At 62.5% G+C, this 109,559-nt stretch carries 116 protein-coding genes, 2 tRNA genes and 3 pseudogenes (1 of these 121 running past the window's edge); 66 read left to right on the plus strand and 55 right to left on the minus strand.

Annotation, left to right across the window (positions count from 1 at the left end):
* The 6 genes and pseudogenes from NKJ88_RS16000 to NKJ88_RS16025 form a co-directional block, all read left to right on the plus strand.
* Positions 1-206: pseudogene (locus NKJ88_RS16000) on the plus strand (hypothetical protein); the annotation flags it as partial.
* A 965-nt stretch (positions 207-1,171) separates the two neighbouring features.
* A complete protein-coding gene (locus NKJ88_RS16005) occupies positions 1,172-1,432 on the plus strand; it encodes a metal-sensing transcriptional repressor (RefSeq protein ID WP_023684828.1) in 261 nt (86 codons plus the stop codon).
* Positions 1,429-2,460: a cation diffusion facilitator family transporter gene (locus NKJ88_RS16010; protein WP_023694080.1), complete on the plus strand. Its 1,032-nt coding sequence runs from the start codon at positions 1,429-1,431 to the stop codon at positions 2,458-2,460. The genes NKJ88_RS16005 and NKJ88_RS16010 overlap by 4 nt, the downstream gene beginning before the upstream one ends.
* 39 nt (positions 2,461-2,499) lie before the next feature.
* Complete coding sequence (locus tag NKJ88_RS16015; RefSeq protein WP_023684830.1) at positions 2,500-3,213, plus strand: HoxN/HupN/NixA family nickel/cobalt transporter; 714 nt, start codon at positions 2,500-2,502, stop codon at positions 3,211-3,213.
* A gap of 134 nt (positions 3,214-3,347) precedes the next feature.
* A complete protein-coding gene (locus NKJ88_RS16020; protein ID WP_023699951.1) occupies positions 3,348-3,536 on the plus strand; it encodes a hypothetical protein in 189 nt (62 codons plus the stop codon).
* A gap of 97 nt (positions 3,537-3,633) precedes the next feature.
* Positions 3,634-3,879, plus strand: a complete 246-nt coding sequence (locus tag NKJ88_RS16025; protein WP_023723634.1) for a hypothetical protein — start codon at positions 3,634-3,636, stop codon at positions 3,877-3,879.
* Positions 3,880-5,110: 1,231 nt separating this feature from the next.
* Here NKJ88_RS16025 and NKJ88_RS16030 read toward each other — a convergent pair.
* The 3 genes from NKJ88_RS16030 to NKJ88_RS16040 form a co-directional block, all read right to left on the minus strand.
* Entirely contained in the window at positions 5,111-5,404 is a 294-nt protein-coding gene (locus NKJ88_RS16030) for a helix-turn-helix domain-containing protein (protein WP_081725558.1), read from the minus strand.
* A gap of 323 nt (positions 5,405-5,727) precedes the next feature.
* On the minus strand, positions 5,728-6,027 hold the full coding sequence (locus tag NKJ88_RS16035) for a DUF1236 domain-containing protein (RefSeq protein WP_023669226.1): 300 nt from the start codon (positions 6,025-6,027) through the stop codon (positions 5,728-5,730).
* Positions 6,028-7,282: 1,255 nt separating this feature from the next.
* Positions 7,283-7,567, minus strand: coding sequence for a hypothetical protein (locus NKJ88_RS16040; RefSeq protein WP_023694089.1), 285 nt, complete (start codon positions 7,565-7,567; stop codon positions 7,283-7,285).
* Positions 7,568-8,034: 467 nt separating this feature from the next.
* Here NKJ88_RS16040 and NKJ88_RS16045 point away from each other — a divergent pair.
* From NKJ88_RS16045 to NKJ88_RS16055, 3 genes and pseudogenes are all read left to right on the plus strand, one after another.
* Positions 8,035-8,228: pseudogene (locus NKJ88_RS16045) on the plus strand (adenylate/guanylate cyclase domain-containing protein); the annotation flags it as partial.
* A gap of 262 nt (positions 8,229-8,490) precedes the next feature.
* Positions 8,491-8,781: a hypothetical protein gene (locus NKJ88_RS16050; protein ID WP_023690232.1), complete on the plus strand. Its 291-nt coding sequence runs from the start codon at positions 8,491-8,493 to the stop codon at positions 8,779-8,781.
* Complete coding sequence (locus NKJ88_RS16055; protein WP_050587145.1) at positions 8,774-9,961, plus strand: site-specific integrase; 1,188 nt, start codon at positions 8,774-8,776, stop codon at positions 9,959-9,961. The genes NKJ88_RS16050 and NKJ88_RS16055 overlap by 8 nt, the downstream gene beginning before the upstream one ends.
* Positions 9,962-10,006: 45 nt before the next feature.
* On the opposite strand, the gene NKJ88_RS16060 is transcribed toward NKJ88_RS16055, so the two are convergent.
* Positions 10,007-10,083: transfer RNA gene (locus NKJ88_RS16060), tRNA-Asp, on the minus strand.
* A gap of 218 nt (positions 10,084-10,301) precedes the next feature.
* On the opposite strand from NKJ88_RS16060, the gene NKJ88_RS16065 reads away from it, so the two are divergent.
* A tRNA-Val gene (locus NKJ88_RS16065) sits at positions 10,302-10,377 on the plus strand.
* Positions 10,378-10,419: 42 nt separating this feature from the next.
* On the opposite strand, the gene NKJ88_RS16070 is transcribed toward NKJ88_RS16065, so the two are convergent.
* Entirely contained in the window at positions 10,420-11,280 is an 861-nt protein-coding gene (locus NKJ88_RS16070) for a toll/interleukin-1 receptor domain-containing protein (RefSeq protein ID WP_352444681.1), read from the minus strand.
* A 530-nt stretch (positions 11,281-11,810) separates the two neighbouring features.
* Complete coding sequence (locus NKJ88_RS16075) at positions 11,811-12,374, minus strand: hypothetical protein (RefSeq protein WP_031203220.1); 564 nt, start codon at positions 12,372-12,374, stop codon at positions 11,811-11,813.
* An 87-nt stretch (positions 12,375-12,461) separates the two neighbouring features.
* Between NKJ88_RS16075 and NKJ88_RS16080 the strand changes: the two genes are divergently transcribed.
* Positions 12,462-13,283, plus strand: coding sequence for a M15 family metallopeptidase (locus NKJ88_RS16080; RefSeq protein ID WP_023825134.1), 822 nt, complete (start codon positions 12,462-12,464; stop codon positions 13,281-13,283).
* Here the strand turns inward: NKJ88_RS16080 and NKJ88_RS16085 are convergent, their stop codons facing one another.
* From NKJ88_RS16085 to NKJ88_RS16105, 5 genes are all read right to left on the minus strand, one after another.
* Positions 13,284-14,054, minus strand: coding sequence for an SDR family oxidoreductase (locus tag NKJ88_RS16085; RefSeq protein WP_352444683.1), 771 nt, complete (start codon positions 14,052-14,054; stop codon positions 13,284-13,286).
* Positions 14,055-14,067: 13 nt separating this feature from the next.
* A complete protein-coding gene (locus NKJ88_RS16090; protein WP_352444685.1) occupies positions 14,068-15,063 on the minus strand; it encodes an ABC transporter permease in 996 nt (331 codons plus the stop codon).
* Positions 15,064-15,223: 160 nt separating this feature from the next.
* Complete coding sequence (locus NKJ88_RS16095) at positions 15,224-16,264, minus strand: sugar ABC transporter substrate-binding protein (RefSeq protein ID WP_023684845.1); 1,041 nt, start codon at positions 16,262-16,264, stop codon at positions 15,224-15,226.
* Positions 16,265-16,305: 41 nt separating this feature from the next.
* Entirely contained in the window at positions 16,306-17,070 is a 765-nt protein-coding gene (locus NKJ88_RS16100; protein ID WP_023669142.1) for an ATP-binding cassette domain-containing protein, read from the minus strand.
* Entirely contained in the window at positions 17,067-18,233 is a 1,167-nt protein-coding gene (locus NKJ88_RS16105) for an ROK family transcriptional regulator (RefSeq protein ID WP_352444687.1), read from the minus strand. Before NKJ88_RS16105 ends, NKJ88_RS16100 begins: the two co-directional genes overlap by 4 nt.
* 211 nt (positions 18,234-18,444) lie before the next feature.
* On the opposite strand from NKJ88_RS16105, the gene NKJ88_RS16110 reads away from it, so the two are divergent.
* Positions 18,445-19,626 carry a M24 family metallopeptidase gene (locus tag NKJ88_RS16110; RefSeq protein WP_352444689.1) on the plus strand — a complete coding sequence of 394 codons (1,182 nt, stop codon included), beginning with the start codon at positions 18,445-18,447 and terminating at the stop codon, positions 19,624-19,626.
* Between the two features lie 423 nt (positions 19,627-20,049).
* Here NKJ88_RS16110 and NKJ88_RS16115 read toward each other — a convergent pair whose 3' ends face one another.
* A complete protein-coding gene (locus NKJ88_RS16115; RefSeq protein ID WP_352444690.1) occupies positions 20,050-21,327 on the minus strand; it encodes a M23 family metallopeptidase in 1,278 nt (425 codons plus the stop codon).
* Positions 21,328-21,493: 166 nt separating this feature from the next.
* Entirely contained in the window at positions 21,494-21,961 is a 468-nt protein-coding gene (locus tag NKJ88_RS16120) for a peroxiredoxin (protein ID WP_023726938.1), read from the minus strand.
* A gap of 184 nt (positions 21,962-22,145) precedes the next feature.
* Here NKJ88_RS16120 and NKJ88_RS16125 point away from each other — a divergent pair, with 184 nt between their 5' ends.
* Positions 22,146-25,532 (plus strand): YhdP family protein, encoded by a 3,387-nt coding sequence (locus NKJ88_RS16125; RefSeq protein WP_352444691.1) that lies wholly within the window; start codon positions 22,146-22,148, stop codon positions 25,530-25,532.
* A gap of 17 nt (positions 25,533-25,549) precedes the next feature.
* On the opposite strand, the gene tyrS is transcribed toward NKJ88_RS16125, so the two are convergent.
* Positions 25,550-26,803 carry a tyrosine--tRNA ligase gene (gene tyrS / locus NKJ88_RS16130; protein ID WP_023819422.1) on the minus strand — a complete coding sequence of 418 codons (1,254 nt, stop codon included), beginning with the start codon at positions 26,801-26,803 and terminating at the stop codon, positions 25,550-25,552.
* Positions 26,804-27,057: 254 nt separating this feature from the next.
* Between tyrS and NKJ88_RS16135 the strand changes: the two genes are divergently transcribed.
* From NKJ88_RS16135 to NKJ88_RS16150, 4 genes are read left to right on the plus strand one after another with little or no spacing between them, the layout of a single operon-like run.
* Complete coding sequence (locus tag NKJ88_RS16135) at positions 27,058-27,792, plus strand: glycosyltransferase family 2 protein (RefSeq protein WP_352444693.1); 735 nt, start codon at positions 27,058-27,060, stop codon at positions 27,790-27,792.
* Positions 27,785-28,117 carry a lipid-A-disaccharide synthase N-terminal domain-containing protein gene (locus NKJ88_RS16140; RefSeq protein ID WP_023669132.1) on the plus strand — a complete coding sequence of 111 codons (333 nt, stop codon included), beginning with the start codon at positions 27,785-27,787 and terminating at the stop codon, positions 28,115-28,117. The genes NKJ88_RS16135 and NKJ88_RS16140 overlap by 8 nt, the downstream gene beginning before the upstream one ends.
* Before the next feature lie 58 nt (positions 28,118-28,175).
* Positions 28,176-29,819, plus strand: coding sequence for an ArnT family glycosyltransferase (locus NKJ88_RS16145; RefSeq protein WP_023819423.1), 1,644 nt, complete (start codon positions 28,176-28,178; stop codon positions 29,817-29,819).
* 30 nt (positions 29,820-29,849) lie between these two features.
* Entirely contained in the window at positions 29,850-30,755 is a 906-nt protein-coding gene (locus tag NKJ88_RS16150; protein ID WP_023826176.1) for a phosphatase PAP2 family protein, read from the plus strand.
* 30 nt (positions 30,756-30,785) lie between these two features.
* Here NKJ88_RS16150 and NKJ88_RS16155 read toward each other — a convergent pair whose 3' ends face one another.
* Together NKJ88_RS16155 and NKJ88_RS16160 are read right to left on the minus strand one after the other, a co-directional pair.
* Positions 30,786-31,433: an FMN-binding negative transcriptional regulator gene (locus NKJ88_RS16155; RefSeq protein ID WP_023700865.1), complete on the minus strand. Its 648-nt coding sequence runs from the start codon at positions 31,431-31,433 to the stop codon at positions 30,786-30,788.
* 212 nt (positions 31,434-31,645) lie between these two features.
* Entirely contained in the window at positions 31,646-32,320 is a 675-nt protein-coding gene (locus NKJ88_RS16160) for an alpha/beta hydrolase (protein ID WP_023669128.1), read from the minus strand.
* A gap of 255 nt (positions 32,321-32,575) precedes the next feature.
* Between NKJ88_RS16160 and NKJ88_RS16165 the strand changes: the two genes are divergently transcribed.
* From NKJ88_RS16165 to sufA, 7 genes are all read left to right on the plus strand, one after another.
* Positions 32,576-33,739, plus strand: a complete 1,164-nt coding sequence (locus NKJ88_RS16165; protein WP_023825124.1) for a cysteine desulfurase family protein — start codon at positions 32,576-32,578, stop codon at positions 33,737-33,739.
* A gap of 185 nt (positions 33,740-33,924) precedes the next feature.
* Positions 33,925-35,442, plus strand: a complete 1,518-nt coding sequence (sufB, locus tag NKJ88_RS16170) for a Fe-S cluster assembly protein SufB (RefSeq protein WP_023684859.1) — start codon at positions 33,925-33,927, stop codon at positions 35,440-35,442.
* 27 nt (positions 35,443-35,469) lie between these two features.
* On the plus strand, positions 35,470-36,225 hold the full coding sequence (gene sufC, locus NKJ88_RS16175; protein ID WP_023711504.1) for a Fe-S cluster assembly ATPase SufC: 756 nt from the start codon (positions 35,470-35,472) through the stop codon (positions 36,223-36,225).
* A gap of 43 nt (positions 36,226-36,268) precedes the next feature.
* Entirely contained in the window at positions 36,269-37,537 is a 1,269-nt protein-coding gene (gene sufD, locus NKJ88_RS16180) for a Fe-S cluster assembly protein SufD (RefSeq protein WP_023825123.1), read from the plus strand.
* Positions 37,538-37,668: 131 nt separating this feature from the next.
* Positions 37,669-38,910 (plus strand): cysteine desulfurase, encoded by a 1,242-nt coding sequence (locus NKJ88_RS16185; RefSeq protein ID WP_023731535.1) that lies wholly within the window; start codon positions 37,669-37,671, stop codon positions 38,908-38,910.
* 21 nt (positions 38,911-38,931) lie between these two features.
* Entirely contained in the window at positions 38,932-39,318 is a 387-nt protein-coding gene (locus NKJ88_RS16190; RefSeq protein ID WP_023709315.1) for an SUF system Fe-S cluster assembly protein, read from the plus strand.
* 105 nt (positions 39,319-39,423) lie between these two features.
* The gene (gene sufA / locus NKJ88_RS16195; protein ID WP_013532156.1) at positions 39,424-39,804 is read left to right on the plus strand and encodes a Fe-S cluster assembly scaffold SufA; all 381 of its coding nucleotides are present in this window, start codon (positions 39,424-39,426) and stop codon (positions 39,802-39,804) included.
* Positions 39,805-39,953: 149 nt separating this feature from the next.
* Here the strand turns inward: sufA and NKJ88_RS16200 are convergent, their stop codons facing one another.
* A complete protein-coding gene (locus NKJ88_RS16200; RefSeq protein ID WP_023697559.1) occupies positions 39,954-40,451 on the minus strand; it encodes a GFA family protein in 498 nt (165 codons plus the stop codon).
* Between the two features lie 83 nt (positions 40,452-40,534).
* On the opposite strand from NKJ88_RS16200, the pseudogene NKJ88_RS16205 reads away from it, so the two are divergent.
* Positions 40,535-40,859, plus strand: a pseudogene (locus NKJ88_RS16205) (TfoX/Sxy family protein).
* Positions 40,860-41,063: 204 nt separating this feature from the next.
* On the opposite strand, the gene NKJ88_RS16210 reads toward NKJ88_RS16205, so the two are convergent.
* Positions 41,064-41,981, minus strand: a complete 918-nt coding sequence (locus NKJ88_RS16210) for a pseudouridine-5'-phosphate glycosidase (RefSeq protein WP_023684866.1) — start codon at positions 41,979-41,981, stop codon at positions 41,064-41,066.
* A gap of 70 nt (positions 41,982-42,051) precedes the next feature.
* Positions 42,052-42,996 carry a carbohydrate kinase family protein gene (locus tag NKJ88_RS16215; protein WP_023684867.1) on the minus strand — a complete coding sequence of 315 codons (945 nt, stop codon included), beginning with the start codon at positions 42,994-42,996 and terminating at the stop codon, positions 42,052-42,054.
* Between the two features lie 283 nt (positions 42,997-43,279).
* Between NKJ88_RS16215 and recA the strand changes: the two genes are divergently transcribed.
* Complete coding sequence (gene recA, locus NKJ88_RS16220) at positions 43,280-44,383, plus strand: recombinase RecA (protein ID WP_023684868.1); 1,104 nt, start codon at positions 43,280-43,282, stop codon at positions 44,381-44,383.
* Between the two features lie 271 nt (positions 44,384-44,654).
* Complete coding sequence (gene alaS, locus NKJ88_RS16225; RefSeq protein ID WP_286461055.1) at positions 44,655-47,321, plus strand: alanine--tRNA ligase; 2,667 nt, start codon at positions 44,655-44,657, stop codon at positions 47,319-47,321.
* 99 nt (positions 47,322-47,420) lie between these two features.
* Here alaS and NKJ88_RS16230 read toward each other — a convergent pair whose 3' ends face one another.
* From NKJ88_RS16230 to NKJ88_RS16240, 3 genes are read right to left on the minus strand one after another with little or no spacing between them, the layout of a single operon-like run.
* Positions 47,421-48,023 (minus strand): demethoxyubiquinone hydroxylase family protein, encoded by a 603-nt coding sequence (locus NKJ88_RS16230; protein WP_023684870.1) that lies wholly within the window; start codon positions 48,021-48,023, stop codon positions 47,421-47,423.
* Between the two features lie 14 nt (positions 48,024-48,037).
* Positions 48,038-48,652, minus strand: a complete 615-nt coding sequence (locus NKJ88_RS16235; protein WP_023684871.1) for a glutathione S-transferase family protein — start codon at positions 48,650-48,652, stop codon at positions 48,038-48,040.
* Between the two features lie 10 nt (positions 48,653-48,662).
* On the minus strand, positions 48,663-49,874 hold the full coding sequence (locus tag NKJ88_RS16240) for an NADP-dependent isocitrate dehydrogenase (RefSeq protein ID WP_023669114.1): 1,212 nt from the start codon (positions 49,872-49,874) through the stop codon (positions 48,663-48,665).
* Between the two features lie 217 nt (positions 49,875-50,091).
* Between NKJ88_RS16240 and NKJ88_RS16245 the strand changes: the two genes are divergently transcribed.
* The 3 genes from NKJ88_RS16245 (at position 50,092) to murI (ending at position 52,564) form a co-directional block, all read left to right on the plus strand.
* Positions 50,092-50,940, plus strand: coding sequence for an RNA methyltransferase (locus tag NKJ88_RS16245; protein ID WP_023684872.1), 849 nt, complete (start codon positions 50,092-50,094; stop codon positions 50,938-50,940).
* A gap of 81 nt (positions 50,941-51,021) precedes the next feature.
* A complete protein-coding gene (locus NKJ88_RS16250; protein WP_023822398.1) occupies positions 51,022-51,630 on the plus strand; it encodes a DUF805 domain-containing protein in 609 nt (202 codons plus the stop codon).
* Positions 51,631-51,775: 145 nt separating this feature from the next.
* Positions 51,776-52,564 carry a glutamate racemase gene (gene murI / locus NKJ88_RS16255; RefSeq protein ID WP_023684874.1) on the plus strand — a complete coding sequence of 263 codons (789 nt, stop codon included), beginning with the start codon at positions 51,776-51,778 and terminating at the stop codon, positions 52,562-52,564.
* A gap of 84 nt (positions 52,565-52,648) precedes the next feature.
* Here murI and NKJ88_RS16260 read toward each other — a convergent pair whose 3' ends face one another.
* Positions 52,649-54,031 carry an RNB domain-containing ribonuclease gene (locus tag NKJ88_RS16260; RefSeq protein ID WP_023754372.1) on the minus strand — a complete coding sequence of 461 codons (1,383 nt, stop codon included), beginning with the start codon at positions 54,029-54,031 and terminating at the stop codon, positions 52,649-52,651.
* A 160-nt stretch (positions 54,032-54,191) separates the two neighbouring features.
* Between NKJ88_RS16260 and NKJ88_RS16265 the strand changes: the two genes are divergently transcribed.
* Positions 54,192-54,380 carry a DUF3008 family protein gene (locus NKJ88_RS16265; protein ID WP_023684876.1) on the plus strand — a complete coding sequence of 63 codons (189 nt, stop codon included), beginning with the start codon at positions 54,192-54,194 and terminating at the stop codon, positions 54,378-54,380.
* 83 nt (positions 54,381-54,463) lie between these two features.
* On the opposite strand, the gene NKJ88_RS16270 is transcribed toward NKJ88_RS16265, so the two are convergent.
* On the minus strand, positions 54,464-54,664 hold the full coding sequence (locus tag NKJ88_RS16270; protein WP_023690200.1) for a hypothetical protein: 201 nt from the start codon (positions 54,662-54,664) through the stop codon (positions 54,464-54,466).
* Between the two features lie 386 nt (positions 54,665-55,050).
* On the opposite strand from NKJ88_RS16270, the gene rpsD reads away from it, so the two are divergent.
* The 4 genes from rpsD (at position 55,051) to NKJ88_RS16290 (ending at position 57,973) form a co-directional block, all read left to right on the plus strand.
* Entirely contained in the window at positions 55,051-55,668 is a 618-nt protein-coding gene (gene rpsD / locus NKJ88_RS16275) for a 30S ribosomal protein S4 (RefSeq protein WP_023669107.1), read from the plus strand.
* Between the two features lie 107 nt (positions 55,669-55,775).
* The gene (gene ttcA / locus NKJ88_RS16280; protein ID WP_023739392.1) at positions 55,776-56,663 is read left to right on the plus strand and encodes a tRNA 2-thiocytidine(32) synthetase TtcA; all 888 of its coding nucleotides are present in this window, start codon (positions 55,776-55,778) and stop codon (positions 56,661-56,663) included.
* Positions 56,653-57,480, plus strand: coding sequence for an inositol monophosphatase family protein (locus NKJ88_RS16285; protein WP_352444702.1), 828 nt, complete (start codon positions 56,653-56,655; stop codon positions 57,478-57,480). The genes ttcA and NKJ88_RS16285 overlap by 11 nt, the downstream gene beginning before the upstream one ends.
* An 85-nt stretch (positions 57,481-57,565) precedes the next feature.
* Positions 57,566-57,973 carry a UCP034077 family protein gene (locus NKJ88_RS16290; protein WP_023706454.1) on the plus strand — a complete coding sequence of 136 codons (408 nt, stop codon included), beginning with the start codon at positions 57,566-57,568 and terminating at the stop codon, positions 57,971-57,973.
* Positions 57,974-58,030: 57 nt separating this feature from the next.
* On the opposite strand, the gene NKJ88_RS16295 is transcribed toward NKJ88_RS16290, so the two are convergent.
* Positions 58,031-59,299, minus strand: a complete 1,269-nt coding sequence (locus NKJ88_RS16295; RefSeq protein ID WP_352444704.1) for a multidrug effflux MFS transporter — start codon at positions 59,297-59,299, stop codon at positions 58,031-58,033.
* 118 nt (positions 59,300-59,417) lie between these two features.
* Positions 59,418-59,753, minus strand: coding sequence for a Grx4 family monothiol glutaredoxin (gene grxD / locus NKJ88_RS16300; protein WP_023669102.1), 336 nt, complete (start codon positions 59,751-59,753; stop codon positions 59,418-59,420).
* A 160-nt stretch (positions 59,754-59,913) separates the two neighbouring features.
* Here grxD and NKJ88_RS16305 point away from each other — a divergent pair, with 160 nt between their 5' ends.
* On the plus strand, positions 59,914-60,747 hold the full coding sequence (locus NKJ88_RS16305) for a phosphodiester glycosidase family protein (RefSeq protein WP_023816530.1): 834 nt from the start codon (positions 59,914-59,916) through the stop codon (positions 60,745-60,747).
* A 12-nt stretch (positions 60,748-60,759) separates the two neighbouring features.
* Here NKJ88_RS16305 and NKJ88_RS16310 read toward each other — a convergent pair whose 3' ends face one another.
* The 3 genes from NKJ88_RS16310 to purL all read right to left on the minus strand — a co-directional run bounded on the left by NKJ88_RS16310 (position 60,760) and on the right by purL (position 63,845).
* On the minus strand, positions 60,760-60,993 hold the full coding sequence (locus NKJ88_RS16310; protein WP_010909092.1) for a BolA/IbaG family iron-sulfur metabolism protein: 234 nt from the start codon (positions 60,991-60,993) through the stop codon (positions 60,760-60,762).
* Positions 60,994-61,092: 99 nt separating this feature from the next.
* Complete coding sequence (locus tag NKJ88_RS16315) at positions 61,093-61,617, minus strand: hypothetical protein (protein ID WP_023669100.1); 525 nt, start codon at positions 61,615-61,617, stop codon at positions 61,093-61,095.
* Positions 61,614-63,845 (minus strand): phosphoribosylformylglycinamidine synthase subunit PurL, encoded by a 2,232-nt coding sequence (gene purL, locus NKJ88_RS16320; protein WP_023825114.1) that lies wholly within the window; start codon positions 63,843-63,845, stop codon positions 61,614-61,616. Before purL ends, NKJ88_RS16315 begins: the two co-directional genes overlap by 4 nt.
* A 189-nt stretch (positions 63,846-64,034) precedes the next feature.
* Between purL and NKJ88_RS16325 the strand changes: the two genes are divergently transcribed.
* Positions 64,035-64,199 carry a hypothetical protein gene (locus NKJ88_RS16325; RefSeq protein ID WP_023669098.1) on the plus strand — a complete coding sequence of 55 codons (165 nt, stop codon included), beginning with the start codon at positions 64,035-64,037 and terminating at the stop codon, positions 64,197-64,199.
* 29 nt (positions 64,200-64,228) lie between these two features.
* Here NKJ88_RS16325 and NKJ88_RS16330 read toward each other — a convergent pair whose 3' ends face one another.
* Positions 64,229-65,638, minus strand: coding sequence for an aminotransferase-like domain-containing protein (locus tag NKJ88_RS16330; RefSeq protein WP_352444707.1), 1,410 nt, complete (start codon positions 65,636-65,638; stop codon positions 64,229-64,231).
* A gap of 93 nt (positions 65,639-65,731) precedes the next feature.
* Here NKJ88_RS16330 and NKJ88_RS16335 point away from each other — a divergent pair, with 93 nt between their 5' ends.
* Positions 65,732-65,977 carry a DUF1127 domain-containing protein gene (locus NKJ88_RS16335; RefSeq protein WP_023743133.1) on the plus strand — a complete coding sequence of 82 codons (246 nt, stop codon included), beginning with the start codon at positions 65,732-65,734 and terminating at the stop codon, positions 65,975-65,977.
* A gap of 15 nt (positions 65,978-65,992) precedes the next feature.
* Here NKJ88_RS16335 and NKJ88_RS16340 read toward each other — a convergent pair whose 3' ends face one another.
* The 5 genes from NKJ88_RS16340 to purC all read right to left on the minus strand — a co-directional run bounded on the left by NKJ88_RS16340 (position 65,993) and on the right by purC (position 68,890).
* Positions 65,993-66,637, minus strand: coding sequence for a Pr6Pr family membrane protein (locus tag NKJ88_RS16340; RefSeq protein ID WP_023825112.1), 645 nt, complete (start codon positions 66,635-66,637; stop codon positions 65,993-65,995).
* 5 nt (positions 66,638-66,642) lie between these two features.
* Positions 66,643-67,053, minus strand: coding sequence for a hypothetical protein (locus NKJ88_RS16345; RefSeq protein ID WP_023825111.1), 411 nt, complete (start codon positions 67,051-67,053; stop codon positions 66,643-66,645).
* 41 nt (positions 67,054-67,094) lie between these two features.
* Positions 67,095-67,763: a phosphoribosylformylglycinamidine synthase subunit PurQ gene (purQ, locus tag NKJ88_RS16350; RefSeq protein ID WP_023825110.1), complete on the minus strand. Its 669-nt coding sequence runs from the start codon at positions 67,761-67,763 to the stop codon at positions 67,095-67,097.
* 1 nt (position 67,764) lies between these two features.
* Positions 67,765-68,007: a phosphoribosylformylglycinamidine synthase subunit PurS gene (gene purS, locus NKJ88_RS16355; RefSeq protein ID WP_023669092.1), complete on the minus strand. Its 243-nt coding sequence runs from the start codon at positions 68,005-68,007 to the stop codon at positions 67,765-67,767.
* Between the two features lie 88 nt (positions 68,008-68,095).
* Positions 68,096-68,890 (minus strand): phosphoribosylaminoimidazolesuccinocarboxamide synthase, encoded by a 795-nt coding sequence (gene purC / locus NKJ88_RS16360; RefSeq protein WP_013532127.1) that lies wholly within the window; start codon positions 68,888-68,890, stop codon positions 68,096-68,098.
* Between the two features lie 275 nt (positions 68,891-69,165).
* Here purC and NKJ88_RS16365 point away from each other — a divergent pair, with 275 nt between their 5' ends.
* Complete coding sequence (locus NKJ88_RS16365; RefSeq protein ID WP_023669091.1) at positions 69,166-69,486, plus strand: DUF1476 domain-containing protein; 321 nt, start codon at positions 69,166-69,168, stop codon at positions 69,484-69,486.
* A 127-nt stretch (positions 69,487-69,613) separates the two neighbouring features.
* Positions 69,614-70,387: an HpcH/HpaI aldolase family protein gene (locus tag NKJ88_RS16370; protein ID WP_023669090.1), complete on the plus strand. Its 774-nt coding sequence runs from the start codon at positions 69,614-69,616 to the stop codon at positions 70,385-70,387.
* Positions 70,388-70,406: 19 nt separating this feature from the next.
* On the opposite strand, the gene NKJ88_RS16375 is transcribed toward NKJ88_RS16370, so the two are convergent.
* Complete coding sequence (locus NKJ88_RS16375) at positions 70,407-70,961, minus strand: RBBP9/YdeN family alpha/beta hydrolase (protein WP_023690188.1); 555 nt, start codon at positions 70,959-70,961, stop codon at positions 70,407-70,409.
* Between the two features lie 194 nt (positions 70,962-71,155).
* On the opposite strand from NKJ88_RS16375, the gene NKJ88_RS16380 reads away from it, so the two are divergent.
* Positions 71,156-71,971, plus strand: coding sequence for a VOC family protein (locus tag NKJ88_RS16380; protein ID WP_352444709.1), 816 nt, complete (start codon positions 71,156-71,158; stop codon positions 71,969-71,971).
* 15 nt (positions 71,972-71,986) lie between these two features.
* Here NKJ88_RS16380 and NKJ88_RS16385 read toward each other — a convergent pair whose 3' ends face one another.
* Genes NKJ88_RS16385 through NKJ88_RS16400 form a run of 4 tightly spaced genes read right to left on the minus strand, consistent with a single transcriptional unit; the run spans position 71,987 to position 75,331 of the window.
* Entirely contained in the window at positions 71,987-72,715 is a 729-nt protein-coding gene (locus NKJ88_RS16385; protein WP_352444711.1) for a metallophosphoesterase family protein, read from the minus strand.
* A gap of 8 nt (positions 72,716-72,723) precedes the next feature.
* Positions 72,724-74,025 carry an adenylosuccinate lyase gene (gene purB / locus NKJ88_RS16390; protein ID WP_023825107.1) on the minus strand — a complete coding sequence of 434 codons (1,302 nt, stop codon included), beginning with the start codon at positions 74,023-74,025 and terminating at the stop codon, positions 72,724-72,726.
* A gap of 59 nt (positions 74,026-74,084) precedes the next feature.
* A complete protein-coding gene (locus NKJ88_RS16395) occupies positions 74,085-74,549 on the minus strand; it encodes a hypothetical protein (protein WP_352444777.1) in 465 nt (154 codons plus the stop codon).
* A 56-nt stretch (positions 74,550-74,605) separates the two neighbouring features.
* Complete coding sequence (locus NKJ88_RS16400; RefSeq protein ID WP_023825106.1) at positions 74,606-75,331, minus strand: DUF2259 domain-containing protein; 726 nt, start codon at positions 75,329-75,331, stop codon at positions 74,606-74,608.
* A 137-nt stretch (positions 75,332-75,468) separates the two neighbouring features.
* Here NKJ88_RS16400 and NKJ88_RS16405 point away from each other — a divergent pair, with 137 nt between their 5' ends.
* Positions 75,469-75,723, plus strand: a complete 255-nt coding sequence (locus NKJ88_RS16405; RefSeq protein WP_023825105.1) for a DUF2171 domain-containing protein — start codon at positions 75,469-75,471, stop codon at positions 75,721-75,723.
* 7 nt (positions 75,724-75,730) lie between these two features.
* Here NKJ88_RS16405 and NKJ88_RS16410 read toward each other — a convergent pair whose 3' ends face one another.
* Positions 75,731-76,750: a P1 family peptidase gene (locus tag NKJ88_RS16410; protein WP_023739382.1), complete on the minus strand. Its 1,020-nt coding sequence runs from the start codon at positions 76,748-76,750 to the stop codon at positions 75,731-75,733.
* Entirely contained in the window at positions 76,750-77,820 is a 1,071-nt protein-coding gene (locus NKJ88_RS16415; RefSeq protein ID WP_023743126.1) for a branched-chain amino acid ABC transporter substrate-binding protein, read from the minus strand. The genes NKJ88_RS16410 and NKJ88_RS16415 overlap by 1 nt, the downstream gene beginning before the upstream one ends.
* Positions 77,821-78,000: 180 nt before the next feature.
* Between NKJ88_RS16415 and NKJ88_RS16420 the strand changes: the two genes are divergently transcribed.
* The 8 genes from NKJ88_RS16420 (at position 78,001) to NKJ88_RS16455 (ending at position 85,682) form a co-directional block, all read left to right on the plus strand.
* Positions 78,001-78,528 carry a flavin reductase gene (locus tag NKJ88_RS16420; protein ID WP_023711481.1) on the plus strand — a complete coding sequence of 176 codons (528 nt, stop codon included), beginning with the start codon at positions 78,001-78,003 and terminating at the stop codon, positions 78,526-78,528.
* Complete coding sequence (locus tag NKJ88_RS16425; protein WP_023711480.1) at positions 78,525-79,454, plus strand: AAA family ATPase; 930 nt, start codon at positions 78,525-78,527, stop codon at positions 79,452-79,454. The genes NKJ88_RS16420 and NKJ88_RS16425 overlap by 4 nt, the downstream gene beginning before the upstream one ends.
* Before the next feature lie 5 nt (positions 79,455-79,459).
* Entirely contained in the window at positions 79,460-80,704 is a 1,245-nt protein-coding gene (locus NKJ88_RS16430) for a vWA domain-containing protein (protein ID WP_023711479.1), read from the plus strand.
* Positions 80,705-80,763: 59 nt separating this feature from the next.
* Positions 80,764-81,102 (plus strand): XdhC family protein, encoded by a 339-nt coding sequence (locus NKJ88_RS16435; RefSeq protein WP_023711478.1) that lies wholly within the window; start codon positions 80,764-80,766, stop codon positions 81,100-81,102.
* 2 nt (positions 81,103-81,104) lie between these two features.
* Positions 81,105-81,809: an XdhC family protein gene (locus NKJ88_RS16440; RefSeq protein ID WP_023711477.1), complete on the plus strand. Its 705-nt coding sequence runs from the start codon at positions 81,105-81,107 to the stop codon at positions 81,807-81,809.
* Positions 81,806-83,416 carry an NTP transferase domain-containing protein gene (locus NKJ88_RS16445; protein ID WP_023694139.1) on the plus strand — a complete coding sequence of 537 codons (1,611 nt, stop codon included), beginning with the start codon at positions 81,806-81,808 and terminating at the stop codon, positions 83,414-83,416. Before NKJ88_RS16440 ends, NKJ88_RS16445 begins: the two co-directional genes overlap by 4 nt.
* A gap of 146 nt (positions 83,417-83,562) precedes the next feature.
* Positions 83,563-84,402 (plus strand): alpha/beta hydrolase, encoded by an 840-nt coding sequence (locus NKJ88_RS16450; RefSeq protein WP_023711475.1) that lies wholly within the window; start codon positions 83,563-83,565, stop codon positions 84,400-84,402.
* A gap of 74 nt (positions 84,403-84,476) precedes the next feature.
* Complete coding sequence (locus tag NKJ88_RS16455) at positions 84,477-85,682, plus strand: epoxide hydrolase family protein (RefSeq protein ID WP_352444716.1); 1,206 nt, start codon at positions 84,477-84,479, stop codon at positions 85,680-85,682.
* 36 nt (positions 85,683-85,718) lie between these two features.
* On the opposite strand, the gene NKJ88_RS16460 is transcribed toward NKJ88_RS16455, so the two are convergent.
* Positions 85,719-86,777, minus strand: a complete 1,059-nt coding sequence (locus NKJ88_RS16460) for a DUF1176 domain-containing protein (protein ID WP_352444718.1) — start codon at positions 86,775-86,777, stop codon at positions 85,719-85,721.
* A 124-nt stretch (positions 86,778-86,901) separates the two neighbouring features.
* Here NKJ88_RS16460 and NKJ88_RS16465 point away from each other — a divergent pair, with 124 nt between their 5' ends.
* Positions 86,902-87,408 carry a DUF1993 domain-containing protein gene (locus NKJ88_RS16465; protein ID WP_023739373.1) on the plus strand — a complete coding sequence of 169 codons (507 nt, stop codon included), beginning with the start codon at positions 86,902-86,904 and terminating at the stop codon, positions 87,406-87,408.
* Between the two features lie 75 nt (positions 87,409-87,483).
* Here NKJ88_RS16465 and NKJ88_RS16470 read toward each other — a convergent pair whose 3' ends face one another.
* Positions 87,484-87,648, minus strand: a complete 165-nt coding sequence (locus NKJ88_RS16470) for a hypothetical protein (protein ID WP_023731181.1) — start codon at positions 87,646-87,648, stop codon at positions 87,484-87,486.
* A 330-nt stretch (positions 87,649-87,978) separates the two neighbouring features.
* Between NKJ88_RS16470 and NKJ88_RS16475 the strand changes: the two genes are divergently transcribed.
* The 3 genes from NKJ88_RS16475 (at position 87,979) to NKJ88_RS16485 (ending at position 91,055) form a co-directional block, all read left to right on the plus strand.
* A complete protein-coding gene (locus tag NKJ88_RS16475; protein WP_023731182.1) occupies positions 87,979-88,521 on the plus strand; it encodes a hypothetical protein in 543 nt (180 codons plus the stop codon).
* Positions 88,522-88,639: 118 nt separating this feature from the next.
* The gene (locus NKJ88_RS16480) at positions 88,640-89,707 is read left to right on the plus strand and encodes an aldo/keto reductase (protein WP_023731183.1); all 1,068 of its coding nucleotides are present in this window, start codon (positions 88,640-88,642) and stop codon (positions 89,705-89,707) included.
* A 52-nt stretch (positions 89,708-89,759) separates the two neighbouring features.
* Positions 89,760-91,055, plus strand: coding sequence for a cysteine desulfurase-like protein (locus NKJ88_RS16485; protein WP_023731184.1), 1,296 nt, complete (start codon positions 89,760-89,762; stop codon positions 91,053-91,055).
* Here the strand turns inward: NKJ88_RS16485 and NKJ88_RS16490 are convergent.
* The 5 genes from NKJ88_RS16490 to NKJ88_RS16510 all read right to left on the minus strand — a co-directional run bounded on the left by NKJ88_RS16490 (position 91,027) and on the right by NKJ88_RS16510 (position 96,717).
* Entirely contained in the window at positions 91,027-92,055 is a 1,029-nt protein-coding gene (locus NKJ88_RS16490) for a histone deacetylase family protein (protein WP_352444720.1), read from the minus strand. The two genes, NKJ88_RS16485 and NKJ88_RS16490, sit on opposite strands and share 29 nt — an antisense overlap.
* Positions 92,052-92,555 carry a GNAT family N-acetyltransferase gene (locus NKJ88_RS16495; RefSeq protein ID WP_031199926.1) on the minus strand — a complete coding sequence of 168 codons (504 nt, stop codon included), beginning with the start codon at positions 92,553-92,555 and terminating at the stop codon, positions 92,052-92,054. Before NKJ88_RS16495 ends, NKJ88_RS16490 begins: the two co-directional genes overlap by 4 nt.
* 209 nt (positions 92,556-92,764) lie before the next feature.
* Entirely contained in the window at positions 92,765-93,694 is a 930-nt protein-coding gene (gene kce, locus NKJ88_RS16500; RefSeq protein ID WP_023816557.1) for a 3,5-dioxohexanoate:acetyl-CoA acetone transferase, read from the minus strand.
* 10 nt (positions 93,695-93,704) lie between these two features.
* Entirely contained in the window at positions 93,705-95,078 is a 1,374-nt protein-coding gene (locus tag NKJ88_RS16505) for an aminotransferase family protein (RefSeq protein WP_023825097.1), read from the minus strand.
* A gap of 1 nt (position 95,079) precedes the next feature.
* Entirely contained in the window at positions 95,080-96,717 is a 1,638-nt protein-coding gene (locus tag NKJ88_RS16510) for a N,N-dimethylformamidase beta subunit family domain-containing protein (protein WP_023825096.1), read from the minus strand.
* Positions 96,718-96,886: 169 nt separating this feature from the next.
* Here NKJ88_RS16510 and NKJ88_RS16515 point away from each other — a divergent pair, with 169 nt between their 5' ends.
* The 6 genes from NKJ88_RS16515 to NKJ88_RS16540 all read left to right on the plus strand — a co-directional run bounded on the left by NKJ88_RS16515 (position 96,887) and on the right by NKJ88_RS16540 (position 101,110).
* Positions 96,887-97,135, plus strand: coding sequence for a ParB N-terminal domain-containing protein (locus tag NKJ88_RS16515; protein ID WP_023694150.1), 249 nt, complete (start codon positions 96,887-96,889; stop codon positions 97,133-97,135).
* Between the two features lie 118 nt (positions 97,136-97,253).
* Complete coding sequence (locus tag NKJ88_RS16520; protein ID WP_352444721.1) at positions 97,254-98,210, plus strand: alpha/beta fold hydrolase; 957 nt, start codon at positions 97,254-97,256, stop codon at positions 98,208-98,210.
* Positions 98,211-98,396: 186 nt separating this feature from the next.
* Positions 98,397-98,795: a GFA family protein gene (locus NKJ88_RS16525; RefSeq protein WP_023684918.1), complete on the plus strand. Its 399-nt coding sequence runs from the start codon at positions 98,397-98,399 to the stop codon at positions 98,793-98,795.
* A 116-nt stretch (positions 98,796-98,911) separates the two neighbouring features.
* Entirely contained in the window at positions 98,912-99,103 is a 192-nt protein-coding gene (locus NKJ88_RS16530) for a hypothetical protein (protein ID WP_023669058.1), read from the plus strand.
* Between the two features lie 281 nt (positions 99,104-99,384).
* Positions 99,385-100,449: a glycoside hydrolase family 25 protein gene (locus tag NKJ88_RS16535; RefSeq protein WP_023825095.1), complete on the plus strand. Its 1,065-nt coding sequence runs from the start codon at positions 99,385-99,387 to the stop codon at positions 100,447-100,449.
* Positions 100,450-100,603: 154 nt separating this feature from the next.
* Positions 100,604-101,110 (plus strand): DUF2314 domain-containing protein, encoded by a 507-nt coding sequence (locus tag NKJ88_RS16540; protein ID WP_023700830.1) that lies wholly within the window; start codon positions 100,604-100,606, stop codon positions 101,108-101,110.
* Here the strand turns inward: NKJ88_RS16540 and NKJ88_RS16545 are convergent.
* The gene (locus NKJ88_RS16545) at positions 101,107-102,051 is read right to left on the minus strand and encodes a LysR substrate-binding domain-containing protein (protein ID WP_023697598.1); all 945 of its coding nucleotides are present in this window, start codon (positions 102,049-102,051) and stop codon (positions 101,107-101,109) included. The two genes, NKJ88_RS16540 and NKJ88_RS16545, sit on opposite strands and share 4 nt — an antisense overlap.
* A gap of 65 nt (positions 102,052-102,116) precedes the next feature.
* Between NKJ88_RS16545 and NKJ88_RS16550 the strand changes: the two genes are divergently transcribed.
* From NKJ88_RS16550 to NKJ88_RS16560, 3 genes are read left to right on the plus strand one after another with little or no spacing between them, the layout of a single operon-like run.
* Positions 102,117-102,329, plus strand: coding sequence for a hypothetical protein (locus tag NKJ88_RS16550; RefSeq protein WP_023697599.1), 213 nt, complete (start codon positions 102,117-102,119; stop codon positions 102,327-102,329).
* 27 nt (positions 102,330-102,356) lie between these two features.
* Positions 102,357-102,965, plus strand: coding sequence for a class I SAM-dependent DNA methyltransferase (locus NKJ88_RS16555; protein WP_023669053.1), 609 nt, complete (start codon positions 102,357-102,359; stop codon positions 102,963-102,965).
* On the plus strand, positions 102,962-103,846 hold the full coding sequence (locus NKJ88_RS16560; protein WP_023697600.1) for a DMT family transporter: 885 nt from the start codon (positions 102,962-102,964) through the stop codon (positions 103,844-103,846). Before NKJ88_RS16555 ends, NKJ88_RS16560 begins: the two co-directional genes overlap by 4 nt.
* 20 nt (positions 103,847-103,866) lie before the next feature.
* Here NKJ88_RS16560 and NKJ88_RS16565 read toward each other — a convergent pair whose 3' ends face one another.
* Complete coding sequence (locus NKJ88_RS16565) at positions 103,867-104,808, minus strand: phosphoribosylaminoimidazolesuccinocarboxamide synthase (protein WP_023739359.1); 942 nt, start codon at positions 104,806-104,808, stop codon at positions 103,867-103,869.
* Positions 104,809-104,971: 163 nt separating this feature from the next.
* Here NKJ88_RS16565 and NKJ88_RS16570 point away from each other — a divergent pair, with 163 nt between their 5' ends.
* From NKJ88_RS16570 to NKJ88_RS16580, 3 genes are read left to right on the plus strand one after another with little or no spacing between them, the layout of a single operon-like run.
* A complete protein-coding gene (locus NKJ88_RS16570; protein ID WP_352444725.1) occupies positions 104,972-105,943 on the plus strand; it encodes a DUF3592 domain-containing protein in 972 nt (323 codons plus the stop codon).
* Between the two features lie 27 nt (positions 105,944-105,970).
* Positions 105,971-106,492 carry a hypothetical protein gene (locus tag NKJ88_RS16575; RefSeq protein WP_352444727.1) on the plus strand — a complete coding sequence of 174 codons (522 nt, stop codon included), beginning with the start codon at positions 105,971-105,973 and terminating at the stop codon, positions 106,490-106,492.
* Positions 106,493-106,520: 28 nt separating this feature from the next.
* Complete coding sequence (locus NKJ88_RS16580) at positions 106,521-107,102, plus strand: hypothetical protein (RefSeq protein ID WP_352444729.1); 582 nt, start codon at positions 106,521-106,523, stop codon at positions 107,100-107,102.
* A 29-nt stretch (positions 107,103-107,131) separates the two neighbouring features.
* Here the strand turns inward: NKJ88_RS16580 and NKJ88_RS16585 are convergent, their stop codons facing one another.
* The 4 genes from NKJ88_RS16585 to NKJ88_RS16600 form a co-directional block, all read right to left on the minus strand.
* Positions 107,132-107,338, minus strand: a complete 207-nt coding sequence (locus NKJ88_RS16585) for a type II toxin-antitoxin system HicB family antitoxin (RefSeq protein ID WP_023816570.1) — start codon at positions 107,336-107,338, stop codon at positions 107,132-107,134.
* Between the two features lie 475 nt (positions 107,339-107,813).
* Complete coding sequence (locus NKJ88_RS16590) at positions 107,814-108,527, minus strand: ImmA/IrrE family metallo-endopeptidase (RefSeq protein ID WP_352444732.1); 714 nt, start codon at positions 108,525-108,527, stop codon at positions 107,814-107,816.
* On the minus strand, positions 108,524-108,829 hold the full coding sequence (locus NKJ88_RS16595; protein WP_352444734.1) for a helix-turn-helix domain-containing protein: 306 nt from the start codon (positions 108,827-108,829) through the stop codon (positions 108,524-108,526). The genes NKJ88_RS16590 and NKJ88_RS16595 overlap by 4 nt, the downstream gene beginning before the upstream one ends.
* A 14-nt stretch (positions 108,830-108,843) precedes the next feature.
* Positions 108,844-109,559, minus strand: partial view of a vitamin B12-dependent ribonucleotide reductase gene (locus tag NKJ88_RS16600; protein ID WP_352444736.1) — the final stretch only. 3,049 nt of this gene lie beyond the right edge of the window; only the last 716 of its 3,765 coding nucleotides appear in the window; its start codon lies off the right edge, out of view; its stop codon occupies positions 108,844-108,846.

Here is a 109,559-nt window from a genome sequence, read left to right on the forward strand (position 1 = left end):
TCACAAACGAGATCATCGCACGTGAGTACGCGGCGTTTCAGCTGGGAGTAAGGCCAGTGGAACCGTCCGCGCTCTATCACTACGTAGCGATTTGGCAGAGGGGCAGGACCTTTTCCAACGCCTTGAATGTATCGCTCGAGGCGATAATCACAGCGTTTTCGAAGACGCCGACGAGAGAGCAACAGTTTCTCAAGACGTCGTCCTAGCCGGCCATGGTCTATTTCGGTTGGGACGTGCCGCATAAGGCCCAACCGGGAGGCTTTCTGCGAAGTGACGCGAATGGCTAGCCTGAACGGCCAAACCGATAGCGAGCGCTCCGCGAACGGCTGGATCGACGGCCCCTATCCGGCGCAGATGGTGCCGTTGGCCGTTCCCGAAGCGGTGCAGGAATTGGTGGCTTCCAGTCTAGAAGTCCAGTCTCGCCCAATGGGCGGCCCTACGCCGCCTTCAGCGCAGGCAATTGCGGGATTACGCTCACCAGGCAGGGTGCTGGTCTGGACTGGCACTGGCAATCCGAAAAGCGGACAGACCTCCCAGAGCGCCGGCAGCTTGTTGCAGAGCTTGCGCGCTCCACGCCGTCCTTTCATGGCGCGGCGAAGTTTCTGTGTCGCGCTCGCAGGGCAACAACTCGCCGCTCCCTGGATCCTTGGGGAGCGACGAGCGCGGGTTGCTACCGAACCTTCCGCCGTCGTTGAACTATGCTGGATGAGTCCAGCTACTCCAGATCGATTGCCCGCCGGCTCATGCTGGCGGGCTTTTTGCGTCAGCCGGGAACATTCCCGCTCCAAGGCAGTTCGGTCACACCCGGCTCGTTCTTCAGCGGTCCGGCCGGTGACCAAGATGCGTCCATGGTCGGCCCGCGCAGCCTCGGAAGCAGGCGCGGGCCATCCTCATCACAAAGCCCGCTGATCGGACCGACGGGCTTCTTCAGTTTCACCACGCAAAGAAAGGCCCGGTCGTGAACTGACCCCATAAAGTTGGACGGTTCATTGAGTTGGTAGGATTAATGGCTGGTTCCTGTATTGCACAGGGGCCAGCCCTTTCAAGCCCAGATTCCAATTTCCGGAACCATTCAGCGCCATGGATACACGCTCTGCGGGGTGGCTGATCAAGAGCCGATCTGCGCTCACATCATACTTGACGCATCCTCCCTGGGGGGATACCGGTGGGCATGTCCGAAGGCATCCATAGTTCTCATCCGGCTATCGTGAAGCGCTTAAAGCGCGCACAGGGGCATCTTGCATCCGTGCTTGGCATGTTCGAGGCGCAGCGATCCTGCCTAGACCTGGCGCAGCAACTCCATGCAGTGGAGAGCGCCATCAGCAGCGCAAAGCGAGAACTGATCCACGATCATATCGAACATTGTCTGATCGACACGGAAGCGGGAGGCAACTCGCTGGCAGAGCTCAAGCAACTGGCGAAATACCTATGACCAGTATCGGCGCACGCGTCTTGGATTGGTTCGGCTTCGGGTCACATGATCATGACGCGCATGCTCATGACGATGGCTCGCACGGCCATACGCACGGGGTCATCGACGCAACGATTGCAACCACTGACCGCGGCATCTGGGCCATCAAATGGTCGTTCGTCATCTTGGCCATGACGGCGGCATTGCAGATGGCCGTGGTGTTGGTGTCACGCAGCGTGGCGCTGTTGGCCGATACGATCCACAACATAGGCGACGCCACAACCGCCATTCCGCTCTGGATCGCATTCATGCTGGCACGACGCAAGCCGTCACGGACCTTCAGCTACGGCCTTGGCAGGGTAGAGGATCTGGCCGGTATCATTATCGTGCTGATCATTCTGTTCAGCGCCATCGTCGCCGGGTACCAGGCTATCGAGCGCCTGGTCAGTCCGCAGGCAGTGACTCATCTCGGTTGGCTGACCGCGGCGGGCATTGTCGGCTTCCTCGGGAATGAGGCCGTCGCGGTGTTTCGCATCCGTATCGGCAGGGAAATCAACAGTGCGGCGCTCGTCGCCGACGGCTACCATGCCCGCACCGACGGGCTTACCAGCCTTGCAGTGGTCATCGGCGCCATGGGCGTCTGGCTCGGATTTCCACTGGCCGACCCGATCATCGGGCTTCTCATCACGGTCGCTATATTCGGTATCGTCTGGCAATCGGCGCGCTCAGTGCTCACCCGCATGCTCGACGGCGTCGAGCCGGGCGTGATGGCCGAAATTCAGCATGCCGCTGCGCATGTGCAGGGTGCTCGCGTTGTCGACGCCAAGGCCCGCTGGATTGGCCACAAGTTGCATGCCGACATCGCTATTGCAGCCGACGGAACCTTGCCTCTCTCAGAGGCAAACAAGATCACGGCGGCGCTGGAGAACGAACTGTTCGAACACATGCCGGCGCTCGCAGCTGCCAACATCCGGTTTTCGACCGACCAAGGTGAGCACGAGCATCCGCACTCTCATGATCAGGGCGAACATCACGGCCACCAGCACTGACAACTGCCGGAAACCACTCGCTTTTGCCGGTCTCGGCTGATGTTCCAGGCGCTTGTCGAATTTCAGCGCTCCATATACCTGGCGCTCGCAGATCAGATAAAGCTGCTGTCAGTTGGCGGTGATTGGCTTGCGTTCCTTGCCTTTCTGCCGATGGGCCTCCTGTTCGGTGCGGCACATGCTCTGACGCCCGGCCACAGTAAGGCTGTCTTGGCGACTTACCTTGCAGGTTCGGATGCGAAGGTTTCGCGCGGCCTCCTGGTGTCGATTACGCTGTCCTTCACTCACGTGGCGACAGCGGTGCTGATCGCCGTATTCTCCCTGCCGCTCGTCTCGATTGCATTGGGCAGCGTTGGACGCGCACCACTGCTTGAGGGTGTGAGTCGCGGTCTGCTCGGGCTGATCGGCGTCTGGATGCTTTGGCGTTCGGTGAGCCACGGCCACCATCACAAGCATGAGGGCGAGGCCGTTGGAGTCATGGCCGGTTTGATTCCGTGCCCGCTGACCCTTTTTGTCATGACCTTCGCGATTTCCAGAGGGGTGCCGGGAGCTGGAATTCTGTTCGCAATCACCATGATGGTGGGCGTGGCCCTAACGCTGTCCAGCGTGGCGGTACTGTCGATCTTGTTTCGGGAGCGCCTGGTGCATTTTTTCGACAGCAGGCCACGGCTGTTCGATACCATATCGCGAGCAATCGAAGGCGCAGCGGGCCTTGCCCTCGCCAGCGTAGCGGTCTGGCAACTTACAGCCGGATAGAGCCACAGCTGTCCACAGACCCTCTCCTTTCTTAGGAAAAGGCGATGAGAAGCTGCGGCACGCAAGGCTGCTGGATTTCTGGGAGGATGATGGAAATGGCCGTGCCTAAGAAATAGCGCGCCACCTACGCCTGGATGTACGGCGCCCAAGCGCGCAAGGATGGCAAGGAGCGTGAGGCGCCAGCTTACTGGCAGGAACATGCCGATGCGTGGCTGCAGGGCTTTGACGGTGTGGCGATGGCTGGTTTTGGTAAGACCAAGACCGTCAAAGACGAGATGGAAGCCGAGGTCGACGAAGCCGCCGTCGAGCGGCCCGCCGAATAGCCATTTGGCGTATGCCGTATGGTCGTTTTTGATTGAAGAAAGGGCTTCGTTGGGCCTATAGAGATTGCGTTTACCATTGCCTTTTTGGGAGGATGCGATGGTTGCAACGCCCATAGAAATCGCTCAAGCGGCTACTGCGACTACGGCTACCTTGCTGAAGTGGCAGAAGTCCATGGAGGAACGCGCCACGTTTCGCCAGAACATGGATCAATCGCGCAGGGCGATCCAAGCCTCACGCGATCTGCTGAAGCGCCTTCGCCAACGTCATCGCGACGACATGGCGGAAAGTTCGGAAAATGCCAACCCGTCTACTGCGCCGATATCGCAACGCGCCGGCAGCTAGCGGGAGGTGATGGGTAAAGTTTCACTGGCCGTTCCTTGGGTGGGCAGGCAAGTTAAACTTTGTCAACGAGCGGCCTTTTTCGCGCTCGCGGAAGCGCCACGTGGCTTTCGACCAGGCGCACGTGCTCGGCCTCGACAGTCACCAATGGCCGGAGGCTGACGGTTACCTTGTCCCCGTCGATGCGTGTGACAGGGCCGATCAATTCCATATGCTGGCCAATCACAGTCTTCGAAGTCGAATCGACAACAGAATGCGGGAAGTCGTAGGAGGGGATCGTCACGCTTATGCGATCGGGCGTCACGCGGCCGCGCACAATCGCCGTGACTGCGACCTCGTCGCCAACTTTGATACTTCCCCGAGCCATGCCCAAGACTTTGGAGCAGCCGGCGCCAGCGTCAAGATGAGGGGGAGCTAATAAAACCCCTCCGCGCCGCGATGCAACATCCAGCGCTAATGCGGATTCCACCTGAAAGATCGATTCCCCAGGTCTTATAATCCGTAATTAGCCTGTTGGAGGTGGAGGGAACTGCGATGGGCGGCACAGTTCAGAACACAAACTCAGACAGTGTGGAGTGGCCGAAGCCTGCTGAGAACGGCTGGTCCGCGTTATAGAGAAGGGCAAGGAAGACAGCCGATCGAGCTCGAATCTTATGCCATGGCCTCTGAGGAAGGCCAACGGATCCGTCTAATCTCGAGAAGTTCGGTCGCGAGGCTTTGCCGGTCCTGTCCCATTCCACTGGATGAACTGCGCGTTCTGGCCGGTGATACGAGCCTTTGAGCTACGGCCGAGTATGGTGAGGCCACGGAGACGATCCGGATCGAAGGGCAAGGAACAGCTTGCCTGCCCCCTTCAGCATTTGGACTTAGGTCTGATTGCTCCGCGTAAATGGCCGAAGCGGAAACATTTCTCCTTCTACTTTGTTGCAGTGGCCGTGCCGCTGAGGAGAACATGCACAGCGCCTCTATCAAATGAACTGCGCGACGTACCTTTAGAATTCCAATGCCCCTCCTGTTCACGCCGTATGGTGAGAAGGGGATCCTGGCTGAAAACGATTGCCGGTTTCAAATGCGATAGTTGCAGGTCCAGAGTGCGGATCGGCTACGAAGAGAAGCTGGCCATATTCGAGCGGCACCTTAGAAAGGTGAGCGCCAGCACAAAGTCAGTGAACAACCGCCCTTGTTAGCGGCCGCTTTAGAGATCGGGTGCAGTGGGTACACGGGCTTTTCCCCGCTATCCTTTTTTCTCCCGGCCCCGCCACCGTCTATTATCGGCGGCTAGGCCGCTATCACCTTCTGAGCGGGCTAGCGATGGAGTGCCTTGGACGGTGAAAACGATTCCGGCATCCTCAAACGCTTTGCGGATGGCGGCGATGTTGTGGGGCCGCGGTTTCCTGTATCCGTTCTCAAGATCGCTGATCACCATCTCGCTAAGATTGGCCTTGGCGGCAAGTCGCACACGCGGCCAGTTCAGTAGGGCTCGTGCTGCTCTGACTTGATCTGCTGAGAGTACGGTTCGGCTGTCCATAGCCAGTCGAACATTTAGTATCGCTAAACTGTTCCCCTTGACCTTCTGCGATTTCTAACGGTGTGAGGCCGGCCTGTCGCAAGCCGTCATCGATTGTGGCTGCAACCTTTCGGACGGTTGTTACCTCGGCACCAACAAGACGTGCTGCCTGCATTCTTGCTTGGAGATCAGCCAAGCGGGCAACCAGGGCTTGCGTCCTCTCGAGTTCAGGGTTCGTCATGTTCATTGTCCAGCTGAGTGGCAATTTGAGTTGTCCGGCTGAGTAGCGTTTGAATGCACACACTCGCCACCCAAGGGTGGCGAGCGTGGGTTCGTTCGAAATCTCAGTCGTAAACTTTCACGATCTTGCGGGTGCCCGGATCTACCAGGACCGTGCGGTTGTCGACCACCACGTAACGGTATTTGACGTTCGGGACCTCGTGGATCTCCACAGTTTCCGGCAGAGCTGTCCCGACGTTCAATTCCACGCCGGGAAGGTTCACCGAAGCCAAGGGCTGCTTCTTGACATACTCACGGATGACCGTGTCCTGTTCCGGCTGGATGATAATGTCGTCAGCGGCGGCGGAGCCGATCCCCGCCAAGAGCAACATGGCTGCGGCGGTGTTCACAAAGTGCATCTTCATATCTTCTCTCCTGCAAGGACCGGCACACGACGACCATCGTCCCGCACTGCCCGGCAACCAACTTTGAACCGGGGTAAACGTTCCCGCCTACGCACCTTTGTCTAATCCGATTGGTCTAAAGTCCGACCGTACAACGCAATGGTCTTACCTTTGGACTAGGCGGAACGGATTAGGGCTTCAGCCAGTTGGTTCTCCACAACGGGAGAGAACAAATGGATCAAAGTGTTGGCCAGGCGCGATGGTTGCTCGCACCGATTTTTGCAACAGCCGTTACCTTTCTGGTAATGGCGGTCGTCCTTAGCTGACATGTCTTGGATCGGCGCAGCCAGGTCCCTTCCTGCGCTGATAGGATTCGCGAGTTGCTTGAGCGGCTGGCGAATCCTCTATTTTACCGTGCGCTGGGCCTGCTCCTTCAGCAGGCGGGGCGCTTCGTTCAGCTCATGTAACTTGGGAGGTTTACTATGGATCGGCGATCCTTTTTGACAGCGATATTTGGCGTTGCAGGGGCAGCAGCCTTTGCAAGCGCGGTCCGGCCTATCAACGCATTGGCCGGTGTTCCAGCGGCAAAAAGCGGCATTCTCGAAGAACTCGACGCGCCAGACGCCTTCGAGAACGAAGGTACTCACGCGGAAGTGGAGCCGGTCAACCATCGGCGCTACTACGACCAAGATTACGACCAAGATTACGACCCAGACTACGACCCAGATTACTACCACCGGCGCCGCCGCCGCCGGCGCGGCTGGAGAAGAGTCTGCCGTAGTTACTGGCGACACGGGCGCCGTCGGGTCCGGTGCTATCGCCGACGTGGTCCTTCGGTCGTCTTGCGATTTTAGCCAGTTGGCTGCTTCTGCCCATGGCCCGTTCCGGCTGATGTGCTGAGAACGGGCCGGTACGATTCCTTTTTCGTGGCAAACGCAATCCATCTGTCCAAGGGCACTCATCAGCAGGGCCGATGGACCTGACTTACAGCTTGGTGGTGTCGCTGTGGTGCGCCAGGAGCGGTCTGACGATCCCTCTTCTGCAGCCCTTCGGCTGCCGCCAGCCTGGGAAAGCTTTTCGGAACGTTTGGTTCTGGCCGTTAGGCCACGGGGCCAAGCTCAGTCATCAGGACACCCCGCAAGCGATGAGCAGCGGGGCCTGGCAAGGCCCGGCGACCTCCTTTTGACATACGGGGAGAAACCAAGAAGGGCGCCGAGCCTAACCGGCGCTGCTTTCAGGGAGACGACGTCGGACGAGATGAGAGTAGGCGATAATGCTAATCTCTGCGAACCATGCGAATGAAGGAAAGCCGTGTGCGATTCTTCGCTATCCAGCCACGAACCTCTGCCTTTCGGACATGGCGGTCCGTCGCTCGATCGAAGATGAAGAACGCCTGATGTAGCTGCTCGACTTCGTAGAGCCCGACCCGGATCTCGAACCCTGTCTGGCCGGTGGCATCGAAGTCAACGGGACCGATGACAGGGAAGGCGACGACGATGGCGAAGCGGACGACGAGCGCGAAGCCATCGATGCCGAGTATGGCTTCATAGAGGGAGGGCAAGGCCTATAATTGTCCGGTCGAGAATGAATAGCCCGCTGCCTCACGGTGGCTGGCTTCAGTTTTTGTGTGGCACGATGTAGCGACTGCTCACCGCACCCGCCCCTGTGCCCCGCGTGACGACAATCGTGCTATACCCGGCTGGAACGGAACCTGTAGCGGAGGGATCAATCGAACTGCATCGCCCCACGATCTCCCCGTTGGGAGCGCCCTCGAGCCTCACGGCTAACGCCAACTCGCATGTCTCAAGGGATCCGAACATGGACGGTGATGTATCGAGTGGCTTGCAGACTCCCTGGGCGGGACTGCAAGAAAGCAAAATCATCACAGCTGCAGTTGCCGGATCCATTCGTGAAGCTCCGTTGTTCGACGAGCCTCAACGCGGAATAGCGAGCTTTGTTTCGCAGGTGCTAAAATATGAGTTTTCTGGTCTGGCTCACGGTGGCGGACTTTTCATTGTCACAGCTTTCGAGTTCAGCAGCGTTATGGAAGCAGTCCGCTGCGCGCGTCAAAACGCTATTGCTAAGCACAGTGCCGGGGTGCCCGATATCGTCGCATTGAGTTCCGGATTGGCATTCACCTGGGTGACGTCGTGCAGGAGCACGATGGCGACCTGATGGGTAGTGGCGTCAACATCGCCGAGGGTATCCGGGTTGCCCGGGCGTAGCGGCTTTGAAGCCGCCGATTATAAGTATTCTCGCCCTGTGGCCGCCGATTCTGCGAATTAAGGATTGGACGAATAGGCATGGGGGAAAAAGGCCGTTATTCTAAGTTCTCATTCACCCTCGATGCAGGAATAACGAGATCACGGAGTAGGAAAATCGCATGCTGTGCGGCGGAGGTGCTGACACGGGCGAAATTCACACCCGCTCAACGACAAGCGCCCATCCGCTGTCCCGATGGACGGTGGATAGAGTTTTGGTGCCATGAGCCAAACCCACACATTACAACCGTCATCTATCCGCTTCCCGGTACAGCCGCGGCTCGTGCCGGCGGTCAAGGCGGCGCGTTATCTCCACCTGACGCTGCGGGAATTCATGGAATTGCTGCCCGCGTTGCAGGATCAAGGCTTTCCCAAGGCCTGCCCAATCACCGGCAACTACGACATGGTTGCGATCGACTCCTGGCTCGATCGACGCTCGGGTCTTGCAGGATCGGGATCCGGCGGGCAGTCTAGCATTGACATTGCAAGAGCGAGGCTGGCGACGCTTGGGTAAGATCAAGTTGAAGCACTACGTCATCCGTAAGGGCAGGTACGGCTACTGGCTGCCGACGCCGAAGATGGTCGAAGCTGGCTTCAGATGCATTTCCTGTGGAATCGACGGGCCTGAGGCTTGGACGATAGCCAGGGAGTGGGAAGACCGCTGGCAGGAACTCCGCAAGGGCAAGGAGCCGTCGCGCCTGCATGTATGGCCAAAGGATTCCATCGGAGACGCCTTTGCACGCTATCGCCGCATGGATGCATGGAAGCGCAAGCCACCGCGCACCCGCGAGGATTGGGAACGCGGCTGGACCTTCATCGAGCCGTACTTCGCCGACCTGCCGCCAGCCGACATCACCCTCGAGCTGCTCGACGACTGGTATGGCCGTCTGCTCCGGGTCAAAGGTGTCGACATCGCCTACCGTGCCGTAAAGACGTGGCGTTCGCTCTATAATGTCATGGCCGGCATGAAGCTATGCCCGCCCGGCTCCGACCCATCGCAGGCGATCCGCCGCCAGACGCCACCACCGCGCCACCAGACCTGGACGGCAGGCGAGGCGGTGCGCATGGTCAAGGGCGCCTGGCGCGCCGGCTACCGCGGACTGGCCTGCGTCATCGCCGTTGCGTGGGACACGAGCTTCTCACCCGTCGACGTGCGCACGCTCACACCGGCGCAGGCAATGCAGACAGCACAGGAATGGGGTTTTCTGATTGCACGCAGCAAGAGTGGCGAGGCGGCTTTCGGCACGCTGTCGTCACGCACGCAGCGCCTGGTGCTGGCCTATGTCGAATCACTAGGCGTCACCCTGCTTGACGATGCGCCGATCTTTCGCTCGCGCGGTTTCGCGCCGGGCCCGAAGGGCGGCCGGCCGCGCGCCGGCGTGCCTTACACCAAGGATTCTCTGGTCGACGACTTTGCCGATCTGCGCACGCTGGTGTTCGGGACATCGGAGAAGCGGCGGCTGATGGACATGCGGCGTTCCGGCGCGGTCGAGGCAAATGCCGGAGGCGCGTCGGTCGAGGCAATCTCGGCCAAGATGGGCAATTCGATCGACGGGAACAAGGCGCTGCAGAAGACCTATATGCCGGTCAATCTGGCCGCCGTCCGCTCAGCTGACGCCAGCCGCCGCAAGGGCAGAAAGCTGCTTGGCCTGGAACGGAACGAATACAGAAAGTTGAAACTCTCCGCAGAATGAGAGTTGAAACTTTTCAAGGGGCGGTAGCTAACCCCTTGAAATTAATGGCGCGAGTGACGGGGCTCGAACCCGCGACCTCCGGCGTGACAGGCCGGCACTCTAACCAACTGAGCTACACCCGCGCATTGGACGAGCACGTGTCAGCTGTGTTCGTCGTTGGGGCGGTGGATAAGGGGTTCGCCACCGGGTGTCAAGCGCAGCTGGACAGCATAAACGCAAACAGGAGAAGGTTTTTTGACGGGCGGCACTTTGCCCGCGAAAACCACTGTGCGGCTAAGCTCGCAGCTGTTCATTTGGCCTTGCGAAGCCGGTTGCGACCGCTTAAAGGTCCGGCCGGAGCGGGCGATTAGCTCAGTTGGTAGAGCGCTTCGTTTACACCGAAGATGTCGGCGGTTCGAGCCCGTCATCGCCCACCACTCAATTTCTTGATAAATCGGTGCTTGCCCGGAGTTACGGTCTCATATCCGGTTGTATGCGTTGTCGGCATTCTGCTTCCTGGCCTTGTCGCGTTCGAAAGGGGTGACGCAGACCAAGTCGCTCTCGAACGCTTCACGCCAGACGTAGCCGTCGCGGCAGGTGCTGTCGCCGTAAGGTCCGCCGGTCGGCGAACGATTGTTGCGGGCATTGGCATTCTGCGCCTGCACCTCGCTGTAGTCGGCAGGACTCACGCACACGCTGTCGCCGAAGATCGCCGGTCGCCAGACGAATCCTTCCTTGCACCCTTTGGCCTCGATCGCTGCGGGCTCGATAGGCGACGGCAAAGGGGAGGGCCTCGGCCACAACGCCACCGTTGTCCCGCCGATGCCGAGCGCGATCATCGCGACCAGCCCGTGCAGCAGCCAGAGCCTCGGCCGCCGCGCCGCTGGCTTCGCAATCGCCGACGCAATCGCCGCCATATCGTCGTTGAAGCGCTCGTGGCGGACCTCCATGGCTTGACGCTTGGCCAGGTCCTGCAGATCGGGTGGCAAGGCGCTTTTCTTTGGCATGCTGGCGCCGTTGACGAGCACGGGAATGACGCGCACCCCAGCCTGGAGTGCCGTACGGATCTCCTTGCGCACGAAGTCGTCGGGGGACTCCAGCCGAACCTGGCCCTGCTCATCGGTAAGCGCGGCCCACTGCGGCCCCACGATCGCCAGCATGATTTTGCAGCTGGCCAAACTGCGGGCAAGCGCCACCTCAAAGTCATCGCCGGGGTTGAGCTTGTCGACGTCCATGAAGATGGATGCATCAGGAAGCGCGCGGTTCAGATTATCGTAGGCGCGGCCCGCCACGCCGGAATCGGTCTGCCGTCGGTAGTTGATGAATACGTCGCCAAGCAAGGCCTGCCTCTTCCCACATCAACGAGAAGGCCCCAAAATAGCATGAGCGGTGACCTCGCAGCTAGTCTGGCGATAGACTGGCCATTACTGCGGGTGCAGTCCGTTTCATGTCTCGCCAGAGGACACATGCACCGGCCCTTCGCGTCGCACGGTGGACTAAGTACAAGAGGCCATTACGGCGCGTCGCCAAAGCGGAATATACACAAATGTCTTCCGTCTGGATGGCAGCTGCAGAGCAAGTTCGACCCACGCCCGCGACGATCGGCTCCGCCACTTCTTCCTGTTTCGGCTCGCAGATGCGGGCAAGCCTGTACTTGTCGACGTTGTTCGCATACGGCTTCGATATCGGCGTAGGTGCCGTGTCACCGTGCCGCGATAAGGGTTCACAGCGGTCGAGTTGACGATAGCGTTCTCACCGAAGATGTCGGCGGTTCGAGCCCGTCATCGCCCACCATATCCGGCCCGCATATCCCGAATGCCGGGCGCGGCCGCAATGAGCTGCACCCGCCGTTCTTTCCTGGCGCGCTAGTCTATCGCTTGACGTAGCAGTTCTTCTTCACGCGGCGGATGGGATCCTCGCCAAAGGCGTCGACGCTGCATGTGACGCCGTTCCTGAATACGCCCTGGACGTACTGGCCACGCGCCCCGTATCTCACCACTTTGCGGCCACGGAACTCGCAGAACCGCCCCTCCGAGGCGCAGGCCACCCATCTGCCGCGGCCCTGGCCGTAATCATTATCGCCGTAATTGTCATCATTGCCGTAATTGTCGTCGTCGTTGTCACCATAATCATTACCGCTATCGCGCCTCGCAATATAGCAGGCCTTGTCGCGGCCGGGCGCCGGGTCGCCGAAGACGCGATTCGAGCAAGGCACGGAACGACGATCGAAGAAGCGGGAGGTGGTCTGGCCGCGCGCGCCGTAGACCACTTCCGAGGGGTAGGGCAGGCGGCACGTGCCGCCTTCATCGGCGCATTTCTGCATGCGCTGGGCCGACGCGGTGGCGGGGAAAAGGATAGAAACTGACGAGGCCAGGCCGACCAGGCAAATGAATGTAAACGTCATCCGGATCAAAGCAGTGAAGGTTTTTGACATGATTTTGTCTCCCGTTCGATTCGACCAGCATGGTACAGCTGCCTTGTTAAATGCACGATGAATGAAAGCCCTCGCGGAGGCAGCACAATGATCGACCATCCACGGCGGCTGATGTTACAGCTGCTATTGGCATTGGCAATCTCTGGTATTGGGCGCTTCGCCTATGCGGGGAATGTGGGCGACGGCGTCGACCAGCCCGCCGCCAAGGCAGCCTTGCTCAAGGCCTATCCCGGCCTTTTCACCATTTCGGGCAATGTCCTGACCTGGACCGACGGCACCACCATGGTGTGGAACGACGGCAAGGCGCGCGACGCCGACGCGCTGCTTGAGAGCCCCGACATCGAAGACATGTTTCGCTACGTCTATCCCAGAGCAGCCGAGGGCGCGCTGGTCCCGGCGGAGGATTTCGATCCCGGCCGTATCCGCAATGAACCTTTCTTCGAGAAGCTCTACGGGGCAAGTGCCGCCGAGGTGGGCAAGCACATCGCCAACGTCAAATGGTTGCCGAAGCTCGGCAAGAAGACCGTGCAGGTCACCAGGATTTTCGGCATCAACGACCGGCTGGGCAAGGTCTCCGCTGCGCTTGAGGCGATGCCCGCGGAGCTGAGCCGTTACGGGCTCAAGCCCGGCGGCGGCTTTGTCTGGCGGCCGATCGCCGGCACCGACCGGTTGAGCGTTCACTCGTTCGGAGCGGCCTTCGATATCAATGTCGGCTTCTCCGACTATTGGTACAACAACAGGAACAAAACCAACCCGAAGGCCCACATTCCCTTCAAGAACCGGATTCCGCTGGAAATCGTGGAATTGTTCGAGAAAAACGGCTTCATCTGGGGCGGGCGCTGGTATCACTACGACACCATGCACTTCGAGTACCGGCCTGAGTTGCTGCTGTACAAGAAATCCGGCTGATCACGGCGGCAGCAGCCGGAAATCCTTGCCTTCGGGCAGCAACTGGCCGCCGTCGACGACGATGGTGGTGCCGGTGATGTAGCTGGCATCGTCGGAGGCGAGGAACAGGAAGGCGTTGGCGACGTCGCGCGGACTGCCGAGGCGTCCGAGCGGGATCGAATCCTCCATGTTCTTGATGTAGGCGGCGCCGCGATGCAGCTCGATCGCTTCGGTCAGGATGTTGCCGGGCTCGACGCCGTTGACGGTGATGCCGTAGCCCGAAAATTCCAGCGCCGCCGAGCGGATGAAGCCGTTGATGCCGGCCTTGCTGGCGGCATAGTGGCCGTGGCCGGGGCTGGTGACGTGCGGACCGGTGATCGACGAGGTGTAGAGCATGCGCCCGTAACCTTGCACCTTCATCGGCGCCAGCGCCGCCAGCGTGGCGTTGAACGTGCCGCGCAGATTGACCGCCATCACCCGGTCCCAGTCGTCCGGGCTGGTGTTTTCGATCAGCTGCCAGGGATAGATGCCGGCATTCTGCACGACGATGTCGAGGCGGCCATGGCGGCTCAGCGCCACCGCCACCGCAGCTTCTGCATCGGCCATTTGCGAGATGTCGGTGCGAATGAAATCCGCGCCGAGCTCGTCCGCGGTCGCCTGGCCGGCTTCGGCCTCGCTGTCGGCCAGGACCAGCCTTGCGCCTTCCTCGGCAAAGCGCAGCGCAATGCCCTTGCCGATGCCGCGTGCGCTGCCGACGATAAGCGCGACCTTGTTCTCAAGCCGTCCGGTCATGCGAGCCGTCCTCTCATGCCAGTCTTTGGCGAATGGTTTGCTTGAAGGCGTCGAGCAGCACGGCGGCGAGCACCAAAAGGCCGTGGATCACCTGGGTGAAATTGGCCGGCAGGCCCATCAGGTTGATCGCCGTGTTGATGGAGGAGAGCAAAAGCACGCCGGCATAGACGCCGGGCAAGGTGCCGACACCGCCTTTCAGGCTGACGCCGCCGATGACGACGGCGGCAAAGGCGTTGAACAACAGCCCGGTCCCGAGATTGGCGGTGGCGCCCGAGGTGCGGATGGCGAGCAGCCAGCCGGCGAGGCCGGCAATGGCGCCGGCCAGCACGAAGGCGATGATCAGGTTGCGGTTGACGCGGATGCCGGCGCGGAAGGTCGCTGTCTCATTGCCGCCGATCATTACGAGGTGGCGGCCGAACGGCGTCTTGGCCATGATCAGCGAGAACAGGACGAAACAGGCGACGGCGATCCAGGCGGTCAGCGGTAGGCCGGCCAGCCGCTGGATGCCGAACCAGCGGATGGCCGGCGCCAGATCCTGTGCCGAGCGGCCGCCGGAAATCACCAGAACCAGGCCGCGCACCCAGATGTAGGACGCCAGCGTGATGATGAAGGCGCTCATCTTCACCTTGACCACGAGATAGCCGTTGAAGGCGCCGATGAGGCCGCCGAAGGCGAGCGCAACGAGCAGCGAAACCGGAACCATCAGCCACTGCGGATTGAACTGTATGCCCATGCCGATACCCGACGAGCAGAACAGGATGCCGACCGTCATGGCGCTGAGTGCGGCCACCGATTCCACCGACAGGTCCATATGGCCGGCAATGATGACCAGCGACAGGCCGATCGACATCACGCCGAGAACGCTCGAGGCTTCGATGATGTTGGCAAAGATGCCGAGCTGGAAGTAGTTGGGGACGAAGACGGAAAAGACAACCAGCACAAAGATCAGCATGAACCAGACGAGGTTGTCGAGGACGAACTCCAGGGCTTTGCGGCTGCGCGGGTTCATGGGCTGATCCGGTTGGCGCCCCCGAGAAAATCAGGCTGAGAAATCAACTCGATTTCGTCGTGTTCAGGCGCGGGTTTAGGTTCGCCACGGTGTCCTGGGACGCGGCGTCGTGAATGGGCAGGCTCCGGGCCGCAATGGCCCGGAGCGCTTCGCTAGGCGACTATTCGACAGACTTGATCGTGTCCGTCGGCGGCTTCTGGTTGCCCCAGAAGGCCGGATTGTCGACGTTTTCCTTGGTGATGGCGGCGCCCGGGATCTTGATGTTGGGGCCCCAGCTCTCCTTGGTCACGGTCGACTTCAAGCCGAGCACGTCATACTCGCCAGGCTTGATTTCCTGCTTGCCGGCGATCTTGTCCATGAACATCGCCACGGCCGCGGCCTGCGCGTAGAGCGGCTGCTCGACTTCGACATTGAGCCAGCCCTTGCGGATCAGGTCGAGACCGACCGGAGCGCCGTTCGAGCTCATCAGCATGACGTCGCCCGGCTTCTTGCCGGCGGCCTCGAGCGAGGCGACGGCTGCGACCGACAGGTGCGCGGCATGGCTGAAGATCAGGTCGATGTCGGGGTTGGCGAGCATCTGGTCGGCAACGATCGTGCCGGCGTTGCTGGCTTCCCATTGCATGGCCGGCAGCGAGATGATCTTGACGTCAGGAAACGCCTTCAACTTCTCCTCGAAACCCTTCTGGATGTCGAGCGTGTAGGGATCGCCGGGATCGCCGAGCACCTGCAGGATCTTGCCCTTCACAGAACCGTTCTTGGCGGTCAGAAGCTTTTGCGCCTGCTCGGCGGCGACGTAGCCGATCTCGACCGTGCCCGCCACCGAGGTGAAATCGGACGGGGTCGAGGTGATCTGGCGGTCGAACTCGACCACCGGGATGCCGGCCGCACGCGCCGCTTCGATGGACGGCTTCAGCGCGTTGAAATCGACGGCGGCCAGGATGATCGCCGCCGGCTTCAGCGCAATGACGTCGTTCATCTGCGATTGCTGCGCGTCGGTCTTGTTGTCGGCGTTGAGTGTTTTCACCTCATAGCCGACCTGCTTGAGGAACAGCTCCAGCGCGCTCACCGAGCCGGTCTGGAATTCATCGAGCAGGGTCGGGACCATATAATAGACGGTGCCCTTGGTCTGGGACATTGCCGGCGTGAGCGAGGCAAGAGCCAGTGCCAGGATACCGAAGACAAGAACCAGTATTCGCTTCATGTCGTTCGCTCCTCTTTTATACCGGACCCCTCTTTTGTCCCTCAACCTGCCGGTCCGGCACCGGCAAGCGTCTCACCGGTGATCATGTTGATCACCGCATCGGGACTTGTTTTGTTGCGTGCGACATCGCCGGCCACGACGCCTTGCCGGATCACCACGATCCGGTCGGCGACCTGGAAGGCCTGTTGCATGATATGGGTGATGATGACGACGCCGATGCCCTGGTTGGCCACCTGGCGGATCATCTCGAGACCGCGCCTGGTTTGTTCGACGCCGAGGGCGGCGAACGGCTCGTCGAGCAGCACGAGCTTGCCGCCCCAATGCACGAAGCGGTTGAGCTCGATGGCCTGGCGCTGGCCGCCCGAGAGATGCTCGACATTGGTGCGCAGCGACGGGATGCGGGTGCCCGCACTTGCCAGCGCCTTGCCGACCACGGCCTCCATGGCGCGCTCGTCGAGGATGGGGACACCGAGAACCTTGCGGGTGATTTCGCGGCCCATGAAGAAATTGGCGACGACGTCGACATTGGTGCAGAGCGACAGGTCCTGGTAGACGGTCTCGATGCCGGCAGCCTTGGCCTCGGCCGGCGTTTTCGCCAGGAATTCCTTGCCCTCGAACAGCATGCGGCCGGAGCTCGGCTCGAGGCCGCCGGCGATGATCTTGACCAGTGTCGACTTGCCGGCGCCGTTGTCGCCGAGCAGCGCCACGACTTCGCCCTTGCCGATCGAGAAGCTGATGCCCCTCAGCGCATGAATGGCGCCGTAATTCTTGGTGACGTTTTCGAGTACCAGCAGCGGTTCGGTCATGCCGCCACTCCCTTGCTGTGCATGAGGTCGGACCGGCGCTCGCGCTCGGCAATGAACATCTGGCCGAAGCGCGGCGACAGCACGCCCGAAACGGCTAATGCGGCAGCGCCGCGCAGCACCGAATGCTTACCGCCGGTCGCCACCGTCACGCGCGGTGTCTTGCGGTCGCGCCGCGCCGAGACCGAATTGGGAAGCTGTCCCGCCGCGCCGACCAGCTTTTCGAGCAGGTCGGTGGGCGCAAGCCCGCCGAGGATGACGGTTTCCGGGTCGAACACATTCTCGATGGTGACGATGGCGTTGCGGAAGATCGGCGCGATCTCGGCCACCCAGGCGGCGTCGCTGATGTTGCGGCGGCGACGTGCTTCGAGCGAGAGATACCGTTCGAGGCAGCCGCTGTTACCGCATGGGCAAGGCTCGCCACCGGGAACGGCAGGGATGTGTCCGATTTCGCCGGCATTGCCCCAGGCGCCGCGCATCACCGCGCCGTCATGCACGATGACGCCGCCGAGGCCGACGCCGAAATAGAGGTAGTAGTATTCGGAATAACCGGAGCCAAGACCGTAAAGCCGTTCGCCCATGGCCGCCGCCGCCATGTCGGTTTCGAAGAAGGCCGGCAGCCCGGTCGGCGCCGCCAGCCGTTCCGGCAGCGCGACATCCTTCCAGCCGGCCATGGTCGTCGGGCCGACGAAGCTCATCGACTCCACGCCGAACGGTCCAGGCAGCGCCATGCCGATGCCGAGCACGCGCCCGCCGGGCCGCAGCGCAGTCAACTCGGGCACCATCGCGCCGATCAGCTCGAAGGCATGGTCGGGCGTCGCATGCGGCGCCTCGCGATGCATGCTCTCGATGACATCGCCGCTGAGATTGATGAGCGCCGCGTCGATCCCCAGCGGGGTGAGGTGGACGCCGACGGCGTAGCCGCCCTCGGGGTTGATCCTGAGCGTCGCCGGCGGCAACCCGCGTCCGCGCGGCTCTTCGCGCAGCGACAGCACATAGCCATGCTCTTCGAGTTCGCGAACGATGGTCGATACGGTCTGGACGGTGAGGCCGACCCGGCTGGCAATGTCGCCGCGAGCTATGGGACCGTGAAGGCGGATGGACTCCAGGACGATGCGCCGGTTGTAAGGCCGCCCGAACTCCTGATTGGTCCCCCGCAGTGCCATGTCCCGCGCCCCTTAGGAAGGCCAAGACTTGCACAGGCAATTTATTCAGTCAAATGGAATTCAAAAATAATTCGCGACGGTTCCCGGGCGCGGTGCAGGACCTGTCCCATTCGTCGCGCTGGCTGATTGCAGCCGGGCTGAAACCACCGCAATGGTGAATGACGTCAGGCGGGCGTGGGGCTCGCCGGCCAACAATCCAGCAGGAAAACCGATGATCGAATTGCCTTTTGCGCGCGATGAGTACCAGCGGCGGCTCCAGAAGATCCGCGCCGAGATGGCGGCGCGTGGGCTCGAACTGCTGGTCGTCAACGATGTCGCCAACCAGCATTACATCACCGGCTATGACGGCTGGTCGTTCTACACGCCGCAGGTCGTGCTGGTCCCGATCGAACACGAGGCCGAGCCGGTCTGGATCGGCCGCGCCATGGATGCGGCAGGCGGCTTGCTGACGGCCTGGATGAAGCCGGAGAATGTTGTTGGTTTTCCCGAGGACCATGTCCAGCGCGCCGATCGCCATCCGATGGACTGGATAGCGGCCTGGATCGTCGCCAAGGGCTGGGGCGCGAGACATATCGGCGTCGAGCTCGAAGCCTATTATTTCTCGCCGAAGGCGCATGCCCGGCTGGTCGCCGGCCTGCCCAATGCGAAATGGCACGACGCCGATCTCCTGGTGAACTGGATCCGCGCCGTGAAATCCGCGCCGGAAATCGCCTACCTGCGCAAGGCGTCGACCTTGGCTGAAGCAGCTGTTGCGCGGGCCTTCGAAGTCATTGCGCCAGGTGTGCGCGAGTGCGATGCGATTGCCGCGATCCAGGCGACGCAGATCGCCGGCAGCGCGGACTTCGCCGGCGACATCACGGCACTGCCGCCGACCATCCTCGGCGGCGAGAATGCATCGGCTCCGCACATCATGTGGAGCGACCGGAGGTTCGGCAAGGACGAGACGATCGCGCTCGAACTCGCCGGCGTTTGCCGCCGATATGCCGCAGGCCTCGCCCGAACGATGCAGCTCGGCAAGACGCCGGCCCGTGTCGCCGACACCGCAAAGGCGGTGATCGAAGGCATGGATGCGGTGCTCGACGCGGTCAGGCCGGGGACCACAGCCGAAGCGGTCGAGGCCGCATGGCGCAAGGTTATCCAGCGCTACGGGCTGAAGAAGGAATCGCGCATCGGCTACTCCATTGGCGTCGCCTATCCCCCGGATTGGGGCGAGCACACGATCAGCCTGCGGCCCGGCGACAAGACCGCGCTGCAACCCGGCAATGTCGTGCACTCCATTCTTGGCATGTGGATGGATGGCTGGGGCATCGAGATCAGCGAGACCATTCTGGTGACCGAGACCGGCCATGAGACGCTAACCAAATTCCCGCGATACATCCATGTCAAATCCTGACCGGCCCGCAGCACCAGGCGGTGCCGCGACCCCGCCATCGATGCCGGAATTCTCGATCGGATGGTCGAGATCCGCCGTCATCTGCACCGCCATCCGAATTATCGAACCGCGAGATTGGCACGCGAGCTTATCTCAGGCCGATGCTGGCCGGGCAGGGGATATCAGATCCGCGACGTCGCCCGCTACGGCCTGGCCGTCGATATTGTCGGCTCCGGGAGGCCGTCAATCGCAATGAGGCGATAAGGGTCATGCATGCCCGTGGCCATGACGCCCATGCCTCGATGGGCTTCGCAGTGGCCGTGCATCTGTCTCAGCCCAGGGACAGTTTTGTCGGCACGGGTCCGCGCTTGGTGCGACCTTGGATCCGGAACCAGCGGGCAGGGCGCGGAGAAGTTGGGCAGCAACCAGCCGCCTGGCTTGACCCTACAGATACTGCTCGACCTTCTTGCCGACGGTCAGGAAGCGCAGCGGGTCGATGGCCTCGCCATTGTGGCGGACCTCGTAGTGCAGGTGCGGGCCGGTCGAGCGGCCGCTGCTGCCGGTCTTGCCGATGATGTCGCCGGCCGCGAGTTTTTGGCCGACGGCAACGTCGATCTCGCTCAGATGGCCGTAGCGCGTGGCAAAGCCGTTGCCGTGATCGACCTCGACCATGCGGCCATAGCCGCCGTTCCAGCCGGCCTTGGTGACGATTCCGGCCGCGGTGACCTTGGCCGCCATGCCGACCGGCGTGCGGAAATCCATGCCCGAGTGCAGGGCAGCGGTGCCGAGGATGGGGTCGGTGCGCACGCCGAACGGGCTGGTGACGGAGTGGCCCGGCGCCGGGTTGGCGAGCGGCAGCCGCCGCGCCTCTTTCTTCAACTGGTCGAGCGTATCCAGCGCCTCGTCCAGTTCCTTGACCTTGCTGTCGAACATCATCGAGCTGTCAAGCGGGATCAGCGGTCCGCCGACATCGCTTTCGTTCTTGCCGAAATCACTGTCGACCGGCAGACCGGCGGCTTCCAGCGCCTGGGTGATGGCATCGGCGTTCTTGTAGGCGTTGTCGGCCAAGGTTTCGATGCGGGTGAGCTGCTGGCTCTCGATGTTCTTCAGCGATTCGTTGATTGTGACGAACAGTTTGTCGGCACGGTCGGCAGCCGTTTCGCTGGGCAGCGGATCGGAACGTGTCGACCACAGCGAGAATGGCCTGGTGTCGCCCGAACCAAGGCTGGCGACCGAATAGGCGAGTGGCTCGCCGCCGGTCAATTCGGCATGCTCGTCGGGTTTTGCCGCCACATCCGCGGCGGCCGGCGTGCCGACCTCGTTTTCGGCCCGCTCGAGAATCGGGCCGAGGCGGCCATGGCGCTGGCTGAGCTGGCTCTGCCGCTCGATCAATTCGCTGACCTTGGTTTCCATCAGTTTTTGGTCGAGAAGCTGGCGGCTGGTGATGCGGTCGACCTGCGCGCGCAATGCGGAAATGCGATCTTCATAGGCCTGCTGCATGCGCGCCTGCCGGGCCGTGGTGGCGCCGATCAGATCGTCGCGCAGTACGAGATAGGAGGTCGCCAAGAGATAGCCGATGGCGATCGCCGCCAGTGCCGAGCCCAGAAAGGCGACGAGCCACGGCCGGATGGTGAAATGGCGTATTTCATTGCCCCGCGCAATGATGATCGTATGCGGCTCCTTGCGCCTGCCGAAGACCGCTGACTGACCGGTTAGGTTCACGGGACCAAGCTTTCGTTACGACACCAACGAAGCCCGATTACACATTATTAGGGTTAACAAAGTTTTGCCGTCGAGCGGGCGCGCCAGTGACCAGCGGTGTCAGCCAACCGCATATGTGTCTTATTCCCCTAATGCAGGGCGCGGCGTTGGCCAGATCGGTGGGGCCTCAGAGCGCGCGGACCGCCTCCAGCACTGCTTCGGCATGGCCTTTCACCCGGACCTTGCGCCAGATCCCGGCGATCCGCCCGTCCTTGCCGATCAGGAACGTCGCCCGCTCGACGCCCATATAGTTGCGGCCATACATCGTCTTCTCGACCCACAGATTGTAGGCCTCGATCACTTTTCGCTCCTCGTCGGCAACCAGGTCGACGGTGAGATCGTATTTCGTTTTGAACTTGTCGTGCTTCTTCACGCTGTCCGGCGACAGGCCGATCACCACGGCGCCGGCCTTTTCGAACTCCGGCTTCAGCTGCGAAAAGCTGATCGCCTCATTGGTACAACTTGTGGTGTCGTCCCGCGGATAGAAATAAAGTACAACAGGCTTCCCCCGCATCGAGGCAAGGCTGAGTGAGCCGCCGCCGTCGCGCGGAAGATCGAATTGCGGCGCAACGTCGCCAACGTCGAGATCAGCCATATCGATGCCCTTGTTTGAGGTTACGCGGCCCTGAATCAAAGAGATAGAGCATGATGCCTGGACAAACGGAAACCGTTTGTCCGAGAAAACCGCCTCACACTTTTCGGCATCATGCTCTAGCCTGCATCGTTATAGTGTCGGGCGGGGATCCGTCCACGATCGAATTCGCACAACGGAAAATTGCGTGGATCAGGAAGAACCGCAACACGAGAAAATCCGGTTCAGGCGTGACGAGATCACCGACCTGGGGGCTTTCCCGTCCGCTTGCCGCGTGCCGCCACTCGGCAAGGCGCGGATCGGCCGCGGCTTTCGTATTCTTGTTCGCGCATTTGCCGGCATTGGAGCCCTTGTGCTGCTGGCAGCGGCGGCTGTCTACGTCATCGGCGCCACCGGCATCGGCAGCGAACGGCTGCGGTTGGAAGCCGAAACGGCGATCGAGAAACTGGCCGGTTTCGACGTCAAAGTCGCCGTCGGTCCTGCCAGCCTGACACTTGACGGATCGAGCTTCATTGCGCTGCAGGTCAAGGATGTCAGCGTCGAGACCGCCGACGGCAAGCCGATGGCCGATGCCGGGCGCGTCCGCTTCGGCATCCGGTTTATCCCGCTGCTTTCGGGCGAGGTTCGGCTGACCAGCGCCAAGATTTCCGACGCCCATATCGTCACCGCGGCAATGCCGTCGGGTGGTGACTGGACAGCGCGCCTGCGCAATCAAGAAGGTCTCATCGATCCGGAAAAACTGGCCGCCGCCGTCTTCAGTGACATCAATCGTGCACTCGATGCCGTGCGCGAGGATTCGATGCGCCGCATCGATCTCAAAAATGTCGCATTCGAGCTGCCCGAGGCCGGATCGGTCAAGCTGGTCATGATCGCCAACGCGACGGTGCTGCAGTCGGGCCCCGGCAGCGTGGAGTTCTCGTCCGAGGCGGATGTCGATGGCCGCGCGCTCACCGTCACGGCCACCGCCACCCGCGATGCGAGCTCGATGCGCGTCACCGCCTTGAACGCCGCCATCGACATGGCGGATGTCGCGGAGACAACGCCGGCGGCCGGCGGGCGAACCGGCGCGATTGCTTTGAAGCTCACCGGATCCGAAGGCTCGGGCGAGACCGATTCGCGGCTGACGGGCTCGCTGTCGCTAACCGGCTCGGTGCTCGACCTCGGCACACGCGGGCTGTTGCCGGCCGATGTCGATGTCGACGCCGCCCTCGTCTCCGGCTCCAACAAGATCGATGTCGGCAGGCTGGTTCTAAAGACCGGGCGCTCGGCGTTCAATTTCGCCGGCTCGATCGGGCCAAAGCCGTCGACCGGCGCGGCCGGCGAGGAGCCTTCCTATCGTTACGACCTGACCAGCGACGGCTCGACGCTGGCGCCTTCGGAATCGCCCGAGCCGGCGCTGAATTTCTTCGCCCGCATCGCCGGCGTCTATCAGGTCAAGAGCCGCAAGCTTGTCGCCGACCAGATCGGCATCAGGTCGGGGTCGGGGAGCGAAGTGCTGGGAACCGCTGCGGTTTCCTTCATCGACAACGGACCGCCGGGTATCTCGGTGTCGCTCAACGTCCACGACATGGCGGTCTCGCACGTCAAGCAATTGTGGCCCTGGTTCTCCGCCAAGAATGCGCGGCTGTGGGTGCTGCAGAACCTGTTTGGCGGTCGCGTCGTCGATGCCAGCCTGCAGTTCCAGGTCGTGCCGGGGCGTCTCGGCAACGGCGTGCCGCTTTCGGCCGACGAGGTGTTCGGCCGCTTCCAGGTCGAGGGCTCGCGCTTCGACACCGCCGGCCGCATCCCGCCGATACGCGATGCCGTCGGCGTCGTTTCCTTCCACGGCAACGATGTCGACGTCGCGCTGTCCTCCGGCAGCGTCTATATGCCGAGCGGCCGCACCGTGGCGGCAAGCAATGGCACACTGTCGGTAAAGGCGGCAAACCACCCGCCGGTGATTGGCGCGCTCGACATCGACGTCGCCGGCGAGGCGCCGGCCATCGCCGAACTTGCCTCCTACGAACCGATCAACGCCATGCGCCATGTCGGCATCTTGCCGGACGACCTGTCGGGCACGGTGACCGGCCACGTCAAGGCCGACATTCCGTTGCAATCCGGCGTCGACACGTCGAAGCTCGATTGGCTGGTATCGCTCGACTACAAGGACCTGTCGCTCGCCAAGCCGTTCGAAGGCCAGATGGTGACCGATGCCGACGGCTCGATCGAAGTCGGGCCCGACAAGGCGGTGATCTCTGCCAAGGCGCGGCTGAACGGCATTCCAGCCGAGCTCGATCTGGTCGAGCCGCTCAGGGATGACGGGCCGCCGCGCAGCCGCAAGGTGGCGCTTGTGCTCGACGAAAAGACGCGCGCCATGGCCATGCCTGGCCTGTCGCCGCTGATTTCCGGCACCATCAAGGTGGCAATCGACAAGAGCGGCGAAGGCGGCAGCCAGAACGTCGACGTCGACCTGACGAGCGCCAGGCTGGACATTCCCTGGGCAGGCTGGAGCAAGGGGCCGGGCATTGCCGCCAATGCCACTTTTACCATGACCAAGTCCGGCGATACCACGACGCTGTCCGACTTCGACCTCGACGGAAAGAGCTTTTCGGTCGAAGGCAATGTCGTCCTGGTCAAGGGCGCGCTGTCGTCGGCCCGCTTCAGCAAAGTCGCCTTGAACCGGGGCGACGATGTCGCCGTGACGGTGAAGCGGTCGGGCAAGGGCTTCGCAGTCGATGTCAGCGGCAACGCGCTCGATGCCCGCTCGCTGATCAAGCAGTTCACCTCCGATGTCGATACCGCCACCAAAACCACCGGCACGGACGCGGTTTCGGTCAGCGCCGACGTCAATTCGCTAACCGGGTTCCATGACGAGGTCCTGTCCAATTTGAAGCTCGACTACAGTGCCGCCGGCTCCAGGGTGAACAGGCTCAAGGTCAGCGCCGCGGCAAGTTCCGGCGCCGCCATCACCATCAGCAATACGGCAGGCAATGGTGCTCGCGCGCTCACCATGAAGTCGGCCGACGCAGGCGCCATATTGCGCTTCCTCAACATCTACGAGCATATGGAAGGCGGATCGATCACGCTGGCGCTCAGCGGCGCAGCCGACGGCCCGATGCGTGGACAGGTCGATTCGAGCAACTTCTTCATCGTCAATGAACCGAAGCTCGCCTCGATCGTCTCGACCACGCCAACCGGCGACAGCCGCAGCCTGAACGAAGCGGTCAAGGGCAAGATCGACACTTCGCGGGTAAAGTTCGAGCGCGGCTTTACCGAGATCGACAAGGGGTCGGGCTATTTGAAATTGGCGAATGGCGTGCTGCGCGGCCCGCGCATCGGCACCACCTTCCAAGGCACGCTCTACGACCAGAACAACAATATGGACATGACCGGAACCTTCATGCCGGCCTATGGCCTCAACCGCATCTTTGGCGAACTGCCGCTGGTCGGCGCGCTGCTCGGCAATGGCCGCGACCGCGGGCTGATCGGCGTCACCTACCGGCTTAAGGGCAACGCCAACAAGCCGGTGCTGGACATCAACCCGCTATCGGTAATCGCGCCGGGCATTTTCCGCTCGATCTTCGAATATCGCTGAGGATCCCAGAAGACGGGTCAGACCGGCCGCACCAGAACGTGTTTTTTCTTGCCCACTGAAAGCTTTGCGACGTTTTCCGGACTCAAATCAAGAGGCGTCACCATCCGCCGGTCGTCCGCCACCGGCTGGTCGTTGAGGCGCACGGCGCCACCCTGTATGTGACGCCTTGCCTCGCCGTTTGACCCGGCAAGGCCCGCGCTGACCAGCAGCGACAGGATGCCGATGCCGGCTTCCAGCGCGGCGTCGTCCACTTCCACGGTCGGCAGCGTTTCGGCCGTCACGCCTTCCTCGAATGTCTTGCGCGCAGTTTCCTCGGCCGCGAGCGCCGCCTCGCGGCCGTGCACGATGGCCGTGGTTTCGGTGGCCAGCACCTTCTTGGCCTCGTTGATCTCCGAGCCGCCAAGGGCGGCCAGCCGCGCGATCTCCGACAGCGGCAGCCGGGTGAAGATCTTCAGGAAGCGCTCGACGTCGGCATCCTCGGTGTTTCGCCAGTACTGCCAGAAATCATAGGGCGAGAAGAGGTCGCCGTTCAGCCACACCGCGCCCTTGGCCGATTTGCCCATCTTGGCGCCCGACGATGTCGTCAGCAGCGGCGTGGTCAGCGCATAAAGCTGCGGCGTGCCCATGCGGTGGCCGAGATCGACGCCGTTGATGATGTTGCCCCACTGGTCCGAACCGCCCATCTGCAGCCGGCAGTCGTGGCGGCGGCTGAGCTCGACGAAATCATAGCCTTGCAGGATCATGTAGTTGAATTCGAGGAAGGACAGCGACTGTTCGCGCTCGAGCCGCAGCCTGACGCTGTCGAAGGTCAGCATCCGGTTGACCGAAAAGTGGCGGCCGACATCGCGCAGGAACTCGACATAGTTGAGCTTCATCAGCCAGTCGGCATTGTTGACCATGATGGCGTCATTGCCAGTGTCGCCGAAGCGCAGGATGCGGCCAAAAATTCGCTTGATGCCTTCGATGTTGGTGGCGATCGCCTCGGGCGTCAAAAGGCTGCGCTGGTCGTCGCGGAAGGACGGGTCGCCGATCATCGAGGTGCCGCCGCCCATCAGCGCGATCGGCCGGTGTCCGGTCTCCTGCATCCAGTAGAGCATGGTCGCCGATATCAGATTGCCGATGTGCAGGCTGGTCGCCGTGGCGTCGTAGCCGACATAGGCGGTCACGGTTTCCTTCGCGAAAAGTTGATCCAGCCCGGTCTCATCCGAAATCTGGTGGATGAAGCCGCGCTCGCTCATGACGCGCAGGAAATCGGACTTGAAGGCGGACATTGTTTCTTCCTGAAAGCGCCGGGTCCGAACGGCCCGGCATGGCCTGAACGCGGGCGTTTAGCATCCAAGCGCGTCAAGCAAAAGTGGTTTCCGATTTTGCGCCGGCATGGACAGCCTATTCTGCACTGCCGCGCATGCTTGCTTCATCCTGTCGGCTGGCGTAATGAGGCGCCGCGCCAACGGGTTCGATCCGCTGGAACGGCACCGCACGGCATCCACCGAATGCCATATCTTGTGACAGAGCCCGACGCGATATGCCGGACGCATTGATATCCATCGTCATTCCCTGCCGCAACGAGGCGGCGAACCTGCCGCTGCTGATCGACGAGATCGAGGCGGCGATGACCGGGCGCGAATTCGAAATCATCGTCGTCAATGACGGTTCGACTGACGACACCGCTTCGGTGCTTGCCGCTGAAGCCGCCAAACGTCCGTTTCCGCTTCGGCAGCTGCGGCACGAAAAATCCGCCGGCCAGTCGCTTTCGGTGCGCTCGGGCGCTTGGGCGGCGCGCGGCTCGATCGTCGCCACCATCGACGGCGACGGCCAGAACGACCCGCAATATATCCCCGTTCTGGTCGATGCGCTGCGTCGGGCAGGGCCCGATTTCGGCGCCGCGCAGGGGCAGCGATTGAAGCGCCGCGACAGCAAGATCAAGCAATTGGCATCGCGTTTCGCCAACTGGCTGCGCGGCGCGATCCTGCATGACGACACCCGCGACACTGGCTGCGGCCTGAAGGCGATCCACACCGATATCCTACGCAAACTGCCCTTCTTCGACGGCACGCATCGTTTCGTTCCGGCCCTGGTCATCCAGGAAGGCTACCGCGTCGTCCATTGCGACGTCGTCGACCGCTCGCGCCGCCACGGCAAGTCGAATTACGGCATCTTCGATCGCGGCCTGCAGGGCGCGCTCGATCTCGCCGGCGTCTGGTGGCTTCGGCGCCGGCGCCGCAGAATGCCAAAGGTAGAGGAAATCACGCATGGCTAACGTGTTTCAGGAATTGGCGACCTGGCTGCACCAGGTTTTCGTCAAGCAGTTCGACGCCTGGGTTCTGCTCGGCTTCGTTGCCCAGTTCTTCTTCACCATGCGCTTCCTGGTGCAGTGGATCGCTTCGGAAAAGGCCAAGCGCAGCGTCGTGCCGATCGCTTTCTGGTTCTTCTCGCTGTTCGGCGGCGGGCTGCTGCTCGTCTACGCCATCCAGCGTGAGGATCCGGTGTTCATCGCCGGCCAGGCCATGGGCATGGTGATCTATGTCAGAAATTTATGGCTCATCGCCAATGAGCGCAAGGCGGCGATGACCAAGGTCGACTGAGCCACCAGTCCCGCCAAATCCAGTCTGTCCGGTGTTGACCAGTCTGTCCGGTGTCGAAATGAGCAGGAACTACATCTTTCTCTTCCTGTTCAGCCTGATGATGACGGCGTCGGGACTGGCCTCTTTGCCGCCGCTCGACCGCGACGAGCCGCGCTTCGTCCAGGCGACCAAGCAGATGACGGAGACCGGCGACTATGTCGACATCCGCTTCCAGGACGCGTCGCGCTACCAAAAGCCGATCGGCATCTACTGGCTGCAATCGGCGGCGGTGACGCTGAGCGGCGAGGGGGCACAGGCGCCGATCTGGATTTACCGGCTGATCTCGGCGCTGGGCATCGCCATCGCCGTCGTCGCAATCGCCTGGACCGGGGCCAATCTGTTCGGCGCCAATGCCGGTCTTGCCGCCGGCCTGGTCATGGCGGCGATTTTCGCCACCGCCTTCGAAGGCCGTGACGCCAAGACCGACGCGATGCTGCTTGCCTGCTGCGTTCTGGCGCAAGGCGCGCTGGCGCAGATTTATCTGGCATCGCGCCGCAACGAGCCTGTCGCCGGCCATCTGCCGTGGATTTTCTGGGCTGCGCAGGGCGCGGCTATCCTCATCAAGGGGCCGATTGCACCGCTGCTGTCGGCGCTGACGGTGCTCACGCTGGTTGCTTTCGAGCGCGACTGGCGCTGGCTGGCGAGGCTGAAAGCCGGGCGTGGGCTGATTCTGGTGCTGTTGATCGTGCTGCCTTGGCTCGCCCTCATCACCTGGAAGAGCAACGGCGCCTTCCTGCAGCAGGCCGTCGGCAAGGATATGCTCGGCAAGGTCGCGCAAGGCGAGGAGTCGCACGGCGTTCCGCCGGGCTTCTACGTGCTGACCTATTGCCTGTTCATGTGGCCGTTCGGCCTTGTGGCGCTCGGCGCCGGACTGCAGGCGCTCAACCGATTGCGCGACGATCCGCGCCTGCGTTTCTGCCTCGCCTGGTACGTTCCGTTCTGGCTCGTCTTCGAATTGATCCCGACGAAACTGCCGCATTATGTGCTGCCGGCCTATCCCGGCATGGCCCTGCTCATCGGCTGGCTTTTGACGCTGACGCCGCAAGAGGCAAATGCGCCGCTCAGGCGCTGGCAGACATGGCTGTGGTGGGCGACCGCATTCGGCACCGTTCTGGTGACAGTCGGTCTCGCCGTGCTTTGCGTCGGTGCGCCGATCTATCTCATGAAGACATTTTTATGGTGGAGCGTTCCGGCCGCCGCGGCAGCATTGGGCGCCGGCTACCTCGCTGTTTCGCGCCAGACGCTGGTGCCGCTGGTCCGCATCGGCGGGGCTGCGGTTTGCGCCGGTATAACCTACGCCCTGCTGTTCGGTGTCATCGTGCCGTCACTGAAACCGATTTGGATGAGCCGGGAAATCGAGGCTGCGGTTCGCGCCGATCGTCCCTGTGAGATGAGCGTGCTCGCCTCCGCGCAATATCACGAACCGAGCCTGGTATTTCTGGTGGGCACAAAGACGGTACTGACCGATGTCGACGGGGTTGCGCAACATCTGCTTGGCGATCCGGCCTGCGCGCTGGGCCTGGCGCCGGTCGGCGATGAAAAACGGCTGGATGACCTGCTGGCAGGGCAAGGCAAGAAGGCCAGCCGCGTCGCCGAGATCGACGGCATCAACTATTCGTCAGGTGATAAATTGTCGCTCGGCCTGTACCGTGTGGCGAACTGATAGCTCTTCAATGATCGCGCCGAGCTCCGCATGTTGATGAAGTCGCCATCGCCGGCGCGTGCCGCTTTGCCTGCCATGCTCCGGCAGTCTGTCGCTAATTTCCGCGATACTTTCGGGATTGTACGGCATCGCCTGGCGACGCGCCCGGCGCGCTACCCGAAAATCCTGTGGTCGGTCTGGGTTGTGGCCTGGCTTTTGCTGACGATCGCGGTGTCGCTCCGTTTCGACCATCTTGCAGGGACCATGGCGAGGGAGTGGGCTTCAGGCTCGACCAATGTCTTCCGCATCGCCGAGTTTTTTACCTTCTTCGGCCTAGGCGGCTGGTATCTTGTCCCGTCGGTATTGGTGCTGATTGCCGCGAATCTGACGGATTGGCGCAGCCTTTCCCGGCGCGCGCGGATGACCTTCTACAACTGGACCTGCTTTGCTTTCATGGTGCTGGGTTCGATCGCACTCTCGGCCATGGTCGTCAACGTGCTGAAATATGGCGTGGGCAGAGCCAGGCCGATGAATTTCGACAAGCTCGGCGATCTGTCGCTGCATCCTTTTTCCTTGGAGGCGCGCTTTGCCAGCTTCCCGTCCGGCCATGCCACGACCATGGGCGTCATTTTCGGCATTGCACTGCTGTTGTTGCCCCAGCGCAGATGGGTGCTGCTGGCAGCAACCTTGTCGGTCGCATCGACCCGGATCTTTATCGGCGCGCACTACCCGAGCGACACTGTCGCCGGATTCGGCCTTGGCTGTGCTGTTGCCATCGTCTGCGCGATGGTGCTTGGCCGGCTGGGATGTATCTTCCGCTACACGGCGTCGGGGTTGCCGGTGGCAAAAACTACGTTCCGCCTATTCCGTCGGGCTCGCAAACCAAACCAAAACGATGCGCCGAGACAAGACGAATTTCCGCATTGGAGCAGCGCCGGCAAGCAACTGAATTGCTGACGCCTTTGGAACCATCTAAGACCACCCCAGCTAGCTGTCGATGCCACCCCAGCTCCGCACCAGCCGAGCCATGTCAGGCGCGCCGGCGGCGTCCTTCTCCAGCCCTTCGGCGACACCGACGCGGTCGGCGACAGGCCGGTTCTGGCTGACTTTCCACTTGCCGCTGATTTCGGCGATCTCGATCTCAAGCCCGACAATGCCCTTGATTTGCGACTGGATGAAGGTCGGCGGCGCATCGGTCACCGCCCAGGGTGCCTCGCGGGCGCCTTCCTGCGACAGCGTCAGCTCGGTGATCTGCTGTGCGATCCAGGCGGAATCCTCGATCACTCTGACGGTTCCTCGCACCTGGACAATGGCGTAGTTCCAGGTCGGCACGACCTTGCCGGTCTCGCGCTTGGTCTCGTACCAGGACGGCGTCACATAGGCGTCGGCGCCCTGGAAGACGACCAGCACCGGCGATGTCGGATTGTCGGCCAGCTGACGCCATTGCGGGTTGGCCCTGGCCAGATGGGCGCGCAGCCGGCCATTCGGCCCAACCTCTGCATCAAGCAGGAAAGGAATGGCATTGGCGACCGGGCCATCGGTGCCGTTGGAGATCAGCAACCCCAGCGGATGCGTCCGGATCAGCCCGTGCAGGACGTCCGGCCGCGTTTCCTGGAAATGGGGAGGCTGGTACATGATCGGTCATGCCTTCTTGCGCTGGCTGAACCGGCATTGTGCACCGTTCAGCCGAGCCGCGCCACATGTCAGGCTGGCTTCACCGTTTGGATCAGCCGAAATGGCATTGTCGCGCCCATGATGGGCACGACTGTGACGGCATCGGACCGGGAGTTTTTGTTTTGACGCAATTCCGGACGGAAAACCCGTTTGCACTTTTCCTGGAATTGCTCTTAGCGCAGCCGCTTCGGCCGCGGATCGGACAATTCGCCGGCCAGCCGTCGGTCGAGATAGTCGGCGCATTCCTCGAGCAGCAGATCGGCGTCGTTGGCGAAGAAGTGGTTGGCGCCGGGCAAGGTCTTCTGCGTGATGGTGATGCCCTTTTGCGTGTGCAGCTTGTCGACCAGGCCCTGCACATCCTTGGGCGGCGCCACCTTGTCGGCATCGCCATGGATGATCAGACCCGATGACGGGCAGGGCGCCAGGAACGAGAAATCATAGGTGTTGGGCTGCGGCGCGATCGAGATGAAGCCCTCGATCTCGGGCCGGCGCATCAGAAGCTGCATGCCGATCCAGGAGCCGAAGGAATAACCGGCCACCCAGCAGCTCTTGGAATCCGGATGCAGCGACTGCACCCAGTCGAGCGCTGCGGCGGCATCCGACAATTCGCCGGTGCCGTGGTCGAATTCGCCCTGGCTGCGGCCGATGCCGCGGAAGTTGAAGCGAAGCGTGGTGAAATCGCGCTTCTGGAACATGTAGAAGAGGTCATAGACGATCTTGTTGTTCATCGTGCCGCCGAATTGCGGATGCGGATGCAACACGATGGCAATCGGCGCGCTCTTCTCCTTGGAAGGCTGGTAGCGGCCCTCCAGGCGGCCGGCCGGACCGGTGAAAATGACCTCAGGCATGAAATACTCCAAATGGCATACGAATGCGCGGCGCCCGGAACAATTCTTACTCCAGCCCCAGCCCTTCCGGGCCTTGACGCAGGGCAAGCGTCTTCTTAGAAGCTAGTTTAGAATTGTTCAAAACTGGATAGCCAGCCGTGACGGCCCGGCCATCCTCGCCGCAAGCCGCGTAAATAGGACGTCTTGCCTTGCAATTTCAAGGAAATAACGCGCTATCCTTGCGGAAAGGGTCTTGACGGGATCGATTGGGTGAAAATGGCCGCAGCACGCGCCTATCTCGACTACAATGCCAGCGCGCCGCTCATTGCCGAGGCGCGCGAGGCGATGATTGCCGCGCTCGATCTCGTCGCCAATCCGTCGTCGGTGCATGCCGAGGGGCGCGCGGCGCGGCGCTTGATCGACACTGCCCGGCGCGATGTGGCAGCGCTTGTCGGCGCCAAGGCCGAGCATGTCGTCTTCACCTCCGGCGCGACGGAAGCCGCATCGACGCTGCTGACACCGGATTGGCGGATGGGCCGTGGCACGGCGCGCATGAGCCGGCTCTATGTCTGCGAGGCCGACCACCCTTGCCTGTTGAACGGCGGCCGCTTCCCGGCAACACAGGCTTCGCAGATCGGCGTCGACGCCGATGGCATCGCTGACCTCGCTCAGCTGACAGCCGCTCTGGCCGCGCATGACAAGGCCGAAGGCCTGCCGTTGGTCGCGATCCATGCGGCCAACAACGAGACCGGCGTCATCCAGCCGATCGAGGCAATCGCTGCAATCGTCAAGGCGGCGGGCGGCATTCTGGTGGTCGACGCGGTGCAGGCTGCGGGCCGCGTTCCCATCGATATGTCAGCGGCTTACGCCGACTATTTGATTCTGTCTTCGCACAAGATCGGCGGCCCCAAGGGTGTCGGCGCCGTCGTTGCGGCAGCCGATCTGATGATGCCGAAGCCGCTGATCAATGGCGGCGGCCAGGAAAAGGGCCATCGCGGCGGCACCGAAAACCTGGCGGCCATCGCCGGCTTTGGCGCCGCGGCGCGGCAGGCTTTGGCTGGACTGAAAGACGTCGAAGCGATCGCGCAACGCCGCGGCGAGGTCGAGAAAACACTCAAAACGCTGGTGCCGGACGCAGAAATCTTCGGAACCGGCGCGCCAAGGCTTGCCAATACGACATTCTTCGCTATTCCCGGCATCAAGGCCGAGACGGCGCAGATCGCTTTCGATCTGGCTGGCGTTGCGCTGTCGGCGGGATCGGCCTGTTCGTCGGGCAAGGTCGGGCCGAGCCATGTGCTGATGGCCATGGGTCATGGTGACAGCCTCGGGGCTTTGCGCGTGTCCATCGGTCGCGCAACGAGCGCCGGGGACATCGAACTGTTTCGTACGGCGCTGGCCGAAATCGCCCAGCGCCGGGCGGGCAGGGAACAAGCCGCCTGAAGGCTACAAAGAATTCAGGCCTCGCGGCCTGGTAGAGCCGTGCGTTTGCAACTGGCCGGGTGAATTCCCGGCCGAGACGCACTATATGAAACTTACGCCGCCTTCGGCGCCTCATGGGCAGCCCTCGGCGATGCCATAGTTTGAAAACTGTCGGGCCTTGACCCCGGCGTGGATGGAGAACGCTTATGCCTGCTGTGCAGGACACGATCGATCGGGTCCGAAAGATCGACGTCGACCAGTACAAATACGGATTCCAGACAGAGATCGCGATGGACAAGGCCCCCAAGGGCCTGAGCGAAGACATTATTCGCTTTATCTCGGCCAAGAAGGATGAACCGTCCTGGATGCTGGAATGGCGTCTGGAAGCCTATCGGCGCTGGCTGACGCTGGAAGAGCCGACCTGGGCGCGCGTCCATTATCCGAAGATCGACTTTCAGGACCTCTATTACTACGCGGCGCCCAAGAGCACGCCCGGCCCGACCTCGCTGAGCGACGTCGATCCCGAGTTGTTGAAGGTCTACGAGAAGCTCGGCATTCCGCTGCGGGAACAAGAAATCCTCGCTGGCGTGCAGAAGACCGACGTCTCCGATCTCGAGGAGCCCAGCGACAATGTCTACAAATCGGGCCGTGTCGCGGTCGACGCGGTGTTCGATTCCGTTTCCGTCGTCACCACGTTCAAGAAGGAGCTGGCGCAGGCCGGCGTCATCTTCTGCTCGATCTCGGAAGCCATCCGCGAGCATCCGGAGCTGGTGCAGAAATATCTCGGCTCGGTCGTGCCGACCTCCGACAATTTCTACGCCACGCTGAATTCGGCTGTCTTCACCGACGGCTCGTTCGTCTTCGTGCCCAAGGGCGTGCGCTGCCCGATGGAGCTGTCGACCTATTTCCGCATGAACGAGAAGAACACCGGCCAGTTCGAGCGCACGCTGATCATCGCCGAGGAGGGGGCTTACGTCTCCTATCTCGAAGGCTGCACGGCGCCGCAGCGCGACGAGAACCAGCTGCATGCCGCCGTCGTCGAACTGGTGGCGCTCGACGATGCCGAGATCAAATATTCGACGGTGCAGAACTGGTACCCCGGCGATGCCGAGGGCAAGGGCGGCATCTACAATTTCGTCACCAAGCGCGGCGACTGCCGCGGCGACCGTTCGAAGATCTCGTGGACGCAGGTCGAGACCGGTTCAGCGATCACCTGGAAATATCCCAGCTGCATCCTGCGCGGCGACGATTCCTCCGGCGAGTTCTATTCGATCGCCGTGTCGAACGGCTACCAGCAGGTCGACAGCGGCACCAAGATGATCCATCTCGGCAAGAACACGTCGAGCCGCATCATCTCCAAGGGCATCGCCGCCGGCTTCTCGCAGAACACCTATCGCGGCCAGGTTTCGGCGCACCGCAAGGCGACCAACGCCCGCAACTTCACCAATTGCGATAGTCTCCTGATCGGCGACCAGTGCGGCGCCCACACCGTGCCCTACATGGAAGCCAAGAATTCGACGGCGCAGTTCGAGCACGAAGCGACGACGTCGAAGATTTCCGAGGACCAGAAATTCTACGTCATGCAGCGCGGCATTCCCGAGGAAGAGGCGATCGCGCTGATCGTCAACGGCTTCGTCAAGGATGTTATCCAGCAGCTGCCGATGGAGTTCGCGGTCGAAGCGCAGAAGCTTATCGGCATCAGCCTTGAGGGCTCGGTCGGCTGACCGGACAATATATCCAGGAAAGAAAAAATGCTTGAGATCAAGAACCTGCATGCCCGCATCGTCGATGACGGCACCGAGATCATCCGCGGCCTGAACCTGACGGTGAAAAACGGCGAGGTCGCTGCCATCATGGGTCCGAACGGCTCGGGCAAATCGACGCTGTCCTACATCCTCGCCGGCCGTGAGGACTATGAGGTCACCGAAGGCGACATCCTCTATAACGGCCAGTCGATCCTCGAAATGGATCCGGCCGAGCGCGCCACCGCGGGCATCTTCCTCGCCTTCCAGTATCCGATGGAGATACCTGGCGTCGCGACCATGGAATTCCTGAAAGTGGCGATGAACGAGCAGCGCAAGGCGCGCGGCGAGGAGCCGCTGAAGATCCCGGAATTTTTGAAGCGGGTGAAAGAGGCGGCAGCCTCGCTCTCGATGGAGATGGCGATGCTCAAGCGGCCGCTCAATGTCGGCTTTTCCGGCGGCGAGAAGAAGCGGGCCGAGATCCTGCAGATGAAGCTGCTGGAGCCAAAGCTCTGCGTGCTCGACGAGACCGATTCCGGCCTCGACATCGATGCGCTGAAGATCGTCTCGGACGGCGTCAACGCGCTGCGTTCGGCCGACCGTGCCATCATCGTCATCACCCACTACCAGCGCCTGCTCGAGCACATCGTGCCCGATAGCGTGCACGTCCTATACAAGGGCCAGGTGATCAAGTCCGGCGACAAGTCGCTGGCGCTCGATCTCGAAGCCAATGGCTATGCCGGCGTGATCGGCGAAGCCGCGTGAGACGCCAGAAGGCCATTTTATGCTGAAAGGCGGGGCAAAACTGATGAATATGCATACACAACCCCAGCGCACGCAGGCCGAAACGGCGCTGATCGACGCCTTTGGCGAGCGTCTGTCGTTGCTGCCGGGTGACGGCGCGGTGATGCTGAAGCGCGACGACGCCATTGAGGCAATCAAGCACGGGCTGCCGACGCGGCGCATCGAATCCTGGCATTACACTGACCTGCGCCGGCTGTTGACTGCGGTGCCGGCGTTCGATCCGACGGCCGCCGCCAAGGGGCTGGCGCCCATCGTCGAAGGCTCCGCCGTGCTGGCGGTTCTGAACGGCGTCTCCGGCGCGAAATTCCCCGCGATCGAAGGCGTGACCATCCAGCGCCTGTCGGAAAAGCTGACTGACGGCTCGATCGCACCGGGCCTCGATCCCTATGGCAGCGATGACGCCATCGGTGCGCTGAACACCGCCTTTGTCGCTGACGGCTATTTCGTCGACATTGCGGATGGCACAGCACTGGAAAAGCCGATCGAATTGCAGAATTTGCAGGCCGGTGGCCAGGTGCATGTGCGCTTTCCCGTGCGTGTCGGCGCCGGCGCCAAAGCTGCTCTCGTCGAGCGTCAGGCCGGCGAGGGCGCGGCACTGGGCAGCTCGGTCAGCCAGCTCGTTCTGGGCGAGGGTGCGGACGTTACCTGGCTGATCGTGCAGGAGCAGCCGGAAACGGCCACGCATCTTGCCCAGTTCAAGGCGCATCTCGGCAAGAATTCGAAGCTGACGCTGTTTTTCATGAATGCCGGCGGCAAGCTTGTGCGCCAGGAGATCGTGGTGAAGACCACGGGCGAAGGCTCCGACTTCAAACTGCGCGGCATCAACCTGCTCGCCGGCGACACCCACACCGACGTGACCATGGTGCTCGACCATGCCGTGCCGCATACGACGTCGACGGAAGTGATCCGCAATGTCGTGACCGGCAAGGCGCGCGGCGTCTTCCAGGGCCGCATCAACGTCCACCAATACGCGCAGAAGACCAACGCCAAGATGGCCTGCAACACGCTGCTTTTGTCGGATGATGGCGAGTTCTCGACCAAGCCGGAGCTGGAAATCTTCGCCGACGACGTCATCTGCGGCCACGGCGCGACCGTTACCGAGATCGACCACAACCATCTGTTCTACCTGATGGCTCGCGGCATCGACGAGAAGAGCGCCCGTGGCCTGCTGGTCAAGGCGTTCGTCGCCGAAGTGATCGAGGAACTGGACGACGAAACCATCGTCGAGGCCCTGGAAACAAGGCTGGACGACTGGTTCGTGGCGCATGGGTAGCGCCTCCCCTTCTCCCCTTGTGGGTCCGAAGGACGGGCGAGGCAAGTGACTCGCCCCGGGCGGTGGCCGAGCGAAGCTCGTCGGGTGAGGGGTGCGTGACGAAGTGAGGCGGTGCCTCAAGAGAGCTTGTAATGGACCAGAAGATCGAAACAACCCCATACGACGTCGAGGCGATCCGCCGCGACTTCCCGATCCTGTCGCGCGAAGTCTACGGCAAACCGCTGGTCTATCTCGACAATGGCGCCTCGGCGCAGAAGCCGCAGGTGGTGCTGGATACGATCCAGCACGCCTATTCCCAGGAATACGCCAACGTGCATCGCGGCCTGCATTTCCTGTCGAATGCCGCAACCGACGCTTATGAGAAGGCACGCGAGACGGTGCGCCGTTTCCTCAATGCGCCAAGCACCGACAACATCGTCTTCACCTCGAACACGACCGCGGCGATCAACACCGTGGCTTACGGCTATGGCATGCCCAATATCGGCGCGGGCGACGAGATCGTGCTGTCGATCATGGAGCACCACTCCAACATCGTGCCGTGGCATTTCATCCGGGAGCGGCAGGGCGCCAAGCTGGTCTGGGTGCCGGTCGACGATCTCGGCATCTTCCACATCGAGGAATTCGAAAAGCGGCTGACCGACAAGACAAAGCTCGTCGCCATCACGCATATGTCGAACGCGCTGGGCACGGTGACGCCGATCAAGGAAATCGTGCGCATCGCGCATTCGCGTGGCATTCCCGTACTTGTCGATGGCAGCCAGAGCGCCGTGCACATGCCGATCGACGTCCAGGACCTCGACTGCGATTTCTTCGTCTTCACCGGTCACAAGGTTTACGGGCCGTCCGGCATCGGCGTGCTTTACGGCAAGAAGGATATTCTCTCGGCCATGCGCCCTTTCATGGGCGGCGGCGAGATGATCGAGGAAGTGACGGAAGACGTCGTCACCTACAACGAGCCGCCGCACCGCTTCGAGGCCGGCACGCCGCCGATCGTGCAGGCGATTGGCCTGGGTGCAGCATTGGAATACATGGAAAAGGTTGGCCGCGAGCGCATTGCCGCCCATGAGGCCGATCTCAAGACCTATGCGCATGAACGGCTGCGCGCCATCAACTCGCTGCGCATCTTCGGCGACGCGCCGGACAAGGGCGCCATCATTTCTTTCGAATTGCAGGGCATTCATGCCCATGACGTGTCGATGGTGATAGACAGGCAGGGTGTTGCCGTCCGCGCGGGCACCCATTGCGCCCAGCCGCTGTTGAAACGCTTTGGCGTAACCTCCACATGCAGGGCATCGTTCGGCATGTATAATAACAGGGCCGAAGTCGACGCTTTGGCCGATGCGCTGGAAAAAGCGCGCAAGTTCTTCGGGTGACAGGTTCTTTGGATGACGACCATGGATGATGCGAGCCACACCACCGCGCCGGAAGCAGCCATCAATCCGCTGGTTTCCGCCTCGGCCATTCCCGCCGACGAGCTGGCGCGGCTGACCGACGACATCGTCTCGGCGCTGAAGACGGTCTATGACCCGGAAATACCGGCCGACATCTATGAGCTCGGCCTCATCTACAAGATCGACATCGAGGACAACCGCGCGGTCAAGATCGACATGACGCTGACCGCGCCCGGCTGTCCGGTGGCCGGCGAAATGCCCGGCTGGGTGGAAAACGCCGTCGGCGCCGTCGAAGGCGTCTCCGGCGTCGAGGTCAACATGACCTTCGACCCGCCCTGGTCGCCCGACCGCATGTCGGAAGAGGCGCAGGTGGCGGTGGGCTGGTACTAGGTTGACTGAGGTTGGTGCACTTGCACCAGTGGTAAAACTTCACCATTTTAGGTGAGGAATCATTCGGCAGGCCTTGAACCTGCATGGAATGGAAGAGGAAAAAGAATGGGACGCTTTGCCGTCATCACGATGACCGAAAAGGCCGCCGACCGGGTGCGCGAGATCGTCGCCACGCGCGACAATGCGCATGGCATTCGCCTCGGCATCAAGAAGGGCGGCTGCGCCGGCATGGAATACACGGTCGACCTGGTGACCGAGCCCAACACCAAGGACGACCATATCGAGCGCGACGGCGCGCATGTCTATGTCGCGCCCGAGGCTGCGCTTTTCCTGTTCGGCACCGAGATGGATTTCGAGCAGACGACGCTGCGCACCGGCTTCACCTTCCACAACCCGAACCAGAGTTCGGCCTGCGGCTGCGGCGAATCCGTCGAACTGAAGCCCGCCGACCTGAAGGCGCTGGCTGAGGCGCGCGCTTCGGCCTGATCTTCCTTCTCCCCGTTCACGGGGAGGTGAGGAATGGTCCACGCAGCGGGCGAAAAGCCAATTGCTTGGCTTTTCGAATGACGAACGGCCCGAAGGGCCGGATGAGGGGCAGCGCTGACCATCGGAAGTCGCGCTCCGCGCCTCCCTGCTTACTTCACCCACATCTTCGTCCGCTTGTGCCAGTCGGCGATCGATTCCTCGGGATAGACGTCGAAGACCTTGTCCTTCTTGCCGATCACCGGCTCGACCCAACTCGCCTTGTATTTCAACATCAGATGCACCTTCTCCGGCGGCTTCGGCAACTCGCTGTCGATTGCCGAGGCGAAGGGGTGGACCAGGTCCGGCCATGTCGGATCGTAGAGCCAGAGCGCCGAACCGCACTTCTTGCAGAAATTGCGCTCGCCCGTCGAAATCTCACACTTTGGATGTTCGTCGTCCGCGATCTCGGCCTGGTAGACGCCGAGATTGCGCTTGCCCTTGATTTTCAGCGTCTTGTAATCGGCGCCGAGATTGATGGCGAAGCCGCCGCCGCCCTGCTGCTTGCGGCAGATCGAGCAGTAGCACAGCATGAACGGCACCGGCGTGTTGCTCTCCACCTCGAAATGGACGGCATCGCAGCGGCAGGATCCCTTGAGCAGCAGCGGCATGACAAAACTCCGACGGATGGCTCTCAACTTGCCAGCATGGTTTTTGGTTGCAGCCATGGCAAGCCCGGTGACATGATTGCGGCATGGACAATGAACGCATCGAAGAGCTGTTCGAAGGCCTCGGCCCGGTCAGTATCCGAAAACTGTTCGGCGGCAAGGGTATCTATTTCGACGGCTTCATCGTCGCCATCGTGCTGCGCGGCGAATTGCTGCTCAAGGCTGACGAGCAAAGCGCGCCCCGATTTCGAAGCCGCCGGCTGCAAGCAATGGACCTATACCGGCACCCGCCACGGCAAGCTGGTCGCGATGCCGTACTGGAGCATTCCCGACGACGCGTTTGATGATCCTGACGAGATGAGGGTGTGGGCGCGCCGGGCGTATGAGGCGGGGCGGCGGGCGGGGAAGTGAACCGGGACCGTCGCGTTTCTTCCCACCCCCCTCTGTCCTGCCGGACATCTCCCCCGCAAGGGGGGAGATCAGTTGTCACATTGGCCTTCGCCAATCACCATCGTTGAAAATGGGAGCCTGCGGCTAAGCTGTTAATCTCCCTCCTTGCGGGGGAGATGGCCGGCAGGCCAGAGGGGGGGTGCTGTCCCGCCGACGTAGGCGATCCTACAGCGCCTTGGCAATCCTCGCCGCCAGCCGCGCATTGTTCTCGACCAGCGCGATGTTGGTCTTCAAGCTCCGGCCGCCGGTCAGTTCGAGGATTTTGCCCAACAGGAACGGCGTCACCGCCTTTCCGGTCACATTCTGCACTTCCGCCGCCTTCTGCGCGGCCTCGATATAGCCGGCCATCTCGTCGGCCGGGATTTCATCGTCCTGCGGCACCGGGTTGGCGATCAGCGTGCCGCCGACCAGGCCAAGTGCCGCCCTGGTCTTGTAGAAATGCGCGATCTCTTCCGGTCTGTGCAGGGTCAGCGGCGCGCGGAACGGCGAATGCCGCGACCAGAAGGCCGGCATCGTCTCGCAGCCATGGCCAATCACCGGCACGCCGCGCGTCTCCAGCACTTCCAGGGTCTTTTCGATGTCGAGGATCGCCTTGGCGCCGGCCGAGACGACGATGACCGGGGTGCGCGCCAACTCGTCGAGATCGGCCGAGATGTCGAAGCTTTTTTCCGCGCCCTTGTGGACGCCGCCAATGCCGCCGGTGGCGAACACCTTTATCCCGACCATGTCGGCCGCGATCATGGTGGCGGCGACCGTGGTGCCGCCGGTGCGGCCTTGCGCCACCGCAAAGCCGAGATCGGCGCGCGACAGCTTCATGGCGTCGCCGGTCATCGCCAGCGACTCGCGCTCGCCGTCGGAAAGCCCGATCTTGATGCGGCCGGCGACCACGGCGATCGTCGCCGGCACCGCGCCATTGTCCAGGATTATCTTTTCGACATTGGCGGCCATGGCGCCATTGTCGGGGTAAGGCATGCCATGGGTGATGATGGTGCTTTCCAGCGCCACGACGGGGCGGCCAGCGGCGAGCGCCTCGGCCACGGGCGCGTGGAGGTCGATGAAGGGGCGGGCGCTTTGCGGTGTCATGATGGTCTCCGATCCGGAGATCCGCGCGTCCGCTTGGACGTCGCGCTCCGGCAATGGCAATTGGCCGCCCTCATGCCATTTCCTGCGCGTCGGGCACAAGAGCCAGTGCCTCGGTGAAGGTCGCAATCGTGAAGGCCGGAACCGCGTCGGCGCTTTCAATGGCCAGCGTGGCGGCGGCAACGCCCTCGCGCAATGCCTGGCGCAGGGGCAGGCCGCGCAGCAGGGCAGCGATGGTGGCGCCGGCCAGCGCGTCGCCGGCGCCGGTGACGTCGGCGACTTTTCTCGGCGCCGGCGGCAGGATAGAGAAGGCGCCGGCTTCGTCGAATCCCAGCACCGGGCCGTCGCCCGCCGTCACCACGCCACTGGTGAGGCCGCTGCAGCGCAGTCCGTCGACGGTCTCGCGCTCGGTGGCATTGGCATCGACGCCGGCCAGCACCATGGCCTCGCGCCGGTTCATGAAGACCTGCGCGAGTTCCTTCAGCACCGGTATCAGCCGCACCACCTTGGCCGGCGAAATGGCGATGGCGAACACCGGCTTGCCGGCGGCGAGCCCCACCAGCCGCTCCAGCGCCGTTGATGGCAGATTGGCGTCGCAGAGCACCGCATCGGCCTCGGCGACCACCTCGCGCACCTTGGAGCGGCGGATCTGCTTGGGGAACGCCAAATCGTAGAGCGCCATATCGGCAAAGCCGGTGATCAGCTCGCCGTCGCGATCGATCAGCGCCGTGTAGCTCGGCGTGGTGCGGTCGAGGAACACCGCCGACAGATCGGCAATGCCGGCCTCAGTGATGGCGCGCGCAACCGTCTCGGCCGAGGCATCGCCGCCGCGCACCGACAAAAGCGAGGCCGAGACGCCGCGCCGCACGAGGCTGCGCAGCGCGTTGAAGACGCCGCCGCCGACATCCTCGCGCATCGTGCCGGGGTTGGACGCCGCCGGCACGTAAGCACCGGACACCTGACCGCGCCGGTCGATATGGGCGCCGCCCACCGCCAGTATTTTTGCTGATTTCACCATGTAGGCGATATGACCTTTGTTATTCGAACCAGACAAGCGCTAGGCTGTGCGACGGAGCTTCGCAAGCAAGCCAGCGATTCGGGCGGAGCCAAACCGCCGGAGCGCCTGGCCCAATGGTGGATACATCCGGAAACGAAACCATGAGACAAAAAAAGAACAAATCCGGATAAAGATTGCTTTTCAGATATTTGACCCCTCTTGCCAAACGAGAACAAAAAAGGTACAAATAGGGCAGGGATTACGGATTGTCCGGCCTTCATTGACGACCAAGGGGTGATGTATCATGGCTCAGAATACTTTGCGGCTTGTAGAGGACAAAGCGGTGGACAAATCAAAGGCTCTGGACGCGGCGCTGTCGCAAATCGAGCGCGCCTTCGGCAAGGGCTCGATCATGCGGCTGGGCGCCAACGAGCAGGTCGTCGAGATTGAAACCGTGCCGACCGGATCGCTTGGCCTCGACATCGCGCTTGGCGTCGGTGGCCTGCCGCGCGGCCGCATTGTCGAGATCTACGGGCCGGAAAGCTCGGGCAAGACGACACTGGCGCTGCACACAGTTGCCGAAGCCCAGAAGAAGGGCGGTATCTGCGCCTTCGTCGATGCCGAGCATGCGCTCGACCCGGTCTATGCCCGCAAGCTCGGCGTCGATCTGGAAAACCTCTTGATCTCGCAGCCGGACACCGGCGAGCAGGCACTGGAAATCTGCGACACGCTGGTGCGTTCCGGCGCCATCGACGTTCTGGTGGTCGATTCGGTGGCCGCCCTGACGCCGCGCGCTGAAATCGAGGGCGAGATGGGCGATTCGCTGCCCGGTCTCCAGGCTCGTCTGATGAGCCAGGCGCTGCGCAAGCTGACCGCCTCGATCTCGCGCTCCAACACCATGGTCATCTTCATCAACCAGATCCGCATGAAGATCGGCGTCATGTTCGGTTCGCCGGAAACCACGACCGGCGGCAACGCGCTGAAATTCTACGCTTCGGTGCGCCTCGACATCCGCCGCATCGGCTCGGTCAAGGACCGCGACGAGGTCGTCGGCAACCAGACCCGGGTCAAGGTGGTCAAGAACAAGCTGGCGCCGCCCTTCAAGGTGGTCGAGTTCGACATCATGTATGGCGAGGGCGTCTCCAAGACCGGCGAACTGGTCGATCTCGGCGTCAAGGCCGGCGTGGTCGAGAAGTCCGGCGCCTGGTTCTCCTACAATTCGCAGCGTCTCGGCCAAGGTCGCGAAAACGCCAAACTGTTCCTGCGCGACAATCCCGACACGGCGCGTGAGATCGAACTTGCGCTGCGGCAGAATGCCGGGCTGATCGCCGAGAAATTTCTTGAAAATGGTGGCCCCGAGCGCGGCGAAAGCGACGACGGCTTCGAGGAAGAATCCGGCGCCATGTAGGGCACGGCCAGAGTTCGGCCATAAATCCAGTCTATTATCCGATGCTTAAGTAACCGAGTTCTTTAGTATTGCGTTTCAAACCGCCGGCCTTCGCGCCGGCGGTTTTCGTTTTTGGGCAGCGTGAAGCCGGCTTGGCAGTTGCCGGATTGGCCCAATTCCGTGTTTCTGGACAGGGTGGGGCGTGCCCGCTAAAAGGCCAAGTCAATCTTCTAAAAAGCAGAGACCAGTGTCCGCCGGCCGTGCCGGCGGTTTTCGCGAAAAGGCAGCACTCATGAGTGGCGTGAACGAGATCCGGTCGACATTCCTCGACTATTTCCGCAAGGAGGGCCACGAGGTCGTGGCCTCGAGCCCGCTGGTGCCGCGCAACGACCCGACGCTGATGTTCACCAATGCCGGCATGGTGCAGTTCAAGAACGTCTTCACCGGCCTGGAGAAGCGGTCCTATTCGCGCGCCACCACTGCGCAGAAAAGCGTGCGCGCCGGCGGCAAGCACAACGACCTCGACAATGTCGGCTACACCGCGCGCCATCTGACCTTCTTCGAAATGCTCGGCAATTTCTCCTTCGGCGACTATTTCAAGGAGCGCGCCATCGAACTGGCCTGGAACCTGATCACCAAGGAGTTCGGGCTGAACAAGGACAAGCTGCTGGTCACCGTCTATCACACCGATGACGAGGCGGCCGGCTTCTGGAAGAAGATCGCCGGTTTCTCCGATGACCGCATCATCCGCATCCCGACCTCCGACAATTTCTGGGCTATGGGCGACACCGGACCGTGCGGGCCGTGCTCGGAAATCTTCATCGACCGTGGCGAGCACATCTGGGGCGGCCCTCCCGGCAGCCCGGAGGAGGATGGCGACCGCTTCCTTGAATTCTGGAACCTGGTGTTCATGCAATATGAGCAGGTCACCAAGGATGAGCGCATCGACCTGCCGCGGCCGTCGATCGACACCGGCATGGGCCTGGAGCGCATGGCCTCCATCCTGCAAGGGGTGGAGAGCGTCTTCGAGACCGACCTGTTCCGTCATCTGATCGATGCGGCCTCGTCAGCGCTCGGGCAGGGCCCGGACAAGGAGACGGTCGCCTCCTTCCGCGTCATTGCCGATCATCTGCGCTCGTCCTCCTTCCTGGTTGCCGACGGCGTGCTGCCGTCGAACGAAGGCCGCGGCTATGTGCTGCGCCGCATCATGCGCCGCGCCATGCGCCATGCGCAGTTGCTCGGCGCCAAGGAGCCGTTGATGTGGAAGCTGGTGCCGGCGCTAGTGCGTGAGATGGGCCAGGCCTATCCCGAACTGCTGCGCGGCGAACAGCTGATTACCGAGACGCTGAAGCTCGAGGAGACCAGGTTCCGCAAGACGCTGGTGCGCGGCCTCGGCCTGCTCTCGGAGGCGACAGATACGCTGCACGCCGGCGATATGCTGGATGGCGAGACGGCGTTCAAGCTCTATGACACGTACGGCTTCCCGCTCGATCTGACGCAGGACGCACTGCGCCAGCGCAACATCTCGGTCGACCTTGCCGGCTTCACCCATGCGATGGAGCAGCAGAAGGCCGAAGCGCGCAAGCATTGGGCTGGCTCCGGCGACGCGGCCACCGAGACCATCTGGTTTTCTGTACGCGAGAAGGCCGGCGCCACCGAATTCCTCGGCTACGAGACCGAACAGGCGGAAGGCCTCATCCAGGCCCTGGTCAAGGACGGCAAGACAGTCGATAGCGCCGGCAAGGGCGACGCGGTCGCGGTGGTCGTCAACCAGACGCCGTTCTATGGCGAGTCGGGCGGCCAGATGGGCGACACCGGCATCATCTCCGGCGAAGGTTTCTCGATCGAGGTTTCCGACACGCAGAAAAAGGCCGACGGCCTGTTCGTGCATCTGGGCAAGGTGACGAACGGCACGGTCAAGCCAGGTGCAGCCGTCGAGCTGAAGGTTGACCATGCGCGCCGCACCCGGCTGCGTGCCAACCATTCGGCAACGCATCTGATCCATGAGGCGCTGCGCGAGGTGCTGGGCACCCATGTCGCGCAGAAAGGTTCGCTGGTCGCGCCCGAGCGCCTGCGCTTCGACATCTCGCACAACAAGCCGATCTCGGCCGAAGATCTCGAAGAGGTCGAGCGCATGGCCAACGAAATCGTCGTCCAGAACAGCCCGGTGACGACGCGCCTGATGTCGGTCGATGACGCCATTGCCGAGGGCGCCATGGCGCTGTTCGGCGAGAAATATGGTGACGAGGTGCGTGTCGTCTCGATGGGCACCGGCGTGCATGGCGCCAAGGCCAATAGACCCTATTCCGTCGAACTTTGTGGCGGCACCCATGTCCGGGCGACCGGCGATATCGGCCTGGTCCGTGTCGTCTCCGACAGCGCGGTCGCCGCCGGCGTGCGCCGCATCGAGGCGCTGACCGGCGAAGCCGCGCGCAAACATCTCGATGAGCAGGACAGGCGCCTGAAGGCAACTGCGGCCGTGCTGAAGATCTCGCCGGCCGACGTGCCGGCGCGTGTCGAGACGCTGCTCGAGGAGCGCAAGAAGCTCGAGAAGGAGCTGAGCGAAGCGCGCAAGAAACTCGCGCTGGGCGGTGGTGCCGCGGCCGATGCTCCGGCCACCACCGAAACCGTCGCCGGTATCGGCTTCCTCGGCAAAGCGGTTTCCGGCGTGTCGCCGAAGGATTTGAAGCCGCTGGCCGATGCCGGCAAGACATCGCTCGGCTCCGGCGTCGTCGTCTTCGTCGGTGCGGGCGAAGACAACAAGGCAAGCGTCGTGGTCGCCGTGACGGACGATCTCGTCGGCCGCTTCAGCGCTGTCGATCTGGTGCGCGTTGCCTCGGCCGCATTGGGCGGGCAGGGCGGCGGCGGACGGCCCGACATGGCGCAAGCCGGCGGTCCGGACGCCTCGAAGGCCAATGATGCGATCGCCGCGGTGAGGGCGGCGCTGGAGGCAGCCTGAAAGCCACCCTATGTCGTATCTGGTTCGTGTGCGGCTTTCCGGCCTTCGCCGCCGTGCTTGCCATTCTGTGGCTGATAGTGGCAAGCCGGCAATCAGCTCTTAGACGGTCCGTCTAGCTAGTCTAGTTCTTTTCGCCGCCTTCAGGGCGCGCGTCATTCTGCTGGAATCGCCCCAGGTGGACAGCCAGATCAGCACGTCCGTGGCGATCGAAATCAGCGACCGTAAAAAGTTCAGCGCCGGGCCGGGCGATTTCAGCTGCTCTTCGGCGTGATGGAGATGGGCGAGCTCTTCCTCGCGGATCGCCAGGATGATGCCTTGCAAGTCGTGGTCGCGATTGGCGAGGAAAAACAGCTGATCGTCCAGATGGCGATGCACCGCCGCTTCAACCGCCGCCGTGCAGGCCCAGATGCCTTGCGGACCGAGCAGGGCGGTGACAGAACCCAGCAGCCAGCCACCCCAGCTCCAGAATTGCATCACCCGGCACGGTCGCGCCTTCCGCGCCGGCATGGCGGCACGGAAGGCGGCGCAATGCGTGCGCTCGTGCCCGAGCATCTCCGACAAGGATGGCACGCAATCCGGCCAGAAGCGCCTGGCGACAAGAATCTGCGCCGAATAGATCCTGATCGCACCGAACTCACCGGCGTGGTTGACCCTGACAATTCTGGCGATGGTGAGCGCGTCCTGGCGAGATGGGTCAGCCATGGCCCGAACCCATATCAGCCCGCCGCCAGGCTCGGACGTTTTGCGATGCCGTCCCACCAGGCCTGGATGTCGGCGAACGCCGCAAGCAGCTTTTGCCCGTCGGCGACCTTGACGAAATAGGCGATGATGGATGCCGCATGCAGGTCGGCCAGCGTCAGCTGGTCGCCGAGCAGCCACGGCCCGGGAGGCTTGAGTGCGGTGAGCACCCGCAGCACCGTTTCCGCCTGGCGCAGCCCGTTGGCGACCAGTGCCTCGTCTGGCGCTTCCTTCTCAAGCCGCTCGACGGCGACGTCCCAGACCATCGATCTGTAGGCATAGGCGTCGAGCATGCCGATGATCTGGTTCATCGTTGCGCGGGTGCGGGCGTCTTTTGGCTGCAGTGCCGGGCCGTCGAACGCCTCGTCGACATAGCGGGCGATTGCGCTGGTTTCGAACAGGCGAAACCCGTCATGCTCGACGGCCGGAATGCGGCCGAAAGGGTGATGCTCGAAGTACCAGGCGGGAGTGCCCTCGGCGGCAAAGACATCGACCGGCACAAGGTCGTAGTCGATGCCTTTTTCCGCCAGCACGAGGCGGACGATGCGCACATAGACGCTGTAGTCCGCCCCGTAGACGACCGGCTTGGCCATGGCTGCCGGCTTACGCCATCGCCTTCTGCAAATTCTCGTCGATCTTGTCGAGGAAGCCGGTGGTCGACAGCCATGGTTGGTCGGGACCGATCAAGAGCGACAGGTCCTTGGTCATGAAGCCGCTCTCAACCGTCTGGATGCAGACCTTCTCCAGCGTGTCGGCAAATCGCTTCAACTCGGCATTATCGTCGAGCTTGGCGCGGTGGGCGAGGCCGCGCGTCCAGGCGAAGATCGAGGCGATCGAATTGGTCGAGGTTTCCTCGCCCTTCTGGTGCTGGCGATAGTGGCGCGTCACGGTGCCGTGCGCGGCCTCCGCTTCCACCGTCTTGCCGTCCGGCGTCATCAGCACGGAGGTCATCAGGCCAAGCGAGCCAAAACCTTGCGCCACCGTGTCGGACTGGACGTCGCCGTCATAATTCTTGCAGGCCCAGACGTAGCCGCCAGACCATTTCAGGGCGGAGGCCACCATGTCGTCGATCAGCCGGTGCTCGTACCACAGCTTCTTCGCCTTGAACTCGGCCTCGAATTCAGCCTCGTAGACCTCCTGGAAAATGTCCTTGAAGCGGCCATCATAGGCTTTGAGGATGGTGTTCTTGGTCGAGAGATAAACCGGATAATTGCGCAGCAGGCCGTAATTCAGCGAGGCGCGGGCGAATTCGCGGATGGAGTCGTCGAGATTGTACATCGCCATGGCAACACCGGCGCCGGGTGCGTCGTACACGTCGTGCTCGATCACCTTGCCGTCCTCGCCGACGAACTTGATGGTCAGCTTGCCCTTGCCGGGGAAGCGGAAGTCGGTGGCGCGATACTGGTCGCCGAAGGCATGACGGCCGACGATGATCGGCTTGGTCCATCCCGGCACGAGACGCGGCACGTTCTTCATGATGATCGGTTCGCGGAAAATGGTACCGCCGAGAATGTTACGGATGGTGCCGTTGGGCGACTTCCACATCTTCTTCAGCTTGAATTCCTCGACGCGCTGCTCGTCGGGCGTGATCGTCGCGCATTTCACACCGACGCCCCATTTCTTGATGGCATTGGCCGAATCGATGGTCACCTGGTCGTTGGTGGCGTCGCGGTGCTCGACGCCGAGGTCGTAATATTCGAGCTTCAGGTCGAGATAAGGGTGAATCAGCTTGTCCTTGATGAACTGCCAGATGATGCGGGTCATCTCGTCGCCGTCGAGCTCGACGACCGGGTTCGCCACCTTGATCTTCGCCATGAAAAGAATGCCTCGCTTTTGGGGAACTAAACGGCCTTGCCCGCATGGCTTCGGCCGGGGATGCGGAGCGTATATCAAAGCCTATTTGGCCGCGCAAACGCCGATCCGTGCAGAATGGGTCGTCTGTGCCGCGACCGGTGTTTTGCAAAAGCTTCATTTTGCCGAGCGGATGTGGCAGGGAACGCTGAAATGCCGCAAACAGCAGTTCATTGAGATCATGTCCGCCGTCGATCATCCTGAAATCGCATCCGCCGCCGGGCCGGCGATCATCCTGGTCGAGCCGCAGCTCGGCGAGAATATCGGCATGGTTGCGCGCGCCATGGCCAATTTCGGCCTTGCCGAACTGAGACTGGTCAACCCGCGTGACGGCTGGCCGAGCGAGAAGGCGCGCGCCGCCGCCAGCCGCGCCGACCATGTCATCGATGCCGTAACAGTGTTCGGCGACCTGGCGTCCGCCGTCGCCGACCTCAACTTCGTCTTCGCCACCACGGCGCGGGAGCGCGACGGCTTCAAACCCGTGCGTGGTCCGGTCGAAGCGGGCAGGGCGCTGAGGGCGCGTCAGATGGCCGGCCTGCGCACCGGCATCTTGTTCGGCCGCGAGCGTTTTGGGCTCTACAATGACGAGGTCGGGCTGGCCGACGAGATCGTCACCTTCCCGGTGGATCCCGGCTTTTCGTCGCTCAACATCGCCCAGGCCGTGCTGTTGATGTCCTATGAATGGATGAAGTCGGGCCTGGAAGACGAGACGGCGACCAATTTCTCCAGCCCTGAAATGAAGCCGGCAAGCAAGGAAGAGTTGCACGGGCTGTTTGCCTATCTCGAAGGCGCGCTCGAAGCGCGCGGCTATTTCCGCCCGGCGCCCAAGAAACCCAAGATGGTCGACAATCTGCGCGCCGTCTTGACGCGCGCCGGTTTCGCCGAGCCGGAACTGAAAGTGCTGCGTGGCATCATCTCGTCGCTCGACCGGTTTTCGCCGGCCATGCCGCGCGGTGACGGCTCGCCGGGAGACGATCCAAGGCGTTTGCCGGCCGCTGCGCGAAAACGCCAGGCAGACAAAGAAGATTAGAAATCGCTAAGCTTCGAACGGCTGAACTAACCGAATTTTATTTGCCTCTCGTCCATTGTTGTCAAAACGGTGGGGTGGCAAATGTTCACGTCCAAAATCGGCCGTATGCGCTTCTTCTTCTATTCGCTCGGCGTAGCCCTGCTCGAGGCCGTTCTTGCTGTGCTGTGCATCGTTGGCACGATCGGCTTTGAGGGGCTGGTCAACTCGGCGCCCGGTCCATCGCGGCAAGGCATGGCAGGCGCGGTTCTGGTCGTTTCCCTCCTGGCCGTGGTCATGCGTGCCAACATCGCCTGGCGACGCAGCCGCGACGCCAACGGCAAAGCCTGGATCCTGTGGTCCTACATCGTGTTCTGCGCCATCTACGCCTTTCTGCAGGCAGGCACGCTGCTGGTCATCGATTTCAAGAACCCGGAAAGCACGTCCAGCGGTTTGAACCTGCTGGCGCTGTCGATCTTTGGCCTTTGGTGCACGATCCTGGTGGCTAAGCCGGTGGCGGGCATCAATATCGACGAACTGACATCGGTTTTCGATTTCGATGGCGATACGCCCATGCCTGCGGGATCCGGTCGGATGGCCAGCAGCATGGCACAGTCTTCCATGCGCAACGCCACACCGGCCACGCGCTCGGTGCCGTCCGCCCAGCCTAAGGGCCGCCCGAGGCCCGCCGGCTTCGGCAAGCGCGGGCTCTAGCCCGAGGCAAGGTCGTCTTCGCCGGCTTTGCATAGAACTTGCTGACATTCGCCACTTCAAGACCATGATGGTTGCAGATAGAAGAACGGCATTGGCCAATGACCGCCAAGCCTTCTGATCCAGCCTCTTTCATGGTCCGATATCAATGAGCCACCGTCCGATCCTGATGTTCGATTCCGGCGTTGGCGGATTGACCGTGCTGCGCGAAGCGCGCGTGCTGATGCCCGACCGGCGCTTCGTCTACGTCGCCGATGACAAGGCCTTTCCCTACGGCGCGTGGGAAGAGCCGGCGCTGCAGGCCCATATAGTCGAGCTCTTCGCCAAGCTGCTCGACCGTTTTGATCCGGAAATTTCGGTCGTCGCCTGCAATACCGCTTCGACGCTGGTGATCGATGCCTTGCGGGAAAAATTCCCTGGCCATCCCTTTGTCGGCACGGTGCCGGCAATCAAGCCGGCTGCCGAGCGCACCCGGTCCGGGCTGGTCTCGGTGCTGGCGACGCCGGGCACGGTGAAGCGCCAGTACACGCGCGACCTGATCGGCAAATGGGCGCAGAAATGCCATGTCCGGCTGGTCGGCAGCAACAATCTCGCCGGACTGGCCGAGGCCTACATGCGCGAGGGCTTTGTCGACGAGGAGGCCGTGCGTGCCGAGATCGCACCGTGTTTTGTCCAGCATGACGATTTGCGCACGGACATCGTCGTGCTCGCCTGCACGCACTATCCGTTCCTGGCCAATCGCATGCGCAAGACCGCGCCCTGGCCGGTCGACTGGATCGACCCGGCCGAGGCGATTGCGCGGCGCGCTCTGTCGCTGCTTCCGGCTGTCGACGGGCCATTGCCGCAAAGCGAGCCCGACATCGCCGTCTTTACCTCGGGAAAGGCGGACTTCGCCATCAGCCGGCTGATGCAGGGTTTTGGATTGAGCGCACGCTAATGCATGTCGCCCAAAAGTGCGCAGCGGTTTTGGGACAAGGACATGCATAAAAACAAAAAAACTAAAGCGCGTCGCCGACGCGCTTTAGACAGGTTCGAAGACAATGACGCGCCGATCCGGATCGGCCGAAACAAGCCTTAGCGTCAGGCCATCGCCCTGCCTGAACCCTGAGGCCTTCACATTCGCAACGACAGGCATGTCCGAGAGCTGAACGCGCGCACGCTGATCACCGACGTCGGTGACGACGGCCTTGAATGTTTCACCCACGCGCCCCCTCAGCATCACCGCCTCGGCAAGGTCGATGGCCGCGTGGTTGATTTGCGAGGCGCGGGCGCCTGCGCGGCCCATCACCTTCGGCAGTCTGGAAAACGCCTCGTTAACGACTTGCGGCACCGGCTGGCCGTTGACGATGGCCAGCACGCAGCGCACGACATAGCGATCGGCCAGCCGCCTCAGGGGTGCGGTGGCGTGGGCATAGGTCGCGGCCATCGCCTCGTGCCAGGGGACAACGCCTTCCTCATAGGGCTGGTAGGACGCACCGGAGCCGGCGCGGCGGATTTCCAGCATCAGCGCTGCCTGTTGCATGTTGGCAGGATCGAGGGTTCGCTGATAGTCGGGCAGGCTGGTCGAAGGAGGCCAGGACAGGCCTAAGGCCCGTGCCGCGCTGCGCAGTCTTTGCACTTTGGAAGCATCGGGCGGCGCCATCACCCGGAACAAGCCGGTCCGGTGTGCCAGCATGGCGTCGGCAATCGCCATGTTGGCGGCCAGCGAAAGTGCTGCGTTGTCTTGCTCGGATTGCAGCAGCGGTCTGAACGCAAGCTGGAACGTGCCATCGGCAAGCTGTTCCACCTCCTGCTCGGGCGGGTCGACGCGCGAAGCGCCGCGACGGTCTTCGGCCGCCGCCATGCGCCGCGCGATTTCGGCGAAGCCGACTGGGACGTCGGCGGCCTGCACGCTGTCATAGGCGAGCTTGGCGCGGCTTTGAATGATTGCCCGCTCCGCGCCATCCAGCCTTACCGCTCCGTCGTCGACGATCCGGACCGTGAAGATGACAGCCGGACGCGGACCGCTGGGCAGCAAGCTCGCGGCGCCCTCGGCAAGCACCCGGGGATAGAGCCCGGCCTTGCCGTCCGGCAAATACAGGGTTTCGCCTCGCGCCCAGGCTTCGCGATCCACCGCGTCGCCGTCCGCGACGAACCAGGCTACGTCGGCAATCGCATAGTGCAACAGAAGGTCGCTACCGCTCGCTTCGATCGAAAACGCTTGGTCAAGATCGGTGGAAGCCGCGGGATCGAGCGTCACGAAGGGCATCGCCGTGCGGTCGGCATGCTGGTCGGGCACGCGCCTGGCCGCCGTCTGTGCCATGGCCATTACATCAGGGGGAAATGCCTCCGGCACATGGAACTCGGTGCGGATTTTCGCGAGGCCGGTAGCGAGTGCCTGCGAGGGATCGTTCAACGATTTCATGGCGCCGTCCTACACCGGCGTTGCGGGCACGGGAAGGTGGTTTTGCCGGCAGTTGGCCGACCATGGGCAGGCATGAGCGCGGAACGGAAGTTGACCGCCAGCGCTGGAACCGTCGCCGGAGCGCAACGTTTCTTCCTCTGTCAGCAAAGGAGGTGCCGATATGCCTGCAACCTCAAAAGCACAGCAAAAGGCCGCTGGAGCAGCCCTGTCGGCCAAGCGCGGCGAGACCAGGAAGAGCGAACTTCAAGGCGCGTCGAAGTCGATGTACAATTCGATGAGCGAAAAACAGCTCGAGGAATTCGCAGAGACCAAGCGCAAAGGCCTGCCGGAGAAGAAATCGGCAGACTGAAACCTTGAACCGAGTCGATAAACAAAGCCCGTGGCCGAAACCACGGGCTTCTTCGGTTCAGGCCAAGCCCGAAACCCCTGACGTCACCAGCAGCGCTTCACCTTGTAGCGGATGACCTTCTTGTGGCCATGCCGCCAGATGACCTTCTTCTTCACCACGACATGGCAGGTCTGACGATGCTTGTGGCCCTGCCAATGCTTGGCCATCGCTGGCTCGGGCACGGCGATCGACATCGTCCCGGCCAGGACGGCTGCACCGACCAACGAGAGGAAAAACTTCTTCATGCGACTTCGGGCTCCTTTGGCTCCAGTCCCTTCCTAAATGCCGTCGGCGCAACAACCTCCCGCCGCATCCGGCACGGCACTCAACGCCAAAGACGTGATATGGTTGCCGGGCCCAACGCCAGCGACGCGCTTGACTCTGCTCAAATCTCCGTTTAACGAGCGCACCAACACCGGGCCGCAATGCCCGGTTGTTTCTTTTGCATGGCAAGCGCGGGAAAGCAGGTTTATCGTTTCCTGGGTTTTGTCTAGACTGACGTGTCCCGTGGGTTTTCCGCCGCGTTGCGTGGGAAAACCCTGTCAGGCCTCGAAAACGGAGGCCAGAGGAGGGCGCGTTTCCTTCACCCGGACCATGAGGCTCCGGGTGGTTTGTTTTGAAAGGGAATGCGATGAGCAAGCGCGAATCCGCGAAGTACAAGATCGACCGCCGTCTCGGCGAAAACATCTGGGGCCGCCCGAAGTCCCCGGTCAACAAGCGTGAATACGGCCCCGGCCAGCACGGCCAGCGCCGCAAGGGCAAGCTTTCCGATTTCGGCCTGCAGCTGCGCGCCAAGCAGAAGCTGAAGGGTCACTATGGTGATGTCTCCGAAAAGCAGTTCCGCAAAGTCTATGAAGAGGCTGATCGCCGCAAGGGCGACACCTCCGAGAACCTGATCGGCCTGCTCGAGTCGCGTCTCGACGCGGTCGTCTACCGCTCCAAGTTCGTGCCCACCATTTTCGCGGCTCGCCAGTTCGTCAACCACGGCCACGTCAACGTCAACGGCAAGCGCGTCAACATCGGGTCGTACCGTTGCAAGCCGGGCGATGTCGTCGAAGTGCGGGAAAAGTCGAAGCAGCTGGTCATCGTGCTGGAAGCGGTCGGCCTCGCCGAGCGCGACGTGCCGGACTATATCGAAGTCGATCACAACAAGATGGTCGCGACCTTCTCGCGCATCCCCGGCCTGGCCGATGTTCCGTTCGCCGTGCAGATGGAGCCGAACCTGGTCGTCGAATTCTATTCGCGCTAAGCGATCGCTTTTCTGCGATACTGGAAAGGGCCGCCCGTCGAGGCGGCCTTTTCTTTGTCGGCCATGTCCGCTAATCCGGCACTCTCGGCTATGGAAAGCGACAAGCCATGAACATGCTGGCAGACATCGAAACAGTTGAACCGATTGCTGAAGGCGGCTTCCATCCGCTGTTTGCCGACGTGCCGTCTTCCGTCGAGTTCAACAAACTGCGCAAGCGGCTGTTGCGGTTGACCCGTCAGGCGGTCGAGGATTTCGCCATGGCGAGGCCCGGCGACCGCTGGCTGGTGGCCTTGTCCGGCGGCAAGGATTCCTACGGGCTGCTGGCCGTGCTGCTCGATCTCAAATGGCGCGGGCTGCTGCCGGTCGAGCTGCTGGCCTGCAATCTCGACCAGGGCCAGCCGAACTTTCCGAAGCACATTTTGCCCGACTACCTCGATGCGCATGGCATTGCCCATCGCATCGAGTATCAGGACACCTATTCGGTGGTCACCGACAAGCTGCCTCAGGGCAGCACCTATTGTTCGCTGTGCTCGCGGCTGCGGCGCGGCCATCTCTATCGCATCGCGCGCGAGGAGGGCTGTTCGGCGCTGGTGCTCGGCCACCACCGCGAGGACATTCTCGAAACCTTCTTCATGAATCTAATCCATGGCGGCCGCCTTGCCGCCATGCCGCCAAAGCTGCTCAACGACGACGGCGACGTCATGGTGCTGCGGCCGCTGAGCTACTGCGCCGAGGTCGATCTGGAAAAATTCGCCGCCGCGATGAAATTCCCGATCATTCCCTGCGATCTCTGCGGCAGCCAGGAAGGCCTGCAGCGCAACGCCATGAAGGCGATGCTGGACGATATGGAAAAGCGCATGCCGGGCCGCAAGGATACGATGCTGCGCGCGCTGTCCAACACCAGGCCGTCGCATCTGCTCGACAGAAAGCTGTTCGACTTTGCCGCCCTCAATGGCAGCCTCAGCACAGGACAAGACATTTCCGATGATATTTGACGACCAAGCGATCGACTGGCTGGCCGAGCTTCTCGCCGATGCAGCCAAGGCCGAAATCATGCCACGCTTTCGCCGGCTGGGCGAGGGCGACATCAGACAGAAGACCTCGGCTGCCGACCTGGTGACCGAGGCCGACATCAACGCCGAGCGGCTGATCACGGCCAGGCTGCGCGAGCGCTATCCCACGGCGATGATCGTCGGCGAGGAAGCCTGTTCCGACAATCCGGCGCTGCTTCAGGGGCTCGGTGATGCCGACCTCGCCTTCGTCGTCGACCCGGTCGACGGCACCTTCAACTTCGCCTCCGGCGTGCCGCTCTTCGGCGTCATGCTGAGCGTCGTCGTCAAGGGCGAAACCGTCGCCGGTATCATCCATGACCCCGTAGGCCGGGACTGGCTGATCGGCGCCAAGGGCGCCGGCAGCCATATCCGCCATGCGCATGGCGCGCTGGAGACGGTGCATGTCGCCGATGCCGTGCCGATCTCGCAGATGACCGGCTCCGTCTCCTGGCAATATCTGGCGGAACCGCAACGCTCGCTCTTGGCGCGCAACCAGACCAAGACCCTATCGCAGTTCGGCTATCGCTGCGCGGCACATGAATACCGTCTTCTGGCCAGCGGCCATGCCCATTTCGTCGTCTACAACAAACTGATGCCGTGGGACCATCTGGTCGGTGTGCTGATCCACGCCGAGGCCGGCGGCTACACCGCGCGGGTCGACGGCAGCGCCTATCTGCCCTCGCATATCGACGGCGGCATTCTTGTCGCCCCGGACAAGGAAAGCTGGCAGGAGTTGCGCAGGGAACTCTGGGCGCAATAATCGGTCCAACTGCTGGTAGAGGCTTTCGTCAAGTATATTGGCTCTGTTATAGTGTCCAATCTCTCGCGAAGTCGGAAGCTGCGAAATGAAACATCGGTCCGCAATTGTCGCAACGGCACTTGCACTTGCCCTGGTCGCCTGCGCCACTGAGGCACGATCGCAGGAGCGCGCGTGTCGTAGCCCCGATCCCATCGACACCATCGACGAAATGTTCGACGCGATCTTTGCCTGTTGGCAGCCGCCGCCTGGAAGTGCTGGCCTGACCCTGACGCTGAGTTTTTCAATTCGCAAAAACGGCACGCTGATGGGCAAGCCGCGCGCCACTTTCTCCCATATGGGAGATGATGCCTCGCTCAACCGGGTCTTTGTGTCATCCGTGCTCGAAGCGCTCGACAAGGCTCTGCCGATGCCGCTGTCGGACAGCATGGGTGGCGCCATCGCAGGGCGCCCGCTGTTCCCTCGTTTCACGGCAGTGATTGGCGGCGCATCCTGAAACGCGTCGCATAAAGGTGGATGCGGTTTTGAGACCAACAATCTCAAGGCGCGTCGCTCAATGCAGGTCGGTGACGTGCCCTGAAATGGGTGGGTTGTGCGGCTGGAACATCTTGCCGCGCTCGGCGATCAGGATCATCAGCAGGGCCGCGACCGAGACGCTGCAGAAGCCGGCGGCAAGCGGCGTCACCGTGCCGTTGAAGGCCTGGCCGATCAGCGTGCCGAGGATGCCGCCGAGAAAAGTCTGCATGAAGCCCAGGATGGACGACGCGGTGCCCGCCAGTTGGCCGAGCGGTTCCATCGCGAGCGCGTTGAAATTGGCGCCGAGCGCGCCGAACGGGAGCATCGCACTGGCGAAGAAGGTGATGAACAGCCAGAGTGGCATCTTCATTTGAAGCGAAACGGTGAGCCAGGCAAGGCTGATCACCAGGAACAACAGCAGTGCGCTCTGCGACAGGCGGCGCATGCCGATGCGGCCGACCAGGCGCGAGTTGAGGTAGTTCGAAAAAGCGAGAACGCCGGCGACACCCGCGAAGATGACAGGAAACAATTCGCCGACATGAAAAATGTCGACATAGATCTGCTGTGCGGAGGCGATGAAGCCGAACATGGCGGCGAAAATGAAGGTGCTGGCAAAGGCGTAGCAAAGCGCCATGCGGTTGGTGAGCACGATGCGGAAACCACCGACGACGGATGAGACTGTCAGCGGCCGGCGGTACTCCGGATGCAGCGTCTCCGGCAGCCGCAGCAGCGACCACGCCGACACGATCAGCGCTCCGACGGCCATGGTGACGAAGATCCAGTGCCATGTTGCGAACAGCATGATGAACTGGCCGATCCCAGGCGCGATCACCGGGATGGCCATGAACACCATGAAGATCAGAGACATCACCTCGGCCATGCGCCGACCGTCGAACGTGTCGCGCACGATCGAGACGGCGATGACGCGGGTCGCCGCCGCACCGATGCCTTGCACCAGCCGGCACAGCAGCAGGACGGCGAATGACGGGGCGATGGAGGCAGCTGCCGCCGCCACGACATAAATCGCCAGCCCGGCAACGAGCGGCGCGCGGCGCCCGAACCGGTCCGAGATCGGTCCGAAGAAAAGCTGTCCGCCACCGAAGCCCAATATATAGGCGGTGATCACATACTGGCGGTGGTTTTCATTCTCAACGCCAAGCGTGGCGCCGATTTGCTGCAGTGCCGGCAGCATGATGTCGATGGCCAGCGAGTTCAACGCCATCAGTGCCGCGCACAGCGCGATGAATTCCCAGCGCGGAATAGGCAATTTGCGTGCCTGTTGCGGCGCTTTTGCTGGCTGGTCCACGGCGGGTCCGATCTTCAAAACGAATATGCGCCGGCATGCCGGCGCATAAGTTGGTCCTCACTCCGATAGGGGGAGGTAACATTTTGCCGGGGCGGGGCTGCCCCGTCTCAACTCAGAATCAGGCTGTCGCTTTGACGCTGACGCCCTTGTCGACGAGCAACGTCTGCAGCTCGCCCGCCTGGAACATTTCGCGGATGATGTCGCAGCCGCCGACGAATTCGCCCTTGACGTAAAGCTGCGGGATCGTCGGCCAGTTCGAATATTCCTTGATGCCCTGGCGCAGTTCGGCCGAGGTCAGCACGTCGACGCCCTTGTAGTCGGCGCCGATGTAATCGAGGATCTGGACGACCTGGCCGGAAAAGCCGCACTGCGGAAAACCGGGCGTGCCCTTCATGAAAAGGACGACGTCGTTGCCCTTCACTTCGCTGTCGATGTAGTCGTTGATGCCGCTCATGAGATATCCTTTCACGCCTGTGGGAGTCAGGCTCGAAGCATAGCCATCAAATAAACCCATAGATGGGCCGAAACAAGATGTTTGCGCCGCCGTCGCGGAAATGGCGCAAAGGATCGCCTGTCTTGGGCCAAGCATCCCTGCCGATTGCAGCCTCCGGGACATGATGAAAAGACGATATGGCGCCGCCCTTCTGATCGCCATCCTGCTGGCCGCGATTGCCGTTGTCTGGTGGCCGAGACGCCCGGAGCCGCCGCCGCTGGTCATTGGCGGTGACCTGCCCGCGCCTTGCCGGAATGTCGCCTTCGAGGCGGTGACCTATGTCGTCTGCACGGTCGACCTGCGGACCTACAACCTCGCTGTCTTTCACGTCGGTGCCGACGGCAAGCCCTTCGGCTCGCTGGAGGCCTTCGGCAAGGCGGTTGCGGGCGAGGGGAGGCCGGTGCTGCTCGCCATGAATGGCGGCATGTATCACGAGGATTTGTCGCCGGTCGGCCTGCTGGTCGAGAACGGCAGCGAGAAGTCGCCGCTCAACCTTGCCGACGGCGAAGGCAATTTCTTCCTGAAACCGAACGGCGTCTTTCTGGTGGGCAATGACGGCAAGGCGGCTGTCATGGAAAGCAACGCCTATGCGGTTACTAAACGCGATGTTGCCTTCGCCACGCAGTCCGGCCCGATGCTGGTGATCGATGGCAAGATTCACCCACGCTTCGAGCCGAACGGAACCTCGCGCTACATCCGCAACGGCGTCGGCGTGCGCGATGAAAACACCGTTTTGCTGGCGATCTCGCGGTCTGAGGTCAGTTTCGGCAGCTTTGCGCGGCTGTTTCGCGACGCGCTACAATGCCGCAACGCGCTGTTCCTCGACGGCGCGGTCTCCGCGCTGTCGGATGGGAAAAGAATGATCGTCGGCGGAAAATACCCGGCGGGCCCGATCATCTCAGTGTCGGCGAAGCCGATCACGTCAGTGTCGGCGAAGCAGCCGCAGAAACAGTAGGCCAGCCTGGCTTCAGTCCGGCACGCTGGTCTGCAGGGCCAGCGCGTGCAGCACGCCGCCCATATTGCCCTTCAGCGCATCATAGACCATCTGGTGCTGCTGGACGCGGCTCTTTCCGCGGAAGCTTTCGGCCACCACTTCGGCTGCATAGTGATCGCCGTCACCGGCGAGGTCGCGGATCGTCACCTTGGCGTCCGGAATGCCGTCCTTGATCAGTTTTTCGATGTCGTGGGCATCCATTGCCATGGCAAAATCCTGTTCTGGGCGGCTAGGCACGAGTGACTCGGACGGCAGCCTAAAGCCTTTCTGGTCCGGGTTGAAGCCGTTCTGTCGGCGACGCAGTGTCTAAGGGCCATCCTGCCGCGGGTGAACCACACCATCTTCTGTAATGTCGTCGCGGGTCGAGAACCCCCGGCCAAGGCTGAACACCAGGACATAGAGCGGGATGTTGAGCGCCAGGTTGATAATCGGGAGATAGCTGGTCATCTGCCACAAGGGCGAAAAGAATGGTTGGCCATAGCCGTCGCAGATCAGCGATGACCCGTATTCCCACAGCGCGCCGGTAATGACCGCAATGGCAAAGAGCTTGATGCAGGTGGCGACATGCCTTGCGCGCGCCGGGTTCGGCAAAAGGCGGCTCCACAGCACCAGGCAGACGATGGGGATCGCATAGATCAGACTTTGCAAGGCCAGCATCTGCAGTGTGCCATTGGCCGCCTCAATGAACTGGTCACGCCTTTCCAGCAGCGGACAGACCTCGCTCGAGGTCGTCGACAGCAGGAAAAAGACGAACGGCCCGAGGAACCAGAAGAAGAACAGCGACGGCCAGAAGACGACTGCGATCAGCGTCCGGGCTGCCAGGCTGGTCAACTGGACTTGTCCATGAAGTTCGGGAACCAGCCTTCGTGGGCGGCGGTCAATTCGCTGACCGGGATCGCCCTAGCATCGCCGAGCTTCAGTTCGTTTCCACCGGTCGAGCCGATCCATGGCGCAAAGATGCCGAGCTTGCTCTGTTCCTCGCGGATGGCGTCCCATTCCTTGCTCTGCGGATCGACGGACAGCGTCAGCAGGTAGCGGCCCTGGTCTTCGCCGAACCAGACCGGGATCGGGTCGGTGCCGGCGAGCCCCGGAATGGTGGCGCCGATGCCGGACGCCATCGCCATTTCGGCCAAGGCTATCGCCAAGCCGCCATCGGAAAGGTCATGCGCCGCGGTCACGACGCCCGACGCGATCAGCGCGCGCACATGGTCGCCGACGCGCTTTTCATGCGCGAGGTCGACGGATGGCGGCGGCCCGTCGGTGCGGCCATGGATGTCCCTGAAATAGGCGGACTGGCCGAGATGGCTGCCCCAGCTTGCGGGCGCGCCGACCAGCAGGATCATCTGGCCCTCGGCGGCAAAGCCGATACGGGTCATCTTCGACCAGTCGGCAATCAGCCCGACGCCGCCGATGGTCGGCGTCGGCAGGATGCCTTGGCCATTGGTTTCGTTGTAGAGCGAGACATTGCCCGACACGATCGGGAAGCCGAGCGCGCGGCAGGCATCGCCAATGCCTTTCACCGCGCCGACCAGCTGGCCCATGATCTCAGGCCGTTCCGGATTGCCGAAATTGAGGTTGTCGGTGGCCGCCAGCGGCAGCGCGCCGGTGGCGGTGAGGTTGCGCCAGCATTCGGCCACCGCCTGCTTGCCGCCTTCATACGGGTCGGCCTCGCAATAGCGCGGCGTCACGTCGGAGGAGAAGGCGAGCGCCTTGGTCGGATGGCCTTCGACGCGCACCACGCCGGCGTCGCCGCCCGGAAGCTGCAGCGAATTGCCCTGGATCAGCGTGTCGTACTGCTCCCACACCCAGCGCCGCGACGACAGGTCCGGCCCGCCGAGCAGTTTCAACAGCGCATCGGCGACATCGGCCTTCGGCGCATCGCCGGCTGCGAGCGCCGCAGGCTTCTTCGGCTCGACCCAGGGGCGGTCATATTCCGGCGCCTTGTCGCCAAGGTCCTTGATCGGCAGGTTGGCGACCTCGTCACCCTGGTGAATGACGCGGAAGCGCAGATCGTCGGTGGTCTTGCCGACAATGGCGAAGTCGAGGCCCCATTTGTGGAAGATCGCCTCGGCTTCCTTTTCCTTCTCGGGGCGCAGCACCATCAGCATGCGCTCCTGGCTCTCCGACAGCATCATCTCATAGGCGCTCATGCGCTCTTCGCGCACCGGCACCTGGTCGAGGTGAAGCTCGATGCCGAGGTCGCCCTTGGCGCCCATCTCGACCGCCGAACAGGTGAGGCCGGCCGCACCCATGTCCTGGATGGCGATGACGGCGCCGGACGCCATCAGCTCAAGACAGGCTTCGAGCAGGCATTTTTCGGTGAAGGGATCGCCGACCTGCACGGTCGGGCGCTTCTCGTCGATCTTGTCGTCGAACTCGGCCGAGGCCATCGTGGCGCCGCCGACACCGTCGCGGCCGGTCTTGGCGCCGAGATAGACGACCGGCAGGCCGACGCCCTTGGCTTCCGACAGGAAGATCGCATCGGTCTTGGCAAGGCCCGCGGCAAAGGCGTTGACCAGGATGTTGCCATTGTAGCGGGCGTCGAAATTGACCTCGCCGCCGACCGTCGGCACGCCGAACGCATTGCCGTAGCCGCCGACGCCGGAAACCACGCCGCTGACAAGGTGCCTGGTCTTGGGATGGTCGGGTGCGCCGAAGCGCAGAGCGTTCATCGCCGCAATCGGCCGCGCGCCCATGGTGAAGACGTCGCGCAATATGCCGCCGACGCCGGTCGCCGCACCCTGGTAGGGCTCGATGTAGGAGGGATGGTTGTGGCTCTCCATCTTGAAGACGACGCAGTCGCCGTCGCCGATATCGACCACGCCGGCGTTCTCGCCCGGACCCTGGATGACCTGCGGCCCGGTGGTCGGCAGCGTGCGCAGCCATTTCTTCGAGGATTTGTAGGAGCAGTGCTCATTCCACATCGCCGAGAAGATGCCGAGTTCGGTAAAGCTCGGTTCGCGCCCGACCAGGTCGAGGATGCGCTGGTATTCGTCGGGCTTCAGCCCATGCGCGGCGATGAGTTCCGGGGTGATCGGCACGGAATTGGAAATGGTCATGGGCGGCGATTGATGTCCATGGGAGAGGGGAATTTGAGTCCCCCTCATATCGCAAGCTTTGGCGTGATACACCCCATTGGATGACGAAAAACGCCGGAAAACCACAGGGCGACGATGGTAGCGGGGAGCCGCTGGGGAACGCTATGGCATCCCGGCCGTTAGGCCTCAAACCAATCAGGAGATTTCGACATGGCCACCAAGCAAGGCAAGAAAGACAATCGCCTCTCCGACAAGGAGGCCATGCATATTGCCGAGACCACCGACGTTTCGCCCAAGCAGGCCAAGGACCTGGCCGAGAAGCACGGCAAGGACAAGGGCGCAAAGGAAGCCAAAAACTTCAAGGCAGAGGGCTGAACCTGAGATCGGGATACAGGAGGACCGAGTCAGGACGAACTGTCGTAGCCGGCGCGGCCTTCCTCCAGCAGCCGCCGGATCACCGCGACGCCGCCGGTGATGTCCTCGCGCCGCCTTGGCTGCGAGACGCCGAAACGCACGCCGTGAAAAACCTGCTCGGAACGCCCCGCCTTGAACTCGTCCTCGTCGTCGAGGAGCACGCCATTTTCGAGGCATGCGCTCCTGAACGTGCCGGACAGCCAGGGATCGGGCAGCGTCAGCCAGACGAAGGGCACGCTGCCGTGTGACTTGAAGGCGAAACCCGCCAGTGTCTCGCGCACGATGGCGATGCGGGCGGCAATTTCGGCAATGCTGCGTTTGCGGATATCGCCAGCCTGCCCTGACAGCACCAGCCGCGCATTCACCTCCGCCAGCAGGAACGGCATCCCGCCGGTCATCATCTTGTGGGCGACGCGGATGCGATGGCGATAGGCGGGCGGGCAGGAGAGCCAGCCGCCGCGAACACCTGCCGCGACCGATTTCGACAGACCGCCGGCGACAATGGTGCGCTCGGGTGCATATTCGGCGATGAGCGGCGTCGGATCTTCGGTCAGGCCGCCATAGAGATCGTCCTCGATGACGATGACATTGTACGCGCGCGCGACCCGGGCGATCGCCTCGCGGCGCGAAACCGACAGGATCGCCAGGGTCGGGTTCTGCACCGTCGGCATCAGGAAGATCATCTTCGGGTGCTTTTGCGCGCAGACGCGTTCGAAATCCTCGGGATCGATGCCTTCCACGTCCGATGCGACAAGTGCAATGCGCCGCCCGATCAGCCCGGCGCTGCGGGCGATCTGCGAATAGGTGAGGTGCTCGAAGGCGACATAGTCGCCCGGTGTGGTCAGTGCCGCAATCGCCGCCATCACCGCGGCATGTGTGCCAAGCGTGGGAACGATGGTGTCGGCTGCCGGACGGAACGAATTGCGCGACAGCCAGCGGGCGCCGGCCTCGAACCAGCGCTCCGGAAAATCCCTGGTGTAGCTCGAAATCTCGTGCGGGTGATCCTGCACCGTGCGCGAGAGCATGTCAGCGACAATGGCGCCCTGGCCGATGTCGGGCGCGGCAGTGCTGTCGAAACGCAGCTTGCCGGGCGGCGCATCGACATAGCGCGTGCCTTGCACGGCAGGCTCGGCGAATTCGGGTGACGCTTCCGATTGCTGCGCCAGCACATAGGTCCCGCGACCGACTTCGCCGCTCACCAGGCCGCGCTCGCGCAGCAGCTGATAGGCTCGGCCGATCGTGCCGACCGTCGTGCCGATATCATAGGCGAGATCGCGCTGCGGCGGCAATTTTGCCCCGGCATCGATGACGCCCTTGTCGATGTCCGACTCGATGCTGTCGGCAAGGCGCTGGTAAAGCGGGCCGGAACCGATGGTGAGGTCAGGGAGCCAATTTGTCATGGTGACAATTCTGTATATTGCACCAGATCGGGTGTCAATGCATATCAGAACCGTACCAAGATGGGTACAATTTGCAAGGTTGGCAGAAAGACAATGGATACAATCGAGACAATCCGCTGCGCGGGCATTGAATTGGTCGGGCCGCGCCCGTCCAGCCGGCGAGGCTTTGTCGGCCGGATCGTGCATGTGGTCAGATCGCTGGCGCGATGGATCGACGTGCTGATCGAGCGCCGTCGCGGCCGCCTGGCTTTGCTCGAAATGACCGACGAGCAACTCAGGGATATCGGTGTTTCGCGTGGCGACGCCTACCGTGAAGGGATCCGACGGCTCTGGGACTGACCCGGAGCCGGTTCGTCAACGACGGGTGCGCGGAGCCCTGAGGCGTGAGACGCCCTTGTCGGCAAGCACGGCGAGGATGCAAAGCACCAGGAAAACCCCGGTGACGGCCAGCGCCGCAAGCGCGACGCTGGCCACGCCGTTCTTGGCGGCGTCGAGGAACGGATAGGGCACTTCGCCTGCGATCGGCGCGCGCGCCAACGCGTAGGCGAGATAGGCGATCGGATAGGCCATCCACCAGGAAATGTCGCTCCACCGTGTCCTGCCGTCGGCGCCAGCCACCAGCCACCACAGCACGAACAGCACCGGCGTCACGTAATGGAGCAGCACGTCGCAGAGCAGAAACAGCCCTTGCGGCTGCCAGAGCTGCGCCAGAACCGTGGCATAGACGATGAAGACCAGGGCGATTGACACCGCCACGCCCGCCCGCATCCGCGGCCCGGCAAAGGCCGGCAGCCAGGCGTAGCCCGAAGGCGACAGCAGCGAGACATGGACCAGCACTGCACCGATGTTGGTCAGGATGGTGAAGAAGCTGAACAGAAAGACGATGGAGCCGAGAAAACTGCGGCCGGCTTCCATCGATGCCGGGATGGTGATGCACGCTTGCAGGACAAGCCCGGCCAGACCGATGATCAATCCCGCAATCTGCAGGAAGCGGCCCACTGGCGTCAGGCGGCCGCGTTACACGACGGATTGCCCGTTTGCCAGCGTGCAACGTCGGATCCGATGCGCGCGCCGAGCGGATCGTCCATCAGCGGACCGAACACGTCGACGCGGCTGGAATTGCCTTGCGCCTGGACGACCAGCAGCGGCTTGCCGCCATAATGCTTGGCCGGCACCAGCAGGAAGCGGGGCGTGCCGCTGAACGAATTCAGCTCATTGGCCATCTGATAGGATTTGAAGGCGGGATCCTTGCTGGCGATCCAGCATTTGTGGGCCGATATCGCTACCTGTTCCATGGCCAGCAGCGAAGCGCTCTTGCCCGTGGGGACCGGCGCGCTCTTCGGGCTGGACTGGCAGGACGCCAACGCCAAGCCGGCAGCAGCCAGGGGACCTAGGCGAACAATCATCAGTCTCATGGTCAACCGCCCCCGCGTTTTGAAAGGAATTCGAAGAGATATCAGGCGGCGATGCCGAGCGCGCCTTCGAACAGGGCGCGGCCGTCGCTTCCGCCATGCGCGGCCTCGATCAGGTTTTCGGGATGCGGCATCAGGCCGAGCACATTGCCCTTCTCGCTGACGATACCGGCAATGTCGTTCATCGAGCCATTGGGATTGCTGCCCTCGGCATAGCGAAACACCACCTGTCCTTCGCCTTCGAGACGGGCAAGCGTGTCGGCGTCGGCGAAATAATTGCCGTCGTGATGCGCCACCGGCGTGCGGATGATTTGGCCCGGCTGATAGCGGCGGGTGAACATGGTGTTGGCGTTGGCGATCTGCAGCTTCACCTCACGGCAAACGAATTTCAGCGAAGCATTGCGCATCAGCGCGCCGGGCAGCAGGCCGGCCTCGACCAGAATCTGGAATCCGTTGCAGACGCCAATGACCATGACGCCCTTGGCGGCCTTTTCAGCGACTGCCCGCATCACCGGCATCCGCGCGGCAATCGCGCCGCAGCGCAGATAATCGCCGAAGGAGAAGCCGCCGGGAATGGCGATCAGGTCGACATCGGGGATTTCGGTGTCGGTCTGCCAGACGGTCGCCGGCGCCTGCCCGGAAATCTTGGTCAGCGCCGCAATCATGTCGCGGTCGCGGTTGAGGCCGGGGAGAAGAACGACAGCTGATTTCATATCAAGCGATCTCCACCGCGTAATTCTCGATCACCGTATTCGCCAGCAGCTTGTCGCACATGGCTTTCAGATCGGCTTCAGCCTTGGCCTTGTCGGTCTCTGAGAGCTCGAGGTCGAAGACCTTGCCCTGCCGCACCTGGCCGACGCCGCCGAACCCCAGTCCGGACAGAGCGTGCTCTATGGCTTTTCCCTGCGGGTCGAGCACGCCGTTCTTGAGGGTGACGGTGATGCGGGCCTTGATCATGCTGGACAGGTTCCTGTTCGAAGACTTAGCAATTCCAGGAAAAGTGTGAAGCGGTTTTCCGTCCGGAATTGCGTCAAGAAATGAAGACTTAGTGCGGCTTGCCTTTGAGGCCATCGGTCGAGGCGACGAGCACCGGGCCGGTCGGGCGCGGCGGCTCGTTCTCGTTCATGATGCCAAGGCGGCGGGCAACTTCCTGATAGGCTTCGACGAGGCCGCCCATATCGCGGCGGAAACGGTCCTTGTCGAGCTTGTCCTGCGTTGCCACGTCCCACAGCCGGCACGAATCCGGCGAGATCTCGTCGGCAACGACGATGCGCATCATGTCGCCCTCGAACAGGCGGCCGCATTCGATCTTGAAATCCACGAGTTGGATGCCGACACCCATGAACAGGCCGGAGAGGAAGTCGTTGACGCGGATGGCCAGCGCCATGACGTCGTCGATCTCCTGCGGGCTTGCCCAGCCGAAAGCGGTGATGTGCTCTTCCGACACCATCGGATCGTCGAGCGCATCGGCCTTATAATAGAATTCGATGATCGAGCGCGGCAGAACGGTGCCTTCCTCGATGCCGAGGCGCTTGGACAGCGAGCCGGCGGCGACATTGCGCACCACCACTTCGAGCGGAATGATCTCGACTTCCTTGATCAACTGCTCGCGCATGTTGAGCCGGCGGATGAAGTGGGTCGGAATGCCCATGCGGTTCAGATGGTTGAAGATGTACTCGGAAATGCGGTTGTTGAGCACACCCTTGCCGTCGATGACCTCATGTTTCTTCTTGTTGAATGCGGTCGCATCATCCTTGAAGAACTGGATAAGTGTGCCCGGTTCCGGTCCCTCATAGAGGATCTTGGCCTTGCCTTCATAAATGCGGCGGCGATTTTTCATCTGATTTTTCTCTGGATTTGCGGGCAGGCGGCAAGCGACCAGTTCCTGTCCGTCTGCCTAAATTGGTGCGGCGACGGGTGGGGTTCAATGCCGGGTCTATCCCAATCACAGCGTTTGCTCAATCGGCAAATCCTTTCCATCGACCGCTTTCAGGAATGAAATGCCGCAGCGCAGCAAGCGATGTAGCATATTGACCGGCCCGCGCCCTTTTGGTTTGTGCTGCGGCAGCACACATATCCATCACCAACGCGAATCGATTTCATCGGAGGGAAGCCATGAGCAGCATGAAAGACCGCGAAGAGGGTTTTGAGCGCAAATTCGCCTTCGACGAAGAACTTCGCTTCAAGGCTTCGGCACGCCGCAACAAGGCGCTTGGCCTGTGGGCAGCCGAAAAGCTGGGCAAGTCCGGCACTGACGCCGACGCCTATGCCAAGGAAGTTGTGGTTTCCGACATCGAGGAAGCTGGCGATCACGACGTATTCCGCAAGATCCGCAAGGATTTCGACGCCGCCGGCGTCGACCAGTCGGATCACCAGATCCGCCGCACCATGGACGAACTGATGGCGCAGGCGATCGAGCAGATCAAGAACACCTAGAGCGAGTAGCGCTGGACCAATCGACCGCCCGGTCCAGCCGGGCGGTTTTTCTTTGCCTTTTCAGCCTTTTCCGGCTGAAACTGTGCGTAGGCCTGTTACAAGGCTCTACCCAACGAGGAAAGCACCCATGTCCCTGAAGTCACGCCTGGCGGCGGATGAAACGCTGTTCACCGCCTGGTCCGGCGTTCCGGACGCTTTGACGGTCGAAATCATCGCCAAGCAGGGTTTTGACGCCGTCACCCTCGATATGCAGCATGGCGGACACCACGAAGACTCGGTCTTGCGCGGCCTGGTGCCGGTGCTGGCCGCCAACAAGCCGGCGCTGGTGCGCATTCCGGTCGGCCGCTTCGACATGGCCAGCCGCGCCCTCGATTTCGGTGCCGAGGCGGTGATTGCACCGATGGTGAATTCGGTGGCCGATGCAAAACTCTTTGCCGCGGCGATGAAATATCCGCCGATGGGCGAGCGCTCCTGGGGCCCGACCTATGCTTTTCCGCGCCATGGCAAAGGCGACCACGCCGAATGGCTGCGCGACACCAATCAACGCACCATGGCCTTTGCCATGGTCGAAACGCGCGCCGCACTCGATGCGTTGGACGGCATCCTCGACACGCCGGGCATTGACGGCATCTTCCTCGGCCCATCGGATTTCTCCATCGCCTGGTCGAATGGCGCCACCGTCAATTCGACGCTGGAAAGCATGATGGAAACCGTCGCCTCCATCGCCGAGCGGACGCGCAAGGCGGGCAAGCATGCGGCGATCTACGTCGTTGAGCCGGCGATTGCCGGCCGCGTCGTGGCGATGGGCTACCGGCTGCTGGCGATGGGCTCGGACCATGCGCTGATTTCGCTCGGCGCAAAGATACTCATCAAAAGCATGAACGATTCGATAAAGGGCTGAGGCGTGGTGCCTTGCCCGGTCAGGCCTTGAGGTCGGTCAGGAACTTGGCGAAGGTCATCGACCCTTCCGGCCACGGGCCGAAGCCGGCATCCTCATTGAGGTGACCGGTTTCGCCGGCATCGATGAACAGCGAACCCCAGGCAGCGGCAATGTCCTCGGCAACCTCGAAGGCGCAGAACGGATCGTTGCGGCTGGCGATGACGATGGACGGGAAGGGCAGCGGTTCGCGCGCATAGGGACCAAAGGTCATCAGGTGACGCGGCCTTATCTCCGGGTTGGCGACGTCGGGCGGCGCGACAAAAAACGCGCCGGCGACCGGCTTCCTGAACTGCGGAATGGCCTGCACCGCGGCCGCCACACCGAGCGAATGGGCAACGATCACCACCGGCCGCTCGGCCTCGTTGACAGCGTTCGCCACGCTCGTCGTCCAGTCCTCGCGCACCGGCTTCGACCACTCCGCCTGTTCGACCCGACGCGCTGTCGACAGTTTCGACTGCCAGCGTGTCTGCCAGTGTTCAGGGCCGGAATTGGTGTAGCCCGGCACGATCAGAATATCTGCGTCTTTGACTTTCATGGCGCTGAGATAGCGAGCGGCCGTGTCTCGTGCAACCCGCGCTGACGCATGCGGTGCATCACAATTGTGAACAACCTGTTCGATTCTTTCCATCTTGTGTGAACGATCAGGATCGACGATTTGAGGCAGGAAGAGATGGACGACAGAATAGACTGGTGGCGCGGCCTGGGATAATGCGCTGAACGGAGAGTTTTATGAGCGAACTGCCTTTTGCCGCGACGACCCCCGTCAGCGTGTCACGCGTGGGCCTGAAGGCGCGCGACGCCGAAGGACTTGCCGATTACTACCGGGCTGTTGTCGGCCTGCAGGAATTGAGCCGCGCCGATGGCGCCATCACGCTGGGCGCTGCCGAGCGCCCGCTGCTGGTGATCGAGCCTGATGCAGCGGCCAAGCCCGACGATCCGCGCAGCGCCGGCCTGTTCCACACCGCTTTCCTGCTGCCCAGCCGCGCCGATCTCGGCCGCTGGATAAACCACGCCGCCGCCAACAAGATCCGCATCGAGGGCGCCTCCGACCATCTGGTCAGCGAGGCTCTCTACCTGACCGACCCCGAAGGCAACGGCATTGAAATCTGTAGGGACCGTCTGCCGCAGGAGTGGAAGTGGAACGGCGACAAGATCGCCATGGCGACCGAGCGGCTGAACCTGGCTGCCGTGGTTGGCAGCGTGCCGGCCGGTGACGCCGGCTGGCAGGGCGCGCCGCAAAACAGCATTGTCGGCCATGTCCATCTGCGCGTCGGCCGGCCGGAAGATGCCGAGGCCTGGTGGCACGACGAATTTGGCTTCGACACGGTCGCTAAGTATGGAGGGCAGGCGGTGTTCCTGTCGTCGGGAGGCTACCACCATCATATCGGTGGCAATTCGTGGCACAGCGCCGGCGCCGGGCGCCGCGATCCGTCCCGCTCAGGGCTGGCCTGGGTCGAGATGCGCTCGGACAGGACAACCGCTGAAACCACGCGGGAAGATCCGTGGGGCACGGTGATCCGCACCGTGCCGGGCGCCGCCGGCTGAGCGCCCGCTCGGTTCTTACAAGGAATTGGCGGCGTAGCCCGTCAGCAGCCCATGCGCCCAGCTGTCGAAGCCGGTGGCTGTCGCGCGGCTGGACGCCTCGGTCCAGTCATAATTGACCACGTGATGGCTGAAAAACCATTGTCCGTCCTTGCGCGTAGCGAGGGCGTAGCGGGCATGCGGACTGCCGGTCAGGGTCAGGCCGGGGAATGCCTGGACGCCGACGCTGCCCGGATTGAGGATTGTCCGGTTGTCCGACAAACGCACAACGCGCGGCGTATGTGTATGGCCGCACAAGGTCAGCCCGGCGCCGGCGCTGCCGAGCTTGTGCCTGATCTGCTTTTCATTGGAGGGGTGGAAGTGGCTGCCTCCGTCTTCCTCAAGCAGGAACACGTTGTCGTCACTCGGGCTGCCATGGCACAGCAGGATGTCCGGGGCAGGCGACAGGGTGACCGGCAAGGCCGAGATCCAGGTCAGGGATGTCTCAGAGAGGCGTTGGTGGGTGAAAGCATCGACGTCTTCCAACCCGGAAGCAGGCGGCTCGATCAGCACACGGTCGTGATTGCCGCGCACGGTCGGCCAGTTCTGCGCCATCAGATATTGCGCGGTTTCTTCAGGCCATAGCGGCCCGGAAAGACAATCGCCCAGATTGACGATGATGTCGGGAGAAGCGTCTTTGATCTGCGCATGAACCGCCTCAAGCGCGCGCAGATTCCCATGGATGTCGGAAAGGACGGCCAGCCGCATCGAAAAACCTATCCGAAAACCCGCTTGAAGATCGTGTCGACATGCTTGGTGTGATAGCCCAAGTCGAATTTCTCGCGGATCTCGGCTTCGGGCAGCGCTGCGGTGACTTCCCTGTCGGCCAACAGTTCCTCAAGGAAATCAGCTCCATGTTCCCATACCTTCATGGCGTTGCGCTGCACCAGGCGGTAGGCATCCTCGCGACTGACGCCGGCTTGGGTCAGCGCCAGCAACACGCGCTGCGAATGCACCAGGCCACGGAACTTGTTCATGTTCTTCAGCATGTTGTCGGGATAGATCAGCAATTTGTCGACGACGCCGGTGAGCCGCGACAGCGCGAAATCCAGCGTTACCGTGGCGTCCGGCCCTATCATGCGCTCGACCGAGGAATGCGAGATGTCGCGCTCGTGCCAGAGCGCCACATTCTCCATCGCCGGCAGCGCCATGGAGCGCACCATGCGGGCAAGGCCGGTGAGGTTTTCGGTCAGCACCGGGTTGCGCTTGTGCGGCATTGCCGACGAGCCCTTCTGGCCCGGCGAAAAATACTCTTCCACTTCCAGCACCTCGGTGCGCTGCAGATGGCGAATCTCTGTCGCCAGCCGCTCGACCGACGAGGCGATGACGCCGAGCGTGGCAAAGAACATGGCATGGCGGTCGCGCGGGATGACCTGCGTCGACACCGGTTCCGGCTTCAGCCCAAGCTTTTTCGCCACATGCTCTTCGACATAGGGGTCGATGTTGGCGAAGGTGCCGATCGCGCCCGAGATAGCGCAGGTGGCAATATCCTCTCGCGCGTGCACCAGCCGCTCGCGGCAGCGCGAGAACTCGGCATAGGCCTGCGCCAGCTTGACGCCGAACGTGGTCGGCTCGGCATGAATGCCGTGGCTGCGGCCGATGGTGACGGTGTCCTTGTGCTCGAAGGCCCGGCGCTTCAGCGCGGCGAGCAGGCCGTCGAGGTCGGCCAGCAGGATATCGCTGGCGCGGTTGAGCTGCACCGCAAGGCAGGTGTCGAGAACGTCGGACGAGGTCATGCCCTGGTGGATGAAACGGGCATCCGGTCCGACGAATTCGGCGAGATGGGTGAGGAAGGCGATGACGTCGTGCTTGGTGACGGCCTCGATCTCGTCGATCTTGCCGACGTCGAATTGGGCGGCGCCGCCTTTTTCCCAGATGGTCTTGGCGGCTTCTCTGGGGATGACGCCGAGCTCGGCCAGCGCATCGCAGGCATGGGCCTCGATCTCGAACCAGATGCGGAAGCGGGTTTCCGGCGACCAGATGGCGACCATTTCCGGCCGGGAATAGCGAGGGATCATCCGTCAGTCCTGATGTGTCCGTGGTTAAGTGCGCGTCCTAACAGAGGCGGACCGAATGCTCAACGCTGCTGGCGCGCAAACCACACGCTGGCGGCGGCAAGCGCGATGAATCCGAGCGGAAAATAGAGCCTGATACCCAGCACCACGAATTGGTAGAGCGCCGTCAGCGAGGTGAAGACCAGTTCGAACGCCCACCGGGCGGTGAAGGCCTCCGCGTGCCATTCGGCATAGTAGGAGCGGTATTGCAGCGCAAACAACCCGCCGGTGAAGGCGAGCGTCGTGGCAAGCAGGCAGACGAAGGCGGCGGCGAACGCCACTTCCCAGTGCCGGTCGAGCGAGACCAGCCGCGCCGCGAACAACCCGACGGGAAAGGCCAATGCCGCGCCGGTCGCAAACAGCAGGGCGACGAAGCGGATCTTTTCCGGGGTCTCCCAATTGTCGAGCCCAAGACCGGTCAGCGCGCTGGCGCCCATGGCCATCGCCCACAGCAAGGCGCCGACAAGCGCCGCGCCCGTCGATGGTATGGCGCGGCTGACGCGATTTCCGGCGCGCTTGCGCCAGCTGGATTGATCGAGCGCTGTCACAGGCGTCCGGTCACGGCGATCCAGCGAAAATCCGGCCCTTCGAAGCCGTATTGGCGCACCGCGATCAGCACCGCATAGGCGCTGATGCTGTCCATCGAGAACGTCTGCACCGCGCCGATCCTGTAGCCGTTCGGGCAGCCACGGCTTTTCGGGATCGATTTATCCTCATGCAGCAGATGGGTCCGGCCGCCATCCCTGGCCTCGATCCGCAGCAGGCGAAAACCGTTGACCTCGCCCTGGCTCTGGCAGCTTTCGGTGTCATTCATGCCGATCTCGTCCAGCCGGAATTCCAGCGGCGGGTCGACCGGCGAAAAGATCGGCCGTGGGTTCACCACCATGCGGAACGGGTCCGCCGACAATTCGGTCACCGGGTTGAAGCCGGCGGTGATGCCGCGGTTTGCGGTGAGTTCGGCCTGCACAACGACGGCTTCGCCCTTCTGCCTGGCCTGCTGACGGGCCGTATCGAGCGAGGCGGTCTCATCCTCCAGCCGGACCCGGATTGGCGTGCCCTTCAGGAACGTGTCGTCGGCGGTGTTGATGTAGTAGCGATTGGCATAGGGAAAGCCCGAACCGTCTGCCACACCATATTCCTCGAAGGCGAAGACGCTGCCATCCTTGCTGAAGCCGAGGATTTCAAGCTCGGCGACATCGCCCGCTCGGGCGGCCATGGCGGATGCCAGATGGACCAGCAGGCAAACGCCAATCAGGACGAGATTTCGCATCGGGGTTCCGCTCCGCCTGCCCTGGTTCGATCGTTCCCTATCACGAGACAGTCAAAACATCGTGCTATTCAAAAGGCGATGCATCCAATTTCGCCTCTGTTTGTTATCGTCGATCGTTTTCAAAAGGAGAACACCCCATGACTGAGGCCAGCAAGATTCGCGAGCATATGGAAGTGATCGGCGCCGACGGCGTTCACATCGGCACCGTCGACAGGGTCGATGGCGAGCGGATCAAGTTGACCAAGGCCGACAGCGGCGAGGGCGCCCATCAGGGGCATCACCACTACATTCCCTTGAGCCTGCTTGCCGAGGTCGAGGGCCAGAAAGTCTGGCTGTCGGCAAATTCGGATGTCGCGGTCAGCTTCGAGGAAGAAGAGTCCGACCCGACCTGACTGAAAATCAGCGCGACGACCACACCGCAAACAGGTCGCCTTCGGCCGGCGTCGCGGCATGGATGCCGCGGCTGATTGCGCGCGCCATGGTGGCGCCGGCAGTGGCAAAGAAATCGACGGCATCGTCGGCGCTGAGTTCTATGCCGCTCTTCCCCGTCGCCAGCGCGAACACCAGATCGCCGTCGGCCGGCGTGTGCACCGGCCAGATGGCGCGCACGAAGCCGTCATGCGCTGAAATGGCCAGCCGCTTGGCTGCCGCCTTGGTCAGCACGGCATCGGTGGCGATGACGGCGATGGTGGTGTTACCACCGGCCTCGACTTGTCCACCGACACGCTTGTCGCGGTATTTCAACAGGATCCGCCTGGCGTCGTCCGGCATCGGCGAGGGATAGCCGAGGCCTCCGAACTCATCGCCGATCTCGAAGGGTGCCGCCCAGAAATAGCGTGTACGCGCAATCGTCACCGAGCCGGTCGGGTTGGCGGCGGCGAGCGCGCCGATGGTGATGCCGCTGTCGAGCGCGGTCGAGGCCGAGCCGAGGCCGCCCTTCAGCCCGGAGCTTAGCGCGCCGGTGCCGGCGCCGATTGTGCCGAGCGGAAAGTCGACTGTTGCCGCCTGGGCGGCTTCGTAGCCGAGGTCGCGGTAGGGAGGATAACGGCCCCAATCCTTGTCGCCGCCATTGCGCAGGTCAAACAGGATCGCCGCCGGCACGATCGGCACCCGAAAGCCGCCGACATCGACGCCAATGCCTTTTTCACGCAACGCCGCCTGCACGCCCGACGCGGCGTCGAGGCCGAAGGCCGAACCGCCCGAAAGCACGACGGCATGAACCGCCTCGATGGAATTGTGCGGTTCGAGCAAATCGGTCTCGCGCGTGCCCGGCGCGCCGCCGAGGATCTGCACGCCACCGACCGCCGGTTCGTCGCACAATACGGTGGTGACGCCCGATTTCAGCGTGGCATCCGACGCGTTGCCGACGCGCAAGCCGGCGACATCGGTGATCAGATTGCGCGGCCCGGTGCGAAACATCAATTCGTCTCCGCCGGCACGAAACGCGTCCCGTCGAAGCGGAAGGCGCGATAGAGGTTTTGGCTCAGATCGCCTTTGTCGTCGAACCGCAGCGGCCCGATCGCGGTGGTGAAATCATGCCCGGTTAGCGCGTCGGCCAGCCCCTTGCCCGAGGTCTGGGGCGCGGCCGAGGCCGCCTTGGCAATCTCCACCGCCGCGTAGGCCGGCAAGGCATAGCCATCCGGCGCGATGTTCTTGGCCGTAAACGCCGCCAGCACCTTGGGATCGGCGACATCGGCCCATTCCGGCGGCGCGATCATCAGCGTGCCGGCGGCGTAAGGCTCATCGCCGGGTGGCGTGCGCAAATTCTCGCCGCCGGCAAAGACAATGCCGGCCTCGAGCTGGCCGGCGTCGCGGCCCATAATGGCGATGTCGTCGCCGTCGCCACCGGCAAAGACATGCGTCGCGCCCGCCTTCTTCAGCCGGCCGATCAGCCCGATCTGGTTGTCGAGCTGCGGCCGGAACGTGTCTGTGAAGACCGGCTTCAGCGCCGCCTGTTCGGCCGCTGCGCGCAGCGTCTCGGCGATTTCGCGGCCATAGATGGTCCCGTCATCGACGATGGCGAACAATTCGCTCTGCCACAGCCGGGTCAGGATGCCGGCCACCGCATTGCGCTCGTCGTCGCCGCGTGGCCCCAGCCGGTAGACCGGCCAGCCGGTTTTGGCGCGGCGATCGGTCAGGCTTTCGGTGCGCACGCCAACGGTGATGACCGGTATGTCAGCGTCCTTGAGGATCGGCAGCGCCGCCTGGATCGCCTCGGTGCAGAGGAAGCCGACGACGATATCGACCTTCGCAGCGGCGAATTCCCTGGCGGCGGCAGCCCCGCCATCGGCGGTGCAGGCATCGTCGACCGTCTTGATCTCGGCGCCGTTGGCTTCTGCTGCCAGGGCAGCACCCGCCTCGATCTGCTTGCCCAGGATCGCCGACGGACCGGACAGGGGTGCGGCGACGCCGACAAGCAGCGTCTGCGCGCCGGCGCTTGCCGGCAGCAGCCAGAGCAGTGCCGCTATTACAGCTGTTGGGGGTCGCATTCTGACGACGAATTCCTCCGTGCCGGTCGCATGCTTCCAGCGTCTCTTCCGCCAAGACCTAAAGGCTGCCCGCCCCAGGCGCAACACGGGAATTTGCGGATTGGCGTCAACCACTTCGCTTGTGGCCTATTGTGTGCCGCCATATATAACGCTTGGATTCCCGCTTATGGAAGATCATCGGTGTTGAAGTTGAACGACATAGGGCCTCAGGCCTATCGCGACGCGATGGCGCATTTTGCCGGCCACGTCCATGTGGTGACCACCGACGGGCCCGCCGGCAAACGCGGCACGACGGTGATTGCGGCCTGTTCGGTGTCGGACACGCCGCCGACGGTTCTCGTCTGTCTCAACCGCGAGAATGCCAAGAACGAGCTCTTCGTGCAAAACCGCCGGTTTGCGCTGAACACGCTGGCTTCGCACCAGCAGCCCCTATCGGTGGCGTTTTCAGGCCTGACCGGGCTGTCTGCCGATGAGCGTTTCGCGCTTGGCGAGTGGGACGTCATATCGACCGGCGCGCCTACCCTGAAGGGCGCTCTTGCGGTTTTTGACTGCGAATTGATGGACACCAAGGATCTCGCCACCCATCGTGTGCTTTTTGGCAAGGTGACAGGCCTGCGCATGGGCGATAATTTGCGGCCGCTGATCTACCACGCCCGCGACTACCACGTGCTGCAGAGCGGAGCAGAGGCGGCAACGGAGAAAGAATGACCGAGCTGAAACCGCGCCCCGCGCCGCGGACGATCGACGAAACGCTCGATCTCCTGACCGGCGCGGACTACGTCGCGGACCGCTCGCTGGCAACGGTGCTGTTCCTGTCCCTGCGCATGCAGCGGCCGCTGTTCCTTGAAGGGGAGGCCGGCGTCGGCAAGACCGAGATCGCCAAGGTGCTGGCGCAGGCACTCGGCCGCCGGCTGATCCGCCTGCAATGCTATGAAGGGCTCGACGTCTCGTCCGCTGTCTATGAGTGGAATTACGCCGCGCAGATGATAGAGATCCGCATGGAGGAGGCGGCAGGCTCGGTCGACCGCTCCGACATGGAGCGGAATGTCTTTTCCGAAAAATACCTGATCCGCCGCCCGGTGCTCGATGCGCTGACCGGCAAGGCGGGTGCGGCCCCGGTGTTCCTGATCGATGAGCTCGACCGCACCGACGAGGCTTTCGAAGCATTCCTGCTCGAAATCCTGTCCGATTTCCAGGTGACGGTGCCCGAGCTCGGCACGATCAAGGCGGAGGAACCGCCGATCGTCATCATCACCACCAACCGCACGCGCGAAATCCACGACGCGCTGAAGCGGCGCTGCCTCTATCACTGGGTCGACTATCCCAATGCCGAGCGCGAGCTGGAGATCGTGCGGCGCAAGGTGCCGCAGGCCAACAGCCGGCTTTCGGCCGAAGTGGTGTCGTTCATCCAGAAGCTGCGCCAAGTCGAACTATTCAAGGCGCCGGGCGTTGCCGAGACCATCGACTGGGCCGGCGCGCTGACCGAACTCGACAAGGTGGCGCTCGATCCCGAAACCGTCTCCGACACGATCGGCGTTTTGCTGAAATACCAGGACGACATTGCCCGCATCGGCGCGGGCGAGGGCCGGCGTATCCTCGACGAGGTCAAGGCCGAGCTGGCGGCGGCGGAGTAGGGCAAGTGAAGGCGCCCGAACCCAGAGAGGCGACGGAAGACGGGCGCATCGCCGACAACATCGTCTATTTCGCCCGCACCTTGCGCAAAGCGGGCATGCGCGTCGGGCCGGCTTCGGTCAAGGATGCGATCGAGGCGGTGCTGGCCGCCGGCATCGGTTCGCGCGACGATTTCTACTGGACGCTGCATGCCGTGCTTGTGTCGCGGCACGAAGATCACCCTGTTTTCGACGAAGCCTTCCGGCTGTTCTGGAAATCGCGCGAGCTGATCGAGAAACTTCTGGCGATGTTCTCGCCGGTGGCTCCTGACACCAGGGAGAAGCAAAAGCCGCGCGCGGCAGAAAACCGCGTCAGCCAGGCCATGTTCGAAGGCCACGAGAAGAATCGGCCGGTCAGGGAAATCCCGGAGATCGAAGTCGACGCCCGGCTAACCTTCTCCGGGAATGAAGTGCTGCGCGGCAAGGACTTTGCCCAGATGAATGCCGACGAGATGGCAGACGCCAAGAAGGCGATTGCCCGGCTGCGGCTGCCGTTCGACATGGTCCGTACCCGACGCTTCAAGGCAGACCTGCATGGCCGCCGTATCGATCCACGCGCCATGATGCGCTCGGCCGCGCGCACCGGCGGCGAACTGATCCTGCCGAAATTCCGCTCAGCCCGCGAAGTGCATCCGCCGCTGGTGGTTCTCGCCGATATCTCCGGTTCGATGAGCCAGTACACGCGCATCTTCCTGCACTTTCTGCATGCGCTGACCGAAAAACGGCGGCGCGTGCACACCTTCGTCTTCGGCACGCGGCTGACCAATCTCACGCGGCAGATGCGCCATCGCGACCCCGATGCCGCCCTTGCCGACTGCTCGGCGGCGGTCAAGGACTGGTCGGGCGGCACCCGCATCGGCGATACGCTGGCGGAGTTCAACAAGCACTGGTCACGCCGCGTGCTCGGGCAGGGCGCGGTGGTGCTTTTAATCACCGACGGTTTGGAGCGCGACGATGTTTCCGGCCTGTCGGAGGAGATGGATCGCCTGCACAAATCCTGCCGGCGGCTGATCTGGCTCAACCCGCTTCTGCGCTTTGGCGGCTTCGAGGCGCGGGCCCGCGGCGTCAGAGCGATGCTGCCTCATGTCGACGAGTTCCGCTCGGTACACAATCTCGATGCGCTGGCCGACCTCTGCGCCTCGCTGGACAAGAAATCGGCCGCTTCGGTCGATCCGCGTCGCTGGCTGGACGCTGGTGTCAGGCGCGCCGCATAGCCATATTGGATTCCGAAAAACAGGCTCCCAGAGAAAAACAGACTTTGAGGCAAGCGATCATGGACAACAGCATCTATCTCGATGAGGCCCGCGACCCCTTGATCATCGCGGAAGGCTGGATGAAGGACGGCAAGGATGTCGCCATCGCCACTGTGGTCGAGACCTGGGGTTCGGCGCCGAGGCCGGCCGGCAGTCATCTGGTCATTGACGCCGAAGGCAATTTTCACGGCTCGGTCTCGGGCGGCTGCGTTGAGGGTGCTGTGGTGAGCGAGGCGATGGACGTTATCGACTCGGGGAAAGCGAAGATGCTGGAGTTCGGCGTTGCCGACGAAACCGCCTGGCAGGTCGGCCTGTCCTGCGGCGGCCGCATCAAGGTCTATGTGGAGCGGCTCGGTTAGGCATGGATCCCTACGCTCTCAAAGCCCTCAATGCCGAACGCCGTGCCCGCCGTGCGGCGATCCTAGTGACCGATCTCGGCGACGGCCGCGACCGTATCGTGCGTGAAGGCGATCCCGTCGCCGGCGATCTTGGAGCAGCGATCGCCAAGGCGTTTCGCACTGGCAATTCGGGTTCGGTCGAGGCGGAAGGGCGAACCTTCTTCCTCAACGCGCATTTGCCGCAACCGCGCCTGGTGGTGATCGGCGCCGTCCATATCAGTCAGGCGCTGGCGCCGATGGCCAGGATCGCCGGCTATCCCCTGGAGATCATCGATCCGCGCACCGCCTTCGCCACCCCGGACCGTTTTCCCGATGTAGCCCTGCATGCCGAATGGCCGGAGGATGTGCTGAAGCGCCAGCCGCTCGACAGCTATACGGCGCTCGCCGCCGTCACCCATGATCCGAAGATCGACGATTTCGCACTGAAGGCCGCGCTCGACGCCAACTGTTTCTATGTCGGCGCACTCGGCAGCCGCAAAACACACGCCAGGCGCGTCGAGCGCCTACTGGCGCTCGGCGCCAGCGCCGACCAGATCGCCCGCATCCACGCACCGATCGGTATCGACATTGGCGCGGCGAGCCCGGCCGAGATCGCCGTCGCCATCCTGGCGCAGACGATCCACGCCTTTCGCTCGCGCGGTCTCGAAGCCAAAGGCGCGGCGGCGTGAAGTTCGGGCCGATCCCGATCGATCAGGCGCAAGGCGCGGTGCTGGCGCATGCCACGACGGCGGGCGAGCGGCGTTTCCGCAAGGCGCACAGGCTGAGCACGCAGGACGTGGCGGTGCTGAAGGCGGCCGGCATTACCGAGATCGTCGTGGCGGTGCTTGCCGCCGATGACCTCAGCGAGGATGCGGCGGCCGAAAAGATTGCTGCCAGCATGGCCCACCGCAACATCGAGGCAAAACCGGCCGCGACCGGCCGCGTCAACCTCCATGCCAAGGCCGCCGGTCTCTTCACCGTCGATGCCGCCATGATCGACGCCATCAATGCGGTCGACCCGACCATCACCATCGCCACGCTGGCGCAGCACGCGCCGGTTGAGCAGGGCCAGATGGTGGCGACGGTCAAGATCATCCCGTTCGCCGTTGCCTCGGCCCTTGTCGATGCGGTGACAAAGATCTGCGCCGGCGGCGAGATCTTCGCCGTCAACGCCTACCATCCGGTGCGCATCGGCGTCATTCAGACGATGCTGCCCGGCATCAAGCCCAGCGTGCTCGACAAAACGCTGCGCGTCACCGAGGCCCGGCTGGCACGCTCCGGCGGTCGGCTGACGACGGAGCGCCGCACGCCGCACGAGATCGCGCCTGTAGCCGAGGCAGCGGCCGCGCTGGCGCGCGACAACGACATGGTGGTGATCTTCGGCGCCTCGGCGATGAGCGATTTCAACGATGTCGTTCCGGCGGCGATCGAGGCAGCAGGTGGCACGGTGATCCGCGCGGGCATGCCGGTCGATCCCGGCAATCTGCTGGTGCTGGGCACGCTGGACGGCAAGCGCGTCATCGGCGCGCCCGGTTGCGCCCGCAGCCCCAAGGAGAACGGTTTCGATTGGGTGCTCGACAGGCTGATCGCCGGTCTCGACGTCACCGCCAAGGACATCGCCGGCATGGGCGTTGGCGGCCTCTTGATGGAAATCCCGACCAGGCCGCAGCCGCGCGAGCCGCTGCCGGCGAGAGCCGGGCTGAAGGTCGAGATCGTGCTTCTGGCCGCCGGTCGCTCCAGCCGCATGGGCGGGCCGAACAAGCTTCTGGCGCTGTTCGACGGCAAGCCGCTGGTGCGCCGCACCGCTGAACGGGCGCTCGATTCCAAGGCTTCTGCCACCGTTGTCGTCACCGGCCATCAGCGCGAGCGGGTGCACGCCGCGCTCTCGGGCCTCGACGTGATCTTCGCCGACAATTCGGATTTTGCCGACGGCCTGTCCTCGTCTCTAAAAGCCGGCATTGCCCGCGTTGGAGCCGAGGCGGCCGGCGCCATGATCGTCCTCGGCGACATGCCGGGTATCTCATCGGCCGATCTCGACCGGTTGATCGAGGCCTTCCGTAGGGACGGCGGCCGCTCAGTGGTGCGTGCCGCCCATGACGGCCGCCGCGGCAATCCGGTGCTGCTGCCACGCGCGCTGTTTGGAGGCATCGCTCACCTCGAGGGCGACACCGGCGCCCGCCATCTGGTCGAGGCCGAGGGACTGGATGTCATCGACGTCGAGATCGGCGACGGCGCGTCGGTCGACGTCGACACCCGCGAGGCGCTCGAAGACGCCGGCGGCGTGCTGCAGGATTGACAAAGCGAAGCCGAAAAACGCATGCCTTTAGCATGGCTCTCTCTTTACTTGCCTCAGCGCTTCTACCCCCCTCTGGCCTGCCGGCCAGGCCGGCAGGCCAGAGGGGGGTAGCCGCGTTCCATACCCTTCTGGTTTCACTTCTTTTCTTGTTCTCCGCCGCCCACGCGGACGCGCTCGAACTAAAACCCTACAAGGATGACCTCTTCGCCTATCCGGCGACGCTCTCGTCCACGGACAAAGGCGCCTACACCGTCATCGACTATCGCGAGATGCGCGACATCAACGACCGCGACGAGGTGCCGGAAAAGCGCGTGCAGGCTAAGTATACCGACACCGGCGTGCGCAAGGTGCAGCGGGATTTGATGCTGAAAACCGATGCCGGCGATGTCAGGCATGTCGCCGTCGGCAAGACCGAAGGCGCCGGCATCATCGTGCTTTACCTGCACGGGCAGGGCGGCAGCCGCAAGCAGGGCGTCGACGACTTCACCTTCGGCGGCAATTTCAACCGCATCAAGAACCTGATGGCCGGCAATGGCGGCCTCTACCTCTCACCGGATTTCACCGATTTCGGCGACAAGGGCGCGGCCCAGGTCGCGGCGCTGATCGGCCACTATGCCGAGGCTTCGCCGGACGCGAAAATCTTCGTCGCCTGCGGCTCGATGGGCGGCATGCTGTGCTGGAAGCTGGCCGGCCGCAACGATACGGGACGGCGCATAAACGGGCTGCTGCTGCTCGGCTCGCTATGGGATGACAGTTTCCTGTCGAGCCCCGCCTACAGGCGCCATGTGCCGGTGTTCTTCGGCCAGGGCAGCAAGGACCCGGTCTTTCCCGTGGAGAAGCAGGAAGCCTTCTTCCGCTCCATCATTGCGAACTCGAAAGCCTATCCGACCCGGTTCGTCCGGTTCGAGACCGGCACCCATGGCACGCCGATCCGCATGGTCGACTGGCGCCAAACGCTGAACTGGATGCTGTCGAAAGCGCCCTGACGCATATCGCCCAGAGGTGCCCGTTGGTTTTGGCGATCATGGTTCGGCCGATATCCTTACTGGTGTAGGCTGATATGATCCAACAGATCGGAAGCACAGCGATGGACGCTCACCCCTTCAAGATCCAAATTCCGAACGAACAACTTGAAGATCTCCAGCGCCGGCTTAGCGCAACACGATGGCCAATTCCGCTAAGCGAAGCGGGCTGGAGCGATGGGGCCGACCTGCCGTTCATCAAGCGTCTTGCGGATTACTGGCGAGACCGCTTCGACTGGAGAGTGCAAGAGGCGCGGCTGAACCGGCTGCCGCAATATCTGACGAGGCTGAACAACCTAGATGTCCACTTTGTCCACCAGCCAGGCAACGGACCGGCGCCGCTGCCGCTGATCATAACGCATGGCTGGCCCGGCTCCTTCATCGAAATGGAACACGTCATTCCATTGCTGGCAGACCCAGCTGCCCATGGTGGTGACCCGGCCGACGCTTTCCACGTGGTAGTTCCCTCTTTGCCCGGATACGGCTTTTCGCAGGCGCCGACGGAACCAGGCTTCCATTCCGGCCGCATCGCGGAGTTATGGGTACAGTTGATGCGCGGGCTCGGCTACGACCGCTTCGCTTCCCAAGGAGGCGACATCGGCGCGGGCGTTTCCGCCTGGATGGCACGGCTCCATTCCGAAAGCGTGCTTGGCGTCCACGTCAATTACATTCCCGGGAGCTATCGGCCACCTTTGGGTGCAGGTCTGCCACCTGTCACCGTTGAGGAGCAGGCCTTCCTGGACAAGGCCGCGGCCTGGACGGCAACGGAGGGCGCCTATGCCCATCTGCAGGGCACGAAGCCTCAGACGCTTGCTTATGCGCTGACAGACTCGCCGATCGGTCTCGCAGCCTGGATGATCGAGAAGTTCCGTAGCTGGAGCGATTGCGACGGTGACGTGGAGCGCACCTTCGGCATGGACACGCTCCTTACGGATGTTTCGCTCTATTGGTTCAGCAACGCGCTCACCTCGTCCTTGCGGCTCTACAAGGAGAATCGACTGTTCCCTCTTGCGTTCGAGACGCTGGAACGCGTTTCGCCGCCATTTGGGGTAGCGCTTTTCCCTCGCGAGTTGCCGATGCCGCCTCGATCCTGGGTGGCGCGGGTCTTTGACGTTCAGCGATGGACATCGATGCCGCGAGGCGGCCATTTCGCTGCGCTGGAGGAACCGAGTCTTCTGGTCGAGGACATTCGCGCCTTCTTCCGGCCGATGCGTTCCCGGCCTGAAACGAGAAGGCGAATGTGAAGGACTGCTTGAGCGCGGCGGTTCCTGATAAGATCCCTACGGCGCGGTGTTGTAGTCGACCACCGTCTGCGGGTTCTCCTCGCCATCGTAAGACGCGTCCACATCATATTGGACGAGGGAAAAATCGCCGTTACGGAACAGGTATATCCCTTTGTCCGAGGCGTCGCCGATGCCGCGCCATTTGTTGAACGTGGTCAGCGTCTTGGCGTCTTCGTCATATTCGGAATTGGCCGCCCAGCCGGTGGTGCGGAAGCCGATGATATCCATGCCCAGCAGTTTGCCGTCGCTGTCATTGTTCTCGTAACGGATATCCATTTCGGGCTCGGTGAACTGCAACTGCCGCACGCCCGATACTTCGTCGGTCATGTAGTAGACCGAACTTGCGTTATAGGCTACCGCTTGGCAGTAGAACTCGAAAAGCCGCGTTTCCTTGTCGGGATCGCTGGCAGCCGCGTCCTTTGCCTTGTATTTGATCGAAAAGATGTTCGGCTCCTCGCCGAGAAACTGCTTGTCACACTGATCGCCATAATCGGCGGCGAACAGTTTCTTCACGTGCTCGAGTGCGGTGTCCTTCTTCGGCGGCGGCGGCCCGTCACCACAGCTTGGCGGCAGCGCCTCCTCGAAATCGGCCTTGGACGGCTTCAGCGCGCCCTTGTCGATAAAGATCGGTCGGAACGGCGGGGCCTGGATCTGAGCGCTGACCTGGCGCAGCGTGTAGCAGCCGGCGAAGACCGCTTCATTGCCGTCCTTGTCGGTGGCGCGGATGGCGACAGGAACGCTGTAATAGATGCTGCCGGCCGCACCTTCATCGGAAATGGCGCCGGTTTCGACGTCGACCTTGTAGGTGCCGTCATAGCCCTTGACGAAGGTACCAAAATCCTTTGCCGGCTTGGTATCGCCGTAGTAAGCCCAGGCGCGGGCGAATTCGTGCCGGTTGATGGCGCTGTAGAGCGAGCGGATGACGGCTGCGGCGTCTGACCTGTCATCGACGTAAGGGGCCTGGTCATCGGCTGCCGGTTCATCGTCGGCGAACACAGCCTGGCCGGATGCGGCAAGGGAGCAAAAGGCGGCCGCTGCCAGAAAGACGCGTCTCATCGGAGAATCTCCACCACGAAGGAGTCTATCATAGAGATTGCGGCGACGTGGTGACGCTTGAAAAATCCTCCGGGAAGGCGCTACGTCCCGCCGTCGGCGCTTCAGCCGCAATGGAGATTTGAACGTGACACTATCGATGTATGAAGCCTCTGTGCCGGTGTTTTCGGCCAGGCTGAAGGCGCTGTCCGGCGTGCTGTCGGCGGCCGAACAGAATGCAACCGAGCGCAAGATTGACCCGCAGGTGTTTTTGACCGCGAGGTTGGCGCCCGACATGTACGCGCTGGCCAGGCAGGTGCAGGTCGCCACCGACCACGCCAAGGGCGCGCCATCACGGCTGGCCCGTCGCGAGGTGCCGAAATACGAAGACAATGAAGCGACCTTCGCCGAGCTTCAGGCGCGCCTGACCAAGACGCTCGATCTGCTGGCGTCATTCTCGGCCGCCGAATTCGATGGTTCGGATGAAAGGGTGGTCGAACTGAAGTTTGGCCAGCGCGAAGCCTCGATGCCCGGCATGCAGTATCTGCTGCATGTCGCCATGCCCAACTTCTATTTCCACGTGACCACCGCCTACGACATCCTGCGCCACAATGGCGTGCCGCTGACCAAGGGCGCCTATCTCGGTAATCGTTGACGAATTGCGCGTTGCGAGGTTTCCCGGCCGCTACCGGGAAACTTCGTATGACGCTGGTTCAGCGCCAAGGCTTACTCAACGCAGTGACATTTCGCGCGCGATGCGTGGGAAATCGGCCGGCTTGACGCCGATGTCGGCGCGGTCGGCATTGCTCATCGAGTGCAGCAGTGCCAGGGCGGAACGATAACGCTGATGCTCCTGCGGACGCGGACGGGCAAACGTTTCAGTGAAGAACCCCATGATTCGGCCCCTTGTTGATCCTCCACGGCGCCGAATATAGGAAAATTGTGAAGATTGTGCAGTGCAGCATTTGCATGGCAGCCATGCCAAGCGAATTTTTTTCGGCACAATTGCCGCGTGCGCTGAAACTTGTGGCGCATCCCCACCGTATGCATAGACGCTGGCACATGGCCGGCTTTTCCTCGCCACTCCTGGCGAATTTCCGGACTGCATGCAAATGCAGTCCGGCTTTTTGTTGGGTCTTGCACATCGCCAACCGGGCCCGCGCAAGCCTCGCAAACGCCTAAACTGGTTAAGATCAGCGGCATTCATTTTTAACGAGCCGGTTCTATGCTGCGACCGGCTCTGTTCGCACGCTTAAACGAGGGGGAGGCTGACATCGGCGCCAAGCGGGATTTCGCTTCCTTGCTCGACGATCTGTTCGTTGCCTCCGACAAGGACGAGGCGGGCGAGGAGACCGGCGCGCGGCCGTCGATCCCGTTCGACTATCTCTCCGTGGCCGACGAGCTTCATTCCGGCCGCATCAAGGTCTCGGGCGAAACATTCGCCGCCGAATACCGCGAGGCGGGAGCCGATCTGGCCGCAGAATTTGCCGCCCTTCTCGATCATGCCAAGCTGGCGCTCGCCGGCGAGGAGGCAAAGCCCGAGGAAAAGCTGCCGCCGATCGACCCTGACGCGATCGCCGTCGAGCTCGGCCTCGATCATCCAGTCAAGAACGCCGATCTCGGCCGCATGCGCCGCAGCTTCGCCTTCGCCAACCACCCCGACCGCGTCGCGCCGCATCTGCGCCAGCGCGCCATGATCCGCATGCAGGTGGCCAACATGCTGATCGACGAGGCCAAGCGGCGCGCGCTGGCCGGCGCAAGGCGCTAACTTTTCCTCCTTCACGCAAAAGTCGGTCCGCTGAGGGTTGGAGAGCGGCGCCGCTTTCCCTATAGATGCGACTTCCTTCCCGCGCTGTCGCGCGCAGCATTCCCGCCGGAGAAATTCCATGCACAAACGCCGTCTCGGTCGGACCGATCTTCTTGTTACCCAGATCTGCCTGGGGTCGATGACCTGGGGCGAGCAGAACACCGAAGCCGATGGCCACGCGCAGATGGATCTGGCTTTTGAGCGCGGCGTGAATTTCATCGACACCGCCGAGCTCTACCCGATCCCGCCCAAAGAGGAAACGCAGGGGCGGACGGAGAAGTTCATCGGCAGCTGGATGAAGGCCAAGGGCAACCGCGACAAGGTCATCCTGGCCTCGAAAGTGGTCGGCCGCACCGCCAACAGCTGGTTTCGTGGCGGCCGCCCGTCGAAGCTGGTGCGCGCCGACATCTTTGACGCCATCGACAAATCGCTGGCCAAGCTCGGCACCGACTATCTCGATCTCTATCAGATCCATTGGCCGGAGCGCGACATCCCCTGGGGCGCCAACCCGACCCGCGTGGGTGCTGTGCCGCGCCGTGCCGATGCCGTTGGCGCGCCGCCCGGCGAGACGCCGATCGCCGAGACGCTGGCTGTCTTCGATGAACTGGTGAAGGCAGGAAAGATCCGCCATCTCGGCCTGTCGAACGAAAGCTCCTGGGGCGTCATGCGCTTCATTGCCGAGGCCGACAAGGGCGTCGGCCCGCGCGTCGTTTCGCTGCAGAACGCCTACAATCTGGTCAACCGCACGTTCGAGGTGAACCTCGCCGAGGCCTGCGAACGCGAGGATGTCGGCTTTCTCGCCTATTCGCCGCTGGCGCAGGGCTATCTCACCGGCAAATACGATCATGGCGCGCGGCCGCAAGGTTCGCGCTCGCAGCTGTTCAACCGCGGCCAGCGCTATGAGACGCCGAATGCGGCGGAGGCGCAGCTCGAATACAACGAACTGGCGCGCTCCTTCGGCCTCGAACCGGCGCTGTTCGCCAACGCCTATGTCGCCAGCCGACCCTTTGTTACCTCCAGCATCATCGGCGCGACGACGATTGCCCAGCTCGAGATGGCGCTGTCCTCAGTCGACGTGACCTGGACCGACGAGATGCAGAAGGCCGTCGACGCAATCCATCAGCGCGTCGGCAATCCGTGCCCATAGGCAAGCCGTTCGAACGAAATTGCCGAGCAAACACAAGGGTAAGGGGACAGCAATGGATTTTCCGATCGAGACCGTCAGGGGGAAATTTCCGGCGCTGGACCTGACCGACAAAGGCCGCCGGCGCATCTATCTCGACAATCCGGCCGGCACGCAGGTGCCGCAAGCCGTTGCCGATGCGGTGGCGCGCTGTCTCTTGACCACCAACGCCAATCTCGGCGGCTATTTCGAAACGACCGTGGCGGCGCAAAAAGTGGTCGACGACGCGCATGCGGCGATGGCCGATTTCCTGGGTGCGGCAAGCGCTGAAGAAATCATCATCGGCGCCAACATGACGACGCTGACCTATCACATGTCGCGCACGCTCGGCCGCGGTTTCAAGCCGGGCGACGAGATCATCGTCACCCGCATGGACCATGAGGGCAATGTCTCGCCCTGGCTGCAACTGGCCGAAGACCTTGGCCTCGTCCTGCGCTTCCTGCCCTTCGACGAGAAGAGCTGGCAGGTCGAGGAGGCGGCGCTCAGCGCTCTGCTCACCGACAAGACGCGGCTTGTTGCGCTGAACTACGCCTCGAACCTCACCGGCTCGATCAACCGGGTCAAGGCGCTGACGGCGATCGCCAAACAGGCCGGCGCGCTGGTCTATGTCGATGCCGTGCAGTTCGCGCCGCATGGGCTGGTCGACGTGCAGGACCTCGGCTGCGACTTCCTGGTTTGCTCTGCCTACAAGTTCTTCGGCCCGCACATGGGCATTCTTTGGGGCCGCCGCGACATCATCGATGCGCTGAAACCCTACAAATGCCGTTGCTCGTCCAATGGCCTGCCGGAGCGCTTCGAACTCGGTACGCCGCAGATCGAACTGATGGCCGGACTTACCGCAGCGGTCGATTACTTCGCCGAACTCGGTGCTGCGGCCGGCGAGGGCGGTTCGCGAAGGCAAAAGATCGCAAAGGCATACGAAGTGTCGATCGCCTACGAAAACCCGCTGGCGCTGGGGCTGATCGATGGGCTGTCCGCCATTGAGGGCCTGACCATCCGCGGCATCACAGATCAGAAGCGTGTCATTGAGCGCGTGCCGACCGTGTCCTTCACCGTCGACGGCATCGTGCCAGAGACGATCGTGCGGCAGATGAATGCCGAGAACATTTTTCTATGGTCGGGTCACAACTACGCCTGGGAGATCGTCCACCATCTCGGCATTCCGGCCGAGCAGGGAGTCGTGCGCATCGGTATTGCGCACTACAACACGGCGGCAGAGATCGACGAGACGTTGGAAAGCGTGCACCGGGTGATCGCCATGCTGAGGCAGCAGCGCAAGTCAGCTATCGCTGTTTGCCGCCGAAACCGGTGAGGAACGCCGTGAGATTGTCGCCGAGCGCGTCGCAGAGATAGCCGCCTTCCTGGACGATAATCGTCGGCAGGCCAAGCTTGGCAATTGCCTCGCCGATCCGCGAGAAACCGGGCGTGGTCACCGAAAGCCCGCCGAACGGATCGCCCTCGAACGCATCGAGACCGAGCGCCACGACCAGCGCGTCCGGCGAAAAGGCGTGGATACGCTGGAACGCCACTTCGAGAGCCTCCAGAAACGCCGCGTCGGCTGATTTGCGCGGCAATGGCAGGTTGAAATTATAGCCGAGGCCCGGACCTTCGCCGCGCTCATCGGCATGGCCCCAGAAGAACGGATAGAAGCGCACCGGATCGGCATGCAGCGACACTGTCAGCACATCGGCCCGGGCATAGAAGATGCCTTGCGTGCCGTTGCCGTGATGCAGGTCGACATCGAGGATCACCACCCGCCCCGCCTGCTTGCGCAACACCTGGGCTGCGACCGCCGAATTGTTGATGAAGCAGAAGCCACCGGCGACATCGGCAAAGGCGTGGTGGCCGGGCGGCCGGCAGAGCGCATAAGCGGCAGGCGCGCCCGATATCACCGCTTCGGCTGCCTCGACTGCACTCCAGGCGCTCCACAGCGCGCTTTGCCAGGTTTCGGCGGAGATCGGGCAAGCGGTGTCGGCCATGTGGTAGCCGGCCTGGCCGACCGCCGAGGCCGGATAGGACCCTGTGCGGGCCAGTGGATGGATGTTGGGCATGACTTCCGCGGATGCGCCCTCGATGCGCTGCCAGCGCGCAAAAATGTGTTCGAGGAAGGCGAGATACTCCGGCGTATGCACGGCCGCCACCGGGCCTAGGCCATGTTCCCTGGGCCGCTCGATCGTCAATCCGGCGGATTTTGCGCCGGCTAACAATCGCTCTACCCGCTCCGGCCGTTCGGGATTGGGCTGCGGCGCACCGCTGGACAGAAAGGCCTTCGGGTCGTGGCGTTTCTGCTCCTCGGCAAAGAAGGTTTTCATTCCGCGTCCCCATCCTGCGCTGCATCGGCAAAGGCGAAAAAGGCATCGCCAACAATCTTATGCGTCTGCTCGTAGCTCGACCAGGCGATGCCCAGCCTCTCATAAAAAGCCTTGGCGCCGTCATTGTCGGTATCGACGGACAGCCTGAGATAGGCGCCGCCATCCCGGCGGCAGTCGCGCGCGACCCGGCGCAGCAGTCTTTCGCCGACCTTGCGGCCGCGAAACCGGTCCTCGACATAGAGGTCCTGGATATAGACGCCTGGCCGCCCCATCCATGTCGAGAAGATCGGGAAATGCAGGCAGAGCCCCGCAAAATCGCCGCCGATCTCGGCGATCAGGGTGGAGAAGGCGGGTTTGTCGCCAAAGCCGTAGCGGCGGAGATCGTCGGCAGTGGACGTGATCTCCTGATGCGCGCCGATATGGGTGCCGAGCTTGAGCAGCGCGGCATGGATGGTGTCGACGTCGTCGATGGTGCCGGGGCGGAGGGTGACTGTACTCACGATAGGCAAGGCGCCCAGGCACCCCCCTCTGTCCTGCCGGACATCTCCCCCTCAAGGGGGGAGATTGGACGTCGCCACGGCCTTCGCAAACTTCCAACGTTGCAGGATGGACGGCAGCGCAGAAACTGCTGATCTCCCCCCTTGGGGGTGAGATGTCCGGCAGGCCAGAGGGGGGTGTGCCAGAACGCCATCATCGCAGATCAATCATCTCAAAACGCCACCCGGTCCCCACCCTTCAGCGCCAGCATCTCCCGCGCCTCCGCCGGTGTGGCCACCTCCAACGACAGGCCATCGAGAATGCCACGTATCCTGCGCACCTGGTCGGCGTTGGATTTCGCCAGCTGGCGTCCGTCGTAGAGACTGTCCTCCAGCCCGACGCGGACATTGCCGCCCATCGCCGCTGCGATCGAGATCAGCGGCATCTGGTGGCGGCCGGCGGCGAGCACCGAGAACTGGTAGCTGTCGCCGAACAGCTTGTCGGCAATGCGCTTCATGTGGATGAGATTGTCGGGATCGGCACCGATGCCACCCAGAATGCCGAGCACGAATTGAATGAACAGCGGCCCCGACACCAGCCCGCGGTCGCGGAAATGCGCCAGCGAATAGAGATGGCCGACATCGTAGCATTCGAACTCGAAGCGCGTGCCGCAGCCCTTGCCGAGCTTTTCGAGCACGCCTTCCATATCGGCAAAGGTGTTCTTGAAGATGGTGTCGCGGGTGGCTTCGAGCAGCTTTGGTTCCCACTCGTGCTGCCATTCCCTTGGCTTGTCGAGCATCGGGAACAGCGCGAAATTCATCGAGCCCATGTTCAGCGAACACATTTCCGGCTCGGCCCGCAGTGGTGCCGCCAGCCGCTGGTCGAGCGTCATCAGCGACGAACCGCCGGTGGTGATGTTGATCACCGCATCGGTCGCTTGCTTGATGCGCGGCAGGAACTGCATGAACACCTCAGGATCGGCGGTCGGCCGGCCGTCTTTGGGATCGCGGGCGTGGAGATGCAGGATTGAGGCGCCAGCCTCGGCCGCCGCGATGGCGTCGGTCGCGATCTGGTCCGGCGTCACCGGCAGATAGGGCGACATGGACGGGGTGTGCACCGAGCCAGTGACCGCGCAGGTGATGATGACTTTCCTCGGCGCCATTCTTTAGCCCTCAGCCTTCGACCGGCAGGTCGAGTTCGGCGGCCAGAACTTCCAGCGAATCGCCGATGATGGAAATGATCTCGCCGACCTCTTCAGCCGTGACGATCATCGGCGGCGCCACCATGAAATTGTCGCCGTCGACACCGCCCTTGACCCTGCGGCCGTAGATGATCAGCCCGCGCTCGTAGGCGAGGTCGAGCAGGCGCTGCGTGGCTTTCTTGCCCTGTTCGATCGGCCGTAGAGTTTCGGGATCGGCAACCATCTCGGCGCCGGTGAGCAGGCCTTTGCCTCGGACATCGGCGATGAACGGAAAACGCTTCGCCAGCGCTTTCAGCCCGTCCATCAGCACGTCGCCCATCGCGGCGGCATTGGCGATCAGGTCGAGGCGGTCCATCTCGCCGAGCACGGCGAGCCCGGCCGCGCAGGCGAGCGGATTGCCAGCATAGGTGTGGCCATGCTGGAAGCCGCCCGACGCCAGCAGCGGCTCGACCAGCCGCATCGGGGCGGCCAGCGCGCCGAGCGGCGCATAGCCGGAGCCAAGCCCCTTCGACAGCGCGACGATGTCGGGCTTGCAGTTCCAATGGTCGCCGCCAAGGAATTTTCCGGTGCGGCCGGCGCCGCTCATCACTTCATCATGGATGAGCAGGATGCCGTAGCGGTCGCAGATCTCGCGTATACGCGGATAATAGCTGTCCGGTGCGACGAGGGCCGAAGTCGCCGCACCGCCGATCGGCTCCATGATGAAGGCGAGCACGCTGTCCGGGCCCTCGGCCTGGATCTTCTCCTCCAGCATGTCGGCATAACGGACGCCGCGCTGCTCCATCGAAAGATTGTCGCGGTCGCGCCATGCCGTCGGCGCCGGCACGGTCGGCATCACCCGCATCATCGGTGTGAACGTTTCGGCCAGCGCATCGTCGCCGGTTATCGAAAGCGAACCCAGCGTGCCGCCATGATAGGAGGGAAAACGCGTGATAACCTTCCAGCGCTTCGGCTGGCCGGTCGCGACCGCCCATTGCCGCGCCAGCTTGATGCAGGATTCCGTCGCCTCCGAACCGCCGGAGACGAAGAAGATTCGGTCCATGCCCTCCGGCAGTTTGCCGGCGAGCTCCCGCGCCAGTTCTTCCGCCTGCTCGTTCTCGAAATGCAGCCGGTAGGCGAAGGTGGCGCGGTCCATCTGCCGCTTCATGGCGTCCAGCACATTGCGGTTGGAGTGACCGATATTGGCGACCATCGGCCCGCTCGATCCGTCGATGAAGCGGCGGCCGTCCTGCGTCCACATATAGATGCCTTCGGCGCGGTCGATCAGCGGCCGGCGCAGGCTGGAGAGGTAGAACAGGTGCGATGGCGCGCGCGTTTCTGAACCAGTTGATGAGGGCTTCTGCATGTCAGGTCTTTCCGAGATAGCGGTCGATTACATTCCTGGTCACGCGCTCGACCATGGGATCCTGCCTGAGCAGGCCGGCGACCCATTCGCAGCTTCCGGCGTGGAAAACCTCGCCCTTGCCGCGCGGAAAATTGACGATCATGCCGTTGCCGCGTTTGACCTTTTCCAGATTGGCGTCGGTCGCCTCGCCAAACAGCGTTTCGGCCGTAAAGCGGCCATCCTCGTCGGCGAGAAACTGGTCCTCGATCGGGATATCGGCGCTTTCCTCGACCTGGCTCGCCATGCCGACGGCCAGCACCTGCAGCCCGTCAGGCGCACCGCTGTCCGGTGTCGGATAGGGCAGGCCGCCGCGGATCTCGAAATCGAGCCCGTCGACCTCATAGCCATAGACATGACTGTCGGCGCCAAGCAGGTCGCCATAATAGATTCCGGTGCCGGCAAAGGCCCAATGCTCGGGCCGATAGACCGGAAAGCCGCGCACGCCGCGCGGCGCGCAGCCGCCCCAGCCGGCATAGACGCCCCTCGTTGCGTTAAGGCCGAAGGTCAGAGCGCCGGGACGGCCGATCTCCGGCGCTTCCCAGGAGTTGGTGGCGCGGGTGACGTCGCCGCCATAGGCCGGGTCTTCGGCCCGCGCGCGGTATTTGTAACAGACCTGCCGGCGGCCTTCGTCCTCGAGCCTTGTCTGCCACATGAAATTGCCGGCAAAGCGCGCCGCATGGCCGCCGCGCTCGACGTAGCTGTCGACGGCGTCCCGCATCTCCCAGGTCCAGTACTCGTCATGGCCGACGAAGACCACACAGTCATAACCATCGAGGATTTCGGGCGAGAAGTGCAAATCGTGCTGGCTGGCGAGATCGACGCCATAGCCGGCGCGCTCGGCAAAGCGGAAGAAGTGGCTGTCATAGCTCGCCCAGCCGGAGGAGGTGTATTTCTTCGAATGTCCCGTGGCGTACGCCCATTCCATGTGCGGATAGCGCGGCACTGTTTTCGGCGGCACGGCAACCTCCAGCGGCACGCGCGGCGCGTCCTTGGGCAACACCACGAAGCCACGGCACCAAGGCCGCTGCGTCGACACCATGCGCGCATACTGGTCGCGGCCCGGGCCGGTGATGCCCTGATAGGCGTTGGAGCCGCCCCATGTGTTGTAGGACAGCCAGGTGCCGGTCGCCGCCACCTGCAGCACGCGACCGGGTTTGCTGCCGGGCAGGAGCGCGACGATGATGAGGTGATGGCAAAGGATAGCTTTGCCGTCGCGCCCGTCTGCCGTCAGCGTCAGCCGATAGGCGCCGGATGGCCAATCCTTGCCGATGCGAAATTCGAAAGACGCCTCCCAGCCGCAGCCTTCGACCGAGCACTGGTCGGGCGTATCCTGCCAGCGCGCCGAAAGCCCCGTTTGCTCGAAGACTTTTGTCTCGCTGCCGCCGTCGCGGACAATGACAATGCTGAAGCGCGGCACTGTCGAACTGACATGCAGCGTCACGGTCTCGCCGGCGCGGTAGGAAAAGCGGTTGGAATAACACCAGATCTCGCCGCGCTCGCCGTCCATTCCCGGCCATTCATAGTAATGGCCGCGCACTGCCTCGCGGCGCTGCTCGGGCGTCAGTCCGAAATCGGGAAATTCGGTTGGCAGATGGGTCATGAACACCGGAAAAGTGACAGGCCGCCATTTCGGCCATCTGCCGGCCAAGCGTCAAATGGAAACGATCGGGCCAGCAATTGCATACGACACAATTGCTTGGCCGCTCTTGGCCGCACCCGGCAAACCGACTATCTCAGGCGAGGCGGTATGTTCCGCCTCGGGAGCCGGCATGCTGAGAGTGCAGAAGGTCAAGGTCGACGACATCTACGTGCCGACGGCGCGCAAGAAGACGCTGCATCCCGAAACGGTCCGGCACCTGGCCGAAGACATACTGGAAAACGGCATGAAGACGCCGATCCAGGTTCGCAATGACGGCAAGCGCCACATCCTGGTCGAGGGCCTGCACCGGCTGGAAGCCGCCAAATGGCTCGGCGAGACCGAGATCGACGCCTATCTGGTGCAGGCCAAGCGCCACTGAGGCGCGCGACCCGATCGACAAACAGCCAAACCGGTCATTCCTCCGCGGATTTTTTCGCAGGGCATGTCGGCACGCGGCGTGCTTGCTCGTCCTTGGGGCGGAACCCGAGGAGACCGACATGTCCAGACCAATCTATTTCGCCATTCTTGCCTCGGTCGCTGCCTTGTTCGTAGCGCCCGGCCCAGCCAATGCAGAGGAGACCAAGCCCGCCATGACCACCGAGGCAACAGCCATGCCGAAGCCGGAAAAGTCCGGCCTGCTGCCGATCGACGGCCTGAATTACTACTATGCCGTCTACGGCAAGGGCGAACCGCTGCTTCTGCTGCATGGCGGCCTTGGCACGTCGGACATGTTCGCGCCGCTGCTGCCGAAGCTGGCGGAAAACCGCACCATCATTGCCGTCGACCTGCAGGGCCATGGCCGCACCGCGCTCGGCGAGCGACCCTTCAGCCTGGAGGGGATGGGCGACGACATGGCTGGTATCGTCAAGGCGCTCGGCTATGACAAGGTCGACGTGCTTGGCTATTCGCTGGGCGGCGGCGTCGCCTTCCGTATGGCCGTTCAGCATCCCGAGACGGTGCGCCGGCTGGTCCTGGTCTCGACCGGCTTCGCCGCCAATGGCTTCTATGACGAGATGCGCGGCCAGCAGGCGCAGGTGAGCGCGGCCGCCGCCGATTTCATGAAGGACACGCCGATGTACAAATCCTACGTCGCCGTCGCCCCACGTCCCGACGATTTCCCTAAACTGCTCGATGCGCTGGGCAATTTCATGCGCAAGGATTACGACTATTCCGCCGATGTGGCGAAGCTGAAGATGCCAGTTATGCTGGCCTATGGCGACAGCGACATGTACAAGCCCGAGCACGAGATCAGGTTCTACCAGATGATCGGCGGCGGGCTGAAGGATGCCGGCTGGATGCGTGAGAACCTGTCGCAGAACCGGCTGGCCATCATTCCCAACCGCACCCACTACGACGTCTTCTTCGCACCGGAACTGACGGCCGCGGCACTGCCCTTCCTCAATGGCGAAACCAAGGTGAAGACCTGGGACGAAGTCCTCAGCGAAACGAAATAGCTTGCCTGAGATACATGCCGGCCGTCTCGAAGAGGCGGCCGGCTTTTTTGTGCCTGCGAAACCACGAAGCCCTGGCGCAGCCATTAGTCCTATCGGCGCAATCGATGGCGCCATCAGGGCTTTTCAATTGACCGAAAGGTACCTGTCGATATCATCAAGAGACCTTCAGTGTGATGGGTTCGAATGATGACGAAATACCAGGGCGGATGCCATTGCGGGGCAGTGCGCTACGGCACCGAGGCGGCGCCGCTCAATCAGCGCGTCTGCCATTGCCGGCGCTGCCAGAAGGTGATCGGCGCGGCCTTCAACGCCCGCCTTTTGTTTCGCATCGACGATGTCACCGTCGAGGGAGAGGTGGCGACGGTCAACACCTCTCCGGACCTCAAGCGCGGCTTTTGCGCCGCTTGCGGCACCACGCTGTTTTCCCGACGCGACTCCGCCGGCATCGTCGGCATCACCACCGGCTCGCTCGACGATCCCTCGCTGTTCAAGCCGGAGATGCATATGTGGACCGCCTCGAAGCAGCCCTGGCTGCAGCTCGATGACGGCCTGCCGCACCATGAAGGCGCGCCGCCTCCGAACTGACGCCGGCCTTACCGGAAATTAATCCCGAAACCACGACATAGCCGGCAAAGCGTCATTGGCGGGCCATGATTGGCTGCCTATCTATCGTCTGCGGGCCGGTATCGAGGAGACGACCGATGAGCGACAGAATCAGCACCCTGGACGAGCTTTTGAGCGATCCGATGGTCCTCCTCGTCATGGAGCGTGACCGCGTGCGCCCCGAACAGGTTCGCCTGCTGCTCGAACGTGCCCGCCGCCCGGCGGCCGACGCCGTGCCACCGGCGCATGTGGTGGCGAAAAGCTGCATGCAGCAATGGCTGGGAAGGTAAGGGCTTCCCCTTCTCCCCTTGTGGGAGAAGGTGGCCGAGCGAAGCTCGGTCGGATGAGGGGTGTTCCAGGGAACGCCAACGCCTCACTCCGCTGGAACACCCCTCATCCGTCTCGGCGCTACGCGCCGATCCACCTTCTCCCACAGGGGGAGAAGACAAGAGGGCCAATTCCTAACAACTTGATTCAAACTTTGTTGGTAATTTCTCGTTAGTAATCGAGGCCGGTTTGTCCGGCGGCGTCTGTTTGCCTTCGGTCTGTTGTGTTTTGCGTACAGGTCCAGATGCGGATTTCAGCCGTCGTCAGTTTCATGTTGGCATCGCTGTGGCTTGCCGGCTGTTCGTCCACAGCGGGCGTCGATGGCTTGCAACCGTCGAACGAGACGACCAGTTCGGTCGTGCGTCCGAGCGCGCCGGTCGCAGCGGCTCCGGCGGAGACCGCCGACCTCGCGCCGATGCGGTCCGACATGGTGGCCGACAACGCTGTGGCCGACAATGCGCCGCCCTTTTCCATGGTCGAGGAAGAAGAGGCCATCGTCGCGGGCACGCCGCAGGGGAGCACCAGACCACAGCTCGAGCCCGCCGCTCTGATGTCTGCGCCGAAGCGGTTGACGCGCGCGGCGCCGGCCATGCTGGCCTCGCCGGTCACCCGCTACGGTTTCCGCGACGCCAAGCCGATCAATTTCGGCAAGGCTTCGCCACGCTACCTTGCCGTCCACGGCGTCGACGTCTCGCGCTGGCAGGGCAATGTCAACTGGGGCAAGCTGCGTACCCAGGGCGCCAACTTCGCCTATATCAAGGCGACCGATGGCGGCGACCATCTCGACCCGATGTTCATGAAGAACTGGCGCAATGCCGACGCCGCCGGGCTGAAGCGCGGCGCCTATCATTTCTTCTACTGGTGCCGCACTGCGGGCGAGCAGGCCGACTGGTTCATCCGCAATGTGCCGAGGGTCGAAGGCGCGCTGCCACCGGTAATCGATGTCGAGTGGAACGGCGAATCTTCCTGCAAGCGGCGGCCGTCGCGGGCCACCGTGCTGGAAAAGATGAAGGTGTTCATGGACAAGCTGGAGCGCCATTACGGCCAGCGGCCCATCATCTACACCGCACCGGATTTCTATCGCGACAATCTCAAGGGTGCGTTTCTCGATTATCCGTTCTGGCTGCGCGCCGTGGCGCGGCATCCCTCAAAAGTCTATCCCGGCCGCAAATGGCTATTCTGGCAGTACTCCGGCTCCGGCCTGTCGCACGGCGTGACCGGCCGCATCGACCTCAACGTCTTCCATGGCGACGAGCGCGCCTGGCGGGCATGGGCAGGCGGGCAGACGACCGTCGCCGACGCCGATTGAACGTCAGGCCCGGTGCCGGTGCGCCTGCGCTGCCTGCCGCTGCGCCTTGGGTTGAATTTTCAGCGTCTCGCTAACGATCCGCTCACTGTGTCCTTTAGCGGTATCGCAACAGCCTTCCGGTAACGTGCCCGTGATCGGGTTTTCGGAGGGATCCATGCGCAATCCAGTTGTGGCTGTCGCACTTGCCGCCGCCGTCGGCTACGGGTTTTTCAGTTCGCTCGGCCACATGCCGGGCGGAAGTGGCGCTTCGCTGGCGGAGTCGAAGCAGAACGTCGTGTCCTATTCCACCGAGGACAAGGCGATGCAGGCCGCCAAGGACAGCGGCCGCTCGACCCTCAAGCGCTTCCACGAACTGATGGACGCCGGCACGCCGGGCACCTACACGGTAAAATTCCCGCTGACCCAGAACGGCGCCACCGAGCATATTTGGCTGCAGCTGGTGGGCTACAGCGAAGGCTCCTATATCGGCCTGCTTGCTGACGTGCCGGTCAATGGCAACAAGTACAAGATGGGCGACAGGATGACGGTAACCGAGGCCGACGTCGAGGACTGGATGATCAAGAACGGCAAGGTGATCTACGGCGGCTACACCACGCGCCAGGCGCTTGCGGATATGCCGAAGGAACAGGTCGCCAAGTACGGGTTGACCTTTAAGGATTAGACACGGGCGAGCTTGATCGTGGCGCCTTGAGGGTTATCGAGCCGTTCGCGTTCGCGTATCTCTGCCGTTTGCGCCAGCACCCAGTCGCGAAACACCTTGATTTTGGGCGCGTTGCGGCGGCTCTCCAGATGCACCAGCCAATAGCCGTCGCCGTCCGAGCCAAGCACGTCGAATGGCTGTATCAACTGGCCCTTTTCCAACAGGGCGCTGTAAAGGTTTCTGGTGAGGATCGCGGCGCCCTTGTCGGTCAGCGCCGCCATCGCATCATAGGCCTGCGTACCCAGCTTCGGGCCAGCGATGACGCGATCGGGCTCGAACGGCACGCCGGCAGCCTTGAACCAGATTTCCCACCAGGGATCGTCGGCACAGCATAGCGGCAGTTGGTAGAGATCCTCAGGGCGGTGGATGCCGCCGACGCTTTCGGCGAGTCTCGGGCTGAGCATCGGCGTATAGTCCGCCTTGAACAGATAGTGAGCCGTCAGGCCCGGCCATTTTCCACTGCCGGTGCGAATGCCGACATCCATGTCGCCGCGCGTGAAATCGACCAGCCCGTGCGATGTATTCACCTTCACGGCAAGATCGGGATGCATCAGCTGGAATGTTCCAAGCCATACGGCCAGCCAGTTCGATGCGAAGGTTTCCATGGTCGTCACCGACAGCACGCCGGTCGCTCCACCCTTGGTGGCGACCCATGCGTCGGCCAGGGTCGAGAACGCGCCTGTTGCGTGCGGCGCCAGCTGCTGTCCGGCCTCGGTCAGCGCGATCTGCCTTGTTTTTCTTATGAAAAGCGGCGTTCCGGCACGTTCTTCCAGCACCTTTATCTGATAGCTGGCAGCTGATTGGGTCATGCCGAGTTCTTCGGCTGCCTTGGTGAAACTGCCCAGCCGGGCCGCGGCTTCAAAGACCCTGATGGCTCCTAATGGTGGTAGTTCCCAGCTCATGACGCATCAATCCCGCTGATGCATACTACGCGACGTTCGATTGGAAACCAAGCCCGGAAAACGGCATGCTGCATTCATCGGATCAAACCCTGGAGGATACGGCAATGACCACCACCATCGCTCTCTACAACACGCTTCGCCGCCCGGTGCTCGACCTCTTCACCGCGCCGTTCAGGCCTCGCAAGCGCGGCCTGCTCGACCGCCGCTCGCTGTCGGATCATTTCCTCAGGGATATCGGTATGCTTGACGGACGCGTGCCTCCCGGCACCATTGGCTAACAAGCTCTTTGACCAGGGGAGGGAAAGATGACTGTGCCATCCGAGGATCTGGCGAAGAGCCGCCAAACGATCAACGCCTATGAGGACTATGCCGAACGCTACGACGCTCTGGTGCGGCACGTTCCGAACCAAAGAGAACAGAAATGGCTGAAGCGCCTGGTGAAGATCGCCGGCAAAGGTGGCCGGATTCTGGAAGTCGGTTCGGGGCCCGGATACGATGCGGACTTCGTCGAAGGGCTCGGTGTCCAGGTTCGGCGCACAGACGCAACGAAGCGGTTTCTCGAGTTGCAGGCCGCACGCGGCAAGCATGGTGAGTTTCTCGATCTCATCACCGACGATCTCGGCGGCCCCTACGACGCGGTGCTCGCATTGTGCGTCCTGATCCACGTGCCGCGCGAGCAGGCCGACCAGGTGCTTGCCAAGATTGCCGGGTCGCTGCGGCCGGGCGGCGCCTTCCTCGTCTCGATGCGCATTGGCGATGGCGAGAAGAGCGGCGAATATCATACGGTCTACTGGCGCAGGGACGACTTCGCGGCCCGACTCGAAAACGCCGGGCTGGTTCTTGTCGGAGACGAATTCAACGTCGGCCGCGATCGCGAAGAGTGGACCACCTTTCTGGCTGTGAGGCCGTCATGACGCGCCGCGGACTGTTTTTGTTCGTGCTGCTCAGCCTCCTGTGGGGCATTCCCTATTTGTTGATCAAGCTAGCGGTTGCCGAGGTGTCGGTGCCCTTCCTGGTCTTTGCCCGAACAGCCGTCGGCGCGCTCGCGCTGCTGCCCTTCGTCCTTGTCCAGCGCAGTTTCGGATGGCTGAAGACACATTGGCGGGCGGTCGCCGCATTCTGTCTGGTCGAGATGATCCTGCCATGGGGGCTGATCACCCATGGCGAAGTCAGCATCGACAGTTCCACCGCCGGACTGCTGATTGCCATGACGCCGGCCGTAACCGTCGCGCTCTCAAAGCTGATGGGCTCGGATGAGCGACTGGGGATACGCCGCTGGACCGGCCTTTTCCTCGGTTTTGCCGGTGTCTTCGTGCTGGCGCTGCCGACCTTGGGTGGCGGATTTCTCGCGGTCGTCGAGATTCTCATGGCCGCGGCCTGCTATGCCTCGGGTTCGATCATCGCGTCGCGCTGGCTGAACGATGTGCCGGCAACCTCGCTGACGGCAGTCTGTCTGGCAGGGGCCGCGCTGATCTACGCCGTGCCGGCGGCGTTGGCCTGGCCGGCGGCCATGCCGTCGACAACGGTGGTTGGCGCAATCCTCGGTCTTGGCGTGTTTTGCACGGCGATTGCCTTCGCCACCTATTTCCTGCTGGTGCGGGAGATCGGCCCCGAACGGGCGGTCGTCATCACCTATGTGGCGCCCGCCGTCTCCGTGGCAGCCGGCGTGCTCGTCCTTTCGGAGCCGCTCGATATCGGCATTGTCGCGGCCTTCGCGCTCATCCTGTGCGGATCATATCTCGGCACGTGGCGCGCTCCGCCAGAACCGTCCGTGTCCGCGACCTCGGCAAGTTGACCGGCGGCCGCCAGCCGCCGTCAGAAATAAGGTCGCAGGTTCTCGCGAATGCGGTCCAGCACCGTCTTTCCCGAGATATCGGCGGTGAAGGTCTTGCCGGTGATGGTCTCAAAGGCCTGCGTGTAAACCCGCGATGTCTGCTCGATGAGCTCGGCGGGGATTTTCGGAATACGATCCTTGTAGGGATCGCAGCGCGCGGTCACCCAGGCGCGAATAAAATCCTTGTCGAAGCTTTGCGGCCGCTCGCCTGCCTTGAAACGCTCTTCATAGCTTGCCGCAAGCCAGTAGCGGCTTGAGTCGGGCGTATGGATTTCATCGGCAAGGATGATGGCGCCATCCTTGTCCGTGCCGAACTCGTACTTGGTGTCGACCAGGATCAGGCCGCGTTTGGCGGCCAGCGCCTTGCCGCGCGCAAACAGCGCCAGCGCATAGCGCGAGACGGTGTCCCATTGCTCTTCCGACAACAGGCCGCGCGTCAGGATCTCGTCACGCGTCAAGGGCTCGTCATGGCCGCCATCGAGCGCCTTGCTGGTCGGCGTGATGATGGCCTGCGGCAGCTTCTCATTGTCGCGCAATCCGTCCGGCAGGCGGATGCCGTACATATCGCGTTCGCCGTTCTTGTATTTCGTCAGCACCGAAGTGCTGGTGGTGCCGGCGAGATAGTCGCGAACGACGATTTCCACCGGCAGAATGTCGAGCCTGGTGCCGACGACGACATTGGGGTCGGGATAATCGAGCACATGGTTGGGGCAGATATCCGCCGTTTCCTCGAACCAGTAGCGCGCCGTCTGCGTCAGCAGCTCTCCCTTGAGCGGTATTGCGGTCAGGATCACATCGAAGGCGCTCAGCCGGTCGGTGGCGATGATGATGCGGCGGCCATCCGGCAGATCGTAATTCTCGCGGACCTTGCCTTTATAGTGGTTCGGGAGTTCCGGAATGAAGGCATCCGAGAGAACGCGCAGTGCTGTCATCCTGGTCTCGTGGCTCCTAACAGTTTGGGCGACTCTTAACAAAGTTGGCGGGGCTTCGATACCCGAGGAAGGGCGGTTCGTCCTTTGCGAATAATCAAGACATTGCCTTCGCCGTGCTATCTATTTGCAGCTTCCTGTACTCCTGGGGGACGCGGTGGACGTAGAGCTCAAATTTCTGATTGTCGGATTTGCCTGCGCGATCGCGGGTGGTCTGTCGTTCATCACCTTCGTCAAATGGCGCGAGGTGCAGGCGATGAGCCACTGGCTGCCGGCGCCGGGCAAGATCATCTCGTCGCGCGTCGAGGCGCGTGAAGTCAGAAGGTCGGGCGTCGGCTCGGACAGCAGCGACACCACCGAGATGCGCAATTTTCCGGCGATCACCTTCGAATACAAGGTCGGTAAAAAGAAATATCAAAGCTCGCGCTACAGCGTGAAGGAGAATCTGGGGAATTTCGAAGTCACCGAAACCCTGGCGCAGTTTCCCACCGGCGCTGAAGTGACCGTCTTCTACAATCCGGCCAATCCGGGCAAGGCCGTGATCGAACGCACCCTGCCGGACGGCGCCTTCAAGTTCATGGTCAAGCTCTCGGCCTGGCTGGTGATCGGCACGGTGGTGTTGGTGTTTTCGCTCGGTGGCGTGCTGGAGGCGATCCGGCCGCACCTGCCCAAGCCGCAGAACCTCGGCGCCGGAGCGCTGCTGCTGTTCATGGGCCTGATGATCCTGCGCATGGCCTTCGTCCAGAAGTCGCTTGCCGAGCAGGCGGCAAAATGGCCGGTCGCGCCCGGCCGCATCGATTCCTCCGGTCTGCAGGCGCTACGAAACTACAGGGGCCACCGACGCTGGAGCACCGTTTTCAAATCCCGCATCGTGTACAGCTACGGCGTCGCAGGCCAGCACTACACCTCAGACCGCGTCACCTTCGGCGCCACGGTCACCGCTTCAATGCCCGGCCTCGTCAGCGGCCAAGGGCGCAGCTATGCCGAGGGCGGCAAGGTCGACGTGCATTACGACCCAGCCAACCCCGCCTCGGCAGTGCTGGAATGCAGGGTGCGCGGGCTTTGGCTGCTGTGGGTCTGTTCGGCCGCGTTTTTGGGCGGCGCGGCTTGGCTGGTCGGTTTTATCTGAGGCGCCACTTTTATGACGAGACATCCAATGATCGTTCGCAGGCTGGCCGTCGTTTGCCTGGCTCTGCTCGGCGCCGTGCAGGCAGCGAGCGCAAGAGAGTGTCTGCTAAGCCACGCCACCTATCGCGAGCCGCGTTCGGGCGCGGTGTTGCAATTCCGCCCGCTCGACAATGAACCGGCGGCACTGACGGCCGAAGTGTTTTCGGTGACCGTCCCCAACACCGACACGCGCTTGCCGGCCGACATCACCTGGACCAATGGCAAAAATTCGTTTCCGCTCGGCACCATCCGCCATGCCTGCACCGACGACGACCGCGAAGCGGGGCTGGAGGACGGCAGCGGGATGTGCCGGATATGGATGGGCCAGGTCTATGCGTTGACCGGAGGCGGCGCCGAGCAGCTGAATTCGCGCGAACCGACACCGGCGCCGAAAGGGCTGTTGCTGCCCGATTTCGGCGCGGGCTTCACCGAATTTGCCGATTTCGCCAATGCCAATCCGGACGGCTCGGCGTGGGACGCCTTCACATTGACAGGATGCAGCGATGAATAACGCCATGAGATCAATTGTCTGGATTTGCGTGCTGTTTGCCGCCGCGGCGATATCAGCCGCTGCATATGCGGACGAGCCGTCGCCGTCGCGCCCGCCGATCGACAAATGCGTCTGGGAAAAAATGGCCGACAAGACGGTTGGGCTGGCCGCTTGGGCGCAGCGCTGCGATTTCGGCTTCCGCCAGATCCATTTCGAGTTCGCCGGCAATGCGCTCGCCATCAAATACAGCGATGGCGGCGCGCCCGATCCACTGGTCGAGGTATTCGATATTAAGGCAGGCGAAACCGCCGAGCCTGCGGTGCTGCGCCTGCTATTGGACAAGACCGACAAATCAGTCAGCGCCCGCTGCGTGCTGGTACCCTACACCGAAGGCACCGTGCCCGCCGGCGTCAAACGCTACACATTCAGCCCTGATGCTGCCTATGCCAAAGAGCTGAAAGCGGTGGTGAGTGATGACGTTCCCGAACCACCCTGCGGCGACTGGGGCGAAATGCCCGACGGCATCCAGTACTTCGAGGTACCGGCGGGGCGGAAGGTGCTGTTCGTACGGGCGGGGCAGGACGAGCCGTTGTTTGATGAGCAGACGCTGCGGGTGGTGTCGGCGGGGTAGGTGCTGAGATCCTGACCGCAGGATCTGTCTTATGCTTCGACGTATTCCGCGAGGCTGACGCCTTTCGGCACGTCCAGCCCATCGGCACGCAAGCCTTCGATGTGAAAGCGTATAGCGTCGCGAACTTCGGTTTCCACTTCTGGCACGGTCGCACCGGTCGCGATGCAGCCGGGTAAGTCCGGCACATAGGCAGAGAAATTGTTTCCTGTTTTTTCGATCACTACCGCGTAACGCATTGACCACTCACAGATCGGTTTGATCGATCAGCCTACTCAGGCCTTTCTTCGATTGTATGGAGACTGGTTTGTGGGCTTTAGGGACACCCCTTCCTCAGAAGCCTTCGATTGCACCGCTCCCGGTGTACGGCCAAGCTTTAGGCCGATAATGCGTGTAGGGGTGTTATCTTTCGCCAAAACCTTAAGCTGCTTAATCTCTGCCGGTTGCCATATCTTCCCTGAATTGCGTTCTGTCTTCGGTGTCTTAGCCATTTTATGACCTTTATTTGCGTTGCTGCTTTGTTCTACAAGGGTCTTACGTGCAAGGCAATCTGTCTTGCACGTAACGATTTAGTTTCTCGCAGCTAATTTAGGAATATCCCGTCACTCTGCATGCGGCACTCGCAGGCGTTCCTGCAGAGGGGTTTGGTATCTGGAGCAGTATTGCCCTATAGCCGCGCAGCAGCGGCGGATGCCGTCCATGCGGCGTAAATATCTATGCGTTGAGTGCGCCGCGCTGTGATTGCTTGCCGTTAAAAAATAACGAGAGTTGACCGAGGGGGTCCGGAGTTCGTTCCAACGAAGCTCTTTTTGGGAGTTCGGAAATTACAGCTTTGATCCAATTGCCATCGTTGGACGCAACGGTTTCATTTTTTCGTACTTTAAGCCGACTCAAGTGTCGACTAATTCTAATGGCCTGCTTCTCAGTCAATTTATATGACTTCCGAATTTCGTTTGCTGATTTATATTTTTTGCAAAAGGAATACGGATAAAGGAAGCAAAGAGCAAAAGCTGTTGCTTGCCATTCGGCGCTATTAGGTAGGGGGGTATTTCTGACGCTGTCGCTATATACTGCGTCAGCGTTATTCAGGCCAAGCGCCGCATACCTGTGATGTAGAAACAGGTGCCCAACCTCATGGAGGAGAACTTCCATAGCGAACGCCGACTTATTTGCGGCGGCCTCATAGATGCTCTCGGATACAACGATCCCCAGCGGGTCTTCAGAAATGAAGGCGCGCCGCGAGCCCATCGTTACATCGTCTTCTATGAAGAGATAAAGCCCCGGAAAAATCTTAGGTAAATCGATTTCCAGATATCGAATTATATCCAGTTCTCCTTCGCCAGGCCCAAACGCGGACGTCCGAATTGTCTCTGCCAAACGATTGATTTGGTGGAGAGAGGCTCCTTTGGCGACATAGACGTTTTTCATCGCACATCACCGTATCGTGGCTGCGAAACGCGCGTAAGCCTGTAAGTCGGGTCTTGGGCCGCAAGTGCTGCTTCAACCTCTTCGAGATCTAAGCCGAGAACTCCCATCGCCAGCACGACATAGTGCGCAGGGGGTATCTTTTGGCCACTCTCCATAAGAGAAATATCGCGGGGACTTGTATTTACCAGTTTTGCCATTTCAGGTCGGGTCATTGTCATGGCTGTACGCCCTTCGGTACATTGCTGTCCAAAGGGCGTAAGCTGGTAGTGGTCATTCGACGCCACAACTTTTGTTGTAGCCATTTCGGTGCTCCTTCTCAGCTGCACCCGCTCGTAGAACCGCAGGTGTCGCACTTCTCGCAGGTTCCGTTCCGCACCATGGTGAAGTTGTGGCATTCCGAGCATTCGTTGCCGGTGTAGCCTTGCATCAAGGATTGCTGACGCCGCGTGGAGGCAAGCGCCTTTGCCTCGGCCGCTTCTTTCGCTGCTTCGTCGGTGAACAAACCGGTGGGGTCGGCTGCCTCCTCGGAAACAATATCTTCGACCAATTCCTTGGCTCGCTCCTCATAGTCGCGCTTGTAGGCGATGGCTTCGTCGCTTGCTGGTTTAAGCGCCAGCACATTGGAGCCTGAGAACGCAGTTGGGGTGACCCGGGCAGGGGCCGCGGCAGGTGATCCGGCAAAACCCTTGGGTTCGCCACCTAGGCCAGACACCAACTTGACCGGCGAGGCGCCGCGGGTAAGGCCCTTCGAGAACGGCGTCGCCTTGCCTTCGTTGATGCCGCGTCCGAGCGCCGTCTTGTCGAAATCCGACTGGTCGACATGGGCGAGGTCGTGGCGGCCGAGGTAGGACACGGCGAGTTCGCGGAACACGTAGTCGAGGATCGACGTCGCGTTCTTGATCGCGTCGTTGCCCTGCACCATGCCGGCCGGCTCGAATTTGGTGAAGGTGAAGGCCTCGACAAATTCCTCGAGCGGCACGCCATATTGCAAGCCAAGCGAGATGGCGATGGCGAAGTTGTTCATCATCGCCC

It is taken from the genome of Mesorhizobium sp. M0016, assembly GCF_040324035.1.
In the GTDB taxonomy this organism is placed as follows: domain Bacteria; phylum Pseudomonadota; class Alphaproteobacteria; order Rhizobiales; family Rhizobiaceae; genus Mesorhizobium.

What these genes read in the sequence shown, in the direction of transcription:
- NKJ88_RS16005 (WP_023684828.1), top strand. Translation starts at nt 1,172, where the DNA reads ATGTCCGAAGGCATCCATAGTTCTCATCCGGCTATCGTGAAGCGCTTA.
- sufC (WP_023711504.1), top strand. Translation starts at nt 35,470, where the DNA reads ATGCTTGAGATCAAGAACCTGCATGCCCGCATCGTCGATGACGGCACC.
- NKJ88_RS16425 (WP_023711480.1), top strand. Translation starts at nt 78,525, where the DNA reads ATGACCGAGCTGAAACCGCGCCCCGCGCCGCGGACGATCGACGAAACG.
- sufA (WP_013532156.1), top strand. Translation starts at nt 39,424, where the DNA reads ATGGGACGCTTTGCCGTCATCACGATGACCGAAAAGGCCGCCGACCGG.
- NKJ88_RS16545 (WP_023697598.1), bottom strand. Translation starts at nt 102,051, where the DNA reads ATGAGCTGGGAACTACCACCATTAGGAGCCATCAGGGTCTTTGAAGCC.
- NKJ88_RS16150 (WP_023826176.1), top strand. Translation starts at nt 29,850, where the DNA reads ATGTTGATGAAGTCGCCATCGCCGGCGCGTGCCGCTTTGCCTGCCATG.
- NKJ88_RS16160 (WP_023669128.1), bottom strand. Translation starts at nt 32,320, where the DNA reads ATGCCTGAGGTCATTTTCACCGGTCCGGCCGGCCGCCTGGAGGGCCGC.
- NKJ88_RS16080 (WP_023825134.1), top strand. Translation starts at nt 12,462, where the DNA reads ATGATCGACCATCCACGGCGGCTGATGTTACAGCTGCTATTGGCATTG.
- grxD (WP_023669102.1), bottom strand. Translation starts at nt 59,753, where the DNA reads ATGAGCGGCATCAACGACTACATCGACAGCGAAGTGAAGGGCAACGAC.
- NKJ88_RS16400 (WP_023825106.1), bottom strand. Translation starts at nt 75,331, where the DNA reads ATGCGAAATCTCGTCCTGATTGGCGTTTGCCTGCTGGTCCATCTGGCA.
- NKJ88_RS16010 (WP_023694080.1), top strand. Translation starts at nt 1,429, where the DNA reads ATGACCAGTATCGGCGCACGCGTCTTGGATTGGTTCGGCTTCGGGTCA.
- NKJ88_RS16230 (WP_023684870.1), bottom strand. Translation starts at nt 48,023, where the DNA reads ATGGCTGACCCATCTCGCCAGGACGCGCTCACCATCGCCAGAATTGTC.
- kce (WP_023816557.1), bottom strand. Translation starts at nt 93,694, where the DNA reads ATGGCGCCGAGGAAAGTCATCATCACCTGCGCGGTCACTGGCTCGGTG.
- NKJ88_RS16575 (WP_352444727.1), top strand. Translation starts at nt 105,971, where the DNA reads ATGATCGTTCGCAGGCTGGCCGTCGTTTGCCTGGCTCTGCTCGGCGCC.
- alaS (WP_286461055.1), top strand. Translation starts at nt 44,655, where the DNA reads ATGAGTGGCGTGAACGAGATCCGGTCGACATTCCTCGACTATTTCCGC.
- NKJ88_RS16100 (WP_023669142.1), bottom strand. Translation starts at nt 17,070, where the DNA reads ATGACCGAACCGCTGCTGGTACTCGAAAACGTCACCAAGAATTACGGC.
- NKJ88_RS16410 (WP_023739382.1), bottom strand. Translation starts at nt 76,750, where the DNA reads ATGTTTCGCACCGGGCCGCGCAATCTGATCACCGATGTCGCCGGCTTG.
- NKJ88_RS16405 (WP_023825105.1), top strand. Translation starts at nt 75,469, where the DNA reads ATGACTGAGGCCAGCAAGATTCGCGAGCATATGGAAGTGATCGGCGCC.
- NKJ88_RS16415 (WP_023743126.1), bottom strand. Translation starts at nt 77,820, where the DNA reads ATGCGACCCCCAACAGCTGTAATAGCGGCACTGCTCTGGCTGCTGCCG.
- purQ (WP_023825110.1), bottom strand. Translation starts at nt 67,763, where the DNA reads ATGAAATCAGCTGTCGTTCTTCTCCCCGGCCTCAACCGCGACCGCGAC.
- NKJ88_RS16310 (WP_010909092.1), bottom strand. Translation starts at nt 60,993, where the DNA reads ATGGCAATGGATGCCCACGACATCGAAAAACTGATCAAGGACGGCATT.
- NKJ88_RS16530 (WP_023669058.1), top strand. Translation starts at nt 98,912, where the DNA reads ATGAGCGACAGAATCAGCACCCTGGACGAGCTTTTGAGCGATCCGATG.
- NKJ88_RS16550 (WP_023697599.1), top strand. Translation starts at nt 102,117, where the DNA reads ATGCTGCATTCATCGGATCAAACCCTGGAGGATACGGCAATGACCACC.
- NKJ88_RS16330 (WP_352444707.1), bottom strand. Translation starts at nt 65,638, where the DNA reads ATGACAAATTGGCTCCCTGACCTCACCATCGGTTCCGGCCCGCTTTAC.
- NKJ88_RS16135 (WP_352444693.1), top strand. Translation starts at nt 27,058, where the DNA reads ATGCCGGACGCATTGATATCCATCGTCATTCCCTGCCGCAACGAGGCG.
- NKJ88_RS16090 (WP_352444685.1), bottom strand. Translation starts at nt 15,063, where the DNA reads ATGAACCCGCGCAGCCGCAAAGCCCTGGAGTTCGTCCTCGACAACCTC.
- NKJ88_RS16165 (WP_023825124.1), top strand. Translation starts at nt 32,576, where the DNA reads ATGGCCGCAGCACGCGCCTATCTCGACTACAATGCCAGCGCGCCGCTC.
- NKJ88_RS16460 (WP_352444718.1), bottom strand. Translation starts at nt 86,777, where the DNA reads ATGAGACGCGTCTTTCTGGCAGCGGCCGCCTTTTGCTCCCTTGCCGCA.
- NKJ88_RS16435 (WP_023711478.1), top strand. Translation starts at nt 80,764, where the DNA reads ATGGACAACAGCATCTATCTCGATGAGGCCCGCGACCCCTTGATCATC.
- NKJ88_RS16050 (WP_023690232.1), top strand. Translation starts at nt 8,491, where the DNA reads ATGAGCCAAACCCACACATTACAACCGTCATCTATCCGCTTCCCGGTA.
- NKJ88_RS16535 (WP_023825095.1), top strand. Translation starts at nt 99,385, where the DNA reads ATGCGGATTTCAGCCGTCGTCAGTTTCATGTTGGCATCGCTGTGGCTT.
- NKJ88_RS16585 (WP_023816570.1), bottom strand. Translation starts at nt 107,338, where the DNA reads ATGCGTTACGCGGTAGTGATCGAAAAAACAGGAAACAATTTCTCTGCC.
- NKJ88_RS16235 (WP_023684871.1), bottom strand. Translation starts at nt 48,652, where the DNA reads ATGGCCAAGCCGGTCGTCTACGGGGCGGACTACAGCGTCTATGTGCGC.
- purB (WP_023825107.1), bottom strand. Translation starts at nt 74,025, where the DNA reads ATGATCCCTCGCTATTCCCGGCCGGAAATGGTCGCCATCTGGTCGCCG.
- NKJ88_RS16145 (WP_023819423.1), top strand. Translation starts at nt 28,176, where the DNA reads ATGAGCAGGAACTACATCTTTCTCTTCCTGTTCAGCCTGATGATGACG.
- NKJ88_RS16385 (WP_352444711.1), bottom strand. Translation starts at nt 72,715, where the DNA reads ATGCGGCTGGCCGTCCTTTCCGACATCCATGGGAATCTGCGCGCGCTT.
- purC (WP_013532127.1), bottom strand. Translation starts at nt 68,890, where the DNA reads ATGAAAAATCGCCGCCGCATTTATGAAGGCAAGGCCAAGATCCTCTAT.
- NKJ88_RS16250 (WP_023822398.1), top strand. Translation starts at nt 51,022, where the DNA reads ATGTTCACGTCCAAAATCGGCCGTATGCGCTTCTTCTTCTATTCGCTC.
- NKJ88_RS16520 (WP_352444721.1), top strand. Translation starts at nt 97,254, where the DNA reads ATGTCCAGACCAATCTATTTCGCCATTCTTGCCTCGGTCGCTGCCTTG.
- NKJ88_RS16185 (WP_023731535.1), top strand. Translation starts at nt 37,669, where the DNA reads ATGGACCAGAAGATCGAAACAACCCCATACGACGTCGAGGCGATCCGC.
- NKJ88_RS16490 (WP_352444720.1), bottom strand. Translation starts at nt 92,055, where the DNA reads ATGAAAACCTTCTTTGCCGAGGAGCAGAAACGCCACGACCCGAAGGCC.
- murI (WP_023684874.1), top strand. Translation starts at nt 51,776, where the DNA reads ATGAGCCACCGTCCGATCCTGATGTTCGATTCCGGCGTTGGCGGATTG.
- NKJ88_RS16240 (WP_023669114.1), bottom strand. Translation starts at nt 49,874, where the DNA reads ATGGCGAAGATCAAGGTGGCGAACCCGGTCGTCGAGCTCGACGGCGAC.
- NKJ88_RS16215 (WP_023684867.1), bottom strand. Translation starts at nt 42,996, where the DNA reads ATGGTGAAATCAGCAAAAATACTGGCGGTGGGCGGCGCCCATATCGAC.
- NKJ88_RS16260 (WP_023754372.1), bottom strand. Translation starts at nt 54,031, where the DNA reads ATGAAATCGTTGAACGATCCCTCGCAGGCACTCGCTACCGGCCTCGCG.
- NKJ88_RS16365 (WP_023669091.1), top strand. Translation starts at nt 69,166, where the DNA reads ATGAGCAGCATGAAAGACCGCGAAGAGGGTTTTGAGCGCAAATTCGCC.
- NKJ88_RS16200 (WP_023697559.1), bottom strand. Translation starts at nt 40,451, where the DNA reads ATGCCGCTGCTGCTCAAGGGATCCTGCCGCTGCGATGCCGTCCATTTC.
- NKJ88_RS16440 (WP_023711477.1), top strand. Translation starts at nt 81,105, where the DNA reads ATGGATCCCTACGCTCTCAAAGCCCTCAATGCCGAACGCCGTGCCCGC.
- NKJ88_RS16590 (WP_352444732.1), bottom strand. Translation starts at nt 108,527, where the DNA reads ATGAAAAACGTCTATGTCGCCAAAGGAGCCTCTCTCCACCAAATCAAT.
- NKJ88_RS16155 (WP_023700865.1), bottom strand. Translation starts at nt 31,433, where the DNA reads ATGTACCAGCCTCCCCATTTCCAGGAAACGCGGCCGGACGTCCTGCAC.
- recA (WP_023684868.1), top strand. Translation starts at nt 43,280, where the DNA reads ATGGCTCAGAATACTTTGCGGCTTGTAGAGGACAAAGCGGTGGACAAA.
- NKJ88_RS16380 (WP_352444709.1), top strand. Translation starts at nt 71,156, where the DNA reads ATGAGCGAACTGCCTTTTGCCGCGACGACCCCCGTCAGCGTGTCACGC.
- NKJ88_RS16305 (WP_023816530.1), top strand. Translation starts at nt 59,914, where the DNA reads ATGATGAAAAGACGATATGGCGCCGCCCTTCTGATCGCCATCCTGCTG.
- NKJ88_RS16075 (WP_031203220.1), bottom strand. Translation starts at nt 12,374, where the DNA reads ATGTCAAAAACCTTCACTGCTTTGATCCGGATGACGTTTACATTCATT.
- NKJ88_RS16370 (WP_023669090.1), top strand. Translation starts at nt 69,614, where the DNA reads ATGTCCCTGAAGTCACGCCTGGCGGCGGATGAAACGCTGTTCACCGCC.
- NKJ88_RS16110 (WP_352444689.1), top strand. Translation starts at nt 18,445, where the DNA reads ATGATCGAATTGCCTTTTGCGCGCGATGAGTACCAGCGGCGGCTCCAG.
- tyrS (WP_023819422.1), bottom strand. Translation starts at nt 26,803, where the DNA reads ATGTCCGCCTTCAAGTCCGATTTCCTGCGCGTCATGAGCGAGCGCGGC.
- NKJ88_RS16035 (WP_023669226.1), bottom strand. Translation starts at nt 6,027, where the DNA reads ATGAAGATGCACTTTGTGAACACCGCCGCAGCCATGTTGCTCTTGGCG.
- NKJ88_RS16505 (WP_023825097.1), bottom strand. Translation starts at nt 95,078, where the DNA reads ATGCAGAAGCCCTCATCAACTGGTTCAGAAACGCGCGCGCCATCGCAC.
- NKJ88_RS16085 (WP_352444683.1), bottom strand. Translation starts at nt 14,054, where the DNA reads ATGACCGGACGGCTTGAGAACAAGGTCGCGCTTATCGTCGGCAGCGCA.
- NKJ88_RS16375 (WP_023690188.1), bottom strand. Translation starts at nt 70,961, where the DNA reads ATGAAAGTCAAAGACGCAGATATTCTGATCGTGCCGGGCTACACCAAT.
- sufB (WP_023684859.1), top strand. Translation starts at nt 33,925, where the DNA reads ATGCCTGCTGTGCAGGACACGATCGATCGGGTCCGAAAGATCGACGTC.
- NKJ88_RS16265 (WP_023684876.1), top strand. Translation starts at nt 54,192, where the DNA reads ATGCCTGCAACCTCAAAAGCACAGCAAAAGGCCGCTGGAGCAGCCCTG.
- NKJ88_RS16475 (WP_023731182.1), top strand. Translation starts at nt 87,979, where the DNA reads ATGCTGCGACCGGCTCTGTTCGCACGCTTAAACGAGGGGGAGGCTGAC.
- NKJ88_RS16190 (WP_023709315.1), top strand. Translation starts at nt 38,932, where the DNA reads ATGGATGATGCGAGCCACACCACCGCGCCGGAAGCAGCCATCAATCCG.
- NKJ88_RS16455 (WP_352444716.1), top strand. Translation starts at nt 84,477, where the DNA reads ATGATCCAACAGATCGGAAGCACAGCGATGGACGCTCACCCCTTCAAG.
- sufD (WP_023825123.1), top strand. Translation starts at nt 36,269, where the DNA reads ATGAATATGCATACACAACCCCAGCGCACGCAGGCCGAAACGGCGCTG.
- NKJ88_RS16515 (WP_023694150.1), top strand. Translation starts at nt 96,887, where the DNA reads ATGCTGAGAGTGCAGAAGGTCAAGGTCGACGACATCTACGTGCCGACG.
- NKJ88_RS16140 (WP_023669132.1), top strand. Translation starts at nt 27,785, where the DNA reads ATGGCTAACGTGTTTCAGGAATTGGCGACCTGGCTGCACCAGGTTTTC.
- NKJ88_RS16335 (WP_023743133.1), top strand. Translation starts at nt 65,732, where the DNA reads ATGGATACAATCGAGACAATCCGCTGCGCGGGCATTGAATTGGTCGGG.
- NKJ88_RS16270 (WP_023690200.1), bottom strand. Translation starts at nt 54,664, where the DNA reads ATGAAGAAGTTTTTCCTCTCGTTGGTCGGTGCAGCCGTCCTGGCCGGG.
- purL (WP_023825114.1), bottom strand. Translation starts at nt 63,845, where the DNA reads ATGACCATTTCCAATTCCGTGCCGATCACCCCGGAACTCATCGCCGCG.
- NKJ88_RS16210 (WP_023684866.1), bottom strand. Translation starts at nt 41,981, where the DNA reads ATGACACCGCAAAGCGCCCGCCCCTTCATCGACCTCCACGCGCCCGTG.
- NKJ88_RS16290 (WP_023706454.1), top strand. Translation starts at nt 57,566, where the DNA reads ATGAAACATCGGTCCGCAATTGTCGCAACGGCACTTGCACTTGCCCTG.
- NKJ88_RS16245 (WP_023684872.1), top strand. Translation starts at nt 50,092, where the DNA reads ATGTCCGCCGTCGATCATCCTGAAATCGCATCCGCCGCCGGGCCGGCG.
- NKJ88_RS16525 (WP_023684918.1), top strand. Translation starts at nt 98,397, where the DNA reads ATGACGAAATACCAGGGCGGATGCCATTGCGGGGCAGTGCGCTACGGC.
- NKJ88_RS16285 (WP_352444702.1), top strand. Translation starts at nt 56,653, where the DNA reads ATGATATTTGACGACCAAGCGATCGACTGGCTGGCCGAGCTTCTCGCC.
- ttcA (WP_023739392.1), top strand. Translation starts at nt 55,776, where the DNA reads ATGAACATGCTGGCAGACATCGAAACAGTTGAACCGATTGCTGAAGGC.
- NKJ88_RS16105 (WP_352444687.1), bottom strand. Translation starts at nt 18,233, where the DNA reads ATGGCACTGCGGGGGACCAATCAGGAGTTCGGGCGGCCTTACAACCGG.
- NKJ88_RS16510 (WP_023825096.1), bottom strand. Translation starts at nt 96,717, where the DNA reads ATGACCCATCTGCCAACCGAATTTCCCGATTTCGGACTGACGCCCGAG.
- NKJ88_RS16030 (WP_081725558.1), bottom strand. Translation starts at nt 5,404, where the DNA reads ATGGACAGCCGAACCGTACTCTCAGCAGATCAAGTCAGAGCAGCACGA.
- NKJ88_RS16540 (WP_023700830.1), top strand. Translation starts at nt 100,604, where the DNA reads ATGCGCAATCCAGTTGTGGCTGTCGCACTTGCCGCCGCCGTCGGCTAC.
- purS (WP_023669092.1), bottom strand. Translation starts at nt 68,007, where the DNA reads ATGATCAAGGCCCGCATCACCGTCACCCTCAAGAACGGCGTGCTCGAC.
- rpsD (WP_023669107.1), top strand. Translation starts at nt 55,051, where the DNA reads ATGAGCAAGCGCGAATCCGCGAAGTACAAGATCGACCGCCGTCTCGGC.
- NKJ88_RS16485 (WP_023731184.1), top strand. Translation starts at nt 89,760, where the DNA reads ATGGATTTTCCGATCGAGACCGTCAGGGGGAAATTTCCGGCGCTGGAC.
- NKJ88_RS16020 (WP_023699951.1), top strand. Translation starts at nt 3,348, where the DNA reads ATGTACGGCGCCCAAGCGCGCAAGGATGGCAAGGAGCGTGAGGCGCCA.
- NKJ88_RS16120 (WP_023726938.1), bottom strand. Translation starts at nt 21,961, where the DNA reads ATGGCTGATCTCGACGTTGGCGACGTTGCGCCGCAATTCGATCTTCCG.
- NKJ88_RS16345 (WP_023825111.1), bottom strand. Translation starts at nt 67,053, where the DNA reads ATGAGACTGATGATTGTTCGCCTAGGTCCCCTGGCTGCTGCCGGCTTG.
- NKJ88_RS16325 (WP_023669098.1), top strand. Translation starts at nt 64,035, where the DNA reads ATGGCCACCAAGCAAGGCAAGAAAGACAATCGCCTCTCCGACAAGGAG.
- NKJ88_RS16015 (WP_023684830.1), top strand. Translation starts at nt 2,500, where the DNA reads ATGTTCCAGGCGCTTGTCGAATTTCAGCGCTCCATATACCTGGCGCTC.
- NKJ88_RS16560 (WP_023697600.1), top strand. Translation starts at nt 102,962, where the DNA reads ATGACGCGCCGCGGACTGTTTTTGTTCGTGCTGCTCAGCCTCCTGTGG.
- NKJ88_RS16555 (WP_023669053.1), top strand. Translation starts at nt 102,357, where the DNA reads ATGACTGTGCCATCCGAGGATCTGGCGAAGAGCCGCCAAACGATCAAC.
- NKJ88_RS16025 (WP_023723634.1), top strand. Translation starts at nt 3,634, where the DNA reads ATGGTTGCAACGCCCATAGAAATCGCTCAAGCGGCTACTGCGACTACG.
- NKJ88_RS16595 (WP_352444734.1), bottom strand. Translation starts at nt 108,829, where the DNA reads ATGGCTACAACAAAAGTTGTGGCGTCGAATGACCACTACCAGCTTACG.
- NKJ88_RS16480 (WP_023731183.1), top strand. Translation starts at nt 88,640, where the DNA reads ATGCACAAACGCCGTCTCGGTCGGACCGATCTTCTTGTTACCCAGATC.
- NKJ88_RS16470 (WP_023731181.1), bottom strand. Translation starts at nt 87,648, where the DNA reads ATGGGGTTCTTCACTGAAACGTTTGCCCGTCCGCGTCCGCAGGAGCAT.
- NKJ88_RS16095 (WP_023684845.1), bottom strand. Translation starts at nt 16,264, where the DNA reads ATGAAGCGAATACTGGTTCTTGTCTTCGGTATCCTGGCACTGGCTCTT.